Raw genomic sequence first — 115,343 nt, forward strand, 5'->3', positions numbered from 1 at the left:
CCTGTTCTCGTTTATCAGTGGTGGTATGTTTCATAGGGCCTGCGGACATTACCGGCTCCGGGTAATCCCGTCAATAACGTGGAATTTCGTGATGTGGCGGTTGAACCATACGGTCAGGCGCGTTCTCATGGGACAGAGCCCTCAACACGCCCCTTGCACCATCCCTGGACGGCGCCTATTTGATGAAGAGGACTTTTTGTGACTTTCCGCTGAGGACTGGGTGGCAGGAGGCGCGGACTTTTATGAAACTTGCTAACGATGGAATAGGTCTTATGGATGCTGTTGTCTTTGAAATCACCATTCCCATTTCCGTGGATGCCGCTGAGTTGGCGGGGATACTCGATTGCCAGGAATTTCTTGGAGCATGGGACGCGGAGGGATCCACCGTCCTGTATTGGAGTAAGAATGGAGCAGAGATTCTTCAGCGGGTCAGGGCGGCGGTCAGCGTATTGGGTGTGACTCTTCCGGAAGGGGCCCTCCGGTTTCATCCGGTAAAGCCTCAGGATTGGAATGCCACATGGGCCGCGTCTGTTCAGCCCATACGCATCGGCCGTCGAATTGGCATTCGCCCGAGTTGGGCCACCATGGAGATGCCCGAGGATGGAGTGGAATTGATTATCGATCCCAAGCAGGCGTTCGGGACCGGTCATCATGCCACCACCCAAATGATTCTTGAATGGTTGGAAGGGGTCACGTGGGTTCCAGGCATGCGGGTGCTGGATGTGGGAACGGGGAGTGGGATTCTTGCGATGGCGGCATTGCGCCTGGGAGCGGCCAGTGCGTTGGGAATTGATGTGGATACGACGGCGCTCGACTGTGCCAGGGAATACGCAGTGGTAAACAATATTCAAGAAGCATTGACACTTTCCTCTGCCCCGCTGGCCACGCTTCCGGCCCAATCATTTGATGTCATTCTGGCCAACCTGGATCGCAGAACGATTCTTCACGTCATCGATCAATTTGCCAGGATGCGGGGTCCGCACACGCAGTTGGTGGTATCCGGGCTGCTGGAGGAAGATGAATCTGAGATTGTCCGACAGTGTGAAGGGTACGGATGGTGTCGACGCCATGTCAGGGAGTGGGATGGCTGGTTAGCTATTCAGTTTGGAGTCGCGTCTCCCGACTCGTCATCTTCAGGCTGAGACTCCAGGAATGCAATGAGTGCCTGGTAGGTGAGTTCCCGGACTTCCGCTTTCGACCCGGTGCCCTGGTCCAGATTTTTTCTCAACCAGACGGTTTCCGAAATATGCGTGGTTGCCTTATTGCACAATGTCCACATCTGATGAAGAAACTCGATGGGAAGGCCAACCTGGACGCCTTCTGATTCAATGCGGTCATCCAAAATAGCCAGGAGATCTGAGATTGCCTCGTCAGCCCGATAGGGTTGGGAAGCAAATCCGAAGCTGGCATGAGCGGCTTCCTCCTGTTTGGCTTGCTCGACCAGGTCATGCATGTATTCCTTGAGCAGACCAATGATACGTCCGGAAATTCGCATAGGGGTCGTGGGGAACTCTCTCTGAAATAATTGATCAGATGAAAAGAAATTTTTTGAGATATGGGGATTCCGGCTCTGATGATGACGGAGAGCCCATCGTTCAATCATCAAAGAGGGTATCGACGTCCGGCTTTACCACGCCGGGAGGGAGTCCTGGCTTCCAGTCTCCGTATTTTCCATCAGGACGATGGAAGTATTGATTGTGTTGGCGCTTGATGATCCAATCCTCACCGTCGGCCCACAATTGTCGAATTTCTTCCTGCTCCATGAATTCCGGCCTCCTGTCTTGTGAAGTCTACTAGGGGGAGATGTGATGCTGATGCATGCGATACAGGTATCTTAAATAAAACCGTTCTCTTCGGGCAATTCACATTTTTGACGAAGAACATTGGTGCGGGGAATTTCCTCTGAGGGGACTATGGCCTAGGATCCGAAATGCACGCTCAGAGACGCCAATTAAGAATAATCACGGGAGTAGGCCTTTTCACTTCCATCTAGGTGCCGGTCTGCCATGACGTTGAAGCAGGGAAGCATGAAAATTGCGGTGATTGGCGGGGGGCCGGCCGGTCTGATGGCTGCTGAGGCGGCGATTGCCGAGGGCGCATGCGTGGATTTGTATGACGCCATGGCCTCCGTCGGTCGAAAATTTCTGCTGGCGGGGAAGGGTGGGCTCAACCTGACACATTCTGAACCATTAGAGAGATTTTTTGCACGGTATGGCGCCCGGCAGGGGCAGTTCCAATCCTTGCTCGCCGGATTTGGCCCGGATGCGCTACGCGAGTGGGCACATGAACTGGGTGTTGAGACGTTTGTCGGATCATCCGGCCGGGTATTTCCCACAGATCTCAAGTCTGCACCTCTTCTGCGCGCGTGGCTGCGCCGGCTGCGCCAGCAGGGTATGGCGATTCACGTGCGGCATCGCTGGGCTGGTTGGACCGAGAGCGGATCCCTCCGGTTTGCCACGCCCCAAGGGGACCGTCTCGTTTCTGCTGATGCGGTGGTATTGGCGTTGGGTGGTGGCAGTTGGTCCAGGTTCGGCTCAGATGGAGCGTGGGTGCCGTTGCTCGCCGAACAAGGTGTTTCCATTGAACCATTCAAACCTGCGAATTGCGGGTTTAATGTGGCTTGGAGTCCGCACCTTCGCGGCCGCTATGCCGGTCATCCCGTGAAGCCGGTTGCCGTTGCGGGAATCACTCCCGAGGGCGTTGAGTTCCGGCAACAGGGCGAATTCGTTCTGACGGAGACCGGTCTTGAGGGAGGCGTGATCTATGCGATCTCGGCATGGATGCGCGACGAGATTGGGAAAACCGGCACGGCGCTTCTTCGATTGGATCTGGCGCCCGACCGTGATGTGTCGCGGCTCATTTCAGATTTATCACGGCCGCGTGGTTCACGCTCAATGGCCAGCCACCTGCAGCGCCAGGTTGGTATTTCAGGGGTAAAAGCCGGCCTTTTGAGGGAATGTGTGTCCAAACAAGACTTTGCTGACCCTGTGCGGCTCGGGGCGGCCATCAAATCGCTGCCCGTGCGTCTCGTCGCGCCCCGCCCGTTGGAGGAAGCGATCAGCACGGCGGGCGGAGTGGTCTTCGAAGCCTTGGACCAGCGATTGATGATCCGTGCCTTGCCGGGAGTATTTTGTGCGGGAGAGATGCTGGATTGGGAAGCCCCAACCGGTGGCTATCTTCTGACTGCGTGTTTTGCCAGTGGCTATGCTGCGGGTGTCGGGGCCGCAAGGTGGCTGCAATCGACGCGGAACTTCACTTTGGTCACAATCTGACAACCGCCAATTCACTGGAGTGCTATGGGCATAGACTCTTTCTCGTTGTTCCACCCAAATGGGGCATGTCTCTCACCTGGGTAAAAACAAGGTAAAAATTCTACGCCCAGGCGTTGGCATGAGCATTTATTTTGGTATAAAATATTTTTTTATTTCTCTATCCCCTTTCATTTCCTGGAGTTCATCAGAGTAACGCACAAAGGACTTGTACAAGATGACCGTTACTCATCGAATGCTTTACATTTTATTTGCTACTTTGCTGCTCTCCTGGTTGGTGATTCCCGGAGTCTGGGCTGAAGAATCTTCTCAGGTTCTGACAAAACAGGCGATGGAGGAGTGCCAGGAGGGGAGAAGGGCGAAGGAGGAAACGGTTCGGGTTGATCATTTTGAGCGGGGCCGGAAGTTGGCTGAAAAGGCTGTGGGGCTGGACGAGGGGTCAGCCGATGCGCATTTTGCGCTGTTCTGTAATATTGGCGAGCGCATGCGCGCCAACGGAGAAGTTCTTTTCTCGGTGTTTGAATATGGACGGATGATGGAAGCTCTGGACAAGACGCTCTTGCTCAATCCTAATCATATGGATGCCCTTTCTTCTAAAGGGACCATCCTCATCGAAGTCCCCGGGTTATTTGGAGGAGATTCTGAAAAAGGCGAAGCGATGCTGCGGCACGTAATTCAGCAGGATCCTCAATCCATTAATGCCCGCATGGTGGTCGCGCGTTCCTGTGCCGAGCGGGGTGAGGATCAAGAGGCTTTTGATTTAGCGAAAAAGGCGCTCGAGCTTGCCAGGGCGGGGAACCGGGATGATCTCCTCCCTGAGGCTGAGAAAACATTTTCGGAAATTCAGACGAAACTGGCTTCCAAGTAAATTACAATTCCGTTTTTGTCCGTGGCCGGTTGGGACGGTATCACTCTTCAAGCATTGTCGTTTTATTCTCCGCAATCTTCTCCTATTCTCCGGTCCATTGTCGCAGCCGTGTTAGAGGCAATCCAGCTTCCGGACTCTCTATAAGCAAGATAGGGTGACGTGCGTGGATGTATCCAACGATTCAGGACGCATGGCCACAAGTCATCCGCATGCAGGTCTTCCCGATTATCTGGTTCACGGGTTATCTATTCTCTTTGTTGGAATTAACCCGGGTCTGCGTTCTGCTGAGGTCGGGCACCATTTTGCCGGCCCATCCAACCGGTTTTGGAAATTGTTGTTTGACGCCAAGCTGATTCCCTTTCCTATGACCTATCAGAATGATTGGCAATTGCCCGAATTCGGATATGGACTTACCAATCTGATTGCCCGGCCGACCGCCGGTGTTCAGGATTTGGAAAAACGGGATTTTCTGGAAGGGCATCAGGCATTAGTGACAAAAATCACGATCTATCAACCTCGACTCGTGGCCTTGTTAGGAGTCAGTATGGCTCGTATGCTTCTCCGGTCCAAGAAGGAGGCGACTCTGGCTGTCCAACGGTTGATTGATCACCCTATTCAGGTTGGCCTGCAATCTCTTGCCCTTGGGGGTGCTCCTGTCTGTGTGTTGCCGAATCCGAGTGGAAGAAATGCCCATTATTCTTATCAGCATATGAAAGCCTTGTTCGGTGAGTTGAAGGATTGGAGCCAATCTGCCTGAGCCGAAGGTCTGGCGGGCAAATTGCCCACACAAACCAGTCGTTCCCATCCTGAACAGAAGAATACATGGATCTCATGGCTGAGGTGCTCAAAGAAAAGTCTCACATACCTGTGCTCTTGTTGAATAACCGTGAGAGAGTGAGTCGGTTCGAAAAATGAGTGTGGTGACGCGCTATGCGGGCCATTCTGAAACGCTGGGGGTACGGATGACTGATAAAAGGTCGATTCTCATTGGACTCGTTTTTTTTGTAGGGCCTGGCTGGTTCGCGGGGTTGGGAGAGTCTTCGGCCATGTCGATTGCCCAGGCCATTGAACAGGCCAAGGTGGCGACAGTCGGGATACTGCAGGCTGATCAACTTGAGGTTCCAGAAAATGATTATGGGCTCCCGGTCAGTATTCGCGGATCGGGCATCCATATTGGCCGGGGCGTGATTGTGACGGCACGGCATGCGGTAGAGCGAACCGAGGGAGGGAAAGTCATCATCCCGGACACCATTCATGTGGTGACGGACGACCTTTTTGAATTGCCGGCCACTCGCCTGGGAGCCAATGCTTACCTGGATGTGGCTGTGTATCAACTCCAGGGTGCCGAATCGGATTGGCCACAAGCGCATGTCACCTTTGCCGATGAGGATGTGACATATGGCGACCGGGTCTTTACGGTCGGGTATCCACTGGGTTGGGGCCCGGCGATTAACTTTGGCACGACTGGAAATCCCAATACGTTTTTGCCGACGGTGAACAGTCGATTAATGCAGGTGGATATGTCCGTGTGCAGTGGCAATTCCGGCGGGGGGCTATTGAATCAACATGGCCAACTGGTCGGGGTCATGCATGCCATCATTCAAACGGAAACGCAACATGACGATCGACGGTGTGCCCGATTGGCTTTTGTGCTTCCTGGACCCTTGGTTCAACGGGTGGTGACAGCCGTCTTAGCGGATAGGGTTCCGGGGTTTTCGGTGCTGGGGATTCAGCTCCAGACATTGAGGATGGGAAGTCGTTGGGCGCTGGTCGTGGCCAAAGCGACCGGTCCCTCACGCCATGCGGGATTTCAAAAAGGCGATGTGTTGGTGGCCATTAATGATGTGCCGATTACCACACCGGCACAATTGAAAAATTATCTGATTGAGCGAACGGAACCCGGCCAGGTTGTCGAGCTCAGGGTTCAGCGTGGAGATTCTCAGGAGCTGCTCTCGGTTACGTTGGGTCGATCCTAAGAGGGCGTTCGGATTGAGAATAAATCCGCTTCATGTGTTTGGCTTCCTGCCAGCGGCTTGCCTGTCTTTGTGGGGTTCCCACCTTTTTATGTCAGGTCTTCAGGCACAAGGGAGTCCGTTTCGTCTTCTCGGGCAGATATTCCTCAACCCTATTCTTTTTCCTTCCTGTTGACCCTTCCTCTGATTTTTGAGAGTTCATGTCTCATCCAGGGAAGAGGCCGAGGGAGCAAGTCAGGCCGTTGAAAGGTCATGAATCAGGCCATAATTCTCAAGATTCTCTCTAAATGATCCGATAGACCCACCAAAGCCAAAAAACATGGGGTAATTTACCTGCGAGAGGGTCATGGAAAAAGAAGGAGTACTGCCTAGCCATGATTATTAAAGAACGAAACATGAATGGCTTGCCGGTCGTGAGTCTTTCAGGAAAGTTGGATATTTTTTCAAAAAATGCCTTTAAGGAGACTGCAGAAAAATATACAGACTCGAATTCACAAGGGCTTATCCTGGATTTTCAAGGGGTGACCTTTTTGGATAGTGTGGGGTTAGGGGCTCTGGTGCTCCTTGCCAAGAAGTTCCTGAAACTCAAAGGCCGCATGATTATTGTGAATCCTCAGGATCCGGTGAAAACCCTATTATCCGAAATGCATATGGAAAAGATCATTCCCATGTACACAACGGATCCGGAATTTTCGACATTTTCTGTGCTTTAGCTCTCCTATCTCTCCCTCCTTTTCTTTTCCCAGTTGGCTGTTTTTGGTGAGGAGTCCTCCGGGATTCTCTGACGGGTCACCCATCTGTTCTTACCTGACCACATCCAGCTCATGGGGAGGAGGAGGTCAAGCATCCTCCATGCCGAGGCTATCAGGCTCCACTATCGGCGTTGGGGTCTGTCTCCGGGTGTGATGAAGGGGTAGTCAACGGAGGGAGAATTCCAGTACAGTAGAAGGAGATTTTCGAAAGAGGACACAGTTTTTGTAAACGGATAGCTTCCTCCTCTCTAACCTGTTCAGGTTTTTCTCGTAGGTCCATTTTCACAACGGTTCATCTCTGATCTGTGACTCCTCCTCTTCATTCCTTTCAGTACGATGTGATTGTCGTGGGCATGGGGCCTGCGGGGGCTTCGACCGCATATGAATTGAGCCGATTGGGAATGTCCGTGGTGGCGTTTGATAAGCAGGTGCATCCCCGGTACAAAATCTGTGGCGGAGGGCTCTCAGCTAGAATTGAACGAATTCTCCCGGCCGATTTCAAAGCGATTATTGAGGGGACGGTGTATCGTGTGCAATTTATTTACGGGGGAACGGATTCCTTCATTGTCGAATGTTCGCGTCCCGTGGCCTACATGGTTATGCGCCAGACCTTCGATCAATGGTTGGTCGAGAAAGCCCGGCAGGCTGGAGTAGAGATCCGGGAAGAGGAGTCTGTTGTCGCCATTCAGGAATTAGAGGATGGGGTCGAAGTGACCACAGGGAAAGGACGGTATCGCGGCCGGGTGGTCATCGGAGCCGATGGAGCGATGAGTGTGGTGGCTCAACAATGTTTTCGGGGGCGAGAGGTCGGAAATATTCCTGCCTTGGAAAGTGAATATCATGGAGACACACCTCATGCGTTTCAGCGCACACAAACCGTACTAATCAGTTTACGCGCAGCGAAAAAAGGATACGGCTGGGTCTTTCCGAAGGAAAATGGATTATCGCTGGGTGTGGGCGAATTTATTCGTGGCAGAAATCGTCCTAAACGCAGTTTTGAGGATTTTATCAATCATGAATCCGCTTTAGCGGGGCTTGCGATTCCTTCTCCACTCGGGCACCCCCTCCCAATTGCCCATCATCCGGCGTTTCGCCCTGGGCATCGGTGGACCGGTAGCTTGGTGCGGCATCGGGCCGTGTTGGTTGGCGATGCCGGTCATTTGGTTGATCCGTTACTGGGAGAAGGTATTTATTATGCTGTTCGATCCGGACAATTGGCGGCAGCCAGTGTGGCCTCCTCCATACGGGATCCAAGACATCGGTTGGAGGAATATGAAAAGAGTGCGGAAGCTGAATTCGCACTGGAATTTCGAGTAGCTTCTCGATTAGGAGCCATCATTTATGGATTACCTCGATCTTGCCATTGGTGGGCGGGCCGGACCTTTCCCGACGCCTATCAACGGGTGCTCGGGCGCTATTGCGAACTCTTACAGGGAACGGAAACGTATCAGACGCTTTGGGCCAAAATTCTCCAACGACTGAAACGTCCATTTGGGTGTTCATAACCAGGGATGTGAAGCGTAAGAATGGTGGAGAGGACAGGGAGTGATGATGGTCTGCTGTTGGGATAATGATATTCGAGGTTAGCCCTGACCAACGCCGCTCGGCGTTCATGCCATTTCAACAGACGAGTGCGCGAGGTGGTCCTTCAGCAAGCAGATCCTGCGGGCTGGTTTCTGGCTTTAGAGGGAGAGATGTTGAAACGGGTCCTTTTCTGCGTGAGTCCGGTCTGGCAGGAATGGAGTCGTTCTCCATGTGGGAAAGTGAAAATATTGATGTCCTAGTTTATGAAGGTCGGACTTTTAAGGAGTGTGATACGTATGTCAGCGCTGATTTATGGACAGAAGCTTACCAAAGCCTATGGGACCAAGCGTCTCTTCCAGGAACTGACCCTAGGCGTTTCAGAAAAAGACCGGATCGGAATTATCGGGCCGAATGGATCGGGGAAAAGTACACTCCTTCGAATTTTTGCCGGGCTTGAACAGCCGGATGAGGGAAGAGTCACTCGACGGCAGCATCTTCGCATTGCCTATATTCCCCAACAGGCTGATTTCGATTCGGAGTCTACGGTCGCCGAGGAAATTGAACGAGCGGCCTTGGCTTCCGGCCTGCACGCCCACGATTGTGTGGCTCGAGTGCAGGAGACATTGGGACGCATGGGGTTTGCTCAGGGTGATCAGCTCGTAGGTCCTCTTTCAGGCGGATGGAAAAAACGGCTCGCCATTGCCTGTGGGTTTGTTCAGGCGCCCGATGTCATGCTGGTGGATGAACCGACGAACCATCTTGATCTGGAAGGAATGCGTTGGTTGGAGCAGGTGATGGCCCAGGCTCCATGGCCTTGGGTTATGGTGAGTCATGATCGATGGTTTCTTGGGCATGCGACAAATAAGATTGCCGAAATAAATCGGAGATATCCGGATGGGATATTTCTTGTTCCGGGAGGCTATGAGGAGTTTCTGGTTAAGCGGGAAGAATTTCTGAATAGCCAAACTCAACAGGCTCAGGCGTTGGCCGGAAAAGTTCGGAGGGAAGAAGAGTGGCTTCGTCGAGGTCCCAAAGCTCGATCCACAAAAGCAAAGTCCCGCATAGATTCTGCCCACGCGTTGCAGGCTGAATTAGCGGAGACCCAGGTGCGCTTGCGACAAGAGGAAACCTCCATCGATTTTGTCGGTTCGGGTCGTCGCACAAAACAGTTAATGGTTGTCCATCAGCTCCGAAAGACGTTTGGCCCTCGAACAATTATCCAAAAATTGGACTGGGTCATCTCACCGGGAACTGCCACCGGGGTCTTAGGGCATAATGGCTCGGGGAAGTCCACCCTGTTGAAATTGCTTGCCAAGGAATTGGAGCCTGATCAGGGAAGCGTGACGTATGCGGATAAATTGCAAGTCGTATATTTTGATCAAAATCGTGATCAACTCGATCCAAAGATGACCCTGCGGCGGACGTTGTCGGATTCGGGACATACCGTCATGTACCGGGGCCAGACCGTGCATCTGGCTGGATGGGCCAAACGGTTTCAGTTTCAGCCTGAACAATTAGATCTCCCTATTGAGTTGCTTTCCGGTGGCGAGCAGGCCCGGGCGGTCATTGCCCGCTTAATGCTGCAGTCCGCCGACGTGTTGATTGTGGATGAGCCTACGAACGACTTGGATATTCCGACGCGAGAAGTGTTGGAAGAAAGTTTAAAGGAATTTCCCGGAGCCTTGATTCTGGTCACCCATGATCGGTACATGATGGAGGAAGTCTGCACGGATTTTGTCGGATTAGACGGGCAGGGAGGATACGGGCAATTTGCCGATTATGGACAATGGGAATCCTGGCTTCGCCGGCAACGATCAGGTAAAGATCAGACCGGCACTCAAACAAAGAGTGTCCGTGCCACGGCTGAACGGCCAAAAGCAAAAAAACTTTCGTTTCGTGATCAGCAGGAGTATGACACGATAGAAAAACGGGTCCTTGATGCCGAGGCGGTACTCGAATTGTGCCGAATTGAAACGGAAAATCCCAAAATTGCAGCAAATCATCTCAAGCTTCAAGAAGCCTATGAAAATCTCAAGTCCGCCGAACAGGAAGTGGAACGCTTGTATACCCGATGGGCGGAACTTGAAGCCAAGCAACAGGCGTAGAGTACAATGAACATATGAGCGCCTGTGAAACTTGGTCGTAATCCGATTATAAGTTGACCCTGCCATGAGGCAAAAGAGAGTCATGACATGAAGATCCTCTCGAGTATCATTCTGAGACTAATCATGATTCTCCTGCTCTGTTGGGGAGGGGTAGCATGGGCCGGTTATGAGGATGGAGAGGAGGCATATTTGCGAGAGGATTTTCCCGCCGCGCTGTCTGAATGGCGACCCTTAGCGGAAGAGGGAAATACCGAGGCGCAAAATATGTTGGGCTATATGTATCGGTATGGGCAGGGAGTGCCACAGGATTTTGAGCAGGCTCGATTGTGGTATCGCCGGGCAGCCGATCTGGGGAATGCCAGGGCTCAGAACAATCTCGGGGCGATGTACCGCCAGGGTTTGGGTGTTCCGCAGGATTATCAAGAAGCCTTTCGTTGGTTTCTGCGGGCCGCCGAACAGGGCAATGGTGGTGCGCAAAATCATGTTGGCCTCATGTACTATAAGGGAGAAGGGGTACGGCAGGATCTGGTGCAAGCCTATATGTGGGCATATCTGGCAGCACAGCAGGGCCTGGATCCGTCCATCCAAGCTTTAGATCTCCTCTCGCAGGAGATGTCCGCTGCTCAGATCAGCGAGGCAACAGATCTTGCACGGAAATGGAAACCCAAAGGTGAAGAGGTTGCCCTTTAGACATTAGACATATGTCGGATCCCCCCTGCATTGAGATGTGAGTTGTTCCCCTTGCCCATTTGCCGTGAGTGATTCCGGTCGTTGAGAGGTCAGGACTCTGAAAGATGTGATGTGATTGGAAGGTTAGGCGTTAATTCCGCGACTGCAATCTCTCCCTGTATTTGACTCCCTACCAGTGGAGTGCTACCCTGATCTACGGTGCAAGCGATGGTGGTTCTCCTGCCTTTCCTGCCTTATCATTCCAGGGGGGATTGATCTCGACGATCATTTCGTGAGGGAGCATGGCCTTCATTCCTCCTCGCTTTCCCTGCCGTTCGACAGGACGGTGTGAGTTCTTTCTCATGATTAGCAAGGTTCTTTACACAGAAGGAGGCTTCTAATGAAGCTGACAATGAAGTGGGGTGGTAAGGTTAGAAATAGAAAAACATTCAAACCTGAACCGAAAATCCGTTGGGATCTCCTTGGCCTCGCTGACCCTTCTAAAGAAAAAATTCCCATGCCGATCGATGAGGTTCGCCGACAAGTTCTAATGATGTCGAGTCCTGGGTTCGATCAGGATAGCGCGACTCGCCTTGATGTGGTGCCTCAAAAAATTTCCCGTTCCTCGACCTCGGGAAAGCCATTGTCCAAAGCGCGCAGGGAGTCCACGTAACGCAGGTAGGCTCCTTGGCTGGCCGAGAGTCGGCACATGGAGACTCGTGAGGGCCGGTGCCTCAAACTAGATCGTCCGGCATATTGGTAGAGCCTAGGAAAGCTTCCCAGCTCAACCAACGATGGAGCCGGAGGCGTGAAATCCTATTCGAAAGGAGGAAGATCAATGGGACGACCGACAAAAGTGACCCAGGCCAAACGAAATCGTGAGATGGTCAAAAGAATGAAGCAACAGGATAAGGAGGCCCGTCGTGAGCAACGGAAGTCAGAAAGCGAAGAATCTCCTCGAGTGCTTGATGGGGAAGATCCGGATTTAGTTGGGATACGGCCAGGCCCGCAACCACCCCAATACTAGTGAGTCCTGCAATTTCTCACTGATCCTTCGATCCCGATACCCGTTTTCTTCTTGGGACGCTTTCCCAAATCCAGGCGTGTTCAGTTAAGGTTGGCATTATTATCCGAAATCCCTGCCTTCATCTTTGTTCCTGTTATCTTTGGTCCTCTCTTCATGGCATAAAAACGGGCATGGCAGTGCACCAGCATTATGTATTCCATGGTGTAGTGGCCTCATTCCTAAACAGGTCTATTGGAATCAGATGTTGGCTACAAGGAACGCGAGGATGACCCGGAATCCTTCCAGGCTATTTTAGGTAGCCTCATTGCCCGTAGCTCCTGTCCTGTTCCTGTCCATCCGAGTGTGGCATGTTCCTGATAGAAGTTTATGTAGAAGGTTGGACCGCTTCATGCTGCCAGGCATATTGTATTCGATCCAACTCTTGGTGGAGAGCAGATAATTTGAGACGGACCATCTCAAACGATTCATGGCGATCATGTTGCTCCAATGCCAAAGCCAACTCGGCCAATTTTTGCACTCCGACGTTTCGGCAGATGCCCTTGAGCCCATGTGCCGCTAGAGTTAAATCTTCCCAATTTTCTGTCGTGACAGCCTCTTGAACCTGCGAGACGCATTCCAATGCTTCGCGAATAAAATTTTTCAGGATTTTGCTCACAAATTCGTTTCCCCCCAATGTACGCCATTCGGCCAACCTCTCAGCATCAAACGGTTGAGTTTCGCTAGATACGGGTTTGAATGAATCGGAATGCGTGGGGGAATTTCGAAGGTGTACGCCGTCGTCACTATGATGGAGTGGTAGGGCCGTTCGTTCTTCTCGTGGTAACCAGCGATGGAGCATATCCCGGAGCTTATCCGGTTTAATGGGTTTGGTTAAGTAATCATCCATTCCGGCGGCAAGACATTTTTCTCGATCCCCGGACATGGCATTAGCCGTCACCGCAATTATGGGGGTATGGCGTTGTTCTCCTTCCAAGGCTCGAATCGCTTTGGTGGTCGCATATCCATCCATGTCCGGCATTTGGCAGTCCATCAGGATGAGGGCAAACGGCCTTTTCTGAAGAGTTGCAATCGCGGCCCTACCATTTGACACCACTTCCACCTCATGCCCGAGTTTGTGTAATAAAAGTGTAGCCAATTCCTGATTCACCGTATGATCATCTGCCACAAGGATGGTACTCGGTTGCTGTTTCGTGGAAATGTCTTTGAATGAATGCAAAGTAACCAAAGTTTCCTGATTCGCCATTTCTGTGGGTTGTTCGGGGGCCATCACAGCTACTAAGCTTTGTTTCAGTTGTATCTTTCGGACCGGTTTGGTCAGATACGCCTGAAATCCCGCGCGTTGCGCCTCTCTGGCATCACCGCGCCTTCCGAGCGAGGTCAAGAGGAGGCAGCGAACATTCTGAATTCTGGGGTCAGCCTTGATGGCTCTGACTAATTCCAGTCCGTCCATGTTGGGCATATGCATATCGAGAATAGCCAGATCAAAGGGTTTTTCCCGGGCCACACCGGCTCGAAGCACCGCTAAGGCTTCCATACCGGAAGACGCAGAAGTCGCGCGCATACCCCAATCCTCCGCATACTGGGCTAAGAGATGCCGGTTGGTATCATTGTCATCCACGCAACACACTCGAAGCCCTTCCAGAATTGTTTGATCGGTATCAAAGGGAGACGGTAGGTCTTGCCAGTATTTTTGGAGACGAAGGGTAAACCAGAAGACACTTCCCTGTCCCAATTGACTCTCTACCCCTATGGTACCCCCGGATAACTCCACAATGCGTTTACAAATCGCCAGCCCCAGTCCTGTTCCCCCGTATTTTCTGGTCGTTGAGCTATCGGCTTGGCTGAAGGATTCAAATATTTTCTTCTGAGCTTCCGGGGAGATTCCCACGCCGGTATCTGAAACCTGAACGCGAATATTGGTGTCATGCTCTCCGTCTTCCAGGCGCATGATCTGTACTCCAATCTCACCATGTTCGGTAAATTTGATGGCATTGCTCAGAAGGTTGAGTAAAACCTGACGAAATCGTCCGGGATCCCCCATGACTGTCGCATGGACATCGGAGGTGACCCATCCCACCAATTCCAGCCCTTTTTTCAGGGCTCGTTCCCCGACCAGTTCCAACGTTTCTTCCACGGCCTGACGAAGATCAAAAGGAATGGTTTCAAATTCAAGTTTTCCGGCTTCGATTTTCGAAAAATCCAAAATGTCGTTCAGGATTGTGAGCAGGGATTCTCCCGAATTTCTGACCGTGGTGGCATAGTATCGCTGATCCTTTGCCAACTCGGTATCCAGCAATAAATCAGTCATGCCAATAATTCCATTCATCGGGGTACGGATTTCGTGGCTCATGGTCGCAAGAAACTCACTTTTTGCCTGGCTGGCCGCTTTGGCGTCCTCGGCCAAATGAAGTGCCTCGTCTTTGGCCTGACTAAGCTCCTGAGTTCGTTGAGCAACTTTTCCCTCCAAGGATTGTTGATACGATTCCACTTCGCGCCGGTACTGGCGCAACCAGTCAAACATTTGAGTGAACGACTCGGCCAAATCATGAATTTCATCCTTTGTGTCGATCGTGAATTCCATCTGTTGGTCGAGATTGCCTTGGGTAATATCCCTTGCGACCTTGGCAAGTTTTTTGACAGGTGAGGTTATTTTTCTAACCAAAAGAATCGTAATGAGACCGGCCAGGAGGACGAACGATAGGGTGTACCAGGCGAGTGACTGGAGAAAGGTTGCTCGTTTTTCCTCTAATCTTTTGAGATTGAATCCAAATTGCACAAAGCCAATGACTTTCGCCTGAGGTAAAACGGCGTCGGTTGCGGAAAATAAATCATCGGTACGGGGTTGGGTGACGACGGGGGCCAGAAATTCCAAATAGGTTTGGCCGTCACCGTGATTGACTGCATTATAGGAGCGAATGTCAGCCGGGAATACGGTTTTTCCCTGAAGATCGATCATAGGTATTTGAATAGATTCATTGATGGATTTGGATAAAAGAATGTTGGTCCGAGCATTACGCAACGCCACATAGGCAATGTCTGGATTCGTGTCCAGTTGAGCAATGACCTGGCGGAGAGCTTCCTGATTTTCGGTATACATCGCATACTCTCCCGCCTGTGCGACCATGGCGGCGACGGCCATTCCATGATGATGCAGGGCTTCCATTTGATGATTCTGTTGGACGAGAGCCACAATGAGGCCAATCCCTAAGGCCATAATGACAATCAAGGAGAGAATCAGGGTATTGAATTTGGTGACGAGGTTAATCCGTAGATTTTTCATCATATCTCCTGGTCGCTTACTCAAACACGGGATGAGCACCCCTTATGACTCCATCTGAAAAATTCAAGTGCATGTGATTGGTGGAGGTGAGGTTAAGGGCATACAACACTTTTCGAGGCGATTGGGGTTTCAGTGTATGAATATTTACCCCCTTGAGGACTTGTTCTGCTAGTTCTCCGCATTGAACGCCAATATCCACGTAATCCCGATCCAGCGCGTATACTGCTCCCGCTTTGACCCAGGACGTGGAAAGGCCGACAAAGGGAATCCGATTCCGGAAGGAAAACAATAAAATACCCTTGACGGTTTCCGGGGAAAACACGACAGAATCCGTGAAGCCCCACAGAACGTCGGCGTTGCCAGGCAGACTGTCCAGGGCATCGGGCAGTTCCTGGGGGGTCTCCACCTGTTTGGCATAGAAAGTCAGGCCGGAGTCTTCAATTATTTGACGAGCCTGTTCAACGGTCCCGGTGTTCTCCCGGGAATTAAACAACGCCCCAATGGTTTTCTTATCAGGCAACAGCTTTTGGATCCAAGAAATATGTGTTTGCAGAGGAAATTCCAACACAATTCCTGTCGCGTTCTCTGCCTTTGTGAGTTCGGTTTCATTCATGATCATTCCGGCAATGATCGGAATGTTCTTCACCTCACGAATGACGGCTTCTGTCGCAGGAGATCCCAGGGTCAAGACCAGCGAAGGATGTGTCGCTTTCATGGCTTGCAGAATCATGTCTGTTTTCTGGGCAGGTCCTTCAAAGTTTCGAATATCATATTCCACGGCGATTCCCTTCTTGTCTAAATACTGCTGAAAACCCTTCCGCACATCCTGATAGGTATCGCTTTGCTGAGTCATGAGGATGGTGATCCGGGGTTCTGCTCCACCCGGAGCAACTGACCAAGAAAGAAGCACAGCCGTGAACAAGAGCAGGTGAAAGGGTCTTCGCCGGGAATATCTCATCGAGTGTCTCGCGCTGTCATGTAAAGCTCCGAAGTCATACTGATGCGGTACCCGCGTCTATCCTAGGTAATATGGTTCCGGCGCAGATGCCCCATTGGAACCGGAGCGCCATATTATTGAACTGTGGTGGCGTGACACCTCCCGTCGTTTGTTCTCCTTCCCGCGGAGAAACTGAGGAAATAGACAATAATCTTGATGGAAATGGACACTCCTTTGCTAAAGCCACCGGGCCCGCAGCAGCCGAAGGAAAATCCAAAATGGTTGCAACCTTTTTCTGTGTATAAGGCCAGGGCATCTTCATCCCTTTCGGAATGGGATAGATTCTCCTTTATGTTTTTCAGTGAGTTGGGTACATGAAAGAGCAACCAGGAATGAGGGGGATGGGGAAGGGTTGAACTCACAGGCCAATGAGGTGGGGCAAAATGCCGCAGAGATTTGAAAGTAATAGCCCTTTTAGTCCCTTAATTTGGCAGAATTGAAAATGATGAGCAGAGATTATAAAGCAAAAAAAAGGGAGGTTACCCTTAATTATAAAGGCCAAAAGGAGTGGATCATCTTCAGCATATTTCTTCCTACTGATAAAAATACAGTTTCTCCTTGAGGAGGCATAACCTTTGCTGTAGTTCTTGTGAGACAATAAAAGGGGTGTTGATTTCAAGTTAGTGGGATTGAGGATTAGGGAGCAGCCGAGAGTCAGATTAACGGTGAGTGTAAGCAAGGGGGGAAATTCCCAGGTTGTGAAAGGGATAGATCATAGAGGGCCTCCCTTGGAAAAATATCAAAACAAAGGAAGACGCGGTTGTTCTTCTCCCAACATGCCGTGATGCCGTGCAGGTAGTAATGACATGTTATAACGAACGGATTTCAGAAATTGGCAAAAGTCAAAAGAGAAGCGCGGACCGTGAAGGACCGTGAAATCTCTTTGTCATTTACGTCTAATGTAGTTAGACACGAAAAATTTTTCTTGGAGTAAAACAGAACATCTCTTAACGGGGAAGATTCTCAAAATTGGTATGAAGGCCCTTCTGAAAACAAAACCGGAAAAAGGGTTCACTCTCATGGACTGGCCGGATCCCCAACTAGGTCCTTCTGATTGCCTGGTGCGTGTGCAGGCAACTTCCTTGTGTGGAACGGATGCACATATTTATAACTGGGATGAATGGGCGAGCCACCGTATCCATCTTCCCAGGATTATCGGGCATGAAATGTTCGGTGAAGTGGTGGAGGTGGGCCGTGAGGTGTCCTCGGTCAAAGTCGGGGATCGGGTGGCGGCGGAGTCTCATCTTACTTGTGGTGTCTGTTTTCAATGCCGAACCTGCCAGGCGCATGTTTGTAAAAATTATCGCATTTTAGGCATTGATTTTGATGGTTCCTATTCGGAATTCGTCTCTCTTCCCGAACGGGTCTTGTGGAAAACAGCAGGTGATATCCCACCGGAGTTGGGTTGTCTGCATGAACCATTGGGCAATGCGGTCGATGCCGCCTTGGCGGAAGATCTAACCGGGCATACTGTTCTTGTAACTGGTTGTGGCCCAACCGGATTGTTCGCGATTGCCGTCTCCCGCCTTGCGGGAGCTGCACGTATCATTGCGACCGATATCAGTGATTATCGTCTGCAATTAGCAACGCAGCTTGGTGCCGACCATGTGCTCAATGCCAACACGGTATCGCCCGAGGTCTTGGGCGCCTCCTTGTCCGATCTCTTGGGAGGGGAGGGAGTGGATGCTGCGTTGGAAATGTCGGGTGATCCGGTCGCCTTACATCTGGCGTTTCAGACCGTGAAAAACGGGGGGCGGGTGACTTTGTTTGGCATCCCCAGGGGGCAGGTGTGCTTTGATTTGCCCAATGAAATTATTTTCAAAGGTATACGGGTCTATGGGGTGACGGGCCGCCGGTTGTTCGGGACGTGGTACCGGTTGGCCGGATTGTTTAAGGCAGGGCTCAACATTCGACCCGTCGTGACCCACACCATTCCCATGGCTGACTTTGCCAAAGGGTTTGATCTCGTCAATGCAGGCCAATGCGGCAAGGTTGTGATGTTGCCTTAACCCCAAAAAGGAAATTCATCACATGATGAGTTTCCCCACATGTTCAAAGGTCAAAAATTCGTATGGCCTACCAATTCTTCCAAGATCTCCTTCAAGCCCAACTGGAAGAAATACGTTCCGCCGGTTTGTTTAAAAGCGAACGGCAAATCCTTGGACCGCAAGGAGCACGCATCCGTGTAGCGCAGGGTGAGGTTATCAACCTGTGTGCCAACAATTATCTCGGGTTGGCCAACCATCCTCAGGTCGTTCAGGCGGCCGAGGAAGGGCTTCGCCAATATGGTTTTGGCATGGCCTCCGTGCGGTTTATTTGCGGGACGCAGGATCAGCACAAACAATTAGAGGAAGACATCAGTCGATTTTTGGGTACTGAGGACACCATCCTGTATACCTCCTGCTTTGATGCCAACACCGGTCTGTTTGAAACGATTTTGAATGAAGAGGATGCCATCATCAGTGATGCCTTAAATCATGCGAGCCTGATCGATGGGATTCGACTCTGTAAGGCCAAGCGGTTCCGGTATGCCCATTCCGACATGCAGGAATTGGAAACGGCCCTGCAGAAAGCTGCCGGCTCACGGGTTCGTCTAATTGCCACCGACGGTGTCTTCTCGATGGATGGCGATTTCGCGAGGCTCGATCGCATCACTGAGCTTGCTGAGCGGTATGATGCCGTTGTGCTGGTTGATGACAGCCATGCCACAGGAGTGTTGGGTAGAAACGGGAAAGGCACTCCGGAACATTTTGGGGTGGCTGATCGCGTGGACATTCTGACCAGCACGCTGGGAAAAGCTTTGGGTGGAGGTGCCGGCGGCTTCACCACCGGGCGGCGTGAAATCATTGCGCTCCTCCGGCAACGTTCGCGGCCTTATCTGTTCTCCAATGCCTTGCCCCCCGTTATCACGGCTGCGGCCCTCAAGGCATTGGACATTGTGAGGGAGGGTGAGAATTTGCGGGCCACGCTCAACAAGCATGCGAGAATGTTCCGAAGCCAACTGGAGGCTTTGGGTTTCCGTCTGGTTCCGGGGAACCATCCTATCATTCCTGTCATGCTGGGAGACGCGGAATTAGCCACACGTATGGCCCAGCGGTTGCTTGAAGAGGGGATCTATGTCATCGGATTCAGTTTTCCGGTGGTGCCCAAAGGGCAAGCCCGCATTCGGGTGCAAATGTCAGCCGCTCACACCCATGAACAGTTGGAACGGGCTCTTCAGGCCTTTGAGAAAGTAGGACGGGAATTGGATGTCATCCCATAACCCATGACGGTATGACTGTCCATAATCGACAATGTTCCTATGTTCATCGGGGAGGAGACACGCCTCTGCTTGGGGCAACAATCTGGAGTTTTTTCGAACATACCGTCAAGATCTGTCCGCAAGCTGAAGCCCTCGTTTCCCTTCCACAGGGCCGGCGGTTCACCTATGCCGGGTTTCACCAGGAGGCCACGAAACTGGCAAAAGGGTTGCTGGCGCTGAACGTCGGGCGTGGAGACCGTGTCGGCATCTGGTCGACCAATAATCTTGAATGGGTGTTGCTCCAAATGGCCACGGCCCGCATCGGGGCTTTGCTGGTCAATATCAATCCGGCCTATCCCGTGGACGAAGTGCATCATGCCCTGACACGGGCACGCGTGCAAATTTTGTTTCTCATTCCTTCCTTCCGGACATCGCACTATGTGGAGATGATGAGTGACTTGTGTCCGGAGGTTACCGAAATCGAGCCGGAGAAATTTGTCTCTTCCCATTTTCCGGATCTTAGAGGGATGGTCGTCTATGACCCTGTCGATCCGGAGCACACGAAACGCCCGGAGCCGGGATTTTTCACCTGGGTCGAGATCATGGCCAGAGGAGAAAAGGTTTCCAATGAGGCGCTTTCCGCCCGCGACGCGGAACTTGATCCCGATGATCCGATCAATATTCAATTTACGTCGGGCACGACCGGATTTCCCAAAGCGGTGCTGTTGACGCATCACAACATTCTCAATAACGGCTATTTTACCGGCAGGACCATGCACTTTGGCCCGGAAGACCGGCTCTGTGTTCCCGTGCCGTTTTATCATTGTTTTGGCATGGTGGTCGCGAATTTGGCGTGTATCACCTCCGGGGCTGCCATCGTGATCCCTGCGGATCACTTTGATCCCGGTGCGATCCTGGCCGCCATCGAAAAAGAACGATGCACCGCGCTCTATGGTGTGCCGACCATGTTTATTGCAGAACTGGAGCATCCGGAATTTCACCGGTTTGATCTGTCGTCTTTGCGCACCGGGATCATGGCGGGGGCACCGTGCCCCCCGGAACTGGTGCGACGTGTCATGGAGGACATGGGGTGTCAGGAAATCCTGATCGGGTACGGGCAAACTGAAGCGTCACCCATTACGCATCTGACGAGACTCGGCGATTCTTTCGAGAGGCGGGTTGAAACCGTTGGAACCAATCTTCCTCACCAGGAGGTCAAGGTGATCGACGTGCAGACAGGTTGTGTGGTACCGACCAATCACCAGGGTGAAGTCTGTTTCCGGGGCTATCATGTGATGCGCGGATATTATGGGCAGGCGGACGCCACCCGTGAGGCCATTGATGAAGCGGGATGGCTGCATTCGGGAGATCTGGGGATTCTGGATGATGACGGCTATCTGCGAATTACGGGACGGCTCAAAGACATGATCATTCGCGGAGGGGAGAATATTTATCCCGCAGAGATCGAAGCGTTCTACTTTCGCCATCCCAAGATCGCCGAAATCGCCGTATTCGGGGTTCCCGATTCCAAAATGGGAGAAGAAGTGGCGGCCTGGATCAAGCTGCACGAAGGGCAACAAGGGGAACCGGACGAGTTTCGCGCCTATGCCAAGGGGCACATGGCCCATTACAAGATTCCCCGCTACGTGTGGCTTGTCGACCAGTTTCCGTTAACGGTCACCGGGAAGATCCAGAAATTTCGTATGAGGGAAATCGCGTCCCAATGGCTCACGAAGGGTGCCCCATCTTAAACCGGAAGGACGTCGCATGATTCGCATTCGCTTTCATGGCCGTGGGGGACATGGCATTAAAACAGCCAGCCGTATTGTCGGCACGGCTGCATTCCTCGCCGGTTATAAGGTGCAGGATTCTCCGGTCTATGGCGCTGAACGGCGCGGGGCTCCTGTGACCGCCTTTACGCGTCTTGATACGAGTCCTATTCTGGAGCGAGGTGTGATCACGCAACCGGATCTCATCATTTGTGGCGATGAAACATTACTGGAATCGCCTGCCACAGGCGTCTTGAGTGGCGTCGAACATGCTTCTGTCGTTTTTATCAACACGGGGAATCTTGAAGCACTGAAAAAGACCATCACCGTCTGCGCACGCACCGTGGCTCTTGATGTCACTCAACGGACATTGGATCACATCGGAAAAGCGTCTGCGCTGAGCGTCGGGTTGGGAGCGGTGGCTGTCCGCCTCACGGGGATGATCTCTGACGATCAGCTTTGCGAGGCCGTGAGAGCTGAACTGGAGGAACTGGCACTGGATGCGCCCATGATTGAGAAAAACCTACGTTTGGCGACAGTCATTTACGGGGAGTTGGAAAAGGTGGCCATTCAGCCGGGGAAAGCTCCGACGAAGGCGGGTCTTCACGACATGGCCTACGACCCTGTTCTCCTGGGAACGCCGAGCATTCTCGCGCCGGGCAATGCGGACGCGCGCCAGACCGGCGCCTGGCGAACCGAACGACCTGAAATCGATTATGAAGCCTGCACGCGTTGCGGGCTGTGTTTCCTGCGATGTCCTGACGGGGCCATTGCGCTCGACGAACAGGGCTATCCTGTCATTGATTATGATCATTGCAAAGGATGCCTGATCTGCCTGGAACAATGCCCGCGGCATGCCATCGGGAGTAAGAAGGAGGTGTGGGCATGGTGAGGAAAATGCTCACCGGCAATTCGGCTGCTGCCTGGGGAGCGCGTCTTGCGCAAGTCGACTATGTCCCGGCTTTTCCAATTACCCCTCAAACGGAAATCATCGAAACCCTGGCCGGGTGGTTTGCGGACGGGGCCTTAAGGGGAAAATTTGTGACTCTGGATAGCGAGCATTCCATGGTGACCGCCGCCGGTGCAGCGGCCACGACGGGCGTTCGCACGTTTACCGCGACGTCGAGTCAGGGGCTGATCTATGCCATGGAAGCCCTCTATACGGTGTCCGGATGGCGGGTGCCGTTTGTGTTGGTGAATGTCTCGCGGGGGCTTTCCTCCCCGATTACACTTGGGCCGGATCACAATGATGTGCTCGCGGCACGCGATACCGGATTTATTCAAATTCATGTGGAAACCTGTCAGGAAGTGCTCGATTCTGTCTTGATGGCATTTCGCATTGCCGAGGATTCTCGTGTGTCGTTGCCGACTCTGGTGAATCTGGATGGGTTCTTTCTGTCCTTTACCCGCGAACCCGTTGAAATTCCTGATGCCAAGCTTGTGCGGGAATTTCTGCCGGCCTTTAGACCGCACCATCCTGTTTTCAAGGGGTCGCAGGCTATGGCCCAGGGTGTGGCGGTCTTGGATGGGGCTGCGTACAGCTACTTTCGCTATCAAATGCACCGAGCGGTCGAGAACGCATTGAACGTGCATGAAGAAGTGGCTGAGGAATTTTACCGGCTGTTCGGGCGGAGGTATGGAGCTCTGGATGAGTATCGTATGGATGATGCCGAGACCGTTCTGGTGATGGCCGGTTCGTTTTCCACCAAGGGGAAGGCTGCGGTCAACCGTTGGCGGGAGCAGGGGAGAAGAGTGGGATTAGTCCGGTTGCGGATGATTCGACCACACGCTGTCGGGCACCTGGCTCGATCGCTGGCCGGGCGGAAAGCCGTGGGGGTGATCGATCAAAATATTTCGCCGGGCTTAGGCGGCATTCTCTTTCAGGAAGTGGCCGGTGCGCTGGCCACGGCTCCCGAGCGCCCGCCGGTCATGCGTTCTTTTGTCGGAGGTCTTGGCGGAAAGGATATCAGTCAGGCGGAATTTGATCATGTCCTTGAGGTGCTGGATAAGGCCAGGCCGGGAGATGGCCCTGTTCCCTGTCAGTTATTGTATACCGATCCGGAGTATCAACAGGTTAAAACGGCCTTGAGTGTGGCGGGAAAGCCCCTGGAGGGAACAGCATCATGAAAGTGAAACGGGAATGTTATCGCAGCCCCAAGGACCTCCCTCAGGAAGAAGAATTGAGTTCCGGTGCGCCGTTGTGCGCGGGATGCGGAGGACTGACGACGCTTCGCCTGATGCACAAGGTGCTCGGAGAAAAAGTGGTGATCGTCAATGCGGCCGGCTGCATGACGTTGATGGCGACATATCCGTATAGTCCGATCCGCTCGTCCTGGTTATATACGACGATGGGAAGCGTGGCGGCGGGCGCTCAGGGGATCCGGGATGCCTTGGATATCCGGCGGGCCAAGGGAGAACTTTCTGACGAGGATGATATGAAGGTTCTGGTGCTGGCCGGAGATGGCTCAAGCTACGACATGGGGCTGTCGGCAACTTCAGCGGCCATTCATCGCGGGTTGGATTTCTGGTATTTGTGTTATGACAATGAGGCCTACGGCAATACGGGCTTTCAAATGTCGAGTTCCTCGCCATTTGCCTCTCGGACGACCACCTCGCCGGTTGGGCAGGAGGAGCCCGAAGGGACTTTCCAGGAGAAGAAAGATCTGTTTGAAATCTGGCGGGCCCAGAAGCCTCCTTACGTCGCGACCGTGGCTTCTCATGAAGTCGTCGATCTGGCGGAAAAAGTCCATCGGTCCCTGGCTATCAAGGGTCCCAAGCTCTTTCTGGCGCTGGCGGTGTGTCCGACCGGATGGGGATTTGATCCGCGTCTGGGTGATGAGTTGGCCCATCTGGCCGTGAAGACGGGCATCTGGCCTCTTAAGGAAGCGGTGGGGGGCGTTGTGCGACATACGTTTATCCCGACGCGGTTTCTTCCCGTTGAAGAGTATCTGCGTCCGCAGTTGCGCTTTCGACATCTCTTTGAACCCAAACCCCATACGGAAGCTTTGCAGACGATTCAACAACATGTGGATCAATACTGGGAGCAGGTCAAAAGGACTGAGGACATGGATTCCAGGACCTGAAGGGTTGACTGTTTCGCGTATGTGGAACCGATGGTGATGTTAAAAAGGAGTGCCCGCATGAAAGAAACCTGTTGGAGTTTTGAAGAATACTGTGATGACCTGGGGCCGGCGAAAATTGTGCATCTCTATGATCCAACCTGTGGTTTGCGGGGAATAGTGGTGATCGACAATATCGCCTGTGGTCCTGCGATCGGCGGGGTGCGCATGGCTGCGGATGTGTCCACGCGGGAAGTCTTTCGTCTGGCGAGAGCGATGACTTTTAAAAATGCCGCCGCCGGGCTGCCGCATGGCGGGGGCAAAGCCGGAATCCTGGCCGACCCTCGAACTCCCGAAAAGGCCCGCTTGATTCGAGCCTTTGCCCATGCGATTCGCGATCTTGTGGAGTATATTCCCGGGCCGGATATGGGAACAGACGAGACCTGCATGGGCTGGATCCATGACAAAATTAAACGGGCCGTGGGTCTTCCGCGGGTGCTTGGCGGCATTCCACTTGATGAGATCGGGGCTACGGGGTTCGGGCTTGCCGAATGCGCCGAGGTAGCGGCAGCCTCATGCGGCCTCACGCTTAAAGGCGCAACTGTGGCCATCGAAGGCTTTGGCAACGTTGGGAAGCATGCCGCCACCTTCCTGCAACACAAAGGCGCCACACTCGTCGCTGCCAGTGATAGTCGGGGAACGATGTATGATCCCAGAGGGATCTCTGTTGCCGACCTGGTAGAAGCCAAAGCGGAATCGGGTAGTGTTCTTGGGTATGCGGAAGGCAAGAAGCTGGGTCAAGAGGAAATTTTTGGTTTGCCCTGCGATATTCTTATTCCCGCCGCCCGTCCGGATTGCATTCACCTCAACAATGTCGATTCCATTCAAGCCAAGTTGATTTTGCAGGGAGCCAATATTCCGGCCACGCCCGAGGCCGAGACCATTTTGCATCAACGGGGTATCTTGACTATTCCTGATTTTATCGCCAATGCCGGAGGAGTGATCTGTGCCTCCGTGGAATACCATGGCGGGAATGAAGCTCAGGCTTTCCAGGCCATTTCAGAAAAAATCCGACGCAATACGGAAGAAGTACTCATGCGCAGCCTGAAGAAAAAAATTGAGCCTCGCAAAGCGGCTATGGATCTGTCCCGGGAACGAGTCCTGCAAGCGATGACCTTCCGGTCCTGCGACTAACGAGAGCGATCTCTGGTGCCAGCCGTGGCGACGGATAAGGGGGAGAGGAGGCCTGGTGGTCACTGACCGGATGGTCTCAGGTATTGCACATGATGTGGAACGGTTCTCAACAGCTACGGATCCTGGACGCAACTGATACAATAATCATAGGACTGACAGAAAGAGCACAAATCCTCCAGATTTGGTAGGGGTTTATGTGACACATACCGATAGCTTTTTTCTTTCAAGGAGAAGAAAAACAAGGACTTTTGACGTGATGAAACATATCCTCCTGGTCGACGACCATCAGATGGCCCGGGAAGCCTTGAAGCAATTCCTTGAGGCGCAAGGGTATAGCATTGAAGAAGCGGAAAACGGGGCGGCAGGATTGGCCCTGATCCAGCAAGGGAGGTCCTTTGATCTTGTGATTTCCGATAACCAGATGCCCGTGATGACGGGTGTGGAATTCATTCAACGACTGGCTCAACAATCCTATATCTCCACCCATCCTTTGATCCTGTACTCTGGCCAATTGACTCCTGAATTAGAGCAACAGGTCCGTGCTTTAGGGGTCTATGCAGTTATTCAAAAGCCCTACAATTTACAAGACCTGCTGGTTGTCGTTCGTCAGGCCATTTCAGAATCTGACGCTTGAGCGCAGGAACGCGTTCCTCCGTCAGTATCCTGGATAAGACCTGTCCTTTTTTTATTGTTGTTCATTTTGGTTCTTTTCACATGTCGGCCGCACAGGTGTTTTTCTCCAGACAAATGATCGAACATGCAAGGAGGAGGAAGTCCTTATGGATGTGAAGTGGAAAACAGAGGATGGCGGATGGAGCCCTTATCTGGCGGGAGGCTTAGTTGGTCTGCTGGCCATTGTTTCGGTGTATGCCACAACCCAGTTGATGGGAAAGACCACCTACTTGGGAGCGTCGACGACGTTCGTGCGTGCGGCCGGCATGCTTGAACAAACTGTGGTTCCGGAGCATGTCACCGTCAATGAATATTTTACTAAAGAAAAGGTGCGTGTTGATTGGCAATTCATGTTGGTTCTCGGCATTTTCTTTGGGGCATTGATCTCCTCGGCGACAGACCGAAGCTTCAAACTGGAGCGTCTCCCACCGACATGGGAAGAACACTTTGGGCCATCCCTGATGACACGGGCCATAGGGGCCCTTCTGGGAGGGATCATTGCCATGATCGGTGTGCGAATGGCTGACGGTTGTCCCTCAGGACATGGTTTGAGTGGCATGATGCAACTCTCGGTGAGTGGATTGGTCGCCATGACCATGTTCTTCGGAGTGGGGGTGATAGTGGCCGCTCTCGTCTATGGGAGGAGAATGTCATGAGCGTCGATCAGTGGCTGGGTCTGGGGACGGGGGTATTGTTTGGATTTTTCTTGCAGAAAGGTCGGGTGTTGCGTTTCGAAAAACAAATTGGGGCCATGTTGTTAAAGGATATGACGATCTTGAAGTTTATGCTGTCTGCGATTCTCGTTGGTATGGTCGGGATAACCTGGCTGACGGATGCAGGACTTGTGACCTTAAGCCATAAACCGATGAATCTCGGTGCCGTGCTGGTTGGGGGAGCGTTATTTGGAGCCGGGTGGGCGGTGATGGGATATTGTCCGGGTACCTCAATCGGTGCGTTGGGCGAAGGGCGATGGCATGCAGGCTTTGCGGTGGCGGGTATGCTGCTAGGAGCGGCTCTTTATGCGGAACTCTATCCCTTCTTCGCATCAACGGTTCTGGCCTGGAAAGATTTTGGAAAGATCGCCCTGCCGGAAGCGCTGGGTGTGTCGGCGTGGATCATCATTCCGATGTTTTGGGCCGGAGTCCTTCTCTTATTTCGTTGGTTTGAGGGAAAAGGACTTTAACCGTTCAGTGAAGAACGAAGCCTCGGTCTCAACGGCTGATAGCAAGCCCCCGATGCGGTAAAGAATCAGCTCGGTTTGTCATAGAGGACGAACGGTTGAATTCAAATGCAGTAAAAGGCGGGGGAATGTTGGGATACTGAAAGAGGATTATTCCGGGCGTAAGGCGAAAATGAATGCGGTGGTGGCGGCGGCAATCAGGAGGGTGCGAAGGCCCGCCCAAAGCCAGAACGTGTGGCTGATGCGTCCCAGGTACACGCCAAGCAGGAAAATGATGATCAAGGCCAGGACAAATGCCGATTCCAGTGGAGGAAGACCAATTGGCTCCAGCAGTGGAGTTGCCCACAAGGGTAACAGGATCACCAGAGAGATGGCCAACGGAGCGATCCCATTTACGAAGGCAATAACGACCGGTAGAAGTCGAGCGGCTCGTCCATGAGCTGATTGCCTCAAATCGGTCACCATCGCTTTTTCAAGCTCCCTGAGTTCCCTGCGTTTTTCCGCGGCTTCGCTGATATAGGCGCTACTAATGCCGCTCATCCCCAGGGCAATAGCCACACCGAGGCAGGCATTGATGACCACGGGCAATCTGACTTCGTCGCTCACAGCGAATCCCACCAGCAGACCCAGCATCGTGAGTGCCCCGTCGAATCCATTGACGACAAAGTACCGGCGTGCGATGAGATGGGAACGTGTGAGTGTGAGAAGCCAGGTAAGCTCTGCAATCAGGGACGCCATGGTTAAGCGGGTTCAGCATCGACCGATCCATTCTCCACATCGACTTCGTCGATACTGTGGATCGATCCCCCCAGAGAACTAATGGCTTCATTAATGGCGCTGAAAGGCACATGTTCTCCCTCAATGATGAGCAAGACGGTTTCTGTTTTTTCATCCATCGCCGCGACTGTTAATTTGATTCGACACCCAGATACTTTTTCTGCAATGGCCGTGGTAAAGTCAAGGGCGTTAGGGTTATGAGGCTTGAGGACATCAAGGACAATGCGTTTGATCTGAACCATCTGGTATCGCGCTCCTGTATACAGAGAACAACACAGCCGTGACATAATATCGCATTCCATAGGGAATGTAACCGCTCTTTTCTCATAGAATCCCAAAAGAGAGTGACGCCGGATTATGCCGAAGCGAGGATGAAGCTGAAACGGAAACATCTCATATGGTGTTTGGTGCTGGTGCTAGTGAGTGCGGTGGGATGCGCGTCGTCGCCCGTGGAGATACCGGAAATGCTTCAGAATCAGATTGATCCCACACTCACATTTTCGCAAGTGATTCAACATCCTGGGACCTATCAGGGAAAGATGCTCATGCTTGGAGGAGAGGTTCTGTCAGCCAGGCGTCTTGCGGAAGGTACCCGGCTTGAGGTGTTGCAATTACCCTTGGATGAATATCAACGACCCGTGGCAACTCGCACCGACTCACAAGGCCGGTTTATGGCTATGGAGAAGGCCTTTCTTGACCCGGCCATGTTCTCGGGGAATACTCAGGTCACTCTCGTAGGAGAGGTGACGGGGACGGTTTCAGCCAAGCTTGATGAAATGGACTATCAGTTTCCCGCAGTGGTAATCAGGTACTTGTATGTGTGGAAAGATCCGGCCTTGATTCAAGCAAGCCACTCTGGTCCCTGGTACAGCATTTTTGGTGGTGGAAGCACCGGAGGACGGGTCGGTGGCGGGGTGGGGTTGGGTATCGGCTTTTAGTGTCGATTTGCTCTTTCCGTTATAGGTTTTGCTCCTCATCACGCATTTGGCTAGTCGTTTGAAGATGAATCGATACCCTCATCCTCCGAGTTATTCAGTTTTTTTCTCTCACTTCTCCTCAGCATCTTTAGCTGATTCATATAATAATTGAAGGTGTCCCTCTTTCCTCCTATTCGGAGGGGGTGACGGGGTAAGTGGTTCTTTCCTTAGGCACGCCCGGGCGTCTAAGATATCGACTGAATCTCCATACAGAGATTTTTAATAATTAATGACGGCAAGGCAGGCCCGGGCTTGGCATTTGCCAATACACAAAGGTTTGAGATGGAGAAAGAGCAGGAAGCATTGACACCGTATGTAAATTCCGATGGGGAGGGACAAGCCCAACGCATGCTTGGAACAGCCAGACGGGCTGCGGCTTTTTATCGAAATCAGATGACGAACGAATTAAATGACAAAATGCAGTCGTTTATTGCCAGACAGGAGATGGTTTTTCTTTCGACCGCCAATGCCAACGGCGAATGTGATTGCTCCTACCGGGCGGGGACTGCCGGATTTGTCGCAGTGCTCAATGCCACAATGTTGGCCTATCCCGAATATCGCGGGAACGGGGTCATGGCCAGTGTCGGGAACATTCTTGAAAATCCCCGGATCGGGCTGCTATTCATTGACTTTTTCCAAAGTACGGTCGGTCTGCATGTGAATGGAAAGGCACGTGTGGTGACCAATGAAGAAGTGGCTGCCATGCCGGATATGCCCCAGGTCATGGTGGACGCTTCCCACATGAAAGGGGGACAACATCCCGAATGCTGGGTGATCGTAGAAGTCGAAGAAGCCTATATTCATTGTTCCAAGCATGTTCCTCTGATGAAAAAAATTGAGAAGGAAAGGCATTGGGGAACGGATGACGAAAGGCATAAAGGCGGGGATTTTTTTCAGGTACAATCCAACCAATTAAATGCCCTTTCGTCTGAAGAATAGAAAAAGCCCCTGTGGATTGAAAAGGTATAAGGCTCACTTCGAAGACCTATAGAAATCTGTTGATCCGTGAAGGGGAATGCACGGAACGCTTCTCGAAAAATGAGCAGACGAGAAGATGAGTGTATGGTCATGGTAGACCAGGCTTGGGGCCAGTACGTGCTTTTGAAGTCCTGTCTGGATGGATAACCCATTTTGCCAAGACTCAGAGGGTTTGCTTCTCCCAGATTTTCATTATGGAAGGGTCGCAGCGGACTGCTTCAATTCATCTTGCAGAGCGGTTTGCACCCGCTCGAATTCAGATTGCAGTGTCATGAAGATGGCTTGAGCTTTTTCAAGATTTTGGGTTTGTCCCATCTGCTCAAGTTGGAAGGCTATTTCGGCAAGTGGCCGGGCCCCAATGGTTCGTGAGCAACCTTTGAACGCATGCGCCATCTTTTTGAGGGAATCGCTTTTGTTTTCCTGTATCGCCAGCTTGATGCCATTCATGTGGGTGACGGAATCCTGACAAAATTGCTCGATGACGGAAATGAAAAATGCAGGATCCTCATCTCCTCCTAATCGGCGTAGGTCTGCGAGAGTCGCCGAATCCAAGGGTGGCGAAGGATTTGGTGCGGATGTTCCGGATCGGAGTGAAGCCTCCTGTTTGTCCGGTTGATGCGATTCTGTTGCACCCTCATGGTTTCTGGTTGAAGAAGCCTGGAAGAGCCATTTCTCCAAGACACATCTCAGATCTTCTAATTTCACCGGTTTGGATAAAAAATCGTTCATGCCGGTTTCCAAACATTTTTCTCGATCACCAACCATGGCGGTGGCCGTCATGGCAATGATAGGCAGCTGGGGGGTGGTACGTTCACGTTTTCGTATTTCTCTGGTGGCCTCAAATCCGTCCATCTCCGGCATTTGACAGTCCATGAGTACACCGGCATAGGCAGTCCGTGTCACGGCTTCAACCGCTTCACGTCCATTCGCTGCAATATCCACCTGATATCCGAGTGTGGTCAACATGCGGGCGCCGACTTGTTGGTTGACGAGATTATCATCGACCAGGAGGAGTCGCTGTCCGGAGCCTTTGTGCATCTCATTCGCGGGCCTTTGAATCGTGCCGGGCGAAGGGGCCACGTCAGACCTTCTCATGACATTTAACAGACATTGATGCAATTGCTTGTACCGAACCGGTTTGTTGACAAAGGCCGCAAAATGCCTTTGATTGAGTCCGTGGATATTTTCGACCCTGTTGACCAAAGGATTGAGTAAGATCAAACGCATGGATGCCAACTGCGGATCGGTTTTGATGGCTTTTGCCAGTTGGAGACCATCCATGCCGGGCATGTTCATATCGATGAGAGCAAGATGACAACGTTCTCCATTCGAGGCGCCTTTCCGGAATGCGGCTAGGGCCTTCTCGCCATTTTCCGCCTGAATACTTTGCATGCCCCAATAGCTTGTGTACTTTTGAAGTAGCATTCGAGTTGTGGCGTTATCATCGATGAGACCAATACGAACATCCTCAAGTTCGCAAGGCAAAGTCTTATTGAGTAGTTGGTGAGACTGTTGAGTACCCAATCTGATGGTGAACCAGAAGCAACTCCCTTGGCCCAAATCGCTGTGGACTCCGATCGTTCCACCCATGAGTTCAGCCAGCATTTTGGATATGGAGAGGCCTAACCCTGTTCCTCCGTATTTCCGGGTTGTGGAGCTGTCTTCCTGGCTAAAGGCCTGAAACAGTCGACCCTGGCCTTCAGGTGTTATTCCAATACCCGTGTCGGTAATCATGAATCGTAAGAGGACGGTTCCAGAGATATCCCCTTCGGGGACAACCTGAATCACAATTTCACCCTGAGCGGTGAACTTAATCGCATTGCCGATGAGGTTCATCAAAATCTGGCGAAGTCTTACGGGATCACCTTGGACGGTGGTGGGAATTTCCGGATTGATCAAGCTAATCAATTCTATCCCCTTTTCCTGAGCCTTAAGGCCTAACAGATCGACTACGGCATCCACCGTCTCTCGAATGTCAAAGTCTATCGTCTCGAGTGTCAGCTTGCCCGCTTCAATTTTTGAAAAATCCAGAATGTCATTGATGATTGTGAGGAGCGCATCACCCGAATCCTTAATCGTGAGCAGACAGTTTTGCTGGTCCTCGCTAAGATGTGTGCCGAGCAAAATGTCCGACATGCCGATGATGCCATTCAACGGCGTTCGAATTTCATGGCTCATCGTGGCCAGAAAATCGGCCTTCGTTTTCGTCGCCGCCTCGGCTTCAGCTTTGGCGTGGATCAAAATGGCTTCTCCTCGTTTGCGTTCCACCACGCGGCCCAGCTGTGCTCCGACATACCCCATGACTTGTAATAATTTGGCATCCGGCTCCATTGTCTCTGTCGAAAAAAACTCTAATACGCCCACCACCTGTTCTCCGATGATAATTGGAAATCCAAATCCAGCCTTCACGCCGATATCTTTTGCCTGTTGGGGTCTGAGAAAAATGGGATCTTGGGTCACATCCCGGATCCAACAGGGCTTTCCACTGGCCAACACCCGACCGGGAAGACCTTCGCCGGCTTGAAAATCGGTTTGTTCCGTAATGGAACGAAAGGTCTCAAAGCGTTCGGGGTATTCCAAATGCCAGATGGTGGTGGGAATGAGTATGTGGCTGGTATTTTCAGAGAGAAGGTACAAGTGTCCGACAGGCCACCCCGTATTCCGACAGATCAAATCCATAGTGAGTTGCATCGCATCTTCAATTGTTGAGGATTCGTTTGTGGTTTTTGCGATCTCCTGAAAGAGGGCATCAAGTCTGGCCCCATAGGCCAGGGCGGCATCCATTTCCTGGCGGCGCTGTCGCTCCGTATTGATCGTGTCTAATACCCGGTTATATTCCTCCGCAATCTGGTAAACCTCCGTATGAGGCTCTGAGAGGACATGACGGGTAAAGTCATGACTGTTTCGTTGCTCTTCCATTTGGGCAAGGAGATCCAGAATGGCCGTGCCGGCAGCATGTTCTGCCATGTTGAGCCCGATTCGTTCCTCCTCGGCTGTGACACGCAGGGGAACCCATTGATTGATCAGCCGGAGAATGGCGAAGCCTATACCAAATGCCCAAAAGAAACAGACGGTGCTTCCTAGGAATTGAATGCCCACTTGTTCCCAGACGGTGAGCCCTGTGCCCCAGGAATCCGGAGTACTCAAGAAAGGAAAGACAATGGTGCCCCATACCCCCACGCAGGCATGGACGGGTACGACGCCGATTGCGTCGTCAATGTGCAAACGTTCAAGAATGATGGTTGTGCCGACACAGATAATCCCGGCCCCGACGGCGATGAGGATCGTGCCTTCAGGCGACATGATATTGGCCGAAGCGGTAATGCTGACCAGACCAGCCAGGACACCGTTAAGGGCATGACCGACATCGGGCCGTTTCAGGTGATACCAGCTTAAGCCAAGAGCCGTTAGAGCACCTGTCGCTCCCGCAAGGGTGGTATTCACCAGAATTTGTGAGGCTTGTTGGGTAAACTCGAGACTACTCCCTCCGTTAAAACCGTACCATCCGAACCACAGCAGCAAGACTCCAAGCGTGGCTAATGGAAGATTCTGCCCCTGGATAGGCGCCCCTTTGTCGGAAAAGCGACCATGGCGGGATCCGATGACGAGGATGGCCGCCAACGCCACCCAACCTCCCGTCGAATGGACGACGGTTGAGCCCGCAAAGTCAATAAATCCGAGTTGGTTCAACCATCCGGTGTTCTGCCCTGTGGCTAATCCTCCCCACATCCAATGGCCAAGAATGGGATAGATGAGAAGAGACACCATGAGGCTGGTGACCAGATAGCCTGTGAATCGCATCCGCTCGGCAACGGCACCTGAGACCAGGGTTGTGGCCGTCCCACAAAATACCATCTGAAAGAAAAAAAACGCCCACCACCATCCCTGCTCGTGGGCATCAAAAAGAAACCCCTGTGTGCCGATGAGGCCGGCTGCCGTTGGTCCGTGCATGAAGGCAAATCCTGCCACCCAAAAGGCGAGTGAAGAGGTACAAAAGTCAACCAGATTTTTGATTGCGACGTTGATGCTATTTTTGGCTCGAACACGACCTGTTTCCAGGCAGGTAAATCCACCTTGCATGAGCATGACGAGGGCCGCACAGATCAACAGCCATAAAACATCAATGTTTGAAGCATGGTCAGGCATACGATTAGCTAACCCATCATGGGAACAATCCGGTGGTGCTGGTGAAAAAAGATGTGCAGGTGAGGCGGTATGGTTGCATATTCGCAGTGCGGGATATCCCCTCAGATTGCTGTGCGGAGGAATGCGGATTTGTGAGATATTCCATTTTAAAGATGCTTCCCGGCTTGCCGGGGGAGTTTTGCTCAAAAAGGCATGCCTGTGCGTTGCGAAAGATTGCCTTTCATTTTTTCGGCATATCATTGGTTGAAATGAAGGACTTTCCGCGAAATCCCCAGTTCAATTACGTACAAATTATTCATTTACTCACTGCGGGTAAGACTCCTATACTTTGGCGGGATAGAAAAATCTTGAGGAAGCAGAGGAATAGGTTTTTAGGCAGGGGATTTTTCAAAAAACGTGACGGGCGAAGGGAAAATGACATCAATGACCCCCAAAGATTGGTGATGGGACGGAGGGTTTGGAGTGGTCGAAAAGAAGATTTCAGGCATAGGAGATTCAACCCGGGCGGAAGAGCAATGAGGAATAGGCTCGCGATGTATGGCCTGCTTGGGGTAGTGGTGAATGGCATGTGGCTGTTGGGTTTTCCGTTGTCTGCATTCCCCACGGTCGGCTGGGAAACGGGGGATATGGTGCTGGATTTCGGGCTGAATCTGGAATCCGGAGACCGTACGGTCTTGGTAGATAAAGTTGAAGTCGGAAACCCCTTTTTTGTTGAACTGACCTGGAAACTTAATCCGCAACATTGTCGTTTGTATGTACAAACTTCTGAGGGGGATGGCCCATCTTCCACCATCCTCGTTGTGGATGACGGCCTATTCAACGGAGTGGTTTCCCATGCAGTCTTTCAACAGGTAGACGCAGTGGTGGTCTCCGCTCAGGAAGGCCAGCGATGTGAAATTCTTCCGTCCCAGGATGAGTTTTTGGTGGTGGCCAGGGCTCCCCGGGCTCCTGTCGCTTCGGAATATGGTTGGGACAATGCTCCGATTGGTGCAGTGGTGGTGCTGTTCCGGGCCACGACATTTTATTTGCCTCACGACGTGACGATTATGCCGGGCCACAAGGTCATGTGGATTTATGCCGATGGCGCGCAGGAACCGCACAGTGTCACCAGTGGTGGCTGTCGGGTCAATGATTGCTCTGGTGGTGGGCAGCAGTTCAACAGTGGATTAAACCTTCATAAGCCCGGACAGCGGTTCGAGCATGTGTTTAAGCATCCCGGTACATTTCCTTATCATTGCGACCTTCATTTAGGATCTATGCAAGGCACCGTAATTGTTAAAGACGGTCTCCCGATCCCTTAACCAACCCTCCTGCCTCTATGCCTGCCCGAGTAAAATCCGTACGTTGATCCGGTTCGGTGAAAAATGTTTTTTCCCCGGGCTGATGATGTCACAAAAAGATCCAGGCGCGGGCGCGTAAGAATGCTTGTGGGATCATTGTTGATTTTTCAGCATTTTCCCCTGAGTGATGGCTTTTCTTCACCGTATTGAGGTTCGGGGCTAACAGAGCCGTGGAACCTTCGAAATAAGCGCGTCGTGGCCTTCTCACCAATCGCTTTGAGCCGGTGTGGCGATCTGTGGTATTTGCTCAGTTCAAATGGGATACATCAGAAGGTGAGTGGTGTATAATGGAAGCTTTGCCGATCTGCATCTGGAATGGAAAAACCCGTACAGTTGTTCACCTCGGGATGGCTTGGTCGACAGGTACCTGTGCTTTGCAGAACACCCGGATGTCTCATCAGAACCGCTACCATGTGCATCGAGTGATGCGTTGTCCAGCACGACCGGGAATGCCCTTGTGCCAGAGGTCGTGCCTGCTTGTTGATCGTCCAGCGTCCTATACGATGATAGGGGAGCGATGTCCGTAGAACCCTTTGGTGTCCTGGAACACCTGAAAGTCCTCTCTCCGAATCATGTCTACTTCCTGGCTTCCAAGGCCTTTGTCCTTCGGGGGTATGAATATTATGCCCAAGGAAGGCTCGAGTCTTATAGCTGGGACCGGACGCAGTCTATTTTGTCGGCTTCGGTGCGAGGGGCCACCCAGTATCTGGTTCGATTTGGTGTGCAGAACGGGCAGCTGACCTTTTCCTGTACCTGTCCGGTGTGGGCTCCGGAGTCGCAGTGTAAGCATGTCATTTGTGCTCTCCTGACCACAGTCAATCTGCTGCTTCCTGATACCTTTCGTATGCCCTCCTCCAGTTCCACTCAACGGACTTTACTCCTGCGGCAACTCATGGAACCGACTGGGAGCACTTTGGCCTCAAAACCCTCCATTCCGGCCACCCCTCCACGGTTTGAGATTACCCTCTGCAACCGCCACGGAGAGTCATCCATCCGCATTACCAACCATGGGAACATTTGCCATTCCTTTGCAGGGATGCCCACCGAGTTAGCCGTGCTGCTTCGGGCCACGCAGGATCCCGCATGGTCCGTCCAGGAAGGGTTACGGGATTTTCTGAAACATCACGGCCAGCATCATGCCTTGTTTTACGAGAATGCGGACGGACGATTTCCTTTAGAATGGGCACCGGATGCCTTGTATACCACTAAGACAGAACTGGACATTCTCGGGTCACAGGTTTCGATTGCCGCCTGTTGTTTACGCTTCGGAGAGGTGCAACCGAACTCATACGCCTGTCTGGGGTTTGCAGCTGATTTGAATGCCAAAAAGCTTGGGCCCCTCGAACATGAAGGTGGATGGGCCGTATACGATCTGCTGTATGAGAACAGTCAGCGGGAACAGGTTATTGAACCCGCGGACCCGCTCAGCCGTCCGTTGGCCCTGCCGGCGGCATCCCAGCATCGCGAAGGCTGGCTGTCATCGGAACGCCCCACTGGAATGGCGAGACCCACGTTTTCCATTCCGGTAGAACAATTTATCACCTTACAATTGGATATTCCCCTTCACGAGCAAGACCGAATTCTGCGTTCGGTTTTGCTCAAGTGTGCCGGGCAGGAGGTTCCACTTACTGATCACCGCCATTCCGGAACGGCACCGACCTATCAGTATCGCCTCACGTTCATCCCGGAGGCCATTCCGTTAGATGCCTCGGTGTTGGATTTGAGAACAGGAGTACTCCGCGCGGAATGTTGGCTCGGGGAAAGTCAGGGACAACCCAGTGTGCCTATTTTCAGGATATTTCCCTTTCTTGAACGAGCCAAAACCGTCTCGAGCGGATTGAAGGCGAAGAAACGCCGTGCACTCCTTTATGACACCTTTTTCCAATTGATCGGTCATCAGAAGCCAACGGATATCAGGAAACTGGTAAAGGCCTGCATTGCCCAGGATGAATTCCGTCCATTCAAGCTTAAAGCGGAGGCCGAACAGATCCTTCAGCGATTTTCCTCGCCCGCACTGGAGCCCAGTGTGCGGCTGGTGATCCACGACGGTCACTGGTGTGTGGTGATGAACGATTGGGCGAAAGAAGCCTTGCTCTATGCTATTCCGTATACGCTGTGGGGACCTTCGCTTTTTGAGGGAATGATGGAGCATGATGAAATGAGTCTGCCGCTGACCAACCTCTATCCCCTGCTTCCCGAGCTTCATGCAAAATTGCAGGAAGTCGGCATCGGACTATTCTATCAAGACCAGCCCATTACCACGTCGCAATGGGATTGCTCAATCGATGCCCGGCGGGCCTCCAGCATTGATTGGTTTGAACTTCGGCCGGAATTGTTGTGTGACGGGGTGCGGATTGAAGCGAAAGATATCGAAAAAATTCTTGAACGCGGTGGAATGATGGAGGCGGACGGCATCATTCGGATTGTGGACCAGAATACACAGGCCATTTTGCGCGCATTTGCCTTCCTCTCCAATAAGCCCAGTATGGAACACCGGGAGCAAAAGGCTGTCGTTCGTGTCCCGAAACTGCAAATTCTGGATTGGGTGGCCCTGAGAAAACGGGGGGTGACGGTCATTCTCCCTCCGGCAGATGAAGCCTTGATCAACCGGTTGCTGCATTTTGATCAGATTGAGCCTATTCCCCTTCCTCACGTCGTGGATGCGACCGTTCGCCCGTATCAACAGGAAGGGTATCAATGGCTGGGGTTTCTCTATCAACATCGCCTGGGTGCGTGCCTGGCGGATGACATGGGACTGGGGAAGACTCTGCAAGCCATTTGTCTGTTGGCCGGCATTAAAGAAGGCCTCATCACATCACCGGAACCGATTCAAGGTCCACACCTCGTGGTGCTTCCTCCCAGCCTCTTATTTAATTGGGAACATGAAATTTCCAGATTTTACCCTTCCCTGACGGTTCAGTCGTATACCGGGAAGGAACGCAGGTCCTCATTTGCCGGAGCCGATGTGGTGCTCACGACATACGGCCTGATCCGACGCGACATTGCGATCCTCGAAAAGATCCCCTTCAATGTGATTCTGTTCGATGAAGCCCAGGCGGTCAAAAACATTGTGGCCAGGACCACCGGTGCCGCAAGACGTCTCAAAGGGTATTTTAAATGCGTGATGACGGGAACACCCTTGGAAAATCATGTGGGGGAATATTACGCCCTGATGGATTTGTGCGTGCCGGGTCTGCTGGGAGACTATGAGGAGATCAGGGGGAAAATGAAAGCGCCATCACCGGCGTTGTTAGAGACCATCATGCAGCGGAGCAGACCGTTTGTGTTGCGCCGGACCAAAAGTCAAATCCTCAAAGAACTGCCACCGAAAATTGAGACGGATCTGTATCTGGAATTGACCGATCGCCAAAAGAGTTTATATCAGCAGACGGTCACCAAAATTCGTTCGACCATTGCTGCCGCCTATCGCAGTCAAACACCCGCGCAAGCCCGGATCATCGCGCTGACGGCGATTCTCAAACTCCGACAGATCTGCTTGTCGCCGCAATTGATCAGTCCCGCGCATACCGAATTTTCCCCGAAGCTGGAATGTCTCCTTGATCGGCTCAAGGAGCTTCTAGATGAAGGGCACAGTGCGCTCGTCTTCTCCCAATTTACATCGTTTCTGGATATCGTCGAACAGGCCTTTGATGCGCATGAGATTCCTCATGTCCGATTGGATGGCTCCACACCGACGCCCACCCGAAAAAAACTGGTTCAGGCATTCCAGGAGGGAGCGAGCCCGTCTATCTTCTTATTGAGTCTTAAAGCCGGCGGGCAAGGGCTGAATCTCACCAAAGCGTCCTATGTCTTTCACCTCGACCCCTGGTGGAATCCGGCCGTGGAAAATCAGGCGTCTGACCGCGCGCATCGCATCGGGCAAACGCAGAACGTATCCATCATGCGGTTACTCATGCGACATACCATCGAGGAGAAAATGATGGAATTGAAGCAGAAGAAATTGGATCTCTATCATGCGGTCCTGGAAGGGGCCACCCCTCATGGGGGCGGAGCATCTCTCTCACAGAAAGATTTTGATTTTCTTTTGGAATGAACTGTCGTTGACCACGGGTCTGCGTGTTTCTCACTCTATTTGTCGCCACGCTGCTCGTCGCCTTGTCCGTCATGGTTCATTATGAAGTCGTCTACCGAATTTTCATCTTCATGCCCTCTCGATCCAGACGACCACGGTTGGGTGTTATCTGGGGCATCTTATTGGCGCTGATCGCGCATATCATAGAAATTTTGATTTTTGCAGCGGGGTACTATGGATTAATCTTTGCCAAAGAGTATGGGACGTTCGTGGGTGCGTTGGCCCCTGGATTTGAAGTATGTGTCTATTATTCTTTTGTTACCCATACGACGTTAGGTTTTGGCGATCTTATTCCAACCGGCCCGCTTCGCTTTCTCACCGGAATAGAATCACTGACCGGGTTGGTTCTGATTACCTGGACGGCATCCTGCATCTACCTCCAAATGGAAACTCTTCACCGCAAGAATTTTAAGTCAGGGTAAGAGAGTCGACGTCCCGCCATTGGGGTGGGCAATTTCGGCGGCTTGTGGTTTCTTCCCTATTGAGCAGGTTTTGGCAAATTTACAATGTCGTGGTTCGCAATCTGAGGGCATTGGTAATGACCGAAACCGAGCTAAACGTCATCGCCGCGGCGGCAATCATCGGACTCAAGAGAATGCCGAATGCCGGATAGAGAATACCCGCCGCAATCGGCACGCCAATGGCATTGTAGAAAAAGGCAAAGAAGAGATTCTGCCGAATGTTGCGCATGGTCGCCTGGCTGAGCCGGCGGGCACGGGCAATGCCTCGCAGATCACCTTTGACTAAGGTGATTCCGGCACTTTCCATGGCCACATCGGTGCCCGTCCCCATGGCAATGCCGACCCGGGCCTGGGCGAGGGCGGGAGCGTCATTGATGCCGTCTCCGGCCATAGCCACGATGTTTCCTCGGGTTTGCAATTGTTGGATGATCTGGCTTTTCTGCTCGGGCAACACTTCCGCTTTCACCTCATCAATACCGAGTTTCTTCGCAACCGCCTGTGCTGTTTGCTGATGGTCTCCGGAGACCATGACCACGTGAATCCCTTCTTCATGTAACAGGCGAATGGCTTCCGACGTTGATGGTTTAATCGGGTCGGCGACTCCGATGAGGCCGGCGATCTGATTCGCGATGGCCACAAACATGACGGTTTGGCCGTCCCGGCGTAAGTCCTCGGCCTTGTCCGCCAAAGGCCCGAAAGTCTCGGACTTCACGTGATGCTCTTCCTCCAAAAACTTCCTTGTGCCGAGTGCCATGCTGTGTCCCTGAACGGTTCCGGTCACGCCTTTGCCGGTTTTTGACTGAAAGTCCTGAGCCTGCCATAACTCCAGCCCTTTGTCTTTCGCCCCGTTCACAATAGCGGAAGCCAGAGGATGTTCGCTGTTGCGTTCCAGGCTGGCGACCAATCGCAGCAGGTCTTCCTCCTGCATATCGGAGAGGGACACGACCGACATCAGTTTGGGTTTGCCTTCTGTGAGGGTTCCCGTTTTATCGACGACGAGGGTATCCACTTTCTCCAATTGCTCCAGGGCTTCCGCATTCTTCATGAGGACGCCGGCTGTGGCTCCTCGTCCGGTTCCCACCATAATCGACATGGGAGTGGCCAAACCCAACGCGCAGGGACAGGCAATAATGAGGACTGCCACGGCGTTGACGAGCGCGTGAGCCATACGAGGCTCGGGGCCGAAAACAGCCCAGATCAAAAAGGTCAGTAACGCCACCCCGACGACAATCGGGACAAAATAGCCGGCTACCAAATCGGCCATCCGTTGAATGGGCGCACGGCTGCGTTGGGCTTCGCTGACCATGCGAACAATTTGCGCCAGGACGGTATCCCGACCCACGCGTTCAACGCGCATCACCAACGTTCCCGTGCCATTGACGGTCCCCCCGGTGACCTGAGCCTCCGCCTCTTTTTCCACCGGGATTGATTCTCCGGTAATCATCGATTCATCCACGGCACTTTGCCCCTCAAGGATGACTCCGTCAATCGGAATTTTTTCTCCCGGTCGGATACGAAGCTTGTCTCCTGGATGTACGGAATCCACGGAGACGTCTTCTTCCTCGCCATTCTCGAGAATTCGTCGGGCAGTTTTTGGGGCCAGGCCAAGCAAGGCTTTAATGGCACTGCCTGTCTGGCTACGAGCCCGTAATTCCAGGACCTGGCCCAATAGCACGAGGACGGTGATCACGGCGGCAGCTTCAAAATACACGGCCACCTCACCACCCTCTCCTCTGAATGATGCTGGAAATAATTGAGGAGCGAGCGTGGCCACGGCGCTATAGAGATAGGCCGTGCCGGTTCCCAACGCAATCAGTGTAAACATGTTCAGGCTGCGGTTCACGAGCGAAGCCCAGGCGCGTTGGAAGAACGGCCATCCACACCATAAGACCACCGGGGTCGCGAGCGCCCATTGCATCCATGACATGACCGAAGGTGGAAGGATTTCCTGAACCGGTTTGCCGGGAATCATCTCGGACATGGCCAGGAAAAAGACCGGGAAGGCCAATACGAGACCAATCCAGAATCGACGCGTCATGTCTTTGAGTTCGGGATTCTCTTCTTCTTCAAGTGTGATTTCCCGTGGCTCGAGGGCCATTCCGCATTGGGGACAGGAGCCGGGCTCGTCCTGTATCACTTCAGGGTGCATGGGACAGACATATTCCGTTTTGGTGGCCGGTGCGGCGGCCATATCCGGCTCAAGTGCCATGCCACATTTCGGACAAGCCGCAGGCTTGGGCGATTCTACGCCCGGACACATCGGGCAAATGTATTTCGCCCCGGGCTTGACCGGTTCCGCTTCCATCGATTGCTCATGTTTGCCGGTCAGATAGCCCTCCGGATCATGGCTGAACCGGTCCAGACAGCGGGGATTGCAGAAGTAGTACATGGTGCCCGCATGCTCGAATTTGCCGGCAGCGGTGAGGGGATCTACCATCATGCCGCAGACGGGGTCCTTCACCCGGTCGATTTTGGCCATGCTGAGTTCCCGTCTCCGGGGTTTATCTTTGGGAGAAGATGATTCGGTTTCCATATACACGTCTTTCTGAAAGTTTGAAGTTGAAAAAGACTGCCGGCCTTACAACTTGAATGTACATATCCATAAAATGTCTTTCAGGTTTATTGGTGTCAATGATCAGCTGTTATTTCAGTATAGAGAATCAGCGATAGAGTTGGAAACTCAGACAGGCACTCTGAATGGTGTGAGCAAGGGTTCTTGAGAGTGTTTGTTGGTTCCGCTGTTGAGTAGAATGACATTTGATCTTTCTCTCTCCGCGTCAACAAGTCCTGTAATTTTTCCTCGAAACTGTTCTTTCCAGTGTGGGATTGTTCCGGATGGCCAATGAACCTTTTCTCATTTTATGAGTCCTTATCTCCAACTTTATCATGAAGCCGCACTCACCAGTGTGGGATTGTTTTGGATGGCCTTCTGGGCCTTTGGGTTAGGCTACCTCATCAGCAGTATGATTCAAGTGTTTGTCACCCGTGAGCGGATGAGAAAGGGGATGGGAGAGGCCGGTGCTAAAAGTGTGGCGCTCGCCACGTTTTTCGGGTTTATTTCCAGCTCTTGCAGTTTTGCTGCCTTGGCGACGACCCGCTCCCTTTTCACCAAAGGAGCAGGGCTCATTCCGGCACTGGCATTTTTATTGGCCTCTACCAATCTGGTCATCGAGCTGGGGATTATCATCGCCGTGTTTCTCTCATGGCAATTTGTGGTGGGGGAATATGTGGGAGGCCTCCTTCTGGTCCTGCTGATGTGGATCATGGTTAAGCTAACCCTACCCGCACATCTGGAAGACCAATCCCGCCAACATGCAAAAGAGATTATGGGAGAAAGCCAGGAGGAAGATATTCCCGATTGGAAAAAATTGATCCGCACGACAGAAGGCTGGCGCAAAGTGGCCAACCGGTATGTCATGGAATGGGCCATGGTCTGGAAGGATGTCACTATTGGCTTTACGGTCGCCGGGATTATTGCGGCCTTTGTGCCAAAAAGCTTTTTTCAAACCTTGTTTGTGGGATCAGGCAGTTCCCATCCCGCTTTTGGGGAGATATTTGTGCAGACGCTCGTTGGCCCGGTCGCGGCTTTTTTTACCTTTATCGGCTCGATGGGAAACATTCCCTTAGCCGCTGTCTTGTTGAGCAATGGGGTGAGTTTCGCCGGAATCATCGCGTTTATTTTCAGTGATCTCGTGGTATTTCCCGTCCTACGAATTCAGGCAGAATATTATGGGTGGAAAATGGCCCTCTACATTCTTGTGGTGTTTTTGACGGTCTTGATCGGGACCGCCATTCTCATGCATTACGGATTTTCATTTGTGGGGATGTTGCCGGATTCCAGTACCGCAAAGAGTGTGACGGACAGAGAATTTTTTAACATTGACTATACGCTATTTCTCAATATGGGTTTTCTACTGATGACCGCGGGATTTGTGGGATGGAAGATGAAGGGAAATGGTGAACATGACATGGAACAAAAATCCTTGGGGGATAAAATCTTGTTCTGGTTGGCTATCACAGGTTTTATCTGGCTGGCAGGAGGCTTGATTGTGGGATTAGGATGATGAGAAAAAAGAGAGCAGGCAGTAATCTGGCTGAGGAATTGGGGTATTTGTGTCGGATATCCAGTGGCCGATCGTTATTTCCAAATTTAACGCTCTTGGCTGGGGATATTTTACATGATTCTCTTGAACATTCCGATAATACTGATGTGCATATAATCCCGGCGGGTCCTCGCGTCAAATCGGGTTTACAGGAAAGCTTGTGTCTCTGCCTTTCCTTCGCTTTGTAAACCAAAGGCGATTGTACCCTTCCTCGTAACCATCCAATGTCCTACCGGTAGTCTTTTGCCCTCCTTCTCGTCACATAAGCATTTTCAAAATCGGGTATAGTTTCTTCAATCCAGCGGAGGATAAAGCATTTTTGTGGCCGCGGTCTATTGCGTGCCTTGGCGGTCTCTATGTATTTGTGCAAGTTTTTCAGCTTTATCGGCTGCGTGCGAATAATCATCAGCTAAATCTTTGCCATGCATCATGATGGTGAGCTTGTCCTCATAAAATCCTTTTTCATCGTAATCACGAACTTCCCCAACCATCGCCCGCAACTCCTCTGCGCGCTGTCGAAGGGCGGCGGCTTCCTGTTCGTACCATTTTGCCAGGGCAGCATGATCATGTTGCTGAATTAATTGTGCGGGTGGACCATATTGCTCGACTAATTGAGCAGGAGGACCGGATCCGCATCCGGTCATTATAATGAGGGTCGTGATCGTGATAACAACCAAAGCTGTGAATGGGTGCGCCATGTTTCGTCTCCTTTAGATCCTGAATATACATCATCCTGGAATTTAATTCTGGGAGGGATTTCGCTCCATCAAATGTGTTATCGCCATCTTGTGATTGGTGCCCATTTGTATGCTCTTGTCTGTCGAAAGATTTGATTTCAACAAGTATGATTGAATTTTGTTTTTTTCCATGTCAATAAGTTTGTTGAGCAAGGGCAGGAGTTCGAGATTGTAGGGAAGGGCTGCCTCCGGATAATGCTTTTATTAGAACCATGCCCGTATCCCCACCACGAATCGAATCTGACTTGGATTTCCACCCTCCTGCCGCACCAGTGAGGCGGTATCTCCAAAACTTTTGTCCAAAGAGATTCCCACGTAGGGGGCAAATTCCCGTCGGATTTCATAGCGCAGCCGAAACCCCAATTCAAGATTATTCAGTCCTGAACCCGTTGTGAACTTTCGTACTCGTTGAATCGCGGCATTCGTCTCAAAACGAGGCTGGAGGATTAGCCGTTGCGTGAGGGAGAGATCTTTCGTCGCGGTCAAGCGTGCGGACAGGTCCCCATGTTGACTAATGAAAAGGGCGGGCTGAAGTTCATAGTTGTACGGGACGAGGCCTTGTAGCCCGATTACCGCCAGTCCCCGCGTGACGTTTCGGCCCCGATAGGATTGTGTTTCGACGCGCCCCCCTACCTGAAAATCGTAATACTGCTGAATGAAGTGTCCGAAGAGGAGTTGTGAATCAATGTCATAGTCGGCCTTAAATGCCGTGTCCCGTTGCCCTTCGCTTTTGAACCAGATTCGGTTGTAGTCACCCCCATACCATCCCTCGATGTCCCATCGATAGTCGTCATCACTTCCGTTCCCGCCAAATTTCGGCCGGTACTCAAGGACGTCGGCAAGGAAAAAACTATGGTTCTCCTCGTCCATGACAGGACTGGGCCAGTCCGGCTTTGGGGAACCCTGTGATATGTGGGCTTCGGGTGTTCCCGTATGTGCAGGTGGAAGTGCCTGCGCCAACACACCTGTGACATGTGACGCCACGCTATAGAGACTCATCGCGGCTAATGCGAGAACAGCTCGAACAGAGAACCTCACGAACGCGCCTCCGGCTCGGTGCCGGTTACCTCGACGACGCGGAACATGCCCGCTTCCATATGGAAGAGCAGATGGCAGTGAAAAGCCCAACGTCCGGGAGCGTCCGCTGTGATGGCAACGGAAACCCGCTCAGCCGGTTTAACGATGACGGTGTGTTTGCGCGGCAGAAAGGCACCAGCCCCGTTTTCAAGGTGCATCCACATCCCGTGCAAGTGTAAGGGATGTTCCATCATCGTATCGTTGACGAATGTGAGGCGTAGGCGTTCGCCGTTACGAAAGACAATGGGCTCTTTGGCTTCAGAATATTTTTTGCCGTCGAACGACCACATATAGCGCGTCATATGGCCGGTCAGGTGGAGTTCAATTTCACGTTCCGGCTTCCGTTGGTCGGGATAGGGTGTCAGGCTTTTTAAGTCCGTGTAGACGAGTACGCGGGTTCCGGTATTCGCCAGCCCGATGCCGGGTTCAGTCAGGCGTTGACGCGAATACTCGGCGACCGTTTGGTTACCGGAACCATGATGGCCGGGAGGGTGTCGAACAGGGGTACTGCCGGGAATTTTCGATTGGCGAAGTTCATCCGGGGGACGGTCTGACATGTCGTGCTTGTCATGAATGCTTTCAGTGGCGTGTTTTGTTGCCTTGTTCATTCCCGGAGGCTCCAAATGGGGCACCCCATGATGATCGGGTTTCTTCATATCGGCCATATCCATGCCCTCCATGGGCATGCCCATGGAAGCCATGGTCCGAAGTGGTCTCGGACGACGGTCGGGGAGGGGGGCGGTCATACCTGCGCGCGGAGCCAGTGTGCCGCGCGCGTACCCGCTGCGATCCATCGTCTCGGCAAAAATGGTATAGGCCCGGTCCTCGTTCGGTTGGACGATTACATCGTAGGTTTCTGCCGGTCCGATACGAAACTCCTCCACCACGACGGGCTGCACGTTTTGCCCGTCTGCCTGAACGACGGTCATGGTGAGGCCAGGCAGACGGACGTCATAGAAGGTCATGGCCGTTGCCGCGATAAAGCGAAGGCGCACCCGTTCGCCGGGACGAAAAAGGCCCGTCCAATTTTGTTCAGGTGCTAATCCATTCATTAAATAGGTATAGGTATACCCGGTCACATCTGCGAGATCTGTAGGGTCCATCCGCATCCGGTCCCACATGAGATAATTCTGCAGGGCAGGCAACAATCCCATTCGTGACACATCGGAAAAGAATTCGGGAGCGGCGCGCTTCTGGAAATTATAGTAGCCGCTTTGTTTTTTGAGATTGGCAAAGACCGATTCCGGCGATTCGAAAGTCCAATCCGAGAGCACCACGATATAGTCCTGATCATAGTGGAACGGCTCCGGTTCAATCGGGTCGATGATAAGGGGGCCGTAGATGCCTGATTGTTCCTGGAAGCCGGAATGGCTGTGGTACCAATACGTGCCGCTTTGCCGAATCGGATAGTGGTAGGTGAAGGTTGAGGCCGGCTTAATACCACCAAAGCTCACACCCGGTACACCGTCCATGTTTGGCGGAAGAAGCAAGCCATGCCAGTGAATGGAGGTATCTTCCATCAACCGGTTCGTGACATTGAGTGTCACATTGTCACCTTCCTTCAAACGAATTAAAGGACCGGGTAACGTGCCGTTAATGGTTTTTGCCATTCCGGTCAACTCGCCGATTCGAAACGGCAACTCGGCAATGCGTAAATCAATGGTCTTTCCGCGTAGTTCTGAAGGATATCCCGCTTCTGCCTTGGTTGTACCGGCTAGAACATAGGAAGGAAGGAGGCGACCCAACGCCGCCATGATTCCCAGCGCACCGACCCCTTTCAGTAACGAACGCCGTGTCATTCGAGCGTCATGACTATCCTTGTTAATGCTCATGGTTGAACTTTCACTTAATTCCGGCCATAGGACGGAACTATGACGATTTGGTGTGTTGTTGACATGGTCCCATATTAGAAAATTTCAATGGTCTCATTGTAATTGCGGCTGACGCCAGATGAAATAGATGGTGGGGATGACCAACAGCGTGAGCACGGTTGCCGTGACCATTCCGCCGATCATCGGCGCCGCGATGCGTTTCATCACATCGGCACCCGTTCCTTGAGACTACATGATGGGGAGATCTATTTTGGTTGTATCCCCTCCTGTGGTACCATTAAATGCACAAGACAACCCATCCAGGGATCATTTTTAAAAAAGAAAGGAGGAACAATGCTGAATATCAAGCGAAAAATTGTCACGGATGAAACGAAGCGGCCGGTGGCCGTGTTGATTGATTATGAAGATTGGGAAAAAATTGAAAAACTATTGCAAGAGCAGGAATCTGCCGCAGCCCCTCCATCCATAGCACAATTTGCGGGGGTGCTTCGGCTGACCGAGGAGCCGCTAGCGTATCAACATCGTATTCGCCAGGAATGGGGATGACGACGCTGGGGCAGGGACGGTTTTTTTTCGATACCAACGCCGCATTGTATTTAATGGGCAATGCATTAGCTGAGGGTCTTCCCATCGGTTCGTACCATATTTCGGTCATTTCTGAAATTGAATTGCTCTCTTATCCAAATCTGTCCACGAAGGAAGAAGCTACCATTCGTGATTTTCTCTCCAACATCGAGACCATTGGATTACGATCCGATGTCACAGAAACGGCGATCGCATTCCGTCGACAACACCGGATGAAATTACCAGATGCGATCATTGCCGCTTCTGCCAGCCTATTGGATGCCGTTCTTTTGACGAACGATTCCGCCCTGCTAAAACTGCCGGATATTCGGGCGATGGCACTCAAGCTTCGATAAAGGCCATCGGACAACCGCAAACCAGAAGGCCTATCATCTTTATTCCCCCCTCCGCTCGAACCTGAAAGGTTTCCTCCATTAATCTTTTGTTGCTTACTCTCGGAGGTCAAGGCATTCTACAGGCTTGATGAGCCGTAAAACTGAGAAATGCGGCCTGGAGATGGAATGTTCATGTTCCCTGAATCCGGCTCTTGAGACTCCGGCTTCGCCAGATGAAATAGATGACGGGGATGACCAACAGCGTGAGCACCGTCGCCGTAACCATTCCGCCGATCATCGGAGCCGCAATGCGTTTCATGACATCGGCACCTGTGCCTTGGGACCACATGATGGGCAGCAAACCGAAGGTGATGGCCGAGGCAGTCATGATTTTCGGGCGGACTCGTAAGACCGCCCCTTCGATGATCGCGTCACGCAGGTCCGACAATGAGTGCAGTCGGTTCTCCCGTTGCCGGCGGGCACAAGCCTCGTCCAAAAACATCACCATGATCACGCCGGTTTCTGCGGCCACTCCTGCCAAGGCGATCAGTCCGACCCACACGGCAATGCTGAGAGGATAGTTCAGGAAATTGACATACCAGATCGCTCCGACCAACGAGAACGGCACCGATAGCAAGACAAGCAGACATCGGGGGATTGAATGAAAGTTGAGATACAGGAGGAGGAATATGAGAAACAAAGTGAGGGGAATCACAATCGTGAGTTTTTCTTGTGCCCGCTCCAGAAACTGATATTGACCGGCCCATTGTAATGTATACCCGGATGGAAGGGTGATGTGCTTCTGAACCAGGTCTTTGGCCTTGTGAACATAGGTGCCGAGATCCTCGCCCGCAATATCGACAAACACCATACTCGCTAACGATCCATTTTCATCTCGCACAGAAGACGGTCCCGTGGTGGTGGAGATGTGAGAAAGTTGGGCGAGAGGGATCTGTTCGCCCTTTGGCGTGCTGACGAGGACACGCTTGAGCGCTTCCACATCCTGTCGCAGATCACGCGGGTATCGAACATTAATCGGATAGCGTTCTCGCCCTTCAACGGTCCATGCAATATTTTTCCCGCCAATAGCTGATTCTATGACATCCTGCACGTCTCCAACGGTGAGGCCATAACGGGCAGCGGCGGTGCGGTTGACGTCGATATCGACATAGTACCCTCCCGTGACCCGTTCGGCGTAGGCACTCCTGGTGCCCTGCAGTGTGTGAAGCAGGCTTTCAATGTGTAGCCCGATGCGTTCCAGTTCTTCTAAATTCGGCCCCAGGATTCTTATGCCTAAACTGCTTCGAATGCCGGTGGCGAGCATTTCCGTTCTCGTTTGAATCGGCATCCACCAAATATTCGGCATGCCCGGCAATTTCACCTTTTGGTCCATTTCGGCAATGAGCTTGTCCCAGGTCATACCCGGCCGCCAGTCTTCTTGAGGCTTCAGGGTCACCATGGTCTCGCCCATATGTAAGGGGGCCGGATCGGTTGCGGTGCGAGCCCGCCCCATTTTGCCCATCACCTGATCCACTTCCGGGAATTCTTTTAACAACCGGTCTTGCGTTTGGAGGATGGTGGAGGCTTGTTGGATGGACATGCCCGGTATGCTGGTGGGCATATACAGAATCGTGCCTTCGTTCAGGGGGGGCATAAATTCAGAGCCTAACTGTTGGTAGACGGGAACGACAAGGAACATTCCGAGAATGGCTAGGCCAACGACAAGCCATCGGGCATTCAGAACACTTTTCAGAAGAGGGGTATAGATCCATACAAGAAACCGGTTCAACGGGTTTCGTCGTTCAGCCATTATCCGGCCGCGAATGAACCATTTCATCAAGAGGGGGGCCAACCCGATGGACAACAACGCCGCAAAGAACATGGCGAATGTTTTGGTGTAGGCCAGCGGCTTGAACAGACGGCCTTCCTGCGCTTCGAGTGTAAAGATGGGCAGAAACGAGACGATGATGATGAGCAAAGAAAAGAAGAGGGGCTTGCCGACTTCCCGGGCGGCTTGAATAATGATGTCATCCCGTGAGCCGGAACGTCCTCGGGAATCCCACTCCTCCAAGCGACGATGCGCGTTTTCCACCATGACAATGACCGCATCGACCATGGTTCCGATGGCGATGGCAATGCCGGAGAGTGACATGACGTTCGAGGAGACGCCCAGATAATACATCGCAATAAATGACAAGAGAATCGCCACCGGCAGTAAGAGGACGGGAACCAGCGCGGAGCGAACGTGAAATAAAAAGAGGAGGCAAATCACGCTCACGACGATGGTGATTTCAATTACTTTTTCTTTGAGCGTGGCGATGGCCCGAAGAATCAATTCCGAGCGATCATACATCGGAACGATACGGATGCCTTCGGGAATGGAGGGCATGATGGTGGCTATGCGTTCTTTGACCCGTTGAATGACTTCAAGCGCATTTTCGCCATAACGCATGACGACGATGCCACCGACGGTTTCTCCTTGTCCATTCAATTCAGCAATGCCACGTCTGAGATCCGGACCGAACGTCACGGTCGCGACATCGTGGATGGTAATGGGCGTTCCCTTTCCGTCCGTTCCGATTGGAATAGTTCGAAGATCGTCAAGCGATTGGATGTATCCGCGGCCCCGTACCATATATTCCCGTTCACTGGCCTCAATGACCCGTCCTCCTACTTCATTGTTACTGCGTCGGACAGCCTGAATGACCCGGGGAAGGCCGATGCCATATCCCTGTAATTTCACGGGATCGACTTGGACTTGATATTGTTTCACGAATCCGCCGATGGTCGCCACTTCCGCCACGCCGGACACACTCTGCAACCAATAGCGCAAATACCAATCTTGAAACGAGCGAAGATCGGCCAGGCTCTGCTTTCCGCTTTCGTCCACAAGGGCATATTGAAAGACCCACCCGACCCCTGTCGCATCCGGGCCTAAGGTCGGAGAAATTCCTTCCGGCAGTTTTCCCACCAGACCCTGCATGTATTCCACAACCCGGCTTCGGGCCCAATACATATCGGTTCCGTCCTGAAACACAATGTAGACAAAAGATAACCCTAAAAACGATTGGCCTCGAACATACTTGATGCGTGGAGCCCCTAGCATCGAGGTGACAATAGGATAGGTAATTTGATCCTCCATCAGATCGGGGCTTCGGCCGGGCCACTCCGTCAAGACGATCACTTGCACATCGGAAAGATCAGGCAGGGCATCCAGTGGCGTATGAGAAACCGACCAGATTCCCCACCCCATCAGAAAAAGGGTGAGGATTCCTACCAAAAAGCCGTGACGCGCACTCCAGTCAATGATTCGTTCAATCATGTTGGCTCACTCACGTTCCGGACATGCCCGGCATCCCGGACATTCCTCCCCCTCCGGCAACCACCGAAAACGTTCCCTGAATAGCGGGCTGTCCTGAACGTTGAATCAGTACCGTCAGATCCCATTGGCCTGCCATCCCAAGATTGACCGTGGCTTCATAGATGCCTTCCGTTCTTGCTGTCATCGGAACCGTCGCTGGGCGCATGCCCGGCATCGGCATGGTGAAGGTGAGTTGAACCTGAGCAGGGGAGACCGGTGTGCCCTGTTGAGTGGATAGGGTCACCTGTATCCGGTTTTCCCCTATGCGTACGGGCGAGGGATTGGTTGAAAAGCCCAGCATCAGGTCACCGGCGTTCTTCTTACTCGTTTCTGTCCGTGCCTTGTTCCCCGGAACCATTCCTGATCCTGTCATGGCCTTATCCATTCCCATATCCATCTTGCCCATATGCGCCTGCTCCATTTTTATTCCTCCCATCCCCAGCGCGCCCATCATGTTTGAGCTCGCCATGAGCTTGCTTTCCGAATCCAGGAGAAACGTGCCGGACGTGGCGATCCGCTCGTCCAGAGCCAGACCCTCGACGACTTCGTAATAGCCCCCAACTTTCGGGCCAAGGGTGACTTGCCGTGGTTCAAACATGCCCTCTCCCCGGACGACATAGACGATCTGTCGGGTCCCGGAATCGAGCACCGCTTCTTCAGGAACCACAAGCTTGTTTCCGCGATTCACCTGAATCTGAACGGTCCCATACATGTCCGGTTTCAGCCGCAACTTCGGGTTCTTGAACACCAGCCGAACGGTATTGGTGCGGGCCTCCTGGTTGAGGTAGGGATAGATAAAGGTAATCTCTCCTTGAAAGGTTTCTCCGGGATAGGCCGCCAGGGTCAGGATTCCCTGTTGTCCCACTTGGACGAAGGGCATTTCATACTCAAATACTTCCGCCTCCACCCACACGGTAGAAAGGTCGGCAATGGCATAGAGGGTCATCTCGGGTTTCACCAATGTGCCTTTAAACACCTTCTTGTCTATAACGTACCCGGCGACAGGGGAATAGATCGTGACATAGGTCTGCGGGTTGCCACGACGCGCTAACTCATCGATCTGTGCATCCGTCAACGTCCAATGCCGGAGACGGTCGCGCGCAGACTGGACCATTTGTACCGTCTGATGTCGGGTTTCGAGAAGAGGGCTATTCTGAATCTGCTGGTTGGCCTTTATCGCAAGCAGATATTCGTCCTGCGCCGACACAAGTTCCTGGCTGTAGAGGGTGAACAAGGGCTGACCTTTTCGAACAAGTTGGCCCGTGGTATCCACAAAGAGATTCTCCACCCAACCTGAAATGCGAAGATTGATATGGGTGAGACGTTGTTCGTCATAGTCCACCTTTCCCACGGCACGGATCACCGTCTGGAGTGGACGCATGCTTACCGGGGCTGTGGTGACGCCAATCAATTGTTGCCGTGCCGGAGTCACCATGGCATAAGCCTGGCTGGATTCCATCTCCATGGAAGAATGGCCGCTCATGGCTTCCATGTCCTGCATGGGTTGTTCGATATGCCTCGCCTCGTTCGCGGTCATTCCCGTTAATTGGAAGAGGGGCCACCATGATTCTTTGAAAAAGAACAGGCTTGCCACAAGGATACAGAGCAATACTCCAAGGAAGACCCAGCGTGGTCGTGAGGTGTGGGTGAGCATCGTGCGTCTCCTTCTTACAGGTCTGCGCCGAGCACGCGTTCAAGTTGGGCGACTTGCTGTTCCCGGTTCACGAGCGCCCGGATAAATTCAAGCCGAAAGGTGATGAGCGCGCGTTCCGCATCGATCAAATCCAAAAAATCCGTGCGATCCGTCCGATAGCCCGCATGGGCGGCTTGGAGGACCTGCTGTGCCTGCGGAAGGACGGTGGTGCGATAGAGTTCCAGGACCTCTTGCGTGGCCTGAATTTGCACCACCAGATCCTTGACCTGAAAGCGCGTGAGTGTGACAAGGGTCTGTTGCTTGGCTTGTGCGGATCTGACCTGCGCCGCCGCTTCCCTGACACCGGCGTCATACTTCGGTTTGGTCCAGAACGCGAAGGGAATGTTCACCATCACATTCCCGCCGAAACCGTCGTCGGTGTGGTAATTTTGCCAGCGCTGGAGTTCCACCCGTAGGTGCGGGTAGTACTGCAATTTGGCCAGTTGCGTGGCCGACTGAAATCGCGTTACCGCCAGATCAGCTTCTTGAAGTTCCGGGCGGAGTCGAAGCGCGTGCTCCTGGAGTTCTTCAAGCGAGTATGTCAGCGGTTGAGGACGTGGTGCTCGTGGGATACCAAGCGGAGCCTGGGGATCACGATCCAGAATGGTATTGAGATGAGCTTGAGCGGTTTCCCGTCGTTGATTGAGGACGGGTAATTGTTGGGAAATTTTCGAAAGCTCTACTTGAGCTCGCAGGACGTCCACCTGTGTTCGGGTTCCCACTCCGTATTTGGCGTTGGCAATATCAAAGAACTGCCGGAGCAATTTTTGCTGTTCATGATGGACCTCAATGGCTTTGTGGGCGAACAACAGCTCGAAAAAGGCCATCTTGACCGCAGCGGTAATCTCGCGAATTTTGGCCGCCACGCGTTGTTCCGCCTGAGCGGCTTCCCGTGTCGCCACCTCGGCTTTCTTCGAAAGCAATCCCGGGAAGGGAAATTGTTGCGTAACTCCGTAGATGACCGTTTGTGTTTTGGTGACATTCAGCGAGTCAGGCGTATTCCACAACTGAACCTTTAATTCGGGGTCGGTCAGGGCTCCCACTTGAGGGGCCCGCTCCTTCATGGCCAGGACCTGCTCTTGTGTCGCCGCGATCTCAGGATTCTGTTGAATCGCTTCCTGGATCAGGGGCACGAGCTCCAAGACCGGTTCAGTCGTGTCTGTTGCTTGAGCCGGGAGTGGGTCTGACGGACCAAGCCAAAACATAGCGAATGCCACTATCCCCACGTATCTTGAAATTATCTGGTGCATGGTTGTCTCCGCTTATATGTAACGACCATGGACCTCTCACCGATTCTGCCTCGTATCCAAAGAAGCAGAAAGGAGAAAATGGTCCTGTCGATCAGGCCTGAAGATGTCGGACCGGGATCAGTCAGGTCGTGAATTCAGGGAATTGGTGATGAACGGAGAAACGGGGAGGGGATCAAATACGAAAAACCGAGATGAGGAGGAGAAGGTCTTTGGGCACGGCCACCTGGCCGGTACCGGGCGGAAAGATGAATGTTCTGGAGGAGGGGACAAGGTCTGGAAGCAGCAGGGCCATTTCGCCAATGAAGGGGGCATGAGCCTGGCTATTTGAAGGAGTATCCAGACTCGATTGGACCGCGAGAGTTTTAAACCCGTCACAGAACTGAGTAACAGGTTCTTCCCCCGGCATGGTGCAATCACTCACTTGAGCCACCGGCATTTTGGCAAAGACCGGCACCACGCAGGCATAGGCGTTAAAGCTGAACGCGAGGAACAGACCAATGAGGAAGAGGGCTAACAGTTTGGGGAAGGATCTCATGAGAGTTATCCTAACTCTTAAACATCTTCTCAGTAAATAGCGTTTCTAGCTAGAGATTGTTGAGTAATAAAAATTTCCAAGGGCATATTGACCAACAAGCACGTTGCATATTAGAGGCCCTCGGGGCGGTTCAAAAAAGTTCGTCCAGCAAGGCCGCAGTCATTTTTGCGCGCAGAGCGTACTTCCAGTACGTGAGCACGGAAAAATGGCGAGAACGCCGCTGGCGGCTTTTTTCAACAGCCCCAGCAAGCAGCCGTTGGGTATGCTGACTGGCCCTTCATGAATCCATGGGGACGAATGATCATAAACGCCATTTCTAATGATCTCTTTCCAGAAGACGAAGGATGAACTTTTCATCGAAAAATCTAAACCCTTCCCCAACCATTTTTTTGTTTCGGATTGGTAGTTGGAAGAGATTAATTGAAATAGTCGCCCTCCGATGACCTTAAAGGCAGTTTCAGGTCGGGTCGTGTTTTGATGTCCACTTTCGGCCAAAAGCGGACATTCAATTATTCTTTACTTCACTTCGGCTTGAGATTCGCAGGCATAAGTATCATCAATTTCTTTAGCGATTTGTTCAAAGTGTTTATGCTGTTCGCGCATATAGAAGTGATAAATCCTTGCGTCACTCTCGGACATATGATGTTCACCGCCCTCAAGATATGTTTCCAGTCTGGACAGAGCGTGTTTGTATTCATCAAGTTCGTATTGTGTATAAGGGGCAAAATCACCCCGCTCCTTCAGAGCTTTTTCGAATTTAAGATAAGTATCCTTGACACCTTTAAGCATGGCAAGTCCGAGCCGAATGTTGTCTAAGTCGGGTGAATGAATACCTTGTGCAATTTTTTCAAAACTGTATCCAATGCTTGAAGGAAAAATATTGATTAGAAGGTTGTCCTTGTACTTCTGTTTGTGCATCTTGTCAGCCTCTTTAAGTTTATTTGCTATAGACTCGTATCCAGATTTAATTTCATCAAGTTGATCGCCTATTATTTTGAATAAATCTACATCAATGAATTTCATTTTTCCTTGATCGTAACATTGCATCAACCTAAAGCCATTTTTGGACAACGTCGTTCTTGAAATGAAGTTGTAATGTGTCTGACCCTCGGGCGTCCCCTGAGTTTGTTTTGTTGGGTGCCCTATTGCAGCATTCCTTAGGTAACGTATTTGTTTAAGAGGATCACTTCTGTGGTACTTTATCTTAAATGCCTCAGACAAATGTAATATGGCATCTTGTTGAATAAATAGAGCTTGAAGTAAGCCGTAGGTATATATGTATTTTAAGCCTTCTTTGCTGGGATAATCAGATTCAATATAATCGCTGATGGAGTATGATGTATCGCCAATTGCATCTAATGAGCAGCAGATTTGATTCCAGTTGTCTGAATCACTGATAAGATCATTTTGATAACGTGTGGTATTGATGTGTTCCCGAACAACAGTTTCCAAAGAGTCTAGCTGAGTTATCTTCTCTAAAATCTGTTTGTTCATTTTACCAATCTACATATATTACTTTAACGGGAACAATTCGCACTCTAAACGTCTGCTTTGGGTCGTAAGCGGACGGTTAATCGAAAGCTCTACTGTTGCCGCCTAACAATTTGCGGCACTGAACTTCTCAATGGCCTGGCATTCCTCAACCCCGTCTTTACTCACGCTATACAGCAGGATATTGTATTCGGTTACAGTAGGATAAACGAAGAAAAGAGTCCAGCCAGAATTCCAGAAACAGGTTGAAGGAGTTTACCCTGAATGGGATTTTGGCGTGGATGACCTAAGGCATTAATTTAATTGGTGGCAGGGTAGCGGTCGCGCCTACGGTCCGTTGCTTAAGAGTCAATGGTTTGATTTGTCACGAAATAAAGGACTTTTGCCGGTCGTTGGGAACCTGGAGGAGGGCTGAAAAGAATTATTTTATGGAAGGCACTCCGAGATCTTTGCAGATTTTCTTTGCGAGTTGGTCACTGATTTCTTTATGTCTTGGGATAGCCGACCGTTTATTGAGCTGAGGATTATGCCACCAGGAATGCCGACCACCTTCCCTCAACAGCTCACATGTGTGTGATCGAAGGTGGCGAACCAGTTCCTCCCGTTTCATACTCCGATAGGCTCTTCTTCGAAATTGGATCCGGCCGCTCCCAGGGCTTCTTGTCGATTAAATTCTAGCGCTTCCTTTAGAGTGATCTTGAGGGTTGCAAGTAATTCCTCACGGGTGCTCTCTTGGCAGTTGACGCCAGGAATTTCTTCGATCCACCCGATCCACCATCCAGCGTCTTTTTTAATCACAGCCGTATATGCTTGATTCATGGTTCGTCTCCTTTTCATACAGGAAGCAACGTCGCAAAGACTTTTGGAGTTGAATAATTTATCTATCAAAGAGGAATCGGCATCATTTTGTCAATTGTTAATTGAAGAATCCTCACTACTCAGGTGTGTCTACAGAGGAAGCGTGCCGTCTATCTGATGCCCGATGTTCAAGCCGAATTCTTGCCTCGGCAATATCCATGTGACTCAATATCCCTATCGGCCGGGATTGATGATCCAGCACCGGGGCCTGTTTCACATCTTTCATGTACAACACCCGTAAGGCTTCGCGCACGGCCTGTCCCTCATGAAGGGCCGCGACCTCATGCTTGGCGATCGTGTCGACGGACTCACCAAAATCCTGGCCATGGGTCATGGCCCGATAGACATCCGTTTTTGTCAGAATGCCGGTCATTTTTCCTTCCGCATCCACGATGGGCAACAAGGTCTGTGAACCATTTCCAAAGGCCAGGATCGCCTCATTGATCGTGGCGGCTTCCGGAAGACACGGTGCGGATTGTTTCATCACGGCTTCGACGGGAGAGGAGAGCAGTTCCGTCGTCCACCGTGTTTCGCCCAATACGTCTTCTTGAGGTCCTCGTTGCGCCGTATAGCGGAGAATCCCGCTCAGACTTTGGAAGCTCCCGACGAATGCTTTGAATTCCTTAGAATTAAACACCATGATCGTAGCCGCCGTTTTGGCCGTCACCGTGACGCGCCGCACCACACCATATAAAAAAGATCCTTCTCCAAAATGATCTCCCGGAATCAGTTCGTCACGCCATAGCACTTCGCCATTTTCATGGTATCGCACGGCTTCTAGTGACCCTTTCTCAACCACATAGAAGGCGGAACCTTCTTCTCCCTGTCGGAAAATCACATCGCCCGGTTCCACATGCAGGCGCGCAATCTTTTGCGTTTTTTTCAGGTCCAGGTAATTCAGATCCGGCGGGAAAAAAAGTTCAAAGGTCCAATCGACCATGACCCGCAGCTTGCGGTCGAGTCCAGGCAATTTCAGTAGATGAATGGTCCGGGTCAACCACCATGCAAAAAATCCGCTGAACCGGAACCCGAAAATCGAGCAGACGCCCTTATGGTGGCCGATGGTCGCCATTTGGCCCAGCGTTTTGTAGCGGAAGGGACGAAGGGGTTTGCCAGATGAGGATAGGGCGATGTTCTCGGCCGCATGCCGGCCAAGTTTGATCGCGAATTGAGCCGTCGGCGGTGCTTGATTCCCATAGCCATCCGGATTGGCCGCTCCATCTCCAATGCCCCATACATGAGTAAATCCCTTGAGGCGTAGAAACTCGTCGGTGATGAGCCATCCCTTGGCATACTCAGCTGACAATTCTGTCAGGACCGGATTCGGGGCGTTTCCAATCGTACAGATCGGATTCTGTGATTCGAGGCGGGTGCCATCATGTAGCCGGATATATCCTGCGCTGACAGAGGATGCCCGTCGGTTCAGCAGGACCGTCATTCCGCGCGATTCAAGAGACCGTTGAGCAAAACGTCCGAGGTCTTCGTCCAGTTCAGGGAGTAGATATGGGCCCGAATGCACCAGAGTAACTTGCAGTTCCGACGGGTCAAATGCGGGATAAAATCGTCTGGCATCTTGCAACAAATCAAGAATTTCACCAGCGGTTTCGACACCGCTATATCCACCACCGACGACCACGAAATGGAGGAGGGACTGCCGAATATCCGGGTTTGGCTCAAGATCCGCCTCTTCAAGACGTTTAATGATATGTTCCCGGATTCCCAGTGCATCAGCCAGCGTCTTCAAAAATAACCCGTGCTCCATCATGCCCGGTATCGCACGGAGATTGGTGCTGCTTCCCAACGCGATGACCAGGTGTTCCGCTTCGACGGGTTTCAGCCTTATCCCCTCCTCGGCATTGAATTCGATTCGTCGTTGCTGCAGATCGATGGTCGTGACTTCGGCACGTTGCACCATGCAGCGGCGCAGCGCCAGTCGAATGGGGTTCATGACATGGCGCGGTTCGATCCCCGCTCCGATCACCTCCGAAAGAAAGGGTTGGTAGACGAAATAGTTTTCCGCGCTAACCAGAAGGACGCGTTTGGCCGTGTCTTTCCCCCAAAGTTTTTCGAGTCGACGGGCGCAGGCCAGACCGGCAAAGCCTCCACCAAGAATGACGACTTCCCATTTCGTGTGCATACCGCTTATGGCCTTTTCCCCCTGCGATCAGATGCTGGAATTACAGCTGTGTGATGGGGATCAGCATCCTCATCATTGCTTGATTTCGACTGAAATACTCCCGAGTGTATCATGCTTTTTACACCCAATTCTCCTTTAAGAGAACTAGGAGATTCCCTAGTTTTCCGGTGTAGGGCCCGTGATCACCTTCACCCATTTGTATAGCCCGTCCGCCAAAGGAAATTTAACCTTCGCTTGCCGGGCCTTCGCTAAAACAGCTAGATTTTCTCCATAATGACCGTATTTATGGCCGGAAAAAAGAACGCTTCGTCAAAGTGTGAAAGGCCGGACCACACTCATAGTGTGGCTCCTCGTCTGCCGGTTCAGCTGTCGCTGAAGCAGGCGATTCAGGATCATACCGACGGTAAGGAAATGCGGTATGTCGATTGAACTCAATCACACCATCGTCCCGGCGTATGACAAAGTGGCCTCGGCAAAATTCTATGCGAAAATTTTCGGACTCGCGTTCGAGGAAGGAACGGTCGGGTATTTTGCGCCGCTACGGATCAATAAGACGCTCACGTTTGATTTTGATGATGACTATGATGACACGTTCGATGCCCATCACTATGCATTCAAGGTGGGTGAAGACGATTTCGACAGGATCTTCGGTCGCATTCAGGCCGAAGGTATTCCGTATGGAAGCGAACCCACAGCACGGGAGAACATGACCATCAACCACCGGGGTGGGGGACGCGGCGTGTACTTTTGCGACCTGAATGGGCACGTTCTCGAACTCCTCACGGTGGGGTAGAGCACTCCAAAGGGTTATATGTTAAACACCAAGATGTATTATGCTCCATTAAAATTATTTGGCCGGATAAGTGAGAACGGTCATTTTACATAACTTGTCTTCTTTGGTTCATGCCCATTGGATATACTGGTCCTTCAGACATTCGTATAATTAAATTGTAAAGTTCATCGTCCTTGAGTCCCCCTCCTTTGTATGGCTTTGTTTCGAAGAGGAATAAAGACGGAGGGGCGGAGGGGAGGTAGCCTCTGCACAGCACTGAATGGCTGATCCCATCGTGGCTTCTCGAGGGTACCAGGACTCTACCTCACCTTGCCTCTCCTTACAAAGGAGAGGAATTCAAAGTAGATTGAATTCCAAAAAGGATTAGGAGACTGGCGGGTTATCCTGGAAAACCCGGATGCGTTGATATACTTTGTGGATTGGTCGAGGAGGGATTGATGGGGAATGCTCGTTCAGATGCGCTTGTGCTGTTCGGAGCCACAGGCGATCTCGCGTATAAAAAAATTTTCCCGGCGCTTCAAGCCATGATTCAACATGGGAAGGTTGACGTGCCGATTGTCGGTGTCGCGCGAGGCGGCAAGGACGTGGAGCATCTCCGACAGCGAGTCCGGGACAGTTTGGAAAAATTCGGCGGTGGGGTCGATGAGACGGCATTTGCAAAACTTTCTAATTGGCTCAGATATGTTGATGGGGATTATCAGGAGGAAGACACCTTTACCCGTTTACGTCAGACTCTAGACACTGCGCAACACCCCCTCTTTTATTTGGCCATCCCTCCGACTCTGTTTCCCGCGGTGGTGGAAAGTTTAGGGAAGTCAGGTTGTGCCTCCGGCGCACGTGTCGTCGTGGAAAAACCCTTCGGACGTGATCTGGCCTCCGCTCAAGCTCTAAATCATACCCTGCGTGGCGTCTTTGATGAGTCGGCAATTTTTCGTATCGATCATTACCTGGGAAAGGAGTCCATTCAAAACCTGCTGTTTTTTCGTTTTGCCAATTCATTTCTTGAACCCATCTGGAATCGTAACTACGTGGAAAGTGTACAGATCACGATGGCCGAAACATTCGGGGTTGAGGGCCGGGGAAAGTTTTATGAGGAAACCGGTGCGATCCGTGACGTCGTCCAGAATCACCTGCTGCAGGTCGTTGCCAACCTGGCCATGGAGCCACCTGTCCGTGCCGATGGAGAGGCCGTCCGCGATGAACGGGTTAAGGCATTCAAGGGCATCCGGTCACTTACCGGGAAATCTCTGGTACGTGGACAGTTTCGGGGCTATCGCGAGGAGCCCGGGGTGAGGCCGGACTCGAAGACCGAAACCTTTGCTTCGATGCAGATTCACATCGATTCGTGGCGTTGGGAAGGGGTGCCCTTTTTTATTCGCACGGGGAAATGCCTGCCGGTGACCGCAACGGAAGTGTTGGTCAGACTGAAACATCCGCCTCATCAGCTTTTCGAGGACACTCGATCAGAGGCATCGAACCATGTCCGTTTCCGGCTTGGCCCTGATCGGGTCGCAATCGCAGTGGGAGCCCGGGCGAAGAAACCTGGCGAGCGAATGACGGGTGAAGACATCGAGCTGTACGTCTGTCGGCAAGAAGGTGATGAACAGGGAGCCTATGAACGCCTCATTGGTGATGCGATGGAGGGAGACACGGCATTATTTGCAAGGGAAGACGGAGTCGAGGAGGCCTGGCGCATTGTGGACCCGATTGTGAAGATGTCCACTCCCGTTTTTGAATATGCACCGGGGACTTGGGGTCCTAATGAAGCTCAGGCCCTCACGGCGAATATCGGGGGATGGCATAACCCGATAGAGGAGGAGTAAATCGACATTCTCTTATTCACATCCCGTCCGGTCTAGCCATCCAAAAAGGTCTTCCTCACTCAGGTTTTTTCTGCCTCGCAAAGCGGCAATAGATAAACGGCTGCGTGTTACCCCCCGGCGTCATGTGAAGCTCTTCGAATGACTCAATAAAGACAAAGTGGCTTCCGATGGCTAAAGTCAAAAATTCAGGGGAATACCGAACGACCGGTAACCCGCTGCATGTTGGTGGAGCCTCATATCCAAACGTCGCAATGATCACGTGACCCTGCGCGCTCACAGCCCTGTTCATGGTCTCGCAGTATTTTTCCCGATCCTCCGCCTCCGTCAGGAAATGAAACACGGCTCGATCGTGCCACACATCATATGTCCTGGATGAACGAAAATCAGTGATATCGGCTTCGATCCAAGTCACGAGATCCGCGCGATAGCCTAATCTGGCTTTGGCCCGCGCCAAAGCGGAGGAAGAAATATCGAGTACGGTGATGTGATCGAAATCCTGCTCGAGGAGATGGTCGACCAGTGTGGAATCGCCTCCTCCCACGTCGATGAGGTTTCCGGTTTTTGGAACGCCTGTGGCCTGAATCAGATTCAATGATAGGGTAGGGTGGGCTTGATACCAGCCTAACTCTTCTGTGGCCGTGTCCCGATACACGTCTTCCCAATGTGCTTTTGTGTCCATGGGGCACCTCTGTGGTTAGGACCGGATGATGCGATTCACGGCATGAAAGAATCCGCCCATCAGTTTGGCGAGGGTCATTTGCTTAATTTCCGATAGCAGGGATCGATCGAGAGCGGTCGTATCTGCATTCAATGAAAATCCAACCCATTCAAACGCTTTTGTAAACAGGTCATTGCTGTTTGTGTGCGCGGTTTTTTTTATCGTATTGTTTGATTCAAGGTCTGATGGTGTCTCTGACGACCTTCATATACGGTATTGGATTTATTGCATCATTCTATGGGTTGCCGGATCCAGCTGTTGGGGTATTTTGTTTTGTATAAGTCTGTCACATCTCAGCTCCACGAGTTCTCCTGATGCTGGACATGGCTCACGATGTGGAGCCTTCCGACGTCGTTGATGGTTCGACCTTGAGCCAAGCGTTGAATACTTTAAATCCCAGTGCCAACACGACGGCACCGACGAACAAACCGATGATACCGGACATTAACAGCCCACCGATCGCCCCCATGAATATCACGATCATCGGCACGTCGAGACCGCGGCCCAGCAACAAAGGCTTCAAAAAGTTATCAAGCAACCCGGTAAAAATACTCCAGATTAAAAACAATACTGCCGGGAGCGTGTCACTGGTCGAAAATATATAGACCACAGCCGGACCCATGATGAGCATGGGTCCGATTTGAACAATGCATAGAATCAGGGCGAGCACTGTCCATAACCCTGCAAGCGGCACTCCGGCCACGACCAGACCGAGACCAACCGCACTTGACTGAATCAGGGCTACGCCAAGAACTCCTCGCACGACACTGCGCATGGTGGCTTCGGCAAGGTCTACCAGTTCTCCCCCTTGCTGGCCGGCTAACCGCCTGCCAATGGCCCTTGATAATCGATAGCCCTCTTCTGAATAGGCCAAAAATACTCCGGCTAAAACCACCGCCACAATGACTTTCACAATATTGAGTCCGACCGTGGCGGCCGCTCCCAAAAGCGGAGAGACAAATGCACGCAGTTGCGGGGTGATGTGTTGAATAGCGACCTCAAGATTTTCAGACGCCATGCCCCAGACCTTTTCTATCGAAGCGCCGATCACCGGCCAATCTTTGATCCCTTGAGGCGGCGGCGGTATGACTAGAAGGCCTTGACGTAATTGATCGGAGACCACCCGGAGATTATCGATCAGCACCGTGACCAGAAACACCACGGGAAAAACCAGGATCACCAGTAAAGCCACGGTCATCAAAGTGGCCGCCAGCCAATTCCGTTCTGTTACCCAGTGACGCACCCAGCCATAGATCGGAAAGGTTCCCACGGCAATAATGATCCCCCACACAATGGGACCCACAAACGGGTGGATGATCTCAAAGCACCAGACAATGAGTAGAGCCACCAGGCCGATTTTTGTGACCGCTTCCAGTGCACTTTTGGTAATTTCATCCTGGCGCATGAGGCTTCAAGATATGTCGATGGGGCTTAGCTGTTTTGAGCGCAATTATCGTTGAAGGACAATGGAGAAGGGCAATTCGTCGTTGATTTTATATGGATCTGTGGTTCTTTGTTTTGAGCGAATACCATTGGAAGAGGCGTGTCGCAGATCTTAGATTATTCCTCATGACGAATCCAATTGGTAGAGGCAGGGTAGGGGACAGATCTTTATTGAACGCGCTTCACAAGATTTTCTCGCCGGACTGACGGCTGCTCATCTCGAGCATATTTAATAAGCCAGCTTATTTGAGCGCTTCTGCCCCGCCGACGATATCCATGAGTTCCTTTGTAATAGCCTCTTGACGGCTTCTGTTATATTTCAGGCTGAGTTGCTTGATGAGTTCACCCGCATTGCGGGTAGCACCATCCATGGCCGCCATTCTGGCGGCTTGTTCTGCGGCCGATGATTCCAATAATATCCGGAAAACCTGCCCCTGCGCATACTTAGGAAGAAGGGCCGAGAGTAATTCCTCCTGATCGGGCTCATACAGATACCCGCCTCCGGTTTGCGATTCCGCCACTCCAAATTCTTCCAGCGGTTCAATAGGAAGAACTTTTTCCACCACCACTTGTTGTTGAACGATGTTTTTAAACTCATTATAGACGATATAGCCCTCGTCAAAGACCCCATCGGTAAACGCGTCTACTGCAGCCAACCCGACTTCGAGTGCATGCTCATAGGTCAATCGTTCAAAGACATTCACATTTTGATCGCGAATGGGCCAATGACGGCGGCGAAAATATTCGCTCGCTTTTCGCCCGACGACTCCGACGATGACCTTTGCCCCTCTTCCCTCGCATTCATGAATCACCTGGATTGCTTTGCGAAAGACATTCATATTGAATCCTCCGCACAAACCACGGTCGCTTGACACCACGGTCACTTGAATAATGTTAACCGTGCGCTTTTGAAACAGGGGGTGGACCGACTGATTGACCCGACCGCTCAGGTTGGCCAGTACACGGCGCAATTCCTGTCCATAAGGGCGAAAGGCCAGAATTCGTTGCTGCGCACGGCGGAGTTTGGATGCAGCTACCAGCTTCATGGCCTTGGTGATTTTTTGCGTGTTCTTAATTGAACCGATTTTGCGGCGCAGGGCTTGTAGGTTTGCCATCCTCTCTCCTTTCCTAAACTAAATAGGATCTGGTGAACGGAACCATGAGCGGCTTCCTTTATCTCTTTTGAAACTTGGGGAGCCTCCCATGTTACAAATTGGGAAGCCTCCGCTGCAAACCCCGGAAGGCAGAACGTTCAACTCCCGATTTCACGCACCTGGCCATGAGTGCGAAAATCTATGGTGTGTGAAAGGCGGGAGCTTGCAGGATAACTTCAGAAAATGCCGCAAGGGAGTTTTCTTACTGGTTCTCAGGGGTGCCTGGCGGCTTTCTTCCTTCCATTGAGTCGGCCAGCAGGATCATTTCACGCCTTGCTCTGCAGGCATACAGTATCTTAGCTTTTCAGGTCAGACTGTATTTCATGGTCTAATGGAACCGGTTCTAAGGGAGAGGAAATCGGCTGCCCCTTGTCCTCGGTGGAGGACCAACCACCGCCCAGGGCTTTATAGAGCTGGACAATGGAACTCAGATGTTGCTGTCTGGTTGAGACCAGGCTCAGCTCAGCCTGAAAGAGATCCCGTTGGGCTGTTAGGACATCCAGGTAAGACGCAAACCCTCCCCGGTAACGCTTGTCCGCGAAATTCAACGCGGACTTGAGTGATGCCACCTGAGATTCCTGGGCTTCGGTTTGCTCTTTGGTCTTTTCGATCGTGATCAACGAGTCCTCAACTTCCCTAAAGGCATTGAGAATGGCCAACTCGTACCGGGCAAGGGCCTGTTGCTCTTTAGCAGTCTCGACCCCGACACCATAGCCAAGTGCCGTCGCGTTGAGAAGCGGACCGGTTAAGGTGCCTGATGCGCCAACAGTCGCAAACGGTCCCGTCCCCATCGAGTTCAACTGAAAGCCGGCTACACCTCCGCCGGCATTGATACTGAATTGTGGAAAACGTTGAGCCTGCGCCACGCCGATGTTGGCGGTTGCCGCGGCAAGTTTTTGTTCCGCTTCAAGAATATCCGGGCGTTGACTCAGGAGACTCGAAGGCAATCCGACCGGCACTTCAGGCGGTAGAGGCTGTTCCGTGAGGACCAACCCGCGGGGGATGGCATTCGGACGATGTCCCAACAAGACGCTGATCCGGTTCTCCGCTTGCACCACCTGTTGCTCCAGATTTGCCAATTGAGCTCTTGTGCCCGCCTGCTCGGCTTCGAAGCGATCCAGATCCAACTTCGAAGCATACCCGTGTTCATATTGCGACCGACTGAGTCTCACGGCTTCGTCCCAGACTTTGAGTGTGCGTTGGGCGATTTGCACCTGAAGGTCAAGGGCACGGAGGACGAAGTAGGATTGGGCTACGTCGCTGACCAGGGCGATAACCACCCCACGCTGGTTTTCAACCCGCGCCAGTAATTCGGCCTGTGTGGCTTCGACATTCCGGCGAATCCGTCCCCAGAGATCGATTTCCCATTTGATGCCGCCCACGAAGGATTGTCTCGAAAAGTCCAGGTCACCCCGTCCACTTTGTCCGCCAGCTTGCCCGGGTATAACGGCCCCGTTTCCAGTGGACAACCCGTTATTCGTATTGTGATAGTACATCCCCTCTCCTTGATACCCGAGGGATGGGGCAAAATCGAATTTGGCGATGACGAGTTGGTTGTTAAACTCCTCAACAGCAGCGGCGGCCACTCGCAGATCAAGATTTTCCTGTAAGGCGGTACGGATCAGTTTCTGCAGTTCTTCATCCTTGAACAATTCCCACCAGGGCATATTGGCGATGGATTCTGAGGTCCCGGGCGCGAGCCGCCAGGAATCGGAGGTCGGAACATCGGGCCGTTTATAATCCGGTCCCATGGTACAGCCCCAGGTGATCAGAAGACTCAACAGGATAGGGAGAGGTCTTCTAGTCATACTAATGACCTCCCTGAATTTTGAATTGAGTCCGGGCTTGTTTGGTTTGTGCAGAAACCAGCGCTTCCTCATTTTCCAATAGCTCGGAATCCTCAATCTCCTGGCCGTCGGGATCCTGGTCAGGGGGATCCTCATGTCGGTGGATCAATCGCTCCACCACATAAAACGAGACAGGGATCAGGAAAATGGCGATAAAACTTGCGGCGATCATCCCTCCGATCACAGTGACGCCCAGAAGGATTCTCCCGTGCGCCCCCGATCCCGAGGAGAGCACAAGTGGAACCACTCCGAATATAAAGGCAAAGGATGTCATAAGGATCGGCCGCAGCCGCAGGCGGGCTCCTGTCAGGGCGGCTTCGACAAGAGATTTGCCCTTTTCATATTCCATTTTGGCGAATTCCACAATCAGGATTGCGTTTTTTGCCGACAGTCCGATGAGCATGACAAGACCGATCTGAGTGAACACGTCGTTTTCCATCCCAAGTGCCCACAAGGCGCCGAAGGCACCGACGACCGCAACTGGCGTACAGATGAGAACGCTGAACGGAAGCCCCCAACTCTCATACTGGGCTGCAAGAATAAGAAAGACAAAGAGGAGGGAGAAACCGAAGATCACGCTGGCCGGGACTCCTTCAGAGGCAACCTTCTCCTGAAAAGACATTCCAATGAAGTCATATCCCATCTCACGGGGCATGGTTTCAGCAAAGACCTCTTCCAGGGCTTGCATCACCTGACCGGAGGTGTACCCGGGGGAGGCCGAAACAAAAACCTGGGCCGACCGGTAGCCGTTAAATCGCATGGTAAATTCCGGACCGGAACTTTTTTCCATCGTCACCAGCGTGGAAAGCGGGACCATCTCGTCGGATTTATTCCGGACGTAAAATTGTCCCACGTTTTCTGCCTTGGTCCGGAATTCCCCTTCAGCCTGTACATATACCTGCCAGACACGGCCGAACCGGTTGAAATAGTTCACCATCACCCCGCCCATAAAGGTTTGCAGGGTTTTATAGACATCTTCAAGTTTTACACCTTGTTTTAGTACTTTGTCCCGATCGACCCGGGCAAAGACCTGTGGCACGGCGGGAATGAAGGTGGTGTTCATGGACGCGATTTCGGGACGCTGTCGACCGGCATCCATGAATGTCTTGAGGTTGTCGGCCAGGAAGGCCACATCCTGTCCGGCCCGGTCTTCGAGAATGAAAGACACCCCGCCCGATGTGCCGACGCCGGGAATGGCGGGCGGTGGGAATAAAAATGCCACGGCTTCGGGCAATTCGGCGAGTTTCTCGTTTACATTTTTGAAAATAGCCTGAAGTTTTTCCTCGGGTGCGGTCCGTTCCTCCCATGGATCGAGGGTGACAAAAAAGAAACCGTTATATGTTGTTTGGACCGTGCTTAACAGACTAAACCCTACGATGGTGCTTACAAATTGAATGCCGGGAGTTTCCGCAAGAATGGCTTCTATTTTCTTGCAGACTTCATCCGTTCGTTGCAGGGAGGCCGCCAACGGCAGTTGGACGTTTAAATAGACATACCCCTGATCCTCTATCGGGAGAAATCCGGTTGGAAGTTTGGCCCCAAGCAGACCGGCTCCTACCGCAGCTACAAGCAAAAAGATCATCGCGCGGCCCGACTTACGAATCAAGTGGTGGCAGTATCCGACATACCCGTCGGTGGCACGCCCGAACCAATGGTTAAACCATGTGAAAAATGCCCCCATCGGACCTCTGGAAGGAGTTCTTGGCCTCAGAATCATCGCGGAAAGCGCGGGGCTGAGCGTCAAGGCATTAAAGGCGGAGATGATCACCGATAACGCAATTGTGAGTGCAAACTGTTGGTAGAGTCGTCCCGTAATTCCTGGAATGAACGCGGTGGGTACAAAGACTGCCGCGAGAATCAGTGCGATCGCGATCACCGGCCCGGAAACTTCCTCCATAGCTTTCCTGGTCGCATCTTTAGGGGATAGGCCATTCTCGATATGATGCTCCACCGCCTCGACCACCACGATGGCATCGTCTACCACGAGCCCGATGGCCAGGACCAGTCCGAATAACGAGAGCGTGTTGATCGAGAAATCCAACAACGGGAAGATGGCGAAGGTCCCCACCAGCGAGACAGGTACGGCCAACAGAGGAATGAGCGTGGCCCGCCATCCTTGTAGAAAAATGAACACGACAATAATCACGAGCACCACGGCTTCAAAGAGGGTATGCACGATTTCATTAATTCCCTCCCTAACCGCCAGGGTGGTGTCCAGGGAAACGGCGTAATCAAGATCATCGGGAAACCGCTCTTTCATCTCCTCCATCAGCTTTTTCGCCCGATCTACCGTTTCAATCGCATTGGACCCCGGCAGCTGATAGACGGCAATGAGCGCACTGGGCTTTCCGTTGAGACGGCCGATCATACTGTAGGTTTGCGCGCCTAATTCCACTCGGGCCACATCCTTCAGCCGGATAATAGATCCGTCGGGATCGGCCCGAATGATGATTTGTCCAAACTCCTCCTCGTTAAGCAGGCGCCCTTGTGATCGAACCGTATAGGTGAATTCCTGACCTTGGGGAACCGGTTGAGCTCCGATTTGACCGGCAGGGTTGACCGTGTTCTGCTTTTTGATGGCGTCGAGGATCTCGGTAACGGTAATGCCCAATTTGGCGAGATGATCGGGTTCCACCCAGAAGCGCATGGCATACTGGCCCGCCCCGAAGATCGTAACCTGCCCGACCCCGGGTACGCGTGAGAGTGGATCGTTCATATTGACATACGCATAGTTGGCCAGAAAGATCTCGTCATAGGTGCCATTCGGGGAGTATAAGCTGAAGAGCATCAGGGGGCTGGTGGTGGATTTTTTGATGGTTACCCCGTAATTCCTCACGTCGGTGGGCAACTGGGATTCGGCCTGCATGTAGCGCATCTGTGTCAGGATTTGGTCGTCGTTAGGGATGGTGTTGACGTCGAAGTTCACTCGCAACGTCATTTGCCCGTTACTGGCATTCGTGGAGTACATGTAGATCGAGTTGTCCACTCCTGCCATCTGCTGTTCGATGGGGGTAGCCACCGATTGTTCGACGGTGACCGCGTCGGCCCCGACGTAGGTGCCCTGCAGTTGGATTTCCGGAGGCGCGATGTTAGGGAATAAGGCTATGGGGAGTTGCACCATGGCGATCAGGCCGAGAATCGTCATGATGATTGAGATGACGATGGCGACGATCGGCCGGTCAATGAAGAATTTTGCCATGAGTATTAGGTCGCGGGGGGTTGTTCGGGAGTATTCTCAACGTCGGGTTCTGATCCTTCCGAAATCATTTTTGGTGTGACTATCATTCCTTCCCGAATCTTGAGAAGTCCCTCGACGACGACCATCTCGCCAGGTTGAAGGCCCTCGTCGATCAGCCAGAGGGAATCGATCCTGGGCCCCAGAGTCACTTTTCGAAATGCTACTTTGTTTTCTTCTCCGATCACCGCGACTTGATAGGTGCCCTGGAGTTCCTGGATGGCTCGTTGCTGGACCAACAGTCCTCCGGGGCGGGTTTCGATGGGAATTCGTACCTTGGCAAAAAGGCCTGGACGCAGGAGGTTCCCGGGATTCGGGAAATAACTGACGATGGTGATCGTCCCCGTCTTGACGTCAACCTGGCGGTCAGCGAGGACCGCTCTTCCTTTATGTGGGTACACGCTTCCATTGGCAAGAATCAGCTGGAGGTCATGGGAGGGATTGAATTGTTCCTGTCCGCCGGCCTTTTCGATCCGGTCGGCGAGTTTTAGGTACTCCTTTTCGCTGATGGGAAAGTTGACTTTGATCGGGTCCACTTGAGAAACGGTCGTCATGGACGTATTTTCAAGGATGAGGTCGCCGATTTGCGACGTGGCGATTCCTGCTATTCCATTGATCGGCGACGTTATACGGGTCCAACCATAGTTCAATTGCGCATTATCAAGCTTAGCCCGGGCGGAAGCTACTGAGGCCCGGTTGGCAGCACTTGCCTGTCTGGCATCATCCAGTTCCTTCTGGCTGATCGCGCCTTCTGCGGCAAGGGGAGTGTTCCGTTTGACGTCTAGCAGGCTCTTTTTAAAGGCGGCTTCCGCCCGGGCAAGTTCGGCCTTCGCTTGATCCAGGGCGGCTTTGTACGGTCGTGGGTCGATGGTAAACAACAGGTCGCCGGCCTTCACCACGGACCCTTCGGTGTAATTGCGTGACAACAGATAGCCCTGAATTCTGGCACGAATCTGGGCATTCACGAATCCGACGGTGGTTCCCACCCATTCCCCGTAAATCGGTACGTCCTTTTGTACCACTTCAGCGACCAGCACCTCAGGCGGCGGCGGCGTGGATTCTACCTCTTTGCGGTCACATCCAAAGATTATCCCAACCAGAAGGTATACCAGCAGTAGACCTAACCCTCGTTTGAAATAATGCAAGGCAGGGTGTGTGAGCTTGTCAAAATTTAAAGAATTTTGGTTCGGGAAGGGAGTCGATAAGGGGTGTCTTGTCAATTCTATCTCCCAGATATTCAGTTATCTTCCTATGCAGGAAATAATACAAGCCATCTATTCTTTCATGATTGAGGTTCTAACCTCAAGTAAGCACCTGACTATTTTGAATTTGGGGTTTTTTATCCCGGATGGCGGATGTGTTTATTCTTGGCCGAGAATTGGGCAAGGGAGTGACGGGATTCATGCCCCGTGTCCTCTCCCTCCTTCTATTGGATATCCTGAAAGATCGATGGTCATCCGTTGACATTTTTCCTTTAACTTACGACCATAGCTATTATACTGCTGCGGTTAACCTTATACCGGAGTCTCTTCTCATGACCTCTCTCACACAACGACCTGTCTGGAAATCTCTCGAAAAACATTTTCAACTGCTCAAAGGGCTCCACCTGCGCAATCTATTTAGCGATGATCCTGTGAGAGGGCAACGCATGAGTATGGAGGCCGAGGGGATCTATCTGGATTATTCGAAAAACCTGATCGCCGGGGAGACCCTGCTCTTACTACGTGAACTGGCCGAAAGCGTGAATTTGCAGGACCGTATTCAGGCGATGTTCCGGGGGGACAAAATTAATACTACTGAGCAGCGTGCGGTCCTTCATATCGCCCTCAGAGCGTCCCGGAACACATCCATCGTTGTGGACGGTAGGGATGTGGTGCCGGATGTTCATGCCGTGTTGGATCAAATGGCGGACTTTTCCACACGCGTCAGACGCGGGGAGTGGAGGGGGTATTCGGGGAAATCCATTCGGAACATTATCAATATCGGTATCGGGGGTTCGGACCTTGGACCGGTGATGGCCTATGAAGCTCTTAAGCATTACAGCGACCGTGAACTGACTGTCCGGTTCGTTTCCAACATCGACGGAACGGACCTGGCTGAGGCAACAAGAGATCTTGACCCTGCGGAGACCCTTTTCATTGTCTGTTCAAAAACCTTTACCACCATCGAAACTCTCACGAATGCGCAATCCGCCCGGGACTGGTGCCTGAAGGCCCTTCATGACCAACAGGCCATAGCCAGACATTTTGTGGCCGTTTCCACAAACCGCAATGAGGTCCAGAAATTTGGCATAGACCCGGCTAATATGTTCGGATTCTGGGATTGGGTTGGTGGGCGGTATTCACTGGATTCGGCTATCGGGCTTTCGCTGATGATCGCGATCGGGCCTGACCATTTCCGGGACATGCTCTCCGGATTTCGGGCAATGGATGCGCATTTCCAAACCGCGCCGTTCGAGAAAAATCTTCCGGTGCTGCTCGGTCTTCTCGGTGTCTGGTACGTCAATTTTTTTCAGGCCGAAACCCATGCCATCCTTCCCTACGATCAATACTTGTGGCGGCTCAGCGCGTATTGCCAGCAACTTGATATGGAGAGCAACGGCAAACGGGTGACATTGGACGGGAATGTTGTGGATTATCAAACGGGGCCGATCATTTGGGGGCAGCCCGGGACCAACGGCCAGCATGCTTACTATCAATTGATTCATCAGGGCACCAGACTGATTCCTTGCGACTTCATCGGGTTTTTACGCTCGTTGAATCCCATCGGACCCCATCATGACCTGCTCATGGCCAATTTTTTCGCCCAAACGGAAGCTCTCGCTTTCGGCAAGACCGCCGAGGAGGTGGCCGTGGAAGGCGTTCCGCCGGCCTTAATTCCCCATCGTACCTTTGCCGGGAACCATCCCACGAACACGCTTTTGGCGGAGGAATTGACCCCGGCCATGCTGGGAAAACTCATCGCCCTCTACGAACACAAGGTCTTTGTCCAGGGAACCATCTGGAACCTGAATTCGTTTGACCAATGGGGAGTGGAATTGGGTAAGGTGCTCGCCAAGCGGATAGCCCCTGAACTGACGGTATCACGGGAACCGGAATTGAATCATGACAGCTCTACGAATACCTTGATTCGACGCTATCGGCAGAACCGTCGACCACAGACTTGATGCTCCTATCCTGCATCTTGATCTGTGGGCAGAATTTCTTTATCCATTTTTACGAATATAAAGAGAGGGAATCATCATGCTTAAACCGGTACGTCGAAACATGCTGCGTCATGCTTTGTGCATGTGTCTTGTCGCATCCGGATTGTCCTTAACGGGTGTAAGTGCACCAGAGGCGGTTTGGGCGGAGCTGAATTCAGAGGAAGACCTCCTCATCGATAAGGCCAAGGGAACCTTGGAAAGTTTTCTCTCGGACCCCGACATGCAATGGTTTCGGGAACATATGCGAGAAGCGAGAGGCATGTTGATTGTCCCTCAGTTTTTGAAGGGTGCCTTCTTCATCGGAGGATCCGGGGGAAGTGGAGTTCTCGTCGTTCGGGATGAAAAAACCAATGAGTGGAGCTATCCTGCCTTTTTCACCCTGGGAGGCGCCAGTATCGGATTACAATTCGGGGGGCAGGCCTCGGAGGTAGTCTTGCTTGTCCTTACTCAAAAGGGGGTCGATTCCATGATGAGCACGACCATGAAATTAGGAGCCGATGCCTCCATTGCGGTGGGACCGATCGGAAGAGGCATGGAAGGATCGACGGCGCCGAATTTGAGCGTTGATCTCATCTCCTTTTCTAAAGCCAAGGGTCTGTTTGCGGGTATTTCTTTGGAAGGCGCGGCCGTGGCGGCCAGAGATGCCATGAATACCAGCTATTACAAGGCTCCGACCAAAACGGTTGACATTCTCATACGCCGGAACGTTTCTAATCCGAAAGCGGACCCGTTACTGGCTGTTGTGAAGAATGCCACAAAAGTCGATTAATCCTTCTCGGCGTTTACACGTTGAACAATTATTCGTTGGCTCCTGATCTTCAACGCCCAGGTTTTTTCCTTCCGATCTTGCCAGGAGGAACGGTTGAGATGGAGTGCGCTTTTTTCCCCTCTTTGAACAGTATTGGTCTTTAGGGAACAGTTTAACCTTGAGCCATTCCTCAACGTGTTCATTTTGAGATGGCGGGTTTGGGTGTGTTTCGCCCATCACGAAGCCGTTGGGCTAATTTATCCGCCCAATATTCAAACGCCTGGTGGACATCGTCCCAGGAATCCATGGATCCATCCAGAGTTCGCCCACCAACCCGACGATCCGCAGCTGCCATCAACAAAGTTCCCGTGTTCCCATCGGTTAATTTGGCTTCAACGCTGGCCCGTCCCACAAAGGCCTGTGTCCCAGTCGCCAGGCTTTTCGCTCCGGACACCATGCCGGCGGGCGGAAGAATGGTCGACACAATATCCATGCCGACCTCCGAGGGTTCGGCCTCCGTCAGAGCCAGTTCAATTCGTAATGCACCAGGAATGAGCTTGGGAACCACCAGGAAATCCTCTTTCAGCTTCCAGATGACTTTTGAGCGCAGATCATCGGCGAGTCTGTGCAGTTCTTCCTGGGGAACCTTGGATTTCCTGGACATCAACACGATGGCCGGTTCCACATACACGGCCTGATAGACTGAAAAATCGGCTTGCGGGTTTTTGTATATGAGGAGAGCCTCCCCTTCCTTTCCCGGTTGGAGAATCGAGTAATCTCCCAGAAAGCCCGAGGTTTCCACTTCCCTGGCTTGTTCCGTTTGGGCACAGCCAACGATTCCTGTCATCACGAGCAGAACCCACATGATGAACCGCAACTCTCCTAACCTGAGACCTCTCTGCCATTGTCGTTCCCCATTATCACGACAGGGTTGAGCAGTTCGATTGAGAGTCGACTTTGGAATGTCCTTTTTCATCGGAAATCCTTTCTGGTTCATCATGTACCCATCTATCTGAACAAAACTCTGCGATCAACTATACCCTCTCTACTTCACCCGGATTCTAATGTGTTCCTACTTCTTTAGTAAAACAACGCACCACTCAGGAAGACTGTAGGGTATTCGTCTGCTGGAGAGCCAATGAAGCGATTGTTTGAGGAGGTGTTGAAGCAGGTAGAAAAAGCATCTGGAGTGGTTGTGCCTATGACTTCACGACTATTGCAGGCATGGTGGTAGTTAGCTACAGTGCGTTCCGTCGGTGGATGGGGTGTTCATGTTCTGCCTAGGTGAGGAGCAGTGCTTTCGTCAGAAGAGTGAGCCTTTGTTCGATGCCCAAATCAAGACCTGACCGCATTCTTCTCATTGTGTGGGGCCTGTGGCTGATTCTGGTGCCTCTGAGTGGAACGCTCGCACAGTCACCCGGACAGCATCCACTTGAGCCGCCGGACACCTCCAGTCCCAGGGCGACGTTGCGGAGTTTTATCATGACCATGCAAGAGGCCTCAGAGGCCTTCAATGCCCTGATCACTACCTATCATAGCCAGCCTGGACTATATTTTTCTCCTGCCGGTCAGGCGCAACATGTCCGTTTGCAGTCCTTTTTGATACGGGCACGGCGAACCCTCAATCTGTCAGAGGTGGCCCCGACTGTGAAAGAAAAATTCGGGTTGGACTCCCAACTATTGCTCAAAGAGATCTTTGATCGCATCGAACTCCCCCCTCTTGAATCGGTGCCTGATGCTGGAGCCATGACGATGGCAGGAGTCGACCAGTGGCGGATTCCTCACACCGAGATGGTCATTGCGCGAGTGAAAGAAGGATCCCAGGCAGGAGAGTTTCTCTTTTCCAACGCCACCCTTAAGCGTCTTCCAGAGTTCTATGAGAAGGTTAAGGCTTTACCGTACAAACCAGGATCCTGGGAAGGCGTGTACGAGTTTTATACGACCATTGGCCATTCACGATGGGTCCCCTGGAAACTGACAGACCGACTTCCACCCTGGGCTAAAGCCAAAGTTGGAGACCAAGCTCTTTGGCGATGGATCGTATTCGGATTGGCCGTTGTGAGCGTGTGGTCGATTCTGATCATTTTGGCTCGTTGGCGTCGAGGAAGAGCAGAAGTCCATCCGATTCGCGAGAACAGTCGCCGTCTGGTGATGATGGTGTCGGTGGTTGTCGCTGCCTGGTTCCTGGATTTTTTAAAAGATGCCATCAATGTTACGGGTGGGGTAAACGACATCATTGCCACAGTCCTTGGCGCGGTGTTCTATCTTACGGCCGCGTGGGGCATTATTCTGGTTGGGAATATTGCGGCAGAGTGTATCATTGCCTCCCCGAAGGTTAAGGAGCGGAGTTTGGATGAAGCGATGGCCCGGCTGACCACCAGGATACTGTCCTTGACTTTCGCCGTGGTGTTTACGCTGTATGGTGCGCATGCATTGGGGTTGCCGGTCTTGCCGTTGCTTGCCGGTCTCGGCGTCGGCGGTCTGGCTCTGGCTCTGGCTGCTCAGCCGACGATTGAGAATTTTATCGCAGGGCTTACCCTGTTTGCCGACCGGCCGGTGAGGGTGGGCGAATTCTGTCGGTTCGGTGACACGATAGGAACCGTGGAAGAAATTGGAATACGGTCGACCAGGATTCGGACGTTGGATCATACGATCGTATCGGTATCCAATTCCGATTTTGCCAAAGCGAGATTGGAAAATTATTCGGCACGCGGGAAAATCTGGTATCATCCGCGGATCAAGCTTCGCTATGAAACGACGCCGGATCAGGTCCGATACATCCTGGTCGAGATTCGAAAGCTTCTGTATGCCCATCCCAAAGTTCATCAGGATCCCGCCAGGATCCGGTTTGTCCAATTCGGGGAGTGTTCGCTTGACCTGGATGTGTTCGCCTACATCGATACGACCGACTACGGCGAGTTTCTCGAGATTGCCGAGGATATCAACTTGCGGATTATGGACATCGTTAAGGCCGCCGGAACAGAGTTGGCCATCCCCGCGCAGATTGAGTATAAAATAGACAAAGAACCGCTGGATGAAACTCAGATCCGGAAGACTGAGAATTGTGTTCAGGAATGGCGTACCCAGCACGCCTTGTATATTCCCACATTCCCGCCCGAAAAGATTAACGAGTTACGGGATTCCCTGGATTATCCGCCGGAGGGCTCAGCCGGCGCCCAAAGGGCTCCCCGCCAGGGGGAGGCGTAGTCCGCCCATACGGACAACAACCAAAATTTTTTAGTGGCATCCTTTTCTGTGTACACTTTTGGGTGTAAAGGATTTTCACGTCTTTATTTTTTGAGCTGAGCTTTCGCAGCCGCGACGACGTGTTCAACTGTAAAGCCAAATTTTTTGGTGAGTTCCTTGAGGGGAGCCGAGGCTCCAAAGGACTCCATGCCGATGATCCGGCCGGTTGATCCCACATACCGCTCCCATCCGATGGTAGAGGCTTGCTCCACGGAAACCCTGGCGGTCACACGGGAAGGCAGCACTGTTTCACGGTAGCCCGGATCTTTCCGACAATAATACTCAAAGATCTCCCACGAGGGCATGCTTACCACGCGCGCCCGAATTCCCTCGGCTTTGAGCTTTTCAAATGTCTCCACGCATAGCGATACTTCACTGCCTGTGCCGATGAGTATGATGTCCGGTTGTTCCCCATTCGCGTCAGCAAGGACGTAAGCTCCCTTGGCTACACCGGAAGCCGGCGCGTATTTTTTCCGGTCCAATGTAGGAACAGCCTGTCGGGTAAGAACCAGAGCGACTGGTTCGTGTCGGAATTGCATGATGACACGCCAGGCTTCTACGACCTCGTTGGCATCGGCAGGACGAATGATGATCAGTCCGGGGATAGCCCGCAGGGAAGCCACTTGATCGACGGGTTGGTGAGTCGGTCCGTCTTCACCTACACCGATCGAATCGTGCGTATAGATATAGATGACGGGGATTTCCATGATGGCCGAGAGTCTCATGGTCGGGCGAACGTAATCGCTGAACACTAGAAAGGTCGAACCGAATGCCCGGACTTTTGAAAGAGACAGTCCATTGATCACCGCCCCCATGACATGCTCCCGAATACCGAAGTGCAGGTTTCGGCCTTGATAGGTTTCGGCCAAGAAATCCCCTGCCCCCTCGAAGATCAGGCGCGTTTTTGCGGATGGGCCAAGATCGGCGGATCCTCCCATGAGCCACGGCACGTTTTGTGCGATGCTATTGAGCGATTTCCCGGAGGAATCCCGTGTAGCCAACCCTTTGGCATCCGCCGGGAATGACGGCAATCCCTCATCCCACCCTTCCGGGAGTTGACGATGCTGCATTCTGTACAGATGATCGGCCAGATCAGGGTAGGCTTGTTTATACCCTTCTAACAGGGAAAACCAGTTTTCACGAAGTGATCGCCCGCGTTTCCCAATACCTTGACGGAAATGGTCCCGAACGCTATCGGGAATCAGGAATGTGGCCTCTTCGGGCCAGCCATACCGTTGTTTCGTTAATCGGATCTCTTCTTCACCTAGCGGTTCACCATGGGCGGCATTGGTATCCTGCTTGTTGGGCGCCCCATAGGCAATATGGCTATCCACGATGATCAACGTCGGCCGGTCCGGAGTGGCAAGGAAGGTGTTGAAGGCACGAGTCAGCATATCTAAATCGTTCGCATCGCCGACCCGTGTCACGTTCCATCCGTACCCAATGAACCTTGTGGCGACATCGTCGCTGGAGGCCAATGCGGTGTGGCCCTCTATCGTGATGTGGTTGTTGTCATAGATCCAACATAAATTGGAGAGTCGAAGATGTCCGGCGAGGGAGGCGGCTTCATGTGAGATTCCCTCCATCATGTCTCCGTCCCCACAGAGCGCATAGATGTGGTAATCGAAGAGGGGGAAACCGTCACGGTTAAAGTGAGCCGCCATCCAACGTTCGGCAATGGCCATCCCCACGCTGGTGGCCACGCCTTGGCCTAGTGGACCGGTCGTCATTTCCACACCGGAGGTCCACCGGTATTCCGGGTGGCCGGGGCATTTACTCTCCAATTGGCGAAACCGCTTGATGTCGTCCAGCGTCACCGAGAGATGGCCCAGCCGTTCGTATTTGGCATTGACGGCTTTGACCTCAGAGAGATGCAGCAGCGAGTACAACAACATGGAAGCATGGCCGATGGACAGGACGAAGCGATCCCGGTTTCCCCAGATCGGGTCGTCGGGATCGAACCGCAGGAAGCGCTGCCATAAACAGTACGCCACCGGCGCTAATGCCATCGGTGTGCCGGGATGTCCCGAGTTGGCCGCCTGAACGGCATCCATGGACAGGGTGCGGATCGTGTTGATACAGAGGTGATCGAGTTGTTTGTCCGGCATCATGTCATTTCTCCAAGGCGTCTTTCAGTATTTCTCCGGGATAAACGTTTTTCCCTTCAGCGTCGCCTGGTCGTCGTATTGGTATTTCTTTGATCGATCGGGCAGCTTCACTTCGTCGCGCTTCAACTTTTTGTAGGGAATCAGGCTGAGCAGATGGCTGATGCAGTTGAGTCGTGCCCGCTTCTTATTGTCCGACCGCACGATGTACCAGGGGGCATGTTGGGAATCCGTGGCCTCCAGCATTCGGTCCCGGGCGCGCGAGTATGCGTACCATTTCTCAAGTGACGGAAGATCCATGGGACTGAGCTTCCACTGGCGCAACGGATCTTCCACCCGGGCCTCGAAACGACGCCTCTGCTCCTCATGGCCTACCTCGAGCCAGTACTTGATTAAAATGATCCCGGACTTCGTGAAGTACCATTCGAAATTCGGGGCATGTTCGAGGAACGCTTCGTACTGTTCCTTGGTACAGAACCCCATGACGTGTTCCACCCCGACTCGGTTGTACCAACTGCGGTCCCAAATGACGATTTCCCCGGCCGCCGGGAAATGCTGCATGTAGCGCTGAATATACATTTGGCTCTTCTCCCGGTCGGATGGCGCAGGGAGCGCTACGACACGGAATATGCGAGGACTCACACGCTCGGTGATCGCGCGAATGGTGCCGCCCTTTCCGGCGCCGTCACGACCCTCGAATACCACCATGATGCGTAGCCCTTTGGCTTTCACCCAGGCCTGAAGGTGACAAAGCTCGGCTTGAAGCCGACGCAGCTCCTTCTCGTATTCCTTGCGTTTGAGCTTCGCTTCGGAACGATCGTTCTGATTCTTAGGCATGCCTGTTCCCCTCCCTTAGTTGTGCGCACACGCAAAATGCTCTCAAAAGAATTTTCTATGATTCATAGGGCCATTCGGCCTTTCTGAGGCCGCACGATAGCCAGGTGGGTCCGCATGGGGAGCTGGGCGTCGATCGGGGAGCCCATGCTTACCGTACCGGGCATGCTTTGACATTCCAGATCTCGGCTGCGTACTCAGCAATGGTGCGGTCGCTGGAAAATTTTCCCGAGCCCGCGATGTTTATAATGGCCTTGCGTGCCCATCCATCCGGGTCACCGTACAGGTCGCAGAGATGCCGATCGGCCTCGAGATAGGAAGTAAGGTCCGCCAGGTGCATGTAATGGTCCCCGCCGGTCAGTAAGGTGTGCCGCAGTGGTTCAAAGACGCCCGGTTCATACCGGCTGAAGTAGCCGGTGAAGATCAGGTCCAGTGCGGCGCGGGTTTCCACTTCATTGTCATAATGCCACCCAGGGCTATACCAACCCTTGCTCCCGGCCACCTGGTCCGCCGTGAGGCCGAAGAGGAAAAAATTCTCTTCGCCCGCCTCTTCTGCCATTTCGATGGTTGCGCCATCGCGTGTGCCTAACGTTAACGCACCATTCATCATGAACTTCATATTGCTCGTGCCGCTGGCCTCGTAGCCGGCTGTCGAAATCTGATTGGAAACATCGGCGGCTGGGATGAGCCGCTCCGCGAGGGAGACGGAATATTCCGGCAGGAAGACGACCTTGAGTCTCCCGCGAACGATGGTATCGCCGTCGATCGTACCGGCCAGATTGTTCAGGAACTTAATGATCAATTTGGCCAAGTGATAGGCAGGGGCCGCCTTGCCGGCAAAGAAAAATGTCCGCGGGATCATCTTGAGGTTCGGATTCTCCCTCAAGCGGTTGTAGAGCACCACGATGCGCAGTGCGTTGAGCAGTTGTCTCTTGTATTCATGGATGCGTTTGACCTGGCAATCGAAGATCGTGTCCGGATCGACCGTCTGCCCGGATGTCGTCTTAAGCCACTGGGCAAACTTCGATTTGGCGTCGCGCTTCGCCTTGTGGAACGACTCGCGGAATCCCTTGTCGCCGGCCAGTTGCTTGAGCTTACTCAATTGGCCAAGATCAGTAATCCATCCGTCTCCGATGGCTTCGGTGATGGCCTGAGAGAGCGCGGGGTTCGCCAGGAGTAACCAGCGGCGCGGCGTCACGCCATTGGTCTTATTGTTGAACCGCTCGGGGAACATTTCGGCCAGGTCCTTGACTGTCATGGTACGCAGCAATTCCGAGTGAATGGCGGCCACGCCGTTCGTGCTGTGCGAGCCGACAATGGCCATGTTGGCCATACGGACTTTACGCGTTGCGCCATCTTCGATGAGACTCACATTGGCGAGACGGCCTTCGTCGCCGCCGAAGCGGACTCGTGCCTGGTCCAGGTGTCTGCGGTTGATCTCGTAGATTATTTCCAGATGACGAGGCAGCATGGTTTCGAACCATCGGAGCGGCCATTTCTCCAATGCCTCGGGCAGCAAGGTATGGTTTGTATACGCGAGTGATCGTTGGGTCAGATCCCAAGCTTGGTCCCAGTCGAGGCAGCCGTCATCGAGCAAAATGCGCATGAGCTCTGGAACAGCCATGGTGGGGTGGGTGTCGTTCAACTGAATCGCGATCTTCTCGGGAAGAACGTTCCAATCTTGGTTGCTGCGCCGAAAACGCCGCACGAGATCAGCCAGGGAGCAGGCCACGAGGAAATATTCCTGTAGGAAACGCAACCCCTGGCCCCGGACGGTGGAATCATCCGGATACAACACACGGGTCAGCGACTCGGCCGCAAGGGTGCCCGCCAAGGCGGCCGTGAAATCACCCCTGCTGAACCGCTGAAAGTCGAAATAATCCGGGACTGCAGCAGCCCAGAGTCTGAGCGTATTGATCGTCTTGCCGCCATATCCGATGACGGGGCGGTCGAATGGGATGCCCATGATGCTGGACGGCTGGCCGGGAACCAGGCGTAGGTCCCCCTCGCGCAGCTCGAACGAACAGTTTAATTTCACTTCCACCGCTTCCTCAAGCCGTGTAACCTCCCAGGGGTCTGGATGCCGCAACCAATTATCCGGCTGTTCGCATTGCCATCCATCCTTGATGGTCTGCTTGAAGATTCCGTATTCATAACGGAGGCCGTACCCCATGCCGGGAATCTGGAGCGTGGCCATTGAATCGATGAAGCACGCCGCCAGCCGGCCAAGACCACCGTTTCCCAACCCGGCATCCGGCTCCATCTCAAGCAGTTCCAGCGGGTCAAGGCCTCTTTTTTTTAAGGCCTCTAACGCCAGCGATCCCAGCAGTGCGTTGGTGACGTTATTGGCAAGGGACCGCCCAAGCAGGAACTCCATCGACAGGTAATACACCCGCTTGGGATTGTTTCGCTCGTAGGTGTGTTCTGTCTTAAGCCATCGTTGCGAAATGACGTCGCGAACCGACCGCGCTACCGCCTCAAACTGTTCGCGGGGATCAGCCTTCTTGGGCTCAAGGACGTGGTCGAAGATCAGGTGTCGTTCATAGAGCGCATCTTCCGTGCCGGAAAATTTGATCGGTCCGCACCCGTACTGTTCAAGAAGTTCTTTTAATCGGTCTTTCATTTAACCTCCACGTAAGCTTTCACGCGTTCATCTTGTCAGCGACCTGGGACCGTGATTGCCCCCAGGTGTCTCTCTGTCGAATGTCGGGGGTCATCCCCCGATGGCCGTGCCGGCATTTTAGGGGCCAGGTGAGCCTTCTTAGGCCATGCCGGCGTCCATGTGTGCGAACAGCACCACGACGGACCGTGCCTCGGTCCGGTACGTATAACCGGAAACCGCGGGAGCGGTTTCCCATGGAACAATGTCCTGCGGCGAGTCCAGGGCGGTATCGATCCATCGGTACCAGATGTCGTCTCCTCCGTTCTGAACAGGGGGCAGTTCGAACTCGAGTGGTTCCCAATAGGCGTTTAGGATAAAGTGGTTGAGGAGCTTTTCTTTCCGATCTTCAACGGTAAAGGCAATGCTATGCGAATTCGGGCTCCAGTCCGGTTGGTTGAGTTTTACGCCGTGCCAGGCCTTATTCGCCTGCCGGATCAAATGGGGCAGGCTCATTCGTTGGTGCTCGCGTTCCACGTCGCGCAAGAGCCGACGTGCATTCAACAATGTCACGAACCGCCGCACGTCAGCATACTTCTGAAGAAGCGTCCAATCGAACCAATTCGTTTCATCGTCCAGGCAATATGCATTGTTATTGCCGCCTTGTGTGCGGCGCGCTTCATCGCCCATCAGAATCATGGGCATTCCTAACGAGAGTAGGGTTACGGTCAAAAAGTTTTTCACCTGCCGGTTCCGTAGCCGTTCCACCGTTGGGTCATCCGTGGACCCTTCAACTCCGCAATTCCAGCTTTTATTGTCGTTGGCTCCGTCCCGGTTGTCTTCGCCGTTGGCCTCGTTGTGTTTGCCGTTGTACGAGACGAGATCGTTGAGTGAGAAGCCGTCATGGCAGGTTACAAAATTCACACTCTGCTCGGGCTCCCGTTCTTTATGACCGTAGATCTCAGGACTCCCGATCAAGCGATCGGCGAAACGTGCCAAGGAGCCTGCTTCACAGCGGAAGAAATCCCGGGCATCGTCGCGGAACCGCCCGTTCCATTCTTTCCAGCTATCCCCGACAAACGAGCCGACCTGGTAGAGTCCGGCCGCATCCCAGGCTTCCGCGATGAGTTTCGTCCCGGCCAGGAAGGGGTCCGAATCAATATCCCAGAGAATGGGAGGATTCTGCAGCGGCCGACCGGCTTCGTCGCGGGAGAGGATCGACGCCAGGTCGAATCGAAAGCCGTCCACATGCATTTCATTCACCCAATACCGGAGACTGTCCATGATTAAACGACGGACAATCGGCTGGTTGGCATTCAAGGTGTTGCCCGTGCCGGTGTAGTTGCTGTATCGGGCCCGATCCTCCTGCAAAATATAATAGGCGCCGTTTTCGAGGCCGCGATAACAAAGGGTAGGCCCATTCTCGTTGCCCTCAGCGGTGTGGTTGTAGACGACATCAAGGATGACCTCGATGCCCGCTTGATGCAGGGCTTTGACCATGTCGCGGAATTCGTCAACCACGCCGAGCGGATCCTGCCGTGAACTATACATGGGATGCGGCGCGAAGTAGGATACGGGCGCATAGCCCCAATAGTTGACTCGCCCCGGAGGGCAATCCTGGGGGTCGAAATGGAACACAGGTAATAGTTCCACAGCGGTGATACCGAGTTCCTGGAGATATGGAATTTTTTCGATCAGACCGGCATACGTCCCACGGTTCTTTTCTTCGACACCTGAACTGGAATGGCGGGTAAATCCCCGCACATGCATCTCGTACACGATGGTCCGGATGGCCGGTATTTTGAGCGGGACATCACCCTCCCAATCGTACACATCCACATCTACTACCACGCTCTTCATGGCAGTCGCGCAATTGTCTCCCGGCTTGGAAGCCGCGATCCGGCTGTATTGCGTCGGCATCGCCACTGCTCTGCCATAGGGATCGAGTAGGATCTTTTCAGGGTCAAATCGCAGTCCTCGTTCCGGTTCGAACGGGCCGTGGGCACGATAGCCGTAGATCTGGCCCGGACGAATCCCAGGGACGAAGACGTGCCAATAGTGGTATGTCCGGTTTCTCCAGGAGTCGAAGGGGATAATCGTTGTCGGCTTCGTATCATCCGCGTGATTGAAAAGCAGCAATTCCATGAGGGTGCAGTTCTTCGAAAATACGCAGAAGTTCACTCCCTCAGGGGAAACGGTCGCCCCGAGGGGAAAACTTTTTCCCGGAGCGATTGCTCCGGCTTGCATACCCACTTCACTTTTGGCCACTTTTTTCTGGTTCTTCGGCATGGGTTTCGATCCTCAGGCAGAAATCCGCACGCCCCACCCTGAACCTGTGACTGGTCTGGTGCCAGGGTGGCTCTCTGTCTTTTTTCTCCCTCAGCGGTGCTCCTCAGGGATTGAGGGTTAATGGTTATTTGTTTGCCAGTTTGGCTAAGTCCTCTTTAAATACCGGGGTGTCAGATTCGTAACCATCGGGGAGTGTATGGCCTATGCCTTTGTGGCAATCAATGCAGGTTTTTCCTTCTTTCATGGCTTTCTGCATATCACGCTGGGCCACAAGCGACTGAGCATGCCAGTCCATGGCTTCATACGAATGGCAATTCCGGCATTCTTGAGAATTGTTTTCTTTCATCTCCAGCCAAACTTTTAAGGCCAGCTGTTCCCGCTTGGCCTCGAATTTTTCCCGTGTGTTGATGGAGCCCGTGATTTTACCCCATAATTCCCAAGTGGCCTTTATCTTTCGAACGACCTTCGGTCCCCACGCTTTAGGCACATGACAGTCGGCGCAAATGGCGCGCACACCTTGGGCGTTGGAATAGTGAATGGATTGCTGATATTCCGGCAGGACGAAATCCGTCATTTCATGGCAGGCGTTGGCGCAGAAGTAGAGCGAATTGGATTGCTCCATGGCGGTGTTGAACCCGCCCCAGAAAATAATTCCCGCTATTCCGCCAACGATGAAAATCGCTCCCCAGGAATATTTGCCGGTGGGGCTCCAAAACCATTTCCAGAGTCTTTTGAGCATTGAATGATATGAACCCGATATTCTGACTGGTGATTACTTCAATGCCCCTTTTCCGTAACGGGATTCAAATCCTTTTCGAACGGCGTCAAGTTGGGCAGGGTTCATCCCTTCAAAGTACCAGGCATGGCCGGGAATAGGTTTGAAATGCTTTTCGAGTAAGATGTTTGCTTCTTTTTCTCCTGCGACCTTTTTGAGTTCCGGAATAAATTCGAAGTAGGTGTGCTTGGCCACTTCGTACATCCCATGCCACCAGGTGTAATCGGGACCACTCATGGAGGCACCATGCCGAGCTCGACGACCTTCGTGGTGCCAGATTTCCCACCAAATCCATTCGATTTTCTCGTCGAAGGGGGCTTGGCTGATTGTTCCGGCTTTCTGTAGGTCACTCATGATGGCGGCAATGGGTTTGGCAAATTTATCGTTATAGAGGTCTACCACCTTATCAAACTGGTTATAATGGCCCAAAATCACCGAATCAGTGTGGCAGGCCGTACACACATTTTGCATTTTGAGCCGGCGCTCTTTCCATGTCAGCACCTCAACCACCTCTGATCCCTTAGCCTTGTCCCCAACCTTGGGCAAGGGTTGACCTTCCGGCACATCAAATTCATTGCCATCTTGAAGTTTCACCAGGTTGTTTTTGATGGAAATGGGAGGCCGCAAGGTCCAGGAAATCCGTTCGCCCACATTATGAGTGGATTTTTCTCCGCCTCCGGCCCCCATATGGCATGTTGCGCAGGTGGGAGCCGCAGAATAATCTATGCCGGCTTCCCATTTATCCGATTCAAGATTCATCTCAGTCGTTTTGGCGTGATAGATGATGCCATGCTTGGATTCGTTATAGACCTCAATTTGAGGGTGATCCGGACCGACGTGACATTTTCCGCAGGTATCCGGAGTTCGTGCCTGCGCTTTGGAAAAGCGGTGTCGGCCATGACAGGCTGTACAGGAACCCTTAGACCCGTCGGGATTGATCCGTCCAATTCCGGTGTTGGGCCAAGTGGTAGCCAGCGGTTTTCCATCCTCACCGATTTCTATGGTTGAGCCGTGACATTGTTTACACCCGGCATTCACCGCTTCCGGGCCGCCTACGACCTCGCCTAAAAGATTATCGAATGATGCGAGGATTTCGCCGGCCTTTGAATGATGCGAACCATCCATCTCCTGGAATTCCGTGGTATGACAGCGTGCACAGTCCTTTGGCGTCACAAGGATTGAGATTAATTGCCCTTTGTGCCTGAACCCGTCTTTATCTTTTCCATCCGCTTGGTGACAATCCAGGCAATTCACGCCTCGTTGCCCGTGCATGCTTTGATTCCATTCCTGGTACAACCCGGGGGTATGTTTTCGATGACAGAGCACGCATTCCTCACCCTCGGGATTTCCCCAATCCTTGCCATAGGTGCCGGCAGGTCTCGCCGCATTGGCTTCGCCGGCTTCTCGAAGCAGCAGTGGGCCACCGTCTAACAACACCACTGCCGAACTGCCGATCAGGAGATAGAGAATCACACTAAACGATTTCCGAAGAGAAATTCCCAGCCAGGAATTTTTTTTGATGGTCTTCATGAGCATTCCTCACAGAGCGTTGAGTTGACGGTCAGGCGATATTTTCCGGATTGATGTGCCCTTCATCTTGAGGGACGGTCCTCTCGCTTAACGCGAGAAACGTATTGTTGTCATCAATCACACGTTGTCAGATTCGGTGGAACCTTTCCTTCGCGCCGTTGTTCCACGCTGACCCCACTGCCAGCCGCTGAGCTCAGGCATATCCTCTCCGTGTTGGTAAATGTACTGTTTGTGCTCGATGAGTTTGTCGCGGATGGCCTGTTTGGCGTAGGCCGCACTGGCCCCCAGTTGTGGAACCCGGTCGATTACGTCGCTGACCAGGTGGAAACGATCCAGGTCGTTCAACACGCACATGTCGAACGGTGTGGTGGTGGTGCCTTCTTCTTTGTATCCCCGGACATGAAGATTTTTGTGATTGGTCCGGCGGTAGGTCAGCCGGTGAATGAGCCACGGATAGCCGTGAAACGCGAAAATGATCGGTTTGTCGGTGGTGAAGAGGACGTCAAAATCCTTGTCGTTCAGACCATGGGGGTGTTCGCTCGCCGGCTGAAGGGTCATGAGATCCACGACGTTCACGACCCGGATTTTCAGTTCGGGAACGTGCTGCCGGAACAGATCAACCGCGGCCAGGGTTTCGAGCGTGGGAACGTCGCCGCAGCAAGCCATCACGACGTCGGGCTCGCCCCCTTTATCATTGCTGGCCCAGTCCCAGATACCGATGCCCGCCGTGCAATGCTTGATGGCCTGGTCCATGGTCAACCACTGGGGAGCGGGTTGCTTCCCCGCCACGATGACGTTGATGAAATTTCTGCTCCGCAGACATTGGTCGGTTACGTAGAGGAGGCTGTTGGCGTCAGGGGGCAGATAGACCCGCACGACCTCCGCCTTCTTATTGACCACGTGGTCGATGAAGCCGGGATCTTGATGGCTGAAGCCGTTATGGTCTTGCCGCCACACGTGGGAAGAGAGCAAGTAGTTGAGGGAAGCGATGGACCGGCGCCAGGGAATGTGATTGCACACCTTCAGCCACTTGGCATGTTGGTTGAACATGGAATCGATGATATGAATGAACGCTTCGTAGCAGGAAAAAAATCCATGCCGTCCCGTCAGCAGATACCCTTCCAGCCAGCCTTGACATTGATGTTCGCTGAGCATTTCCATCACCCGGCCATCAGGGGCCAGATGATCGTCGTAGGGATAGGTGGTTGCGACCCAAGCCCGGTTGGTGACGTCCATGGCATCCTGCCACCGGTTCGAATTGTTTTCGTCCGGGCTGAACAGGCGAAAATTTTTGCTCTCCATGTTTCGTTTCATCACGTCGCTGAGAAACTTGCCCATCACTCTGGTGGATTCCGCCATGGTTGAGCCTGGTTTCGTCACTTTGACGGCATAGTCGCGGAATTCGGGCATTCGTAAATTTTTCAGCAGGAGGCCGCCGTTGGCATGGGGATTGGCGCTCATACGGCGTTCACCCTTCGGGGGAAGGTCAGCCAACTCGGGCTTCAAGCGGCCGTCTTTGTCGAATAACTCCTCGGGCTTATAGCTTTTCATCCATTTTTCGAGGAGGCGGACATGCGCCGGATTTTCATGCATTTCTCCCATGGGCACCTGGTGCGACCGCCAATAGTCTTCCGTCCGCTTCCCGTCGATTTCCTTGGGGCAGGTCCATCCCTTGGGAGTCCTGAACACAATCATGGGCCAGAGTGGACGTTTCTTGAATCCGTTTTTACGGGCGTCCGCCTTAATGCTTTGAATCTCCTTGACCACTATGTCAAGCGTTTCGGCCATCAACTGATGCATTTTCGCGGGATCGTTCCCCTCGACGAAGTAAGGCGTGTATCCGTACCCCCGGAACAAATGATCCAGTTCTTCGTGACTGATTCTCGCCAGCACGCAGGGGTTAGCGATCTTGTACCCGTTCAAGTGGAGGATGGGAAGGACGACCCCGTCCGTGACCGGGTTGAGAAATTTATTGGAGTGCCAGCTGGTGGCCAAGGGCCCGGTTTCCGCTTCACCGTCCCCCACCACACAGGCCACGATCAGGTCGGGATTATCAAACGCCGCTCCGTAGGCGTGTGAGACCGCATAGCCAAGTTCTCCCCCCTCATGGATGGAACCCGGAGTTTCCGGGGCCACGTGGCTGGGAATTCCCCCAGGAAACGAAAACTGCTTGAAGAGGCGTTTTAACCCGTCCTCATCTTGTGGAATGTTTGGGTAGACCTCACTGTACGTTCCCTCAAGGTAGGCGTTGGCAACCAGGCCCGGTCCCCCGTGTCCGGGACCGGTAATGTAAATCATGTTCAAGTCGTGCGATTTGATCATCCTATTCAAATGGGCGTAGAGAAAATTCAATCCCGGCGTTGTCCCCCAGTGGCCGAGGAGGCGCGGTTTGATGTGTTCTTTGGTAAGCGCCTTCTTCAATAACGGGTTGTCGTACAAGTAGATCTGTCCGACGGACAGATAATTCGCCGCACGCCAGTATGCGTCGATCAGGTCCAGTTCTTTTTTGGATAACGGATTTGCCATGTTAACCTCCTTACAGGTTCATCAATAAAACAAGAGGAAGAAAACTGAAAATTTCAATCGAGGATGAAATGAATTGGATCGCGCCATGCTCGATGGTGTCCTCAAAACTTATATGGTTGCCTGGAGACAGCGCATGGTTTCCCGTGCAATCCAGGTTTCCTCATCGGCTGCCCCCACATACACCTCTAAGGGTTGTCCATCCTGACTGATCCGGGCCACCTCTCCCGGTCGAAGGCTTGTGGCAGCACTATTGTGGGCTGGGTCCAACCGCAATCCGCACCATTCCATTCCCGCGCAAATCCTGGCCCGGATAGCGGGAGCGGCCTCGCCGATTCCACCACCGAACATGAGGGCGTCCGCACCGCCCAGAACCGCAAGATAAGCCCCGATGTATTTTTTGACCCGGTAGCAAAACACCTCAATGGCCATTTGCGATGGTTCATGGTTTTCGCGGTCGGCCGCTTCCAGTAATTCCCTCATATCGTTCGTCCTGCCGGACAGTCCCAGTAACCCGGACTGTTCATTCAACCACCGGTCCACCTCCGAAGAATCGACTTTTTCTTTTTGACAGAGATAGTTCACAATGGAGGGGTCGAGATCTCCGGACCTGGTTCCCATCACCAGACCTTCCAGAGGCGTGAATCCCATCGACGTCTCTATAGATTTCCCCCCCTCAATGGCGGCAATGGAACATCCGTTACCGAGTTGTAGGGTGATCAGCCGGGATGTGCCGGAAGGCCTCCCGGTTGCTTCTATATACTTCTCGAAGAGAGAGGCATGGGCGATTCCGTGGAACCCGTACCGGCGAATGTGATGCCGATCGGCCAACTGATGGGGAAGCGCGTACACTTTTGCATGAGGAGGCATCGTATGATGAAAAGCCGTATCGAACACCGCCACCATCGGCACTTTGGGACCCAGCACGTCCCTCGCTCCACGAATCCCTTCCAAACAGCCGGGGTTGTGCAGGGGAGCCAATGCCCCGAGCGCATCGATCTCGCTCATCACCGTATCCGTAATCATGACCGGTTCCAAAAATCGTTCTCCGCCATGGACAACCCGGTGGCCGACAGCCTGGACTCCGGTAAGCGAGCCGGCATTCCTGCTCCCGCAGTCATGTTGGTCGAGTTGCTCAAACAGCCAGCAGATAGCCTGGTGGTGATCGGCGATCTGCCTGGTCATTTTCTTGGGCGGTGTTCCTTCCGTCTCCAGTTCCAAGTTCGCTGGGCCCCCGATGTCTTTCACCGTGCCCCTGATAGAGGTCCCATCTGGTCGAATTCCGGAAGCCGATCCTTCAGGGACCAAATCGAGTACCCGAAACTTTACCGAGGAACTCCCGCTGTTTAAGACTAAAATCCGCATGGGTTCTACCGAATCAACATGATGACCAGGTCACGATCGGTCGAATGGCAACGGGAGCCTCGGGCGAAAGGTGGATCTCTTCCTCCTCATGGCGGATCATGAAACCCTTGCCTTCGCGCAACGAATATTTCGCGCCTTCGGGCCCCATATCGATATCAAAGATTTGACCGCGGTACGTCAACGGAAAGCGGATCCTTGCCGGCTGGGCAGGGAGGCGTCGAGGCTTGAACGTCAGGATGCCGTCGAAGTCCCGCATCCCCGCCAGGCCATAGACCATGACCATCCAGGTGCCGCCCATGGAGGCGATGTGACATCCGTCTTTGACATTTCCTCCTATATCTGCCAGGTCCATGAGCAAGGCCGCCCGTGCATATTCGGTAGCCAAATCCGGGTATCCGATTTCGGAGGCCACAATACTCTGAATACAGGATGAGAGTGAGGAATCGCCGGTGGTCAGGGGATCGTAATAGTCGAAGTTGCGTTTCTTTTGCTCCGGGGAGAATGCCTGCCCGAACAGAAACATGGCTAAGACAATGTCCGCTTGTTTAATGACCTGATACCGATAAATGACCAAGGGATGGTAGAACAGGAGAAGAGGAAAATTCTCCGAAGGAGTTTTTTGAAGATCCCATACTTCTTTTTCGAGGAAGGCGTCATCCTGCGGGTGAATGAGCTGTTTCTCGTCATAGGGGATGTACATGCTTTCCGCCGCTATCCGCCATTCCTTTACTTCCTCCATTGTAATTCCGGTTTTGCTGACCAGAGCGGCGAATACCTTAGGGTTCTGTTCCTGCAGCGTCTCGACCACGGATGCGGCATACTGGAGGTTCTCCTGCGCCATGAGATTCGTATAGGTATTGTTGTTGACGACCGTGTTGTATTCGTCAGGTCCCGTGACTCCATGAATGCAGAATTTTCCTTCTTTCTCTTCCGAAAAAAATCCCAGATCGCTCCATAAACGGGCCGTCTCGATCAGCATTTCCGCCCCGTATTCATTCAAAAAGTCTTCATCGCCGGTGGCCTGGACGTATTTTTTCAGGGCATGCATGATGTCGGCATTGATGTGGTACTGGGCCGTCCCCGCCGCATAGTAAGCGGACGCTTCTTCTCCGTTGATAGTTCTCCATGGAAACATGGCCCCTTTTTGATTCAAATCACGGGCCCGTGCCCTGGCCTGGTCCAACATGCGATAACGGAACATCAGAATATTTTTGGCGATGCGTGGAGAGGTGTAGGTCAAAAACGGAAGCAGATAAATTTCCGTATCCCAAAAATATTGGCCCTCGTAAGCCTGGCCGGTCAGGCCTTTGGCGGCTACGCCTGTCGTATCTGCCCGGCCAGAAGCCTGAAGGACATGAAACAGATTGAACCGTATGGCCTGCTGGATTTCGATGTTGGAGCGTTTGGTCCGTGTGGGATCCAGATTGCTGACCTGGATGTCGCTCCTCGACCAAAAATCAGCCATATATTGTTCCTGGTCGGCCAGAATGCGAGCGAATCCCTGGCCGAATGCTCGATCCAAGGTCCGTTCGGCTCTTGCACAAAGCCCTTCCGGAGATGCGGTGTGCGTCGTGTGATAGGTCATATACTTGAACAGGCGAACGGGAACACCCGGCTTGGCTTCAATGGAGAAGACCAGGGCCCCGAAGTCCTCGTAACACTTGTCCTGAATGGTGTAGGCACAATCGGTCACCAGATCGTGCTCCATGCCGCAAGCCAGAGTCATGTTGCTGTTCTTGGTGCTGTGACACAGCACCACACGGCGATCTTTGGCAATCTGCTTTCTGGGATGTAACGTACGGTCGAGAAACGCTTTCGCCAGTCGGGGGTCACCGTTTCCCTTCTGATGGTCATGGAGGTAGAGCATTTCAGAGGAGAGCACGATCGGGGCCTCTGCGTTCAACACCGTGACTTCATACGACATAGCCGCCAGGTGCCGATGGGGAAACGACACCAGTCGTCTGGATTTGATGAGGACCTGTTTCCCTGAGGGCGTTTCCCACAGCACCTCCCGGTCCAATGTGGCCGATTTCATGTTCAGGCGCCGGTCGTAGTTCAAGAGATTGGCGTTAGGCAGATACAGGGGCTCGTCGTCGACGTAGAGCTTAATTTTTTTACTGTCCGTGACATTGACGATAGTCTGACCGGTTCTGGCAAAACCAAAGGCCTCTTCGCCGTAGATGATGGGCCAGGATTCGTAGAATCCATTGACAAAGGTGCCGTTTTGCACGACCGGCACCCCTTCTTCCCCACACCCTCGCATACCGAGATAACCGTTTCCTATGGCAAAGATCGTTTCGGTCATTTCCATGAACGGAGGATAAAATTCTTTCTCGATCAGATTCCATTCGTCGGGAGGATAAATATGAGGGGGAGGCTTCACGCGTTCGTGATGAATCATGGTCTGTTAATCTCCAGAATGAAACGAGAGTCGAGCGCACGGTATGGAGAGAGAGGGATGAAGTACATTGATCTGGCAATCCTGCGGGGCATAAGGCATGGCGTTGACGGGAAAGATTATAAGACCAATTCTCCCAAATCCTTCACAACCACGTCTGCGCCATGTTCCATGAGTTCTTCGGCATCTCCTTTACGAGCCACTCCGATTACCAGTCCGAATCCTCCATTCCGGCCGGCTTGGACCCCGGAAATCGCGTCTTCCACCACCACGGCGCGTTTGGGGTTTACGCCTAACGTTTGGGCTGCGGCCAGAAACGCGTCCGGGGCCGGTTTTCCTGCGAGATGTTGATCATGGATGATGTTTCCGTCCACTCTGACCTTAAAGTAATCAGAAATTCCGGCAGCCTTGAGAACGGTGTCACAATTCTGGCTCGAGGTGACAATGGCAACTTTGATCCCTTTCTCGAGGATGTGACGAACCAGGGCAACGCTTCCCCCATACACTTCAACTCCCTCAGACTCAATAACCGCGTTAATCATTTCGTTTTTACGGTTTCCCAGTCCGCAGACCGTTTCCATTTGCGGCGGGTCGTCGGGAGCTCCTTCCGGTAGTTCAATGTTGCGGGACCGGAGAAAATCCCTGACTCCATCAAATCGCGGTTTGCCATCGACGTAGAGACGGTAATCCGTGCCAACCTCAAAGGGGTGGAACGGCACGCCAAGCCGGGTTGTCCGTTTTTGAAGATACTCGTCAAACATTTTTTTCCAACAGCTTGCGTGGACCTTGGCTGTGGCGGTGAGTACTCCGTCGAGGTCGAACAAAACGGCATCGAATTGATTCCATATGACGGTATTTTGATGGGAATGGGCTTGGCTCATCTTATTTCCTGCTTACGGATTTTAGGCATTCGACAAGAATATCAGCAACCTGTCCGGACAAGCGTTGTTCCCCGGCTTTCATTTCCTTCTCTAGTATAAAAACTATCTCAATAAATGTGATCAGTCATCATGCCATTCTGCTCGGTGTGCCGGGGCAGTTATCCGAGCCGGATCTCCTTCCATTTCTTCTGTGTATTTCCCGACGTTCGCCGCTCCGTTACATTTAGCTCTATGATAAAGAGCCTGTTGACCGGCCTGTAAATTTTTGCTTTCCCCATGCCAGGCCTCCAGTGCAGGATCCTGTAACGCGCGGCCGTATGAAAAGCTAATTTTCCAGGGCTTGGGAGAATCAAGTGTATTGATGGCATTCAAATGTGCGGTAGCCAGGCGATCATGTTGGCCACCTGACAAGAAAACGATCCCGGGAACAGCGGGCGGTACATGGCGGGACAGACATTGAAGCGTGGCTTGAGCCACCTCCTTTACCGAAGCCTGTTTGGCGCAGTCTTTGCCTGAGATGACCATATTAGGTTTCAAAAGCATGCCCTCCAGCAACACCCTCTGAGCATAGAGGGCGTTGAACACTGCGTGGAGCATTTGACCGGTAATCTCTCCGCAACGTTCGATGGTATGGCGACCATCCATCAGCACCTCGGGCTCGACGATGGGAACAAGCCCTTGCTCCTGACAGAGGGCTGCATAGCGTCCCAGCGCGTGCGCATTGACCGACAGACAAGCCTGAGTCGGTAGCCTGTCGGTAATTCGAATGACGGCTCTCCATTTGGCGAATCGAGCGCCCATTCTGTAATACTCGCTCAATCTGTCACGAAGCCCGTCCAATCCCTCCGTCACTTTTTCACCGGGCGAGCCTGCAAGGTCCTTCGTCCCTGTATCCACCTTGATCCCTGGAATGATACCCAGTCTGGTGCATACTTCTGCCAGAGGGGTTCCCTTTGAATCTTTCTGCCTGATAGTTTCGTCATACATAATCACGCCGCTGATAAACTCCGAAACTGCCGGAGCGGTGAACAGCATTTCCCGGTAGGTTCGGCGACTTTCCTCGGTCGAGGTAATCTTCAGGGACTCGAACCGGTTGGTGATTGTTCCGACGGTTTCATCGGCCGCAAGAATACCTTTCCCTTCAGCCACCAGAGCCTTCGCCGTGGCTTCAAGACTGCCGTTCTTCATGGTTTGAAGTCCTCCCATTACCTTTGCCAGCCGAAGGAGCAAAAGAAATGCCATTTAGTGCAAACAGGGGCGCCTAGCAATCATAAAGTGAACTGGCTTCCTAAAGAACGGTTTCAAGTTCAACGTGGAATAGGTGATTGTTCGTGATGAAGGTGTGTAAACACCTCCATGGGGCGTCGACCGGTCAAGACTTTTTCTCGGTTTTATTCGACACGCATGAAGTTGTAGGATATCGTGTTCCTAGCAACACCGAAGTCCATCCTGGCCTACAGTGCCTACCTTGTCATGAGAACCTAAGCAGAAAAAAATGGGGAAGAATGGGACAAGGGAATCCCTAGTACTGTTCTCTTTTGGGGCAGGTGTTGACTGTAGGGGAGGGCGAAAAGTTAGAGTTTTCTCGTTCTTCGATAATTTCATTTGGCACACTGATGTTAAAACAACCGCAGGAAATCTACGTTATACGTCACGGTGAGACGGAATGGAGCCTTAGCGGCCAACACACGGGTACCACCGATTTGCCACTTACCGAAAATGGTCGAATTCTGGCCAGGCTTCTCAAACCCGTGTTTGCCAAGCATACATTTGACCTGGTTCTTACCAGTCCCCTACAGCGAGCCCGTGAAACGTGTCTATTGGCAGGATTGGGTGAGAAGGCCGAAGTGGATACTAATCTGCTGGAGTGGAATTATGGAGAATATGAAGGTCTCACGCCCAAGCAGATTCACGACAAGAGACCCGGTTGGATGATTTTTACCGATGGTTGTCCTGGTGGAGAAACACCTGAAGAGGTCGGAGCTCGGGCGGATCGTGCTATTGCCAGGGCTAGAACCGCAAAGGGTCATGTCGCACTTTTTGCGCATGGTCATATTTTTCGAGTGCTGGTCGCGCGATGGCTTGGCCTTCCGGCCACTGCCGGCCGGCATTTTCTTCTTCATACCGGCACATTGAATGTTCTGAGTTATTATCGGGATATTCCTGCCCTGAAGATATGGAATGCTCCGCTTATTTCCCCCGAATAAGGCATTTGGCTACACCGGCTCCCACCTTAACGTTCTTCTAAAGACCACCATGTGATGATCTGGTCTCCAGATCTTCATGAGATGTTAGCCGTTCACTAAACGGAATCAAAATGGAGGAGAGGGTGAGTCGCACTGGCGGGTCGGTGGAACATATTTGCCGCAGCCGACATGGCTCAAACCAAATTTTGGATCCGCTTGTTTTTTTGGGGTGAGTCTGTGGCGCTCTCGCCGATGATGTATTCCGGTTTACCAAAGCCGATCTCTACCGGGAAGTATCTGAGAGAAGATTCGCGGAGACTCCGGGAAGAAAGGTCTGGCTGGAATGGCCTCTTTCCCTAAATTTTTTCCCTGACAACCATGCTGTATTCTAAAAGGCCTTTGTGTTTTCAATCCTCTCTGGACTTCTTCACCACACCCTCACTCAGTGTACCGGGAAATCCCCTTGGTTTCCGAGGTATGTGAAGACGTTCAGGGATCTGACAGACTGGAATGAGTGCTAGGATCGTTCGTGGAGGAGGAAGGTTTGCGAACACTAGAGAATCTACGGCCTGCCCCTTGATGTTTTATTTTCCCGATGATGCCGAGGCGGGAAAACTTCACTCCACGCTGTCCGCGTTCTTGCCGCTCACGAGCCTGGACAATCAAGGATCGGTTGAATCAGGAATTTTCCCTTTGTGGGTCTGTTGAAAAAAGCCGCCAGCGGCGTTCTCGCCATTTTCCCGTGCTCACGTACTCAGCGTACGCTCCGCGCGTAAAAACGGCTGCGGCCTTGCTGGACGGACCCTTCGGGAAGACTCAGGGCATGCTTTTTTGAACCGACCCGGAGCCTTTGATGAGTAATCTCATCCTGCGCAAGTTTGCCCTTGAACATCCTTATTATTCAACACTCCCTTTGTGGATGAGAGAAAAAGAAAACGGTTTCCTTTTTATGTGGTAGGCGTAGACTCTCTTTTCCTGTTTAGTGCAGTAGAGATTCGGGAATAGAATAAGAAGTCGACATGACAGGCTTACTCAAGAGCAACATGCCGCCACCCGGACGGCCAATACGAGCTTTTTGGTATATGTACGTAAACAATGTTTCGGCTTCGGATTCCAAAACGACGACAGTAACCATCCTCACTAAAACTGATTCAGGTAAACGGCCTTTTTTTGTCAGTGCTTCCCGAAGGGCGGCAATGCCTCGACAGGAAACACTCTCCGAGCGAATGATGCCCTTTTCCTCACGCAACGACTTGAGCAATTTTCTATCCGTGCCGTCATCGGGCAGAACACAGGTAATAATCCGACTGGGCTCAAAAGGGATCAGGTGGTCGGAGTCTTGTCCGATGCTCATGATCTTTCCTGCACCGGACTTTTTTTTCGCAATTGCTCCTTCACCGCCTCTGGAATATAGGTTGCGACCTTTTCCAGGGGCGTGATGTATAAGAAACCTCTGGCTGGAGTATCAAGCTGGCCGGCCTTAAAAATGTTGCTGGCCACGATATCGGTTTGTTCGGAAGAGACCAGGACACTGATGACATCCTTTGAGGCATCCACGGCAATCCCCAGTATTCCCAATCGTTCGCGAATACCGACTCCTCTGCTCTGGTGGACCAATACTCCCCTTGCCCCCGCATCCCGCGCGGCTTTGACAATCATGTCGGCATCCCCTGATTGCACCACGCATGTAATCATGGCGACGTCCGTGAGATAGGTCATGTTCGTACTCATACAATCCCTTGAACCTCCTGTAACTGTGAGACGGTTGTCGCATCAAGGGCCGCACGAGCTTGTGCCTTGGCCTGATAGTCTGCCCAAAGGCCGGTCATCAATACCGTCAGAATAGGGCCGATGGACGCCATGGAAAGAATGCCAAAGCCCTCCACGGCATGAGTGGCATTCCCAAATCCCAATCCCATGGCTAAGACCAGCGGGACCGTAATGGGTCCGGTGGTCACACCGGCACTATCCCAGGCCACATTGACGAAGGCTTCACTGGAAAAAATAGTGAGCACAAAGGCCAAGAGATACCCGGTTAGGATCAACCAGAGTAACGGTAAATCAAAAATCAGTTTGGCTAAACCCGTGGCAATCCCGATACCAACACCAAGTGAGACGGCCATAATTAACGTTTTTTTCTTAAATACCCCGTTGGTGAGATTTTCGGCCGTTGTGCCGAGCGCGTTTAAGGCCGGTTCGGCCACGGTGGCACCAAAGCCAAGTCCCCAGGCAAAGGTCAGTGAAAGAATCAACCCTACCGAATAGACATAAATAGGTGATATTGGCACGCCGGAGAGAGACATGAATGCCGCAGGAACCAGGCTACCCACGTCTCCACCTAACTGTGAAAGTCCGTAGGTCAGTCCCAGGTTAAAAATACACATCCCGATGATGGTCAGGCCAATGCCGTACATAATCTCACCCTTATTAGGAAGGGTATCTTTGAGTATGAGCCTGAGGACCATGAAGAGAAACAGGATCAGTGGGAGGATTGCGCGGACTCCCAACACAATTTCCATACCGGGACTTTGTTCATACCAGGGGGGTGCCACGGCTTGAACAGTTCCGGACAAGTGGTTGGCGGCCGCAATAATTTCAGCGGGTGTCACCGTGGATGCAATGAAAAAAGCCAGGATAAGTACGCCAATGACAGGGAAAAGGGAGGCCATGGTTACAATTCCAAAACCGGATAATCCTGAATCTCCCTTCCCGGCTGCCGTGGCAATGCCGATACCCAATGCCAGCACCAGGGGTACGGTGACCGGCCCTGTAGTCACGGCGCCGGCATCCCAGGCCAATCCTAATACGTTGGTCAGATCGGGATCAGAGGCTCCATAGAGCGTCAAGATGAGAACAGGTGCCAGTGAACCGTAGATAAACGGTTTGAGACTCCAGCCATACAAGAACCGCAAGGTGCCGATGACGGCTGCTAAGCCCACACTGAACCCGATCACCAGCACAAGGGCTTCAGACCAGTCATTCAACAGGGCATATAAATAGGCGGCCTTTTCAACCTTGACATTCTGTCCGGCGACTTTCAATGCCCCGATAGCCGGCTCGGCAAAGGTAACACCAATTCCAAGAAGAAGGGTGATGACTAACACCAATGGCAGGGGTGACTTTTCGGGCAAGCGCTTGCCGATGATGGTGCCAAAGGGCATAAGTCCCAGTTTGAGACCTTCCATGAAAAACATCAGTCCTACAATGACGGCAAACAGGCCACTCATGATCATCCAGGAGTCCTGGACCAGTTGGCGCAAAATCAAGATCTGGAACATCGCCAAGTATAATCCCAGTGGGATGACCGATTTGACCTGTTCCATGAATCGAACGGAGACATAGGGGCGTAGAAGTTTGACGATTTCCTTTGGCGTCAGATCTATTCGGGGAGGTTGGTAGGGTATCAAATGCCCGTGTGAATCCCATTCCAACTTTGGATTCAGGGCATTGAAACTGAATTCAGCGTATCCATGCCCAAGTGCACGTTGATAATCTCCGAATCGATAGGAATCCGACATCATTTTCTATTGGAGCCGATCTAAAGGGTTCCCGGGAGTATACCGTTCACATGCTTTCCAGGAAAGGACAAAAGCAAAAAGAGAAGATTTCCCTTTTCCTTTATTATCCTAAATACCGCAGTCGCTCGGTGCGCAACCTTTCGACACGCCTGCTCCGCAGGCTGCTCAGGGCGAATGGACCCTTGCCCAATTGAGTGAGTATTTCAAACGCCGTTCGTGCTGAGCATGTCGAAGCATGGGCGGTGCTTCATCAGAGCAACTGCCGTTTTTGGGATGATGTGAATGAAATAGTAACGGAACAAATTAGAGTGCAAGAAACCTATTTCTCATTATGAGAGTGTTGAATAATAAAGATTTTCAAGGGCAAATTTGCGCAGGATGAGATTACTCATCAACGGCTCCGGGTCGGTTCAAAAAAGCATGCCCTGAGTCTTCCCGAAGGGTCCGTCCAGCAAGGCCGCAACCGTTTGTACGCGCGGAGCGTACGCTGAGTACGTGAGCACGGGAAAATGGCGAGAACGCCGCTGGCGGCTTTTTTCAACAGACCCATTATAATCATTTCGTGATCGGGGAATCCGAATTGTAACCTAAGAAATCCTTTGGAGTGAAATGGCGATCCATCTCGAATTCAATGGGGGCACGGCCTGTATTCAGAGAGAGGAGCGCATGAGGCAACGTTGGAATACCATCCAAGGGGCTATTGCTGTTTGATACGGCGTGGTGGACAGAGCCCCATTCAGTGACCGATGGCTTTCAAGGATCACACCGACAAGTGAGTTTTGAAATGAGTTAAAAAATTTGTGACTAGTGAATTTAGATTTAGGGGACACCCCCTGGTCCTTGCTCTGCGGTCCGTGCCAGTCAGTGCTCGTGACGGCGGTAATAAAAATATGCGCCCACGCTGATAAAATTCGTCACCACTGCGATGATATTCCATAAAATCACCGGTCTTGAAAGGATCAACAACCCGTAGTAGACCCATAGGATTTGAAAAACGCCCATAATGGCAGCCATTCTCGGATTCATGCCCTTGCTTGACCTCCGTCTGAGCATCCCGATCAAATCCGGCAAGGCGGCAAAGGTGGTTCCTAATCCCGCCACAAAACCGACGACTTCAGACCTTCGAAAGCGGGGGAGTAAGAGACTCTCTGTGTCGTGTATACCTAATTCTTCACAACCCGCAAGGATCATCACGCAGAAAGAGAAACAAAACAATAGAAGTCTCTTGGGAGAAAGCATGTCTGCCTCCGTTTTATGCGACCAGGGTCCGGATGCTCACCTTCAAGATGGAAGAGCCCTGCGGCTTCAGGTCCACGTACAAGCCCGATGATTGAAGTTCGGCACCCACTCGATCATCCCAGCCAGATCACCGGTCCTCGATTTCATCATCTCCGCGAGATCGACGGTAAGAGTCTCGCGAGCTCCATTCCGTGACGCCGGCTCTTGCACGGGCGGGGTGTTTCCAAACAGAACATTACAGCTGGTCAGGCTTCGCACATCGGCCATGAGGTTCGATGTCCAAGTGGTTATCCTCGTTTGGGCTATCAGGTTCGCCTTGTATTTCCCTTCGAATATTATTGCGGCGTTCTTTCTAGCCTGCTAATTGTCAGATTAGTTCGAAGACGTGATAGCCCCATCCCGGTAAATCGAGATAAAGGCCTTGTGAAAGGAGTTCGTCGCCATCGCGCTCGTAACACGCGTCACCCATCTGATCCTTGAGACGTACCTTTTTACCCGTCAAATCTGGTAGCGGGAGAGGGACATAACACTGGCTCTGTGTGGCCGCATAATTCACCGTCACCAATAGCCGTTTCTCGTCGGATCGTTGCCAGGCAAAGATCAAGAAGGCATCCCACGTCCCGTTCCCATCCCACGCCGGCACAGCATTGAGCAAGCGCCACTGGCCGTCCCGTACGACGCGCTGCCGGAGCACCGCAAGGAGACGATCATAGAATTTTTGCAGCGGTTCGTCGGTGGGTTCCTGTGGCGCACGAACCAGATGCGGCGAGATACGCTTCTTTCTGCCTTCGAACTGCCCTTGATGGAAGAAACGCAGGCCTGTGGACAGGAACGTGATGATGGCTGCGGCCTCATGCACGCCTGAGGCGAAGGTGGTGGCGGCCCTGGGCTCGTCATGGTTTTCCAGGAATCGGACCATCTTGTTCTGGTAGTCGGGATCGGCGCGTAAATGGTCGCGCACCGGCCTGGCATGCCCTTCCCGGAGACGATCATATAGCCGTTTGTCGTAGGTGTAGTCGAAGCCCTGTTGCTGCAGGGTCCATTCGCGATCCCAATAGACCTCCGCCATGAAACAGAAGCCGGGAGATTGTTGGCGCACCTGTTGTGTGGCCTTCGGCCAGAACAGCTCCGCTTGGAGACCCCAAGTCCGTTCGAAGACATCGGGCAAAACGAGCATGGCCATGTCACACCGCACGCCGTCACATTGCCCGGCGATCCTCAGCAACTCTCCGATCATCGCGTCCTGTGTCGCGGGATTGCCGTAGTTGAGCTGCAAGGTATCCGGCCAGCCGGGGAAATAGGGATCGCGTCCATACGCAAGCACTACAGACCCCTGAGAGGTTTTGAGCCGACAGTAGTTTTGAGGTGAATTTGCGAGATCCGTCTCGTTACCCTGGATGAAATACTCCGGGTGCTTCTCGACCCAGGGATGATCCGGGGCCATGTGGTTGGGAACAAAATCGAGCAAGAGTTTTACCCCACGCTTGCGCAACCGTTCGCGCAATCGCGCCAGCGCCGCATCACCTCCCAGATCGGGGTGCACTGTGTAGCCGGTGATGGCAAACCCTGACCCTGCGATATCTTCCTCTCGCAGATCGGGCAGTGTCTCCTCGAACTCCCTGCGCCACTCCTGATTGGTGCGCGACACCCGTTGACCGGCCGGCCCGGTTTGCCAGACGCTCAGAAACCAGACCCAGTCGAAGCCCATCCTCACCAGGCGATTCAAATCGGCGTCCGGAATATCGTCCAGGGTGGCAGACCGACCGAGCGTTTTTGACAGATCAGTCAGCCACACACGCGTGTTGACCTGATAGATCAGAGGATGTGCGGAGGAGGCCTTCATGATTGTGCGCCGCCTCCCCCGGCCTCTTTGAACCAAGCCTGCTTGCCACCTTCCAACACGCGCTTGGCGTCCAGAAGACCGTTGAGCTGGATGGTTTTGGCCACGAGCCCTGTCCAACCGGTTTGGTGGCTCGCGCCCAGTCCCGCCCCGTTATCGCCATGAAAATATTCATAGAAGAGAATATAGTCACGCCAGTGGGGATCGGATTGGAACTTCTCCGTCCCTCCATAGACAGAACGCCGACCCTGTTCATGACGCAGGAAAATCCGGCTGAGCCGATCCCCGATCTCCTTGGAGACTTCGAAGAGGTTCATCATCTTGCCGGACCCGGTGGGGCATTCAATCGTAAAGTTGTCGCCGTAATAAAGATAAAAATTCAGGAGTGCGCGAATAATCATCGCATTCACTGGCATCCAGACCGGTCCCCGCCAGTTGGAGTTGCCGCCGAACATGCCGGTGTTCGACTCGCCTGGCAGGTAATCCACCCGGTACTCCTGACCATCCACGTGAAGGATATAGGGGTTCCCCTGGTGGAACTTGGAGAGCGAGCGGATGCCGTAAGGGCTCAGGAACTCGTTCTCGTCGAGCATCTTCGAGAGAATCCGTCTGAGGCGTTCCGGATTGACCAGAGCAATGATTCCCCGTTCGGCTACGCCAAAATGACCTGGGCCCGTCGGGTGCATAGACTTCAAGAGTTCGGGCATTTGGCGCATTCGGGCCTGAAACGCGGCGGTCATCCTTGGAAGACGTTCGCGTTGCCACAATTCGGTCACCGTGGTGGCGCACAAGGGCAGCAGCCCCACCATCGATCGTACCTTGAGGCGCTGTGCACGGCCGTTCGGGAGCCGCAGCATATCGTAGTAGAAACCGTCCTCCTCGTCCCACATGCCCTCCGGCCCTGGCTTGTTCATCCCCGCAGCGATATAGAGGAAGTGTTCAACAAATTTTGTCGCCATGTCTTCATAGGTAGGGTCATGGGGCACCAGCTCCACCGCCAGTTCGGCCATGTTCTGACTGAACAAAGCCATCCAGGCTGTGCCGTCTGCCTGCTCCAGATGGCCCCCGGTGGGCAGCGGAGCACTCCGGTCGAAGATGCCGATGTTGTCGAGGCCGAGAAACCCACCCTCGAACACATTCTTACCGAACCGGTCCTTGCGGTTCACCCACCAGGTGAAGTTCAGCAAGAGCTTGTTGAAGGCTGACTTGAGGAACTCCAGGTCTGTTTCGCCGCGCAGGGCCTGCTCGGTGCGGTGCAGGAACAGGGTCGCAAAGGCGTGGACCGGCGGGTTCACATCGCTGAAGTTCCACTCGTAAGCGGGAATCTGTCCGTTGGGGTGCAGGTAGTGCCCATGCAGCATCAGGTGCATCTGCTGTTTCGCGAAATCCGGGTCAACGATGGAGAGTGGCAGCGTATGAAAGGCCAGGTCCCAGGCCGCATACCAGGGGTACTCCCACTTGTCCGGCATCGAGATGATGTCCTTGTTGACCATGTGGAACCACTCCGAGTTCCGGGCGCTCCGATAAGCGGCATGAAGAGGGTTGGAGTTGTGTTCCTCCAGCCAGCTGTCCCCGTCAAAAAAGTAAAACTGCTTGCTCCAGAGCATGCCGGCAAGGGCCTGGCGCATCACGTTGGCCGCATCCGTGGAGACGGAAGGCGGGGTCACGGAACGGTAGAACTCGTCCGCCTCCTTAAGTCGGGCCGCGAAGACCTCGGCAAACGCCGGCCCGAATGAGGCGGCAACCCCTTTCTTGTTCTTCCCCTGTTTACCGGGATCCTCTCTGGTGAGGCGCAGGCGCACGGTCATCGACTGGCCCGGACCCACCATCTGCCGGTAGTATGCCGAGGCCTTTGTGCCCCGGTGTTCAGGATTCACCGCCGTCTGGCGACCCTGCACCACATAGTCATTGATGCCGTCCTTGACGTAGGCGCTGGCATTCGGTTGTCCAGGAAAGAGCCGGTCGTTGTTCGTGGTGTTCTCGCAAAAGAGCAGCGGGGGACCGCCTTCGCAGTACAGGTAGTATGTACCCAGTGACGTATGCTGGGCCACGATGGCGCTCGTGCCGGCCGTTGTCTGAATCTGGTTAAGGTTAGGTTGCTCGGCCGCTCTATTGGATGGGGCAATCCACGATGCCCAGTCGTTCCGAAACCACAGTGTCGGCAACAGGTGAAGCTCGGCCGGTTCCGGCCCACGGTTGACGGCGGTGATCTGTACCAGCATGTCGTCCGGGCTATCTTTGGCATATTCCACAAAGACGTCGAAGTACCGATCATCAGTAAAGACCCCGGTGTCGAGCAATTCATACTCGGATTCGTTCCGGGTGCGACGGCGGTTCGTGTCCACCAGATCGGCATAAGGAAAGGCGGCCTGCGGATACTTATAGAGATACTTCATATAGGAATGCGTCGGGGTGCTGTCGAGATAGAAATAATATTCTTTGACATCCTCGCCGTGGTTGCCTTCGCTATTCGTGAGCCCGAAAAGCCGTTCTTTCAGGATCGGGTCTTTCCCGTTCCATAGGGCAAGCGCAAAGCAGAGGAGCTGTCGGTCATCGGAGATCCCTCCTATGCCGTCCTCGCCCCAGCGATAGGCACGCGAGCGGGCGTGATCGTGGGAAAAGAAATTCCAGGCGTCGCCATTCTCGCTGTAGTCCTCCCGCACGGTGCCCCACTGGCGCTCGCTCAGATAAGGGCCCCATTTTTTCCAAAGTTTTTTTTCCTGCCGTGCTTCTTCGAGCCGGAGATGTTCAGCAGTCTCCATAGAACTCCTTTCTCATATATAAAAAAACAGAACTGTATAGATTTTTAGATTAATCAAGCAAGATTCTTGCCTCGATGCTCTCTTATGTTACCTCCCTTCATTAAGGAAACGGCTACCAGATTGTGTAAGGGGCAACCTCCCCCTCCGCTCACTAAAAAAGATGTCAAATCGAGACTTTCGCTTTGTGGCGACACTTCGCCTGAAGGGAATTGCTCTCTACATTTTCTCTTCATTAGTTGGGCCAAGAAAAGGTTGAATCCGCGTGAAAACATGCGCATGGTTTGGTGAAAAACATATGGACCGCCTAAAAAATTAGCTTGTGGGTTCAATACATTACAACCTGAAGTCGCCAACGAAAAGATAGTGTGTACACCAATGTGTGTCGGAACGCGCCAAGTGCCGGACAGCCAGATGGAGAAAAAGGCTACACGCACAACCAAGTGGTTCTACTGCCCGCTTGCGCACGAAGACCACGCCACAGTCGGTGACTCAAACGCCTCTCGCTATGCTTCATCTCAGCAATCGTGGCCTCTCATCCACCAGAGTAAACAACGATTCATCAAAGGGTCTCTCTTACCGAAGACATTCTGTCTTCCATAGGGACAGTATGTCTTGGTGTAGCTTGGGGGGACGATGGTTCTGGCCTTTCACCATTAGGATGTGTATCAGAAATCCATCCTGAGATTTGCCAGTTAAAGCGCGCCGGCGGGTGTAGGCATCGCACGTGTGGATTCAATACTCCCATCATCGTGACTTTTTGTGTTGCTGATTTTCATCCCGGCAACCCCGCTTGTTGCTTGGCACGTCCCGAAGGGTACAACTATTACGAAATGGGTCTCGAAGAGCGCAATCTTTGCGTGAAGCAAAAGGTTCCAAAACCATTGCCACCCGTTTGTCTCATCTGAGCGACCGGATGCCGGCCCATGAGTTGTGAATTTTGTCAGCGGGTCGAAGTATGGTCTGATATCGCAATCCAGCCCTGAACCTCAACGGCACGCCCGCGGTCGCTTTTCCGGGGCAGTCGGCGAATGTCAATCTGGCCTTGATCCGGCTGGCGAGGGATGAATGCTTTATCAAAAACCAGGTCAATGTATAATACTACTCAGTGCCATCAACAACTTCTTCGGCTTGGATAGGCGGGCAGGCAGACGGGATTTTGATGGAGATTTGTCAAGGAACATCACCTCATGAATGAAGAAATCCGATCCGCCAGCAAGCTCGCAGGTAGAGAGCCAATCAAAGGGTGGCGTGCGGCCTTTCCTCCGGCGCAGTGGCTGTCGACATACCAGCCGCAATGGGTGACACAGGACGCCATTGCCGGGGTCACCCTCGCAGCCTATGGCATTCCGGTGTCACTGGCCTATGCGTCGCTCGCTGGTTTGCCGCCACAATACGGCATTTACTGCTATCTGGTCGGTGGCCTGATCTACGCACTATTCGGCTCGTCACGCCAGCTTGCGATCGGGCCCACCTCGGCGATCTCAATGCTCGTCGGAGTCACGGTTGCCGGCATGGCACAGGGCGACCCCGGACGCTGGGCGGACATCGCGGCACTGACAGCGTTGGTCATGGCCGTCATGTGCCTTCTGGCGTGGCTGCTACGATTGAGTTCCCTGGTCAATTTCATCAGCGAAACCATTCTTCTCGGGTTCAAGGCCGGCGCGGCGCTCACGATCGCCTTGACCCAGTTGCCCAAGTTGTTCGGAGTCGAGGGTGGCGGGGAGCATTTCTTTGAGCGTCTTATCACTTTGGGCGGCCAACTCTCCGATACCAACCTCGCCGTGTTGGCATTCGGTCTCGCCGCGTTTGCTGCGCTACTGCTGGGTGAAAAGCTGCTGCCGGGTCTCCCTGTCGCGTTGTGCGTGGTGGTGATTTCCATCATCGCACTATCGGTTACTCCACTTGGTGACCTCGGCTTCAACATTGTTGGAGCGCTACCGCATGGCTTGCCCGACTTGCATCCGCCGGGCTTGCGGCTGCGCGATGTGGACGGCGTGATTCCCCTGGCCTTCGCGTGCCTTTTGCTGGCATATGTGGAAAGCGTGTCCGCGGCACGTGCCCTGGCGCAGGCGAATGGATACGAAATTGATGCCCGCCAGGAATTGCTCGGCCTGGGTGCTGCAAATCTAGCCGCCGCGTTCTGTCAGGCCTATCCGGTGGCGGGGGGGCTGTCACAGTCATCCGTGAACGACAAGGCCGGGGCCAAAACGCCGCTCGCGCTGGTGTTCGCATCCGCCACCATCGGCCTCTGCCTGATCTACCTGACTGGGTTGCTGAGCAACCTGCCCACCGTCGTGCTCGCGGCCATCGTGCTGTTTGCCATCAAGGGGTTGATCGACATCGGCGAACTACGTCATGTATGGCGAGTCAGCCGGTTCGAATTCGGCGTCACGATGGTCGCTTTCGGCGGCGTGTTGGTGCTGGGTATTCTGAAAGGCGTGATGGTGGCGGTCGTCATCTCGATGTTATTGCTCATCCGACGTGCCGCGCACCCGCATGTGGCCTTTCTCGGCCGCATCCCCGGCACCCGGAGTTACTCCGACATCAGCCGCAACCCGGCGAACGAGGCCGTTCCGGGTGTCCTTGTATTTCGGGTGGAGGCGTCGCTGTTGTACTTCAACGCCGAGCACGTGCGTGACGCCGTCTGGGAGAAAATCCGTTCGACCACTGGAACGCTGAAGCTGGTGGTATGCGATCTGTCCACTTCACCCCTTGTCGACCTGGCCGGTGCGCGAATGCTCGCAACACTCCACGCGACACTCGAAGCGATGGGGGTTCGCCTTCGGCTCGCCTCGCCGCACGCGGCGGTGCGCGATATCCTGCGCGCCGAAGGATTGGAGGAACGCGTCGGCTACTTCGGTCACGGATTCTCGGTTGCTGATGCCATTGATGATTTACAGGGGTATCCACGAGCGGGGAGCCCAGCAGTTCAGATTCCGCCGGCAACATAGCATCCATCCTTATCCCCGCGGATCCACCGTCAACTTTGCAGAGCCTTCTAATAGGTACCCCTGCTTTCCATAGTTTGCAAGGTCGACGTGAAATTTTTACGCGGGACCTCATTCCCTCCGGCAGATTTCAGCTCCATTCGGGCTTGTCTTTTCTTGAGGAGGGTAGGGCGTCGTCTCTTTGATTGGCTTTCATCTTGACCCAGGCCCCAAATCTAGTTTATCCGGATAAAAATGATTGCAGGGGTTCTCATGTTATAGAATGCAAGATATATGTTTCGACCCTCACGAAAATTTTGGATCAGTCTTGTTTTCATTTTCGGATCCTGTGGCGTTCTGGCCTATGCGTTGTTTCCGTTTATTAAAACCGAACTCTATCGCGAAACACTTGAACGGGGGTTTTCGGCGGCCATGGGAAGAGCGGTTTCCCTGGAAGGACCTCTCTCTCTGACCTTTTCCTTGCATCCAAGGTTAATTCTGGAAGATGTTTCTGTGTCTAATCCTCCCTGGACTTCTCACCCGCATTTTTTCCGGGCCGACCGGCTGGAGATCGGACTGTCCTTGGGACCGCTTCTCCAACGTCGCTTGGAGGCTGAAAAGATTGCTTTTGAAGGCGCAGAACTTTTTTTAGAAGAGGGTGCGGAAGGTCTTGATAACTGGACCTTCCGAAAGGACAGCCAGCCTGGAATAGTATCCCTGGCCTTACCGTCGGTCTTCATGACCATTTCTGAAAGAGGGGAGATCATCATCGAACGCTCTCGCGTCAGGTACCGGTCATATCCTGACGGGGAAACGACAGACGTATCCATTCATCGGGGAGTGGCCAATGCCCCGGACGACCAGCACAGAAAATTTTCAATTGAAGGTACCTATCGGGATAGCCCTGTCAACATTGAGCTGATTGGCGGGCGAATCATGGATTTATTCACCCTGACTGAAGCCTGGCCGGTCGATGGTGTGCTGCTTACGACGGGCGCATCCGCATCGGTTAAAGGAAGCGTCGGAGGGGCGGACTCCGATCAGATGTTTGAGCTCCAGGTCCGAGTTGAGGGGGATCGTTTAAGTGCGTTGAATGCTTTTCTGAAGGTTGGCCTTCCCGATTCCGCCCCGTTCATGATCGCCGCCAATGTCGTGAAGACTCCCGATGCCATCAACTTGCATGATGTTGGGGGAACGCTGGGGGCCTCGGATCTTGCCGGACAATTGAGCATAGAGCATGGAGGAAGGGGTCAGAAAATAACCGGTCGATTGACCTCTCATTCCTTACAGATTCATGATTTGACCTCTCTATCAGATGTCAAGGGATCTCAAAAGGAACCTTCCCTGGAACAACCTGAGTCCAATGCTTCTGCGTCGATGTCTTTGGATGTTGATCTGGATGTGACCATCGAAAAACTGTTACTCGGTGAGACGGAGCTTGGCTCGTTGTCTCTTACTGCCGGTATTCGGGAGGGTCAGGTCCTTCTCGATCCCATTCAGATGAAAAGTTTTGGAGGAACGTTGCAAGCCAATTTAGATGTTGATCTGAAGAATTCCGCACCACGGACCAGGTTGAAAGCTCAGGTCAGATCTTTTAATTTTGGACAGGCGCTGGAGGCGTTCGGGGTGACAAAAGACATTGCTGGCCAGTCCAATATGGACGTGTTGGCCTTTGGGGACGGGACTACTCTTCAGGAATTGCTTCGGAGGTTGAACGTCGATATTCGGACGGATCTCACCATATTCGCTCGTTCCGATTCACATCCAGAAAATCGGCTGCCCGTGGCTTCTCCCCAGCTATCTTTACGGATTTCAAAAGGCGGGCCCATAGAAATTCGGGGCAAAGGCACGTTTCAGGACAAGACCTATGGAGTCCGACTCATGACCGCCTCTCTCATTGAAATGATCGAATCGAAGAAACCCTGGCCCGTTTCCCTCACCGCTCAGAGGGGTGAAGCGGTTTTGGCTGCAACGGGGACCTTGAATCCTGATCGTTCGGAAATGAGCGGTACGTTAGGGGTATTGCTCAAAGGCAAGAATCTTAGTGAACTTCATGCCGATCTACCGGCAGTTGGTCCGTACCAATTCAAGGCCCGGGTGACTAAAGAAGGACCTCGTTACCGCGTGAATGATTTTCAAAGCCGATTCGGGACCAGCGATCTGGCGGGAACCCTGGAGGTTGCTACAGAAAACAATACTCCTCAATTCACGGGGATTTTACACGCCGAACATGTCAATTTCAGGGAGCTCTCCACTCCAGGTGATTCCCCTATTCCCACGGAAGCCTTTAATGCCGTCAATGGGAATTTGAAGATGATAATTCATCAAGCCAATATCGGAGAATTGAAGTTGGCAGATCTGATTGTGGATGCCAAGCTTCATGCTGGCCTCCTCACCGTCAAAGATCTGCAAGGCACTCTTTATAATGAGAAATCATCTTACGGAAGTTTTCAGGGTAGGCTTGATCTGGATACCACCAAACCGATTCCATCGGTTTCCGGCCAAATGACCTTGAAAGATATCAGATATGAGTATGTCTTTTCCGATGTAGATTTTGTAAATCCAAAAGATCATGTCATAAATCTGCATGCTAACTTTTCAAGTGATGGCGCAACCGTTGACACCCTCCTGGCTCAATCTACGGTTACCCTCACAGGACATAATATTCAGGTACGTCTTCATGGAGGAACAAACCGTCGAGAGCCCCTGGACCTGCGTTCCAACCTCTTGGTCGAAAGCGTCACAGGCGGTCCTTTGCGCGTGTATGCCGAGGGACAACTTGAAAATACCCCTTTTCGCCTTCGTTTTTCGGGAGGCCAAATGAGTGACCTTTTGGATAACAAGGGGTTTTGGCCGGTAAATGTTCGGGCAGACGTGCCACGTGCCATGGCTGAGGTGAGCGGCTATGTGGATCTTCCTCATCCAGGCGAGAATTTTTCGTTGCAGGTACATGTAACAGGAGACAATTTGAAAGATCTGGACTTCCTGGCAACATCTGATTGGCCTGATGCCGGTCCGCTGGAAATCGCCGGCCTTGTGACGAGATCTCCTGTGGGATACCACATCACCGGTTTAGAAGGTGTTCTAGCCGGAAGCGATATGAGTGGCGATGTAACGGTCTTAACTAAAGGTCTTCGCCCACGGGTGAGTGGGAAACTGACCGCAGAGAATCTTGTCCTGGGTGCTGTCAAACCGCCTGTAGATGATTCCTTGGCACAACAAAAGCGATCAACGCTGCAATCCATTGGTGACTCGGTGAAGGGCATTGGATCATCGGCTGTTGATGTCGTACGCGATACCATTGGCATGCGAAAAAAATCTGAGGCTCTATCACGCAAGTCGATTCCGGATTGGGTTTTTCCGGCTGAGGACCTCAGGGGCATTGATCTTATGCTTGATGTCGGGGTTAAACATCTTCGAAAGGGAGATGAAGATCTGGGCCATGTCTCATTTCAGATTGCCCTTGAAGACGGATTGCTTGCCCTGCAACCGGTGATGGGAAATCTTTGGGGAGGAGATTTTGAGGGGAAACTTGTCCTCGACGGCACAAAATATGTTCCGACCCTAGATGTGGAATTGCACATCCATGGCCTGAATTATGGGCGAGTCGCCAGATATTTTGGTGGCACCGATCTGGTGAAGGGGAAATCCCAATCCATCTTACTGGCTTTGAAGGGTCGAGGAGATACGTTACATGAAGTGTTGGAACAAGCCAGTGGACGATTTGAACTGGTTGATGGTCCTCTTGAATTGGCCACAAAATATATCGATTTGTGGGCGGCCGATTTGATCACGACGGCGTTAACCACTGCCTGGAAAAGTGAATCGGTCACCAAATTGAATTGTACGGTCGGGTATTTCGATATCGAAGAAGGCGTGGTGAAAAGTGAAGATATCCTCATCGACTCCCATCGATTGACTGTCGCGGGCATCGGAAAATTGAATCTGGCCGACGAAACGTTGGATGTGCTCCTGACTCCCCGGCCCAAAGACCCCAGTTTATTCAGTCTGGCTCACACGGTCCGCATCACTGGTCCGCTTTCCAATCCGGATGTGACCAGCGACAAACTCCGGATTGCGGAAAGCGGAGGATGGGGATTACTGGGCCTGGTCACTCCAATGGGATGGGTTATTGCGATTCCCCAGATAGCAGGGACCACTGTGGGTACGATGAATCAGAATCCCTGTGTTGAGGCCCTGAAGGGTCGGCAGCAAACCGCTCAGGCTCTTGATGAGATCAAAGGCGGATTATGGGGTAAGATAAAAAGGGTCTTTAGCAATCTTGGCGGGTCTTCCGGATCGCCTTCGAATGCGAAGGAGTGAAGGGAGTGTGTTGGTGAACAGGCCCCTCCATTTATTGTCCCTTTGGGATGGTACTCTCTATAGGCCGAAGGAGCCTACTAACTGGCTTTGAACGAATCGGTTTGCATTCTTGTTTCTTTGCTCTTCACTAAAAGGGTCGGTTGAAAAAAGCCGCCAGTGGCGTTCCCTGCCTCCGCCGTAGCGGCTTCGCGCAGGCAGGTCGCCATTTTCCCGTGCTCACGTACTACGCGTACGCTCCGCGCGTAAAAACGGCTGCGGCCTTTCCTTCGAGAAGCCTCAGGACAGGACTGGTAGGGACCCTTCGGGAAGACTCAGGGCATGCTTTTTTGAACCGACCCGGAGCCTTAAATGAGTCATCTCATTCAGGGCAAATTTGTCCTTGAACATCTTTATTATTCAACACTCCCTAAAACGAACGCGGAAGCCCCGCCCTTTGGGCGGGGAATTTTACTCCTTTAGACTTTTTTTCCAGGTTTTGTCCCGCATCATGGCAAGGAGGATAAGGACCCCCCCGATGATGGCTCCAACCCCAAAAATTTGGTAGATATTGACCCCCCCGATGATCGGGCCCTTGGAAAGAGCCATGACAATCGAGGTTCCGATGACCAGAGCTGAGGTTATCGCAGCCACGGCCAGTCGGCTGACGGCTCGTATGAGCACGTGTTTGAGTTCCTCAAGTTGAGTCAGTTCTATACAAAATTTCAGATTGCCGG

The 115,343-nt window shown here is 52.7% G+C and carries 85 protein-coding genes (2 of these 85 cut by a window edge); 37 read left to right on the forward strand and 48 right to left on the reverse strand.

The annotated features are described in order from the left end of the window. Positions 1-34, reverse strand: the start of a protein-coding gene (locus H6750_05680; protein MCB9773799.1) for a hypothetical protein. It extends 1,844 nt beyond the left edge of the window; the window shows 34 of its 1,878 coding nt (coding positions 1-34); its start codon is at positions 32-34; its stop codon lies beyond the left edge, outside the window. Positions 35-242: 208 nt separating this feature from the next. Here H6750_05680 and H6750_05685 point away from each other — a divergent pair, with 208 nt between their 5' ends. Continuing rightward, on the forward strand, positions 243-1,142 hold the full coding sequence (locus H6750_05685; GenBank protein MCB9773800.1) for a 50S ribosomal protein L11 methyltransferase: 900 nt from the start codon (positions 243-245) through the stop codon (positions 1,140-1,142). Here H6750_05685 and H6750_05690 read toward each other — a convergent pair. Both H6750_05690 and H6750_05695 read right to left on the reverse strand, forming a co-directional pair. After that, positions 1,100-1,495 carry a hypothetical protein gene (locus tag H6750_05690; protein ID MCB9773801.1) on the reverse strand — a complete coding sequence of 132 codons (396 nt, stop codon included), beginning with the start codon at positions 1,493-1,495 and terminating at the stop codon, positions 1,100-1,102. The two genes, H6750_05685 and H6750_05690, sit on opposite strands and share 43 nt — an antisense overlap. A gap of 100 nt (positions 1,496-1,595) precedes the next feature. Next, positions 1,596-1,763 carry a hypothetical protein gene (locus tag H6750_05695; protein ID MCB9773802.1) on the reverse strand — a complete coding sequence of 56 codons (168 nt, stop codon included), beginning with the start codon at positions 1,761-1,763 and terminating at the stop codon, positions 1,596-1,598. Between the two features lie 264 nt (positions 1,764-2,027). On the opposite strand from H6750_05695, the gene H6750_05700 reads away from it, so the two are divergent. The 10 genes from H6750_05700 (at position 2,028) to H6750_05745 (ending at position 12,187) form a co-directional block, all read left to right on the forward strand. Continuing rightward, on the forward strand, positions 2,028-3,272 hold the full coding sequence (locus tag H6750_05700) for a TIGR03862 family flavoprotein (protein MCB9773803.1): 1,245 nt from the start codon (positions 2,028-2,030) through the stop codon (positions 3,270-3,272). 214 nt (positions 3,273-3,486) lie between these two features. Then, a complete protein-coding gene (locus H6750_05705) occupies positions 3,487-4,137 on the forward strand; it encodes a hypothetical protein (GenBank protein ID MCB9773804.1) in 651 nt (216 codons plus the stop codon). Between the two features lie 190 nt (positions 4,138-4,327). Next, a complete protein-coding gene (locus tag H6750_05710) occupies positions 4,328-4,894 on the forward strand; it encodes a mismatch-specific DNA-glycosylase (protein ID MCB9773805.1) in 567 nt (188 codons plus the stop codon). 154 nt (positions 4,895-5,048) lie between these two features. Next, a complete protein-coding gene (locus tag H6750_05715) occupies positions 5,049-6,113 on the forward strand; it encodes a serine protease (protein MCB9773806.1) in 1,065 nt (354 codons plus the stop codon). A gap of 371 nt (positions 6,114-6,484) precedes the next feature. Further along, the gene (locus H6750_05720; GenBank protein ID MCB9773807.1) at positions 6,485-6,823 is read left to right on the forward strand and encodes an STAS domain-containing protein; all 339 of its coding nucleotides are present in this window, start codon (positions 6,485-6,487) and stop codon (positions 6,821-6,823) included. Positions 6,824-7,167: 344 nt separating this feature from the next. Next, positions 7,168-8,367 carry an NAD(P)/FAD-dependent oxidoreductase gene (locus H6750_05725; protein MCB9773808.1) on the forward strand — a complete coding sequence of 400 codons (1,200 nt, stop codon included), beginning with the start codon at positions 7,168-7,170 and terminating at the stop codon, positions 8,365-8,367. A 315-nt stretch (positions 8,368-8,682) separates the two neighbouring features. Continuing rightward, on the forward strand, positions 8,683-10,491 hold the full coding sequence (locus H6750_05730; GenBank protein MCB9773809.1) for an ABC-F family ATP-binding cassette domain-containing protein: 1,809 nt from the start codon (positions 8,683-8,685) through the stop codon (positions 10,489-10,491). 87 nt (positions 10,492-10,578) lie between these two features. Further along, the gene (locus tag H6750_05735; GenBank protein ID MCB9773810.1) at positions 10,579-11,181 is read left to right on the forward strand and encodes a sel1 repeat family protein; all 603 of its coding nucleotides are present in this window, start codon (positions 10,579-10,581) and stop codon (positions 11,179-11,181) included. A gap of 379 nt (positions 11,182-11,560) precedes the next feature. Further along, complete coding sequence (locus H6750_05740; protein MCB9773811.1) at positions 11,561-11,833, forward strand: hypothetical protein; 273 nt, start codon at positions 11,561-11,563, stop codon at positions 11,831-11,833. Between the two features lie 165 nt (positions 11,834-11,998). Continuing rightward, positions 11,999-12,187 (forward strand): hypothetical protein, encoded by a 189-nt coding sequence (locus H6750_05745; GenBank protein ID MCB9773812.1) that lies wholly within the window; start codon positions 11,999-12,001, stop codon positions 12,185-12,187. A gap of 364 nt (positions 12,188-12,551) precedes the next feature. On the opposite strand, the gene H6750_05750 is transcribed toward H6750_05745, so the two are convergent. Then, the gene (locus tag H6750_05750; GenBank protein MCB9773813.1) at positions 12,552-15,470 is read right to left on the reverse strand and encodes a response regulator; all 2,919 of its coding nucleotides are present in this window, start codon (positions 15,468-15,470) and stop codon (positions 12,552-12,554) included. 13 nt (positions 15,471-15,483) lie between these two features. Continuing rightward, entirely contained in the window at positions 15,484-16,425 is a 942-nt protein-coding gene (locus H6750_05755; protein MCB9773814.1) for an ABC transporter substrate-binding protein, read from the reverse strand. A gap of 1,013 nt (positions 16,426-17,438) precedes the next feature. On the opposite strand from H6750_05755, the gene tdh reads away from it, so the two are divergent. From tdh to H6750_05805, 10 genes are all read left to right on the forward strand, one after another. Continuing rightward, positions 17,439-18,473: an L-threonine 3-dehydrogenase gene (gene tdh / locus H6750_05760; GenBank protein ID MCB9773815.1), complete on the forward strand. Its 1,035-nt coding sequence runs from the start codon at positions 17,439-17,441 to the stop codon at positions 18,471-18,473. 62 nt (positions 18,474-18,535) lie between these two features. Continuing rightward, complete coding sequence (gene kbl / locus H6750_05765; GenBank protein ID MCB9773816.1) at positions 18,536-19,726, forward strand: glycine C-acetyltransferase; 1,191 nt, start codon at positions 18,536-18,538, stop codon at positions 19,724-19,726. A gap of 11 nt (positions 19,727-19,737) precedes the next feature. Beyond that, on the forward strand, positions 19,738-21,456 hold the full coding sequence (locus H6750_05770; GenBank protein ID MCB9773817.1) for an AMP-binding protein: 1,719 nt from the start codon (positions 19,738-19,740) through the stop codon (positions 21,454-21,456). A 16-nt stretch (positions 21,457-21,472) separates the two neighbouring features. Next, complete coding sequence (locus tag H6750_05775) at positions 21,473-22,366, forward strand: 2-oxoacid:acceptor oxidoreductase family protein (protein ID MCB9773818.1); 894 nt, start codon at positions 21,473-21,475, stop codon at positions 22,364-22,366. Further along, positions 22,360-23,601 carry a pyruvate synthase gene (locus H6750_05780; protein MCB9773819.1) on the forward strand — a complete coding sequence of 414 codons (1,242 nt, stop codon included), beginning with the start codon at positions 22,360-22,362 and terminating at the stop codon, positions 23,599-23,601. The genes H6750_05775 and H6750_05780 overlap by 7 nt, the downstream gene beginning before the upstream one ends. Further along, positions 23,598-24,557, forward strand: a complete 960-nt coding sequence (locus tag H6750_05785) for a pyruvate synthase (protein ID MCB9773820.1) — start codon at positions 23,598-23,600, stop codon at positions 24,555-24,557. The genes H6750_05780 and H6750_05785 overlap by 4 nt, the downstream gene beginning before the upstream one ends. Positions 24,558-24,614: 57 nt before the next feature. Continuing rightward, positions 24,615-25,727 (forward strand): Glu/Leu/Phe/Val dehydrogenase, encoded by a 1,113-nt coding sequence (locus H6750_05790; GenBank protein MCB9773821.1) that lies wholly within the window; start codon positions 24,615-24,617, stop codon positions 25,725-25,727. Between the two features lie 253 nt (positions 25,728-25,980). Continuing rightward, entirely contained in the window at positions 25,981-26,361 is a 381-nt protein-coding gene (locus tag H6750_05795; GenBank protein MCB9773822.1) for a response regulator, read from the forward strand. A 145-nt stretch (positions 26,362-26,506) separates the two neighbouring features. Then, complete coding sequence (locus H6750_05800; protein ID MCB9773823.1) at positions 26,507-27,055, forward strand: YeeE/YedE family protein; 549 nt, start codon at positions 26,507-26,509, stop codon at positions 27,053-27,055. After that, a complete protein-coding gene (locus H6750_05805; GenBank protein ID MCB9773824.1) occupies positions 27,052-27,582 on the forward strand; it encodes a YeeE/YedE family protein in 531 nt (176 codons plus the stop codon). Before H6750_05800 ends, H6750_05805 begins: the two co-directional genes overlap by 4 nt. 147 nt (positions 27,583-27,729) lie before the next feature. Here H6750_05805 and H6750_05810 read toward each other — a convergent pair whose 3' ends face one another. Both H6750_05810 and H6750_05815 read right to left on the reverse strand, forming a co-directional pair. Next, positions 27,730-28,317, reverse strand: coding sequence for a hypothetical protein (locus tag H6750_05810; GenBank protein MCB9773825.1), 588 nt, complete (start codon positions 28,315-28,317; stop codon positions 27,730-27,732). 2 nt (positions 28,318-28,319) lie between these two features. Then, entirely contained in the window at positions 28,320-28,598 is a 279-nt protein-coding gene (locus H6750_05815) for a DUF211 domain-containing protein (GenBank protein ID MCB9773826.1), read from the reverse strand. Positions 28,599-28,820: 222 nt separating this feature from the next. Here H6750_05815 and H6750_05820 point away from each other — a divergent pair, with 222 nt between their 5' ends. Together H6750_05820 and H6750_05825 are read left to right on the forward strand one after the other, a co-directional pair. Continuing rightward, a complete protein-coding gene (locus H6750_05820; protein ID MCB9773827.1) occupies positions 28,821-29,294 on the forward strand; it encodes a Slp family lipoprotein in 474 nt (157 codons plus the stop codon). A 321-nt stretch (positions 29,295-29,615) separates the two neighbouring features. After that, positions 29,616-30,272 carry a pyridoxamine 5'-phosphate oxidase family protein gene (locus H6750_05825; GenBank protein MCB9773828.1) on the forward strand — a complete coding sequence of 219 codons (657 nt, stop codon included), beginning with the start codon at positions 29,616-29,618 and terminating at the stop codon, positions 30,270-30,272. Between the two features lie 231 nt (positions 30,273-30,503). Here the strand turns inward: H6750_05825 and amt are convergent, their stop codons facing one another. Beyond that, entirely contained in the window at positions 30,504-34,457 is a 3,954-nt protein-coding gene (gene amt / locus H6750_05830; protein ID MCB9773829.1) for an ammonium transporter, read from the reverse strand. 515 nt (positions 34,458-34,972) lie between these two features. On the opposite strand from amt, the gene H6750_05835 reads away from it, so the two are divergent. From H6750_05835 to H6750_05845, 3 genes are all read left to right on the forward strand, one after another. Continuing rightward, entirely contained in the window at positions 34,973-35,758 is a 786-nt protein-coding gene (locus H6750_05835) for a hypothetical protein (GenBank protein MCB9773830.1), read from the forward strand. A 556-nt stretch (positions 35,759-36,314) separates the two neighbouring features. Then, positions 36,315-39,851 carry a DEAD/DEAH box helicase gene (locus tag H6750_05840; protein MCB9773831.1) on the forward strand — a complete coding sequence of 1,179 codons (3,537 nt, stop codon included), beginning with the start codon at positions 36,315-36,317 and terminating at the stop codon, positions 39,849-39,851. Positions 39,852-39,922: 71 nt separating this feature from the next. Then, a complete protein-coding gene (locus H6750_05845) occupies positions 39,923-40,312 on the forward strand; it encodes a two pore domain potassium channel family protein (protein MCB9773832.1) in 390 nt (129 codons plus the stop codon). 79 nt (positions 40,313-40,391) lie between these two features. Here H6750_05845 and H6750_05850 read toward each other — a convergent pair whose 3' ends face one another. Continuing rightward, positions 40,392-42,830 (reverse strand): heavy metal translocating P-type ATPase, encoded by a 2,439-nt coding sequence (locus H6750_05850; GenBank protein ID MCB9773833.1) that lies wholly within the window; start codon positions 42,828-42,830, stop codon positions 40,392-40,394. 382 nt (positions 42,831-43,212) lie between these two features. Between H6750_05850 and H6750_05855 the strand changes: the two genes are divergently transcribed. Next, positions 43,213-44,415: a permease gene (locus H6750_05855; GenBank protein MCB9773834.1), complete on the forward strand. Its 1,203-nt coding sequence runs from the start codon at positions 43,213-43,215 to the stop codon at positions 44,413-44,415. 371 nt (positions 44,416-44,786) lie between these two features. On the opposite strand, the gene H6750_05860 is transcribed toward H6750_05855, so the two are convergent. The 4 genes from H6750_05860 to H6750_05875 form a co-directional block, all read right to left on the reverse strand. Next, on the reverse strand, positions 44,787-45,152 hold the full coding sequence (locus H6750_05860) for a hypothetical protein (GenBank protein MCB9773835.1): 366 nt from the start codon (positions 45,150-45,152) through the stop codon (positions 44,787-44,789). Between the two features lie 243 nt (positions 45,153-45,395). Next, positions 45,396-46,190 carry a copper resistance protein B gene (locus tag H6750_05865; GenBank protein MCB9773836.1) on the reverse strand — a complete coding sequence of 265 codons (795 nt, stop codon included), beginning with the start codon at positions 46,188-46,190 and terminating at the stop codon, positions 45,396-45,398. A 35-nt stretch (positions 46,191-46,225) separates the two neighbouring features. Continuing rightward, positions 46,226-48,100: a copper resistance system multicopper oxidase gene (locus H6750_05870; GenBank protein ID MCB9773837.1), complete on the reverse strand. Its 1,875-nt coding sequence runs from the start codon at positions 48,098-48,100 to the stop codon at positions 46,226-46,228. Between the two features lie 93 nt (positions 48,101-48,193). Then, complete coding sequence (locus H6750_05875; protein ID MCB9773838.1) at positions 48,194-48,304, reverse strand: hypothetical protein; 111 nt, start codon at positions 48,302-48,304, stop codon at positions 48,194-48,196. A gap of 129 nt (positions 48,305-48,433) precedes the next feature. Here H6750_05875 and H6750_05880 point away from each other — a divergent pair, with 129 nt between their 5' ends. Further along, positions 48,434-48,646 carry a hypothetical protein gene (locus tag H6750_05880; GenBank protein MCB9773839.1) on the forward strand — a complete coding sequence of 71 codons (213 nt, stop codon included), beginning with the start codon at positions 48,434-48,436 and terminating at the stop codon, positions 48,644-48,646. Next, positions 48,643-49,020 (forward strand): type II toxin-antitoxin system VapC family toxin, encoded by a 378-nt coding sequence (locus H6750_05885; GenBank protein MCB9773840.1) that lies wholly within the window; start codon positions 48,643-48,645, stop codon positions 49,018-49,020. Before H6750_05880 ends, H6750_05885 begins: the two co-directional genes overlap by 4 nt. 169 nt (positions 49,021-49,189) lie before the next feature. Here H6750_05885 and H6750_05890 read toward each other — a convergent pair whose 3' ends face one another. The 9 genes from H6750_05890 to H6750_05930 form a co-directional block, all read right to left on the reverse strand. Then, positions 49,190-52,321 carry an efflux RND transporter permease subunit gene (locus H6750_05890; protein MCB9773841.1) on the reverse strand — a complete coding sequence of 1,044 codons (3,132 nt, stop codon included), beginning with the start codon at positions 52,319-52,321 and terminating at the stop codon, positions 49,190-49,192. A 10-nt stretch (positions 52,322-52,331) separates the two neighbouring features. After that, complete coding sequence (locus H6750_05895; protein ID MCB9773842.1) at positions 52,332-54,014, reverse strand: FixH family protein; 1,683 nt, start codon at positions 54,012-54,014, stop codon at positions 52,332-52,334. 14 nt (positions 54,015-54,028) lie between these two features. Next, positions 54,029-55,303, reverse strand: coding sequence for a TolC family protein (locus tag H6750_05900; protein ID MCB9773843.1), 1,275 nt, complete (start codon positions 55,301-55,303; stop codon positions 54,029-54,031). 172 nt (positions 55,304-55,475) lie between these two features. Then, positions 55,476-55,838, reverse strand: coding sequence for a hypothetical protein (locus H6750_05905; GenBank protein MCB9773844.1), 363 nt, complete (start codon positions 55,836-55,838; stop codon positions 55,476-55,478). Positions 55,839-55,997: 159 nt separating this feature from the next. Next, on the reverse strand, positions 55,998-56,333 hold the full coding sequence (locus H6750_05910) for a hypothetical protein (GenBank protein ID MCB9773845.1): 336 nt from the start codon (positions 56,331-56,333) through the stop codon (positions 55,998-56,000). 21 nt (positions 56,334-56,354) lie between these two features. After that, a complete protein-coding gene (locus H6750_05915) occupies positions 56,355-57,332 on the reverse strand; it encodes a hypothetical protein (protein ID MCB9773846.1) in 978 nt (325 codons plus the stop codon). 418 nt (positions 57,333-57,750) lie between these two features. Next, a complete protein-coding gene (locus tag H6750_05920; protein MCB9773847.1) occupies positions 57,751-57,939 on the reverse strand; it encodes a type II toxin-antitoxin system HicA family toxin in 189 nt (62 codons plus the stop codon). Further along, a complete protein-coding gene (locus H6750_05925; protein ID MCB9773848.1) occupies positions 57,936-58,148 on the reverse strand; it encodes a type II toxin-antitoxin system HicB family antitoxin in 213 nt (70 codons plus the stop codon). The genes H6750_05920 and H6750_05925 overlap by 4 nt, the downstream gene beginning before the upstream one ends. A gap of 115 nt (positions 58,149-58,263) precedes the next feature. Then, a complete protein-coding gene (locus tag H6750_05930) occupies positions 58,264-60,324 on the reverse strand; it encodes an FAD-dependent oxidoreductase (protein MCB9773849.1) in 2,061 nt (686 codons plus the stop codon). Between the two features lie 418 nt (positions 60,325-60,742). Between H6750_05930 and H6750_05935 the strand changes: the two genes are divergently transcribed. Continuing rightward, positions 60,743-61,117, forward strand: coding sequence for a VOC family protein (locus tag H6750_05935; protein ID MCB9773850.1), 375 nt, complete (start codon positions 60,743-60,745; stop codon positions 61,115-61,117). Positions 61,118-61,554: 437 nt separating this feature from the next. Further along, positions 61,555-62,940: a glucose-6-phosphate dehydrogenase gene (zwf, locus tag H6750_05940; protein MCB9773851.1), complete on the forward strand. Its 1,386-nt coding sequence runs from the start codon at positions 61,555-61,557 to the stop codon at positions 62,938-62,940. A gap of 55 nt (positions 62,941-62,995) precedes the next feature. Here the strand turns inward: zwf and H6750_05945 are convergent, their stop codons facing one another. The 6 genes from H6750_05945 to H6750_05970 all read right to left on the reverse strand — a co-directional run bounded on the left by H6750_05945 (position 62,996) and on the right by H6750_05970 (position 72,557). After that, the gene (locus H6750_05945; protein MCB9773852.1) at positions 62,996-63,619 is read right to left on the reverse strand and encodes a class I SAM-dependent methyltransferase; all 624 of its coding nucleotides are present in this window, start codon (positions 63,617-63,619) and stop codon (positions 62,996-62,998) included. A 367-nt stretch (positions 63,620-63,986) separates the two neighbouring features. Next, the gene (locus tag H6750_05950; protein MCB9773853.1) at positions 63,987-65,063 is read right to left on the reverse strand and encodes an AI-2E family transporter; all 1,077 of its coding nucleotides are present in this window, start codon (positions 65,061-65,063) and stop codon (positions 63,987-63,989) included. Positions 65,064-65,343: 280 nt separating this feature from the next. Beyond that, positions 65,344-66,216 (reverse strand): ATP synthase F1 subunit gamma, encoded by an 873-nt coding sequence (gene atpG, locus H6750_05955; protein ID MCB9773854.1) that lies wholly within the window; start codon positions 66,214-66,216, stop codon positions 65,344-65,346. Positions 66,217-66,551: 335 nt separating this feature from the next. Then, positions 66,552-68,063, reverse strand: a complete 1,512-nt coding sequence (locus tag H6750_05960; protein MCB9773855.1) for an efflux transporter outer membrane subunit — start codon at positions 68,061-68,063, stop codon at positions 66,552-66,554. A gap of 1 nt (position 68,064) precedes the next feature. Further along, the gene (locus tag H6750_05965) at positions 68,065-71,301 is read right to left on the reverse strand and encodes a multidrug efflux RND transporter permease subunit (protein MCB9773856.1); all 3,237 of its coding nucleotides are present in this window, start codon (positions 71,299-71,301) and stop codon (positions 68,065-68,067) included. Between the two features lie 5 nt (positions 71,302-71,306). After that, the gene (locus tag H6750_05970) at positions 71,307-72,557 is read right to left on the reverse strand and encodes an efflux RND transporter periplasmic adaptor subunit (GenBank protein ID MCB9773857.1); all 1,251 of its coding nucleotides are present in this window, start codon (positions 72,555-72,557) and stop codon (positions 71,307-71,309) included. 314 nt (positions 72,558-72,871) lie between these two features. Between H6750_05970 and pgi the strand changes: the two genes are divergently transcribed. Both pgi and H6750_05980 read left to right on the forward strand, forming a co-directional pair. After that, positions 72,872-74,503, forward strand: coding sequence for a glucose-6-phosphate isomerase (pgi, locus tag H6750_05975; protein MCB9773858.1), 1,632 nt, complete (start codon positions 72,872-72,874; stop codon positions 74,501-74,503). A 76-nt stretch (positions 74,504-74,579) separates the two neighbouring features. After that, positions 74,580-75,311: a lipid-binding SYLF domain-containing protein gene (locus tag H6750_05980; protein ID MCB9773859.1), complete on the forward strand. Its 732-nt coding sequence runs from the start codon at positions 74,580-74,582 to the stop codon at positions 75,309-75,311. Positions 75,312-75,489: 178 nt separating this feature from the next. Here the strand turns inward: H6750_05980 and H6750_05985 are convergent, their stop codons facing one another. Then, positions 75,490-76,266: a DUF3313 domain-containing protein gene (locus H6750_05985; GenBank protein MCB9773860.1), complete on the reverse strand. Its 777-nt coding sequence runs from the start codon at positions 76,264-76,266 to the stop codon at positions 75,490-75,492. Between the two features lie 350 nt (positions 76,267-76,616). Between H6750_05985 and H6750_05990 the strand changes: the two genes are divergently transcribed. Beyond that, positions 76,617-78,497 carry a mechanosensitive ion channel family protein gene (locus tag H6750_05990; protein ID MCB9773861.1) on the forward strand — a complete coding sequence of 627 codons (1,881 nt, stop codon included), beginning with the start codon at positions 76,617-76,619 and terminating at the stop codon, positions 78,495-78,497. Between the two features lie 83 nt (positions 78,498-78,580). On the opposite strand, the gene tkt is transcribed toward H6750_05990, so the two are convergent. The 11 genes from tkt to H6750_06045 all read right to left on the reverse strand — a co-directional run bounded on the left by tkt (position 78,581) and on the right by H6750_06045 (position 97,023). Continuing rightward, positions 78,581-80,644, reverse strand: a complete 2,064-nt coding sequence (gene tkt / locus H6750_05995; protein MCB9773862.1) for a transketolase — start codon at positions 80,642-80,644, stop codon at positions 78,581-78,583. A 24-nt stretch (positions 80,645-80,668) separates the two neighbouring features. After that, complete coding sequence (gene ppk2 / locus H6750_06000; GenBank protein ID MCB9773863.1) at positions 80,669-81,478, reverse strand: polyphosphate kinase 2; 810 nt, start codon at positions 81,476-81,478, stop codon at positions 80,669-80,671. Positions 81,479-81,626: 148 nt separating this feature from the next. Next, complete coding sequence (locus tag H6750_06005; GenBank protein ID MCB9773864.1) at positions 81,627-84,098, reverse strand: glycogen/starch/alpha-glucan phosphorylase; 2,472 nt, start codon at positions 84,096-84,098, stop codon at positions 81,627-81,629. A gap of 138 nt (positions 84,099-84,236) precedes the next feature. Further along, positions 84,237-86,321, reverse strand: a complete 2,085-nt coding sequence (glgX, locus tag H6750_06010) for a glycogen debranching protein GlgX (protein ID MCB9773865.1) — start codon at positions 86,319-86,321, stop codon at positions 84,237-84,239. A 166-nt stretch (positions 86,322-86,487) separates the two neighbouring features. Next, on the reverse strand, positions 86,488-87,102 hold the full coding sequence (locus H6750_06015) for a NapC/NirT family cytochrome c (GenBank protein ID MCB9773866.1): 615 nt from the start codon (positions 87,100-87,102) through the stop codon (positions 86,488-86,490). Positions 87,103-87,135: 33 nt separating this feature from the next. Then, on the reverse strand, positions 87,136-88,668 hold the full coding sequence (locus H6750_06020) for a cytochrome C552 (protein ID MCB9773867.1): 1,533 nt from the start codon (positions 88,666-88,668) through the stop codon (positions 87,136-87,138). A gap of 117 nt (positions 88,669-88,785) precedes the next feature. Then, positions 88,786-91,194 (reverse strand): phosphoketolase family protein, encoded by a 2,409-nt coding sequence (locus H6750_06025; protein MCB9773868.1) that lies wholly within the window; start codon positions 91,192-91,194, stop codon positions 88,786-88,788. 108 nt (positions 91,195-91,302) lie between these two features. Next, positions 91,303-92,556: an acetate kinase gene (locus H6750_06030; protein ID MCB9773869.1), complete on the reverse strand. Its 1,254-nt coding sequence runs from the start codon at positions 92,554-92,556 to the stop codon at positions 91,303-91,305. A 13-nt stretch (positions 92,557-92,569) separates the two neighbouring features. Then, positions 92,570-94,957 (reverse strand): glycoside hydrolase family 65 protein, encoded by a 2,388-nt coding sequence (locus H6750_06035; GenBank protein ID MCB9773870.1) that lies wholly within the window; start codon positions 94,955-94,957, stop codon positions 92,570-92,572. 116 nt (positions 94,958-95,073) lie between these two features. Beyond that, entirely contained in the window at positions 95,074-95,835 is a 762-nt protein-coding gene (locus H6750_06040) for a beta-phosphoglucomutase family hydrolase (GenBank protein MCB9773871.1), read from the reverse strand. Positions 95,836-95,955: 120 nt separating this feature from the next. Further along, positions 95,956-97,023, reverse strand: a complete 1,068-nt coding sequence (locus tag H6750_06045) for a fructose-bisphosphate aldolase class I (GenBank protein MCB9773872.1) — start codon at positions 97,021-97,023, stop codon at positions 95,956-95,958. A gap of 428 nt (positions 97,024-97,451) precedes the next feature. On the opposite strand from H6750_06045, the gene H6750_06050 reads away from it, so the two are divergent. Next, positions 97,452-98,042, forward strand: coding sequence for a histidine phosphatase family protein (locus H6750_06050; GenBank protein ID MCB9773873.1), 591 nt, complete (start codon positions 97,452-97,454; stop codon positions 98,040-98,042). A 958-nt stretch (positions 98,043-99,000) separates the two neighbouring features. Here the strand turns inward: H6750_06050 and H6750_06055 are convergent. The 7 genes from H6750_06055 to H6750_06085 all read right to left on the reverse strand — a co-directional run bounded on the left by H6750_06055 (position 99,001) and on the right by H6750_06085 (position 107,380). Continuing rightward, a complete protein-coding gene (locus H6750_06055) occupies positions 99,001-99,375 on the reverse strand; it encodes a hypothetical protein (protein ID MCB9773874.1) in 375 nt (124 codons plus the stop codon). After that, positions 99,372-99,752 (reverse strand): P-II family nitrogen regulator, encoded by a 381-nt coding sequence (locus H6750_06060; GenBank protein ID MCB9773875.1) that lies wholly within the window; start codon positions 99,750-99,752, stop codon positions 99,372-99,374. The genes H6750_06055 and H6750_06060 overlap by 4 nt, the downstream gene beginning before the upstream one ends. Then, entirely contained in the window at positions 99,749-101,539 is a 1,791-nt protein-coding gene (locus tag H6750_06065) for a DUF1538 domain-containing protein (GenBank protein ID MCB9773876.1), read from the reverse strand. Before H6750_06065 ends, H6750_06060 begins: the two co-directional genes overlap by 4 nt. Before the next feature lie 861 nt (positions 101,540-102,400). Further along, positions 102,401-102,778, reverse strand: coding sequence for a hypothetical protein (locus tag H6750_06070; protein MCB9773877.1), 378 nt, complete (start codon positions 102,776-102,778; stop codon positions 102,401-102,403). A gap of 66 nt (positions 102,779-102,844) precedes the next feature. Beyond that, entirely contained in the window at positions 102,845-103,045 is a 201-nt protein-coding gene (locus tag H6750_06075) for a hypothetical protein (protein ID MCB9773878.1), read from the reverse strand. A gap of 100 nt (positions 103,046-103,145) precedes the next feature. Then, positions 103,146-104,621: an alpha-amylase gene (locus H6750_06080; GenBank protein ID MCB9773879.1), complete on the reverse strand. Its 1,476-nt coding sequence runs from the start codon at positions 104,619-104,621 to the stop codon at positions 103,146-103,148. Further along, the gene (locus H6750_06085) at positions 104,618-107,380 is read right to left on the reverse strand and encodes a glucosidase (GenBank protein MCB9773880.1); all 2,763 of its coding nucleotides are present in this window, start codon (positions 107,378-107,380) and stop codon (positions 104,618-104,620) included. Before H6750_06085 ends, H6750_06080 begins: the two co-directional genes overlap by 4 nt. Before the next feature lie 1,187 nt (positions 107,381-108,567). On the opposite strand from H6750_06085, the gene H6750_06090 reads away from it, so the two are divergent. Next, positions 108,568-110,331, forward strand: a complete 1,764-nt coding sequence (locus tag H6750_06090; GenBank protein MCB9773881.1) for a SulP family inorganic anion transporter — start codon at positions 108,568-108,570, stop codon at positions 110,329-110,331. Between the two features lie 270 nt (positions 110,332-110,601). Then, positions 110,602-114,630 (forward strand): AsmA family protein, encoded by a 4,029-nt coding sequence (locus tag H6750_06095; protein MCB9773882.1) that lies wholly within the window; start codon positions 110,602-110,604, stop codon positions 114,628-114,630. A gap of 447 nt (positions 114,631-115,077) precedes the next feature. Here H6750_06095 and H6750_06100 read toward each other — a convergent pair whose 3' ends face one another. Continuing rightward, on the reverse strand, positions 115,078-115,343 hold the end of the coding sequence (locus H6750_06100; GenBank protein ID MCB9773883.1) for a ubiquinone biosynthesis protein UbiB. It continues 1,423 nt past the right edge of the window; only the last 266 of its 1,689 coding nucleotides appear in the window; its start codon lies off the right edge, out of view; the stop codon is at positions 115,078-115,080.

It is taken from the genome of Nitrospiraceae bacterium, assembly GCA_020632595.1.
Classification (GTDB): domain Bacteria; phylum Nitrospirota; class Nitrospiria; order Nitrospirales; family UBA8639; genus Nitrospira_E.

Coding starts and splice junctions, on each gene's coding strand:
- H6750_05685 (MCB9773800.1), top strand. CDS start 243: ATGAAACTTGCTAACGATGGAATAGGTCTTATGGATGCTGTTGTCTTT.
- H6750_05690 (MCB9773801.1), bottom strand. CDS start 1,495: ATGCGAATTTCCGGACGTATCATTGGTCTGCTCAAGGAATACATGCAT.
- H6750_05695 (MCB9773802.1), bottom strand. CDS start 1,763: ATGGAGCAGGAAGAAATTCGACAATTGTGGGCCGACGGTGAGGATTGG.
- H6750_05700 (MCB9773803.1), top strand. CDS start 2,028: ATGAAAATTGCGGTGATTGGCGGGGGGCCGGCCGGTCTGATGGCTGCT.
- H6750_05705 (MCB9773804.1), top strand. CDS start 3,487: ATGACCGTTACTCATCGAATGCTTTACATTTTATTTGCTACTTTGCTG.
- H6750_05710 (MCB9773805.1), top strand. CDS start 4,328: ATGGCCACAAGTCATCCGCATGCAGGTCTTCCCGATTATCTGGTTCAC.
- H6750_05715 (MCB9773806.1), top strand. CDS start 5,049: ATGAGTGTGGTGACGCGCTATGCGGGCCATTCTGAAACGCTGGGGGTA.
- H6750_05720 (MCB9773807.1), top strand. CDS start 6,485: ATGATTATTAAAGAACGAAACATGAATGGCTTGCCGGTCGTGAGTCTT.
- H6750_05730 (MCB9773809.1), top strand. CDS start 8,683: ATGTCAGCGCTGATTTATGGACAGAAGCTTACCAAAGCCTATGGGACC.
- H6750_05735 (MCB9773810.1), top strand. CDS start 10,579: ATGAAGATCCTCTCGAGTATCATTCTGAGACTAATCATGATTCTCCTG.
- H6750_05740 (MCB9773811.1), top strand. CDS start 11,561: ATGAAGCTGACAATGAAGTGGGGTGGTAAGGTTAGAAATAGAAAAACA.
- H6750_05745 (MCB9773812.1), top strand. CDS start 11,999: ATGGGACGACCGACAAAAGTGACCCAGGCCAAACGAAATCGTGAGATG.
- H6750_05750 (MCB9773813.1), bottom strand. CDS start 15,470: ATGATGAAAAATCTACGGATTAACCTCGTCACCAAATTCAATACCCTG.
- H6750_05755 (MCB9773814.1), bottom strand. CDS start 16,425: ATGAGATATTCCCGGCGAAGACCCTTTCACCTGCTCTTGTTCACGGCT.
- tdh (MCB9773815.1), top strand. CDS start 17,439: ATGAAGGCCCTTCTGAAAACAAAACCGGAAAAAGGGTTCACTCTCATG.
- kbl (MCB9773816.1), top strand. CDS start 18,536: ATGGCCTACCAATTCTTCCAAGATCTCCTTCAAGCCCAACTGGAAGAA.
- H6750_05770 (MCB9773817.1), top strand. CDS start 19,738: ATGACTGTCCATAATCGACAATGTTCCTATGTTCATCGGGGAGGAGAC.
- H6750_05775 (MCB9773818.1), top strand. CDS start 21,473: ATGATTCGCATTCGCTTTCATGGCCGTGGGGGACATGGCATTAAAACA.
- H6750_05780 (MCB9773819.1), top strand. CDS start 22,360: ATGGTGAGGAAAATGCTCACCGGCAATTCGGCTGCTGCCTGGGGAGCG.
- H6750_05785 (MCB9773820.1), top strand. CDS start 23,598: ATGAAAGTGAAACGGGAATGTTATCGCAGCCCCAAGGACCTCCCTCAG.
- H6750_05790 (MCB9773821.1), top strand. CDS start 24,615: ATGAAAGAAACCTGTTGGAGTTTTGAAGAATACTGTGATGACCTGGGG.
- H6750_05800 (MCB9773823.1), top strand. CDS start 26,507: ATGGATGTGAAGTGGAAAACAGAGGATGGCGGATGGAGCCCTTATCTG.
- H6750_05805 (MCB9773824.1), top strand. CDS start 27,052: ATGAGCGTCGATCAGTGGCTGGGTCTGGGGACGGGGGTATTGTTTGGA.
- H6750_05810 (MCB9773825.1), bottom strand. CDS start 28,317: ATGGCGTCCCTGATTGCAGAGCTTACCTGGCTTCTCACACTCACACGT.
- H6750_05815 (MCB9773826.1), bottom strand. CDS start 28,598: ATGGTTCAGATCAAACGCATTGTCCTTGATGTCCTCAAGCCTCATAAC.
- H6750_05820 (MCB9773827.1), top strand. CDS start 28,821: ATGCTTCAGAATCAGATTGATCCCACACTCACATTTTCGCAAGTGATT.
- H6750_05825 (MCB9773828.1), top strand. CDS start 29,616: ATGGAGAAAGAGCAGGAAGCATTGACACCGTATGTAAATTCCGATGGG.
- amt (MCB9773829.1), bottom strand. CDS start 34,457: ATGCCTGACCATGCTTCAAACATTGATGTTTTATGGCTGTTGATCTGT.
- H6750_05835 (MCB9773830.1), top strand. CDS start 34,973: ATGAGGAATAGGCTCGCGATGTATGGCCTGCTTGGGGTAGTGGTGAAT.
- H6750_05840 (MCB9773831.1), top strand. CDS start 36,315: ATGTCCGTAGAACCCTTTGGTGTCCTGGAACACCTGAAAGTCCTCTCT.
- H6750_05845 (MCB9773832.1), top strand. CDS start 39,923: ATGGTTCATTATGAAGTCGTCTACCGAATTTTCATCTTCATGCCCTCT.
- H6750_05850 (MCB9773833.1), bottom strand. CDS start 42,830: ATGGCCAAAATCGACCGGGTGAAGGACCCCGTCTGCGGCATGATGGTA.
- H6750_05855 (MCB9773834.1), top strand. CDS start 43,213: ATGAGTCCTTATCTCCAACTTTATCATGAAGCCGCACTCACCAGTGTG.
- H6750_05860 (MCB9773835.1), bottom strand. CDS start 45,152: ATGGCGCACCCATTCACAGCTTTGGTTGTTATCACGATCACGACCCTC.
- H6750_05865 (MCB9773836.1), bottom strand. CDS start 46,190: ATGAGTCTCTATAGCGTGGCGTCACATGTCACAGGTGTGTTGGCGCAG.
- H6750_05870 (MCB9773837.1), bottom strand. CDS start 48,100: ATGAGCATTAACAAGGATAGTCATGACGCTCGAATGACACGGCGTTCG.
- H6750_05875 (MCB9773838.1), bottom strand. CDS start 48,304: ATGAAACGCATCGCGGCGCCGATGATCGGCGGAATGGTCACGGCAACC.
- H6750_05880 (MCB9773839.1), top strand. CDS start 48,434: ATGCTGAATATCAAGCGAAAAATTGTCACGGATGAAACGAAGCGGCCG.
- H6750_05885 (MCB9773840.1), top strand. CDS start 48,643: ATGACGACGCTGGGGCAGGGACGGTTTTTTTTCGATACCAACGCCGCA.
- H6750_05890 (MCB9773841.1), bottom strand. CDS start 52,321: ATGATTGAACGAATCATTGACTGGAGTGCGCGTCACGGCTTTTTGGTA.
- H6750_05895 (MCB9773842.1), bottom strand. CDS start 54,014: ATGCTCACCCACACCTCACGACCACGCTGGGTCTTCCTTGGAGTATTG.
- H6750_05900 (MCB9773843.1), bottom strand. CDS start 55,303: ATGCACCAGATAATTTCAAGATACGTGGGGATAGTGGCATTCGCTATG.
- H6750_05905 (MCB9773844.1), bottom strand. CDS start 55,838: ATGAGATCCTTCCCCAAACTGTTAGCCCTCTTCCTCATTGGTCTGTTC.
- H6750_05915 (MCB9773846.1), bottom strand. CDS start 57,332: ATGAACAAACAGATTTTAGAGAAGATAACTCAGCTAGACTCTTTGGAA.
- H6750_05920 (MCB9773847.1), bottom strand. CDS start 57,939: ATGAAACGGGAGGAACTGGTTCGCCACCTTCGATCACACACATGTGAG.
- H6750_05925 (MCB9773848.1), bottom strand. CDS start 58,148: ATGAATCAAGCATATACGGCTGTGATTAAAAAAGACGCTGGATGGTGG.
- H6750_05930 (MCB9773849.1), bottom strand. CDS start 60,324: ATGCACACGAAATGGGAAGTCGTCATTCTTGGTGGAGGCTTTGCCGGT.
- H6750_05935 (MCB9773850.1), top strand. CDS start 60,743: ATGTCGATTGAACTCAATCACACCATCGTCCCGGCGTATGACAAAGTG.
- zwf (MCB9773851.1), top strand. CDS start 61,555: ATGGGGAATGCTCGTTCAGATGCGCTTGTGCTGTTCGGAGCCACAGGC.
- H6750_05945 (MCB9773852.1), bottom strand. CDS start 63,619: ATGGACACAAAAGCACATTGGGAAGACGTGTATCGGGACACGGCCACA.
- H6750_05950 (MCB9773853.1), bottom strand. CDS start 65,063: ATGCGCCAGGATGAAATTACCAAAAGTGCACTGGAAGCGGTCACAAAA.
- atpG (MCB9773854.1), bottom strand. CDS start 66,216: ATGGCAAACCTACAAGCCCTGCGCCGCAAAATCGGTTCAATTAAGAAC.
- H6750_05960 (MCB9773855.1), bottom strand. CDS start 68,063: ATGACTAGAAGACCTCTCCCTATCCTGTTGAGTCTTCTGATCACCTGG.
- H6750_05965 (MCB9773856.1), bottom strand. CDS start 71,301: ATGGCAAAATTCTTCATTGACCGGCCGATCGTCGCCATCGTCATCTCA.
- pgi (MCB9773858.1), top strand. CDS start 72,872: ATGACCTCTCTCACACAACGACCTGTCTGGAAATCTCTCGAAAAACAT.
- H6750_05980 (MCB9773859.1), top strand. CDS start 74,580: ATGCTTAAACCGGTACGTCGAAACATGCTGCGTCATGCTTTGTGCATG.
- H6750_05985 (MCB9773860.1), bottom strand. CDS start 76,266: ATGAAAAAGGACATTCCAAAGTCGACTCTCAATCGAACTGCTCAACCC.
- H6750_05990 (MCB9773861.1), top strand. CDS start 76,617: ATGCCCAAATCAAGACCTGACCGCATTCTTCTCATTGTGTGGGGCCTG.
- tkt (MCB9773862.1), bottom strand. CDS start 80,644: ATGCCGGACAAACAACTCGATCACCTCTGTATCAACACGATCCGCACC.
- ppk2 (MCB9773863.1), bottom strand. CDS start 81,478: ATGCCTAAGAATCAGAACGATCGTTCCGAAGCGAAGCTCAAACGCAAG.
- H6750_06005 (MCB9773864.1), bottom strand. CDS start 84,098: ATGAAAGACCGATTAAAAGAACTTCTTGAACAGTACGGGTGCGGACCG.
- glgX (MCB9773865.1), bottom strand. CDS start 86,321: ATGCAAGCCGGAGCAATCGCTCCGGGAAAAAGTTTTCCCCTCGGGGCG.
- H6750_06015 (MCB9773866.1), bottom strand. CDS start 87,102: ATGCTCAAAAGACTCTGGAAATGGTTTTGGAGCCCCACCGGCAAATAT.
- H6750_06020 (MCB9773867.1), bottom strand. CDS start 88,668: ATGAAGACCATCAAAAAAAATTCCTGGCTGGGAATTTCTCTTCGGAAA.
- H6750_06025 (MCB9773868.1), bottom strand. CDS start 91,194: ATGGCAAATCCGTTATCCAAAAAAGAACTGGACCTGATCGACGCATAC.
- H6750_06030 (MCB9773869.1), bottom strand. CDS start 92,556: ATGCGGATTTTAGTCTTAAACAGCGGGAGTTCCTCGGTAAAGTTTCGG.
- H6750_06035 (MCB9773870.1), bottom strand. CDS start 94,957: ATGATTCATCACGAACGCGTGAAGCCTCCCCCTCATATTTATCCTCCC.
- H6750_06040 (MCB9773871.1), bottom strand. CDS start 95,835: ATGAGCCAAGCCCATTCCCATCAAAATACCGTCATATGGAATCAATTC.
- H6750_06045 (MCB9773872.1), bottom strand. CDS start 97,023: ATGAAGAACGGCAGTCTTGAAGCCACGGCGAAGGCTCTGGTGGCTGAA.
- H6750_06050 (MCB9773873.1), top strand. CDS start 97,452: ATGTTAAAACAACCGCAGGAAATCTACGTTATACGTCACGGTGAGACG.
- H6750_06055 (MCB9773874.1), bottom strand. CDS start 99,375: ATGAGCATCGGACAAGACTCCGACCACCTGATCCCTTTTGAGCCCAGT.
- H6750_06060 (MCB9773875.1), bottom strand. CDS start 99,752: ATGAGTACGAACATGACCTATCTCACGGACGTCGCCATGATTACATGC.
- H6750_06065 (MCB9773876.1), bottom strand. CDS start 101,539: ATGTCGGATTCCTATCGATTCGGAGATTATCAACGTGCACTTGGGCAT.
- H6750_06070 (MCB9773877.1), bottom strand. CDS start 102,778: ATGCTTTCTCCCAAGAGACTTCTATTGTTTTGTTTCTCTTTCTGCGTG.
- H6750_06075 (MCB9773878.1), bottom strand. CDS start 103,045: ATGGCCGATGTGCGAAGCCTGACCAGCTGTAATGTTCTGTTTGGAAAC.
- H6750_06080 (MCB9773879.1), bottom strand. CDS start 104,621: ATGAAGGCCTCCTCCGCACATCCTCTGATCTATCAGGTCAACACGCGT.
- H6750_06085 (MCB9773880.1), bottom strand. CDS start 107,380: ATGGAGACTGCTGAACATCTCCGGCTCGAAGAAGCACGGCAGGAAAAA.
- H6750_06090 (MCB9773881.1), top strand. CDS start 108,568: ATGAATGAAGAAATCCGATCCGCCAGCAAGCTCGCAGGTAGAGAGCCA.
- H6750_06095 (MCB9773882.1), top strand. CDS start 110,602: ATGTTTCGACCCTCACGAAAATTTTGGATCAGTCTTGTTTTCATTTTC.